The following is a 112,203-nucleotide window of genomic DNA, read 5'->3' on the forward strand; positions in this document are numbered from 1 at the left end:
TGGGATGATCTGCACCAGCGCAGCAAGGTACCGGGACAGGATTACTCGTTCCGGTACTTCCAGCAGATCACCGGCAGCGTGATGCTGCCGGCTGACTTCACCCCGCAACGCGTGCGGGTGACATTGGGGAGTGGTACGGGGGGTACCACCCAGGTATTCGACTGGAAACAGGCCGGCGCGCCGGCCAGCAAAGGGGAGTAGGCAGATGTTCGGAAGCAGCAAATCCAACCGTGAAGGCCAGCTGGTGGTGGATGCCCTGATCGGCAACCAGGTGGTGATCCGCGGTGATGTGGAATTCAGTGGGGGCCTGTATGTGGAAGGCCGCATCCACGGCAAGGTGATTGCCGCCGAAGGCGCCAGTGGCGCGACCCTGACGGTCGCCGAGCATGGCGTGATCGAGGGTGAGATCCGCGCCCAGGTGGTGGTCATCAGTGGCCGCCTGGACGGCGACGTGCACGCCACCGAGAAGGTCGAGCTGACCCCGAGCGCACGGGTCAATGGCAACGTCCACTACCAGGTGGTGGAGATGAATGCGGGTGCCCAGCTGAACGGCCGCCTGATCCATGCCAGCGCGCCGATGGCGGCCCTGCCGGCGCCGGAAGGCGACGACGCCAATGATGGCAAGGGCGACACCGCCGCACGCCGCAAGCTGGCCGAGGCGATGGCTTGAAAGCCATCGTCGGCACCCCCATGCTGACACCATGAGCACGCTAGTCTCCCTGCCCGGCGCCACCCCGGTTGCCGCGCCCGATTACCAGTCGCTGGAGCGCCCGCTGAACTTCACCGAGTCGGCGGCCGCCAAGGTCAAATCCCTGATCCAGGAAGAGGGCAACCCCGACCTGGCCCTGCGCGTGTACATCGAGGGAGGCGGCTGTTCGGGCTTCCAGTACGGGTTCGAGTTCGACGAGAACCGTGCCGAGGACGACCTGGCGGTACAGACCAGCGGGGTGACCCTGCTGGTCGACCCGCTGAGCCTGCAGTACCTGATGGGCGCCGAGGTGGACTACACCGAGAGCCTGACCGGTGCCCAGTTCGTGATCCGCAACCCGAACGCGAAGACCACCTGCGGCTGCGGCAGCAGCTTCAGCATGTAGTAGATCCACGCCATGCGTGGATGCGCGGTGCCGGCAACCTCGCCCGTGGAGCACACGGGCAAACTGCGCACAGCGCCGACCTTGCCACCCGCATCGATTGGCGGCACGCTTGCCGGATGCCCAATACTCCTTCGCCGCTTTCCGGTTTCGCCTTCGTTGGCGAACCGCTGGAGCGCGCCGATGCCCTGCGCGAAGATGCCGATGCACTGGCGCGCCTGTGGCCGGGTGCGCGCATTCTCGTGCTCGATCAGGACGGCAGCGCCTTCACCGGCGATGACGATCAGCCGCTGGCGCTGACCGGCGCCGACATCGGCGGCGGCCCGGGTGCCGCGATCTTCCTTGGCCTGCGCGGGGAGCAGGCGTGGTTCTCGGTTGAAGCTGCCAACGTCACTATCAGCGCACCACGCCGGCTTGATCTGCGCCAGGCCGCACTGCTGTGGTCGATGGCCGATGCGACCGCTTTCAGCTATGCCCGCGGCATGTCCTACTGGCACTCGCGCACCCGCTTCTGCGGCGTGTGCGGCGGCGCCGTGGCGTTTGCCCGTGGTGGCTTCGTCGGCCGCTGCGGGCAGTGCGCCACCGAGCACTACCCGCGTGTCGACCCCGCCGTGATCGTGGCCGTGGAGAACCAGGGCCGGTTGCTGCTGGGCCGGCAGTCGAACTGGGCACCGCGTCGCTACTCGGTGCTGGCCGGCTTCGTCGAACCGGGCGAGACCTTCGAGCAGACCGTGGTGCGCGAAGTCCATGAGGAGAGCAAAGTGCGGGTGACCGCCTGCCAGTACCTCGGTTCGCAGCCGTGGCCGTTCCCCGGCGCGCTGATGGTCGGCTTCCGTGCACAGGCGCAGGATGACCTGCCGACCGTGGATGGCGAGCTGGAGGATGCGCGCTGGTTCAGTGCCGAAGAGGTGGGCGCTGCGTTGGCACGTGATGTCGAGGACGATGGCCAGGGCATCCGCCTGTCGCCGCCGATCTCGATTTCGCGGGGCCTGATCGAACACTGGTACCGCCAGCACAAGGGCTGAGCCCGGCCGGCTGCGGCGCCTGTATTGCCGCCACCTGAACACGGCCCGGGTTACAGTGCGAGTCATCGCGGAGGGCGCCGCTGCGACAGGTAAGGTAGCGGCGCCGAGCGTTCTGTTTCGTAGGGAGACCTGCCATGTTCACCACTCTGGCCGCCGTGCTGGTGGCACTGGCCCTGGGCCATGTTGCCCCGGCCGCTGCCGCCTCGCTGCGCCGTTTCGACGGCTTCCGGCGGTGGCTGGGCTGGCTGGACGCGCATGGCGGCAAGGCCTGGCAGGGCGCGACAGGCGTGGCGCTGGCGCTGTTGCCACCGTTGTTGCTGATGGCGCTGCTGGCGTGGCTGCTGCGCGGGGTGCTGTTCGGCCTGCCGTCGCTGCTGCTGGGCGTGGCGGTGCTGGCCTGGTGCTGGGGGCCGCGCGACCTGGACCGTGATATCGAAGCGATCATCGACGCGGACGACGCTGCGACGCGGCAGGCCGCCGTGCGCAACCTGCAGGCGGCCGGTGGCAGCCTGCGCGAGGACGTGCCGTCGCTGGTCGAGGCGACCGTGCTCAATGCGCTGCGTCGCTGGTTCGCGGTGCTGTTCTGGTTCCTGCTGCTGGGCCCGGCCGGTGCACTGGGTTACCGGCTGCTGGCGCTGATGGCGGAGAGCCCGATGCGCGCCCGCGTGCCGGTGGAGCCGCTGGCGCTGGCGCAGCGCCTGCTGGGCTGGATCGAGTGGCCCGTGGCACAGCTGATGGCGTTTTCGATGGCGCTGGTGGGCAACTTCGATACGGCGTGGAAGGCCTGGCGCCAAGCGCATGGCGAACGCCTGGCGGGCAACATCGGTTTCCTCGGCGCGGTGGCGCGGGCCAGCGTCAACGCCGAGCTGCGCGAGGACGCGCACGATTACACCGAGGCGGGGCTGTTGCCGGTGTGGCAGCGGCTGCCGGACCTGCGTGATGCGATGAGCCTGGTGTGGCGGATGCTGCTGCTGTGGCTGGCGATCCTCGCCCTGCTGGTGATTGCAGGCTGGGTGACGTAGTTGCTTTGCAGGGCTTGCAGCCCTGCACCTGCAAAGGCCAAAGCCAAAGCCAAAGCCAAAGCGGCTCTGGGTTGCTGAGGGTTGGGCGGGGCGGTGTGGGGCTGCAGGACACGCCGTAAACCCCGCTCCGCGGTCCGGCCCAGCCGCTGGCGGCTGGGCGTTCGGGCGCTTGCGAAGCAGTGCTTCGCAAGCAAAGCGCCCTCACCCCTGGGGGCTCGATGGCGCCTTGCTCGTGTGCGCTGTCCTGCGCACACGGCAAGACCGGGGTTGGGCGTCCTGCCCAACCCGCCCGAGGCATGCCTCGGGCCCATGGCGCCAACGGTCCTGCAGCCCCACACCGCCCCACCCCCGACAGATTCCGGCGGCTGTTGGTAGGTGTCGACCTTGGTCGACACGGTAGATCCACGCCATGCGTGGATGCAGAGCGAAGCGATCCGCTTTCGCTTTTGATCTTCTCTTTCTTTTCCGTGGTGGACGTACACGGAAACTGTCCGTGGCCGGGCGGGATGGGCTTGCGGGGGTGTCCGCGGCATGGATGCCGCGGCCAAGCCTCCACGGACGGATTCACGGCGTCCCCCGCAACCCCATCCCGCCCGGCCAACCCCAAGGCTTCTGCCTTCAAACGCCGCCCACCACGAGGGGCTGCGCCGTTGGCTGGAAACCTAGATCGGTGCCAGTGCGGTGAACGGTGCCCACGGCAGGTTGCGCAGCAGCGCGTACCCGGGCAGCACCCAGAGCCAGAACGTGGGATTGGCCAGTACCCGCATCAGCGGGTCGAGCACGCGCGGACGGATGCCGGCGGCGTTCAGCAGCATCAGCAGCAGGAAGGGCAGGCTGATGACCAGCAGCGGATTCATCGCCATCGCGCCGGGCAGGTCGAAATGGACCAGCGAATACAGGCAGCGGGTGCTGCCGCAGCCCGGGCAGTACAGGCCGGTCAGCGCGTACAGCGGGCAGCTCGGCAAGGGATTGCCGGCGACATACGGATTGACGTTGCGCAGCACCACCGCGGCACCGGCGGCGAGGCCGGTGGCGGCCAGCAGCGGCGCCCAGCGGGCGAATCGGGAGCGGGCGGGAAGTGCGGACATTGCAGCAACGGATCCGGCGCGGGCGCCGGATCCGTCCACGCGGATCAGTAGCCGCTGTTGTTCATTGCACCCATGCCGCCGACAGCGACAATCAGGATGCCGTACAGCACGCCGACCACGACGGCGGCGATGGCCGACCAGATGGCCCACTTCTTGGCCTTGGCGGCGGAGTCCTGGGCACCGGCGATGTCGCCAGCGGCCAGCTTGCCGTTGACCTGGGCGGCGTAGACGATCGACACGATGCCGGCCGGCAGGCAGCAGAACAGGGTGCTCAGGATGGCCCAGACCAGATTGTTCGGGACCTGCGGAGTGGCGGTGTTCATGGGTTCAAGCTCCTTGATGGGTGGTGGTGGTGAATCATTGGTCGGAAAGAGCGCCCAGTACGGCCAAGCCGCCGAACAGCCCGAACCACAACAGCAACAGGACCGGCAGGGCCACGGCCGAAGCCACCGCCCACCAGCCCGCCTTGCGCGACGCGCTGTAGGCCCCCGGCAGGTCGCCGGCCGCGCGACGGCCATCGACCTGGGAGGCATAGACGATCGACACCACGCCCAACGGCAGGCAGCAGAACAGCGTCGTCAGGATCGCCCAGACCAGATGGTTGGGGATGTAGACCGGACGGCTGAGCGGTGGCGGTTGATTCAAAGCGAGACTCCATTCCTTGGTGGCCGGCCATGTTGAAACGGCCGAACCTCCCCCCTGTGGGTGCGTAATCTACCTTAACCCGCGTTGCATGTATGCGTTTACAGCCACGGCATGCCGTGTTCGCCACTGGACGCTGGCGTATGTGGAGAGGTCACCCGGCCCGCCGGACGGGCCGGTTCTGTCAGGCGTGATCACCACGCAGGGCCCGCACCTGGGCCTCCAGCACCGGGGCGCTGGTGGTGTGGCCATCCACGGCCGGCGCTGCCACGACCTCGACCGTCGCGCGGAACCGGCGCGGTACGCGCATGCGGCCGAGGCGGCTGTCGCGGCGGCTCCACATGCTCGACCACATGCCGCGCAGCGCCATCGGCACCACCGGCACCGGCCGCCGCTCGAGGATCTTCTCGACGCCGGACTTGAACGGCGCCATCTGCCCGTCGCGGGTCAGGGCGCCCTCGGGGAAGATGCAGACCAGTTCGCCTTCGGCCAGCGCGGCGTCGATCTCATCGAACGCCCGCTGCATCAGCGCTGGGTCTTCGCGCGCCCCGGCAATCGGGATGGCCTTGGCGGTCCGGAAGATCCAGCGCATCACCGGGATGTTGAAGATCTTGTAATACATGACGAAGCGCACCGGGCGCGGGATGGTCGCCGACAGGATCAGCGCGTCCATGTAGCTGACGTGGTTGCAGACCAGCAGTGCGGCGCCTTCGTCCGGTACGTTGGCCTCGATGCCATGCGGGCGCAGCCGGTACAGGGTGCGCACCATCAGCCAGCTGAGGAAGCGCATCAGGAATTCGGGGACGATGGTGAAGATGTAGATCGCCACCAGTGCGTTGGCGATGGCCAGCGCCAGGAACTGCTGCGGAATGGTCCAGTGCAGCAGCTTGTGTGCGGCCAGCGACAGCAGCGCGGCAGCGACGATGAAGCCCGAGTTCTGGATGTTCAGTGCGGCGAACACGCGCGACATCTGCGCCTTCGGGGTGCGGCTCTGGATCAGCGCGAACAGCGGCACCACGAAGATGCCGGTGAACAGGCCGATGCCGATCAGGTCGATGACGATGCGGATGCTGCCCGGCTGCTGCAGGAACGGCCCGATGGTCAGCCCGTGCACCGTCGCTTCGCCGCTGCGGGCAAAGTACAGGTCGAGCAGGAATGCGGTCATGCCGAACGCGCCCAGCGGTACCAGGCCGATTTCCACCGTACGGGCCGACAGCTTCTCGCACAGCAGCGAGCCGACGCCGGTGCCGACCGAGAACAGGGCCAGCGCGAAGATGTACAGGGTCGGCTCACCGCCGAGGTTGGTCACCGCGTAGGCCGGCAACTGCGAGGTCAGCACGGTGCCGACGAACCAGAACCAGGACACGCCCAGGATCGAGTTGCGTACGGCTTTCTGCTGGCGCGCCATGCGCAGTACCGCCAGCGATTCCGGCAACGGGTTCCAGTTGATCTTCAGGTTCGGGTCGCCGGCATCGACCTTGGGAATCAGGCGGGCGGCGATGTTGCCGCAGATCGCCAGGGCGATGATCGCGCACGCCGCCACCACCGTGCCGTGGCTGCCGGCCACGGTGAACACCAGGCCGCCGACGATCATGCCGGAGAGGATCGACATCGAGGTGCCCATCTCGACCAGGCCATTGCCACCGGTCAGCTCTTCGGGCCTGAGCACCGACGGCAGCACCGAATACTTCACCGGCCCGAACAGGGTTGACTGCATGCCGGTACAGAACAGTGCGACCAGCAGCACCGGCAGGCTCTGGGTGAGGAAGCCGGTGGCCGCCAGCGACATGATCACGATCTCCATGGTGGTGGTGATCACGATCAGCCGCGATTTTTCCAGTTTGTCGGCGATCTGCCCGGCCAGCGCCGAGAACAGGAAGTACGGCAGGATGAAGATGGCCGGTGCCAACGTGGCATACAGCCCCAGTTCTTCCTCCGGCACGGCCATGAACAGCAACATGCTGATGATCGCCTGCCGGTACACGTTGTCGTTGAACGCACCGAGCGCCTGGACCACGAAGAACGGCAGGAAACGGCGCTGGCGCAGCAGGGCGAACTGGTTGTGACCGGACATGGAACCTCCTTGACCGGCGCAGCCTAGCATTCCTGCCCATGTACCGGGACTGTGGTGAGAAGCATCCACGCATGGCGTGGATCTACCAAAGCCCCACCCCGGTGGGTGCGGACCGAGGTGGGTGCGGACCGTTGGTCCGCACACCTGTCGCCGGCCTCAGACGATATCGTCGACCACGCCGCCATCCACGCGCAGCGCAGCACCCGAGGTTGCCGAGGCCTGCGGCGAGGCCAGGTACACCACCATGTTGGCCACTTCTTCGACCGTGGCAGTCCGCTGGATCACCGAGGAAGGCCGGTGCGCCATCACGAACTCACGGCCGATCTGCTCCAGCGGCTTGCCGCTGCGCTGACGTTCATCCTCGAACATCGCCGCGAAACCATCGGACAGGGTCGGGCCGGGCAGCACCGCGTTGACGGTGACGCCACTGCCGGCCACGCGCTTGGCCAGGCCGCGCGACAACGACAGCTGCGCGGTCTTGCTGACCCCGTAATGGATCATGTCGGCCGGGATGTTGCGCGCCGATTCGGAGGAAATGAACAGCACGCGGCCCCAGCCGGCATCGACCATCGCCGGCAGCAGCGCACGCGACAGGCGCACGCCGGACATCACATTGGTCTGCCAGTAGCGCTCCCAGGTCGCGTCATCGGTCTCGAAGAAGTCCTGTGGGCCGAAGATGCCGGCGTTGTTGACCAGGATGTCGACCTTGGGTAGGCCGGCCAACAGTGTTTCGACACCGGCCGCATCAGAGAGGTCGGCGGCGACGCCGAGCACGTCGGCTCGCGGCACAGCGGCGAGCAGGTGCTGGCGGGCGCGCTCGACACTGTCGGTGCTGCGGCCATTGAGGACGACGCGTGCGCCTGCGGTGGCCAGGCCCTGGGCGATGGCCAGGCCGATGCCGGCGGTGGAGGCGGTCACCAGCGCGGTGCGGCCGCTGAGTTCGATTTTCATGGCGATGATCCGGAGCGGGGGATTGCCCAGTATCCGCGTGGTCGCGTGATCGAACTGCAGCGCTGGATGCAACGCGCCGTTGCACACGGCGCAGCGGATCCACGCCATGCGCGGATGGCGTGCCTGATTCAGCGGTGAGGGATCAGGTCAGGCTGGTTACCGCTTCATTGGCCGCTGCCCGCACCTTCGGCAGCAGGCGCAGCACCAGCGCCATCTGCGTGCGGATCAGCTGCAGTTTCGGCGGCATTGCCTCGTCGATCTGCTCCAGCTCGGCCGCCACCGCGCGGTCGGCGTCGTTGTCATCTTCCGCGACCGGCTGCCGCGCGGTCAGGGCCGAGGCCAGCTGCTGCAGTGCCTTGCGCACGCGCTCACCGGCTGCCAATGCCAGTGGGTCGCCAGCATAGCTGTCCACCTGGTCGCGATGCGCGCCCAGCGCCGACAGATGGCCGAGCAGCGTGTTGGACAGCGCCAGGAAGTGGAAGCCGGCATCCAGATTGCGGCGCACATGGCCGGGTTCACGCAGCATGTTCGACAGTGCGGTGGATAGCGCGGCATCGGCGTTGTGCATGTCGCGGCGGGCGATGCGGTAGGCCAGGTCGTCGCGCATGCCGCTGCGGTACTGGCCCAGCACCGAATCCAGGTAGCGAGCGGCAGTGTCCAGCACGCGTGCCAGGACGAGATGCAGCTGCCGACCCTGCCAGTCAGGCAGGATCAGGAACGCGGCCGCCGCTGCGATCGCGCAGCCCAGCACCGTATCGACCATGCGCGGCACGATCAGCACGAAGCCATCGCCGATCAGGTTGAAGCAGGTCAGTGCCATTACCGTGATCGCCGCCGACGCCACCAGGTAGCGGTCGGTGCGGGTGAAGAAGAACAGCAGCGCAGAGAGCAGGGCGATCAGCAGCTGCACGTGCAGCTGCGGGAACAGCTGCAGCAGTGCCCAGGTCAGTACCAGGCCGGCCAAGGTGCCGACAATACGCTGGGCAAGGCGCTGGCGGGTGGCGCCGAAGTTGGGCCGGCACACGAACACGATGGTCAGCAGCACCCACGAACCGTTCTGCGCATTGAACAGGCGGATCGCTGCAAAGCCGGCGATCAGCGCCAGCGCCATGCGCAGGCCATGCCGGAACAGCACCGAGCCGGGCGTGAGCTGCTGGCGGATGCGCACGCCCATCTCGCGCAGGGTGTGGGGGTTGCTGTCGCGCAGGCGGGTATCGACGTTGTCCAGGCTGGCTTCGGAGCGCTCGGCATCCAGCAGGCGCCGTTCGATGCTGCGCAGGTTGTGCACCAGCAGGTCCAACGAGCCCAGCAGGCGCTGCCATTGCGGCCGCTGCTGGTCGCGCAGGTAGGCCAGCGCATCGGCCAGGTCGCGTCCGGCCTGCTGGTTGCTTTCGCCGTATACGAACGGACGGCGCAGGCGGATCGCTTCGCCCAGGCGGGCACAGGCCTGGCCCTGCAGGTCGAGCAGGCGCTGGCAGCGGTACAGCACATCGCTGTGGAAGAACGCGTCCACCAGCGCGCCATACGGGTAGTGCGAGGAACTGGCACGCTCGTGGAAATCCTGCGCCATGTAGTACAGGCGCAGGTAAAGGCCGGAGTTCACGCCGGGGCGTCCGGAGCGGCCGAAGCGGGCCAGGATCGCGGTCTTGGCTTCGTTCAGTGCACCGACCACGCGGCGGTTCTGTTCGGCCAGGTCGAGCTGGCGACGTTGCAGGTCGGCTTCGCGCACCGGTTCGAACAGCGCGGCCTTCAGCTGCAGGTAGCGGCCCAGTTCCTGGTAGAGCCGTGCCACGCGCTCACGTACCGGCCGGTTGGCGAACAGCGCGGTCCACAGGATCGACAGCAGGCCGTACCAGACTGCGCCGGCCAGCAGGTGGCTGACCGCTTCCAGCGCGCTGTGCAGGTCGCTGGCACCGTGCTGTTCCAGGCCGATCATGGTGTAGATCGCCAGGGTCACCGTGGCCTGGGCAATGGACGCATAGCGCTCGCCGAGCGCACCGAGCAGGGTCAGGCCGAAGGTGGACAGCGCCAGCGCGCCGATGAAGATCCACGGCCACGGGAACAGCCAGATCACCGAGGCCGCAGCAATGCAGAAGCACAGCAGCGACAGCGCCACGGCCTTGGTCCGGCCCCACCAGTTGTCGTCGGTCTCAGCGATGGCGCTGGCGATGATGCCCAGGAACACACCGGGCAGGGCGGTCAGCGCATCGAACTGCCAGCACACGGCAACGGCCGTGGCCAGCGCGATGAACACGCGCAGGCCGTAGCTGGCCTTCTCGTGGGCCCAGAGGCGGCTGAGGCGGGATTGTCGGGCGGGCATGCAGGCTCGGTGGAAGGATCTGCCACCATTATTGCGGGGCGCGCGTGAAATATGGAGGGCGGACCACCACGGTAGTGCCGGCCGCTGGCCGGCAGATTCGTTGTACGGAGGAAGCCGGCCAGCGGCCGGCTCTACCGAGCTAGGCCCGCTGCGCGCGCTTGAGCAGCTTCGCCTCGCGCCTGCGTGCGCGGCGTGCCCGCCAGCGTTCGGCCAGGCACGAGAAGATCACGTACAGCGCCGGCGTGCTGAGCAGGGTCAGGCTCTGCGAGAACAGCAGGCCGCCGATCATCGCGATGCCCAGCGGTCGGCGCAGTTCGGACCCTTCACCCAGGCCGATCGCCAGCGGCACCGCCGCCAGGATGGCCACCATCGTGGTCATCATGATCGGGCGGAAGCGCACGATGCTGGCCTCGCGCGCAGCGTCGCGCGGTGCCAGCCCATGCTCGCGCTGCGCCACCAGCGCGAAGTCGATCATCATGATCGCGTTCTTCTTGACGATGCCGATCAGCAGTACCAGCGCGATCATCGAGATCACCGACAGCTCGGTGTTGGTGCCGAACAATGCCAGCAGCGCACCGACGCCCGCCGCCGGCAGCGTGGACAGGATGGTGACCGGGTGGATCAGGCTCTCGTAGAGCATGCCCAGCACCAGGTACACGGTCAGGATCGCGGCCAGCACCAGGATCAGCATGTCGCTGGGGTCGGAATTGAAGCCGAAGCCCGCATCGTCGGCCAGGCGGATGTCGCCGGGCATGCGCATGCCGGCAACGGTGGCATCGATGATCGCCTTGGCCTCACCCATGCTCACGTTCGGAGCCAGGTTGTAGCTGAGGTCCATCGTCGTGTACTGGTTTTCGTGGGTGATCTGCGACGGCGCCAGGCCGGGCATCTGCGTGGCCACCGCGGTGATCGGTACCATGTCGCCGTTGCGCGCACGCACGTACACCTCATCCAGCGCCGCCGGGGTGGCGGTCTGCGAGGGCAGTGCATTGACCACCACGCTGTACTGGTTGATGTCCGAATAGATGGTGGAGATCTGGCGCTGGCCGAACGCACCGTACAGCGCGCCATCGATGGCACCCACGGTGATGCCCAGGCGCGCGGCCTTGGCGCGGTCGATCTGGATGTTCTGGCGCAGCCCGGCATTGTCCACGTCGGTGCCGACATCGCGCAGCTTCGGGTTCTTCTTCAGTTCCGCCTGCAGCTTGGGCAGCCATTCCTGCAGTGCGGCCAGGTCGTTGCCCTGCAGGGAAATGCGGTACTGCGCGCCCTGGCTGGAACCGCCGCCATCGTTGCTGGGCAGGTCCTGGATCGCGCGCAGGCGCAGCTGCAGGTCCGGGTAGCGATCAGCCTTGGCACTGAGTCGCGCCAACGCATGTGCGGTGGTTTCGCGGCGGCCGTCGCTGCGCGACTTCAGCTCGATGTTGAACTGTGCGCTGGAGCCCTGGCGGCCGCTGCCCAGGCGCACACCCACGGTCTTCACGGCCGGGTCGGCCATCAGCATGTCGGTGATGCGGCGCTGGCGGGCGACCATGTCCTCGAAGGACACCGTGGCGCTGGAGTTGGCGCGGCCCCAGATCAGGCCGGTGTCCTGCGGCGGGAACGCACCCTTCTTCACCGCCCCGAACAGGAACACGGTGACGCCGATCAGGATCAACGGGGTCAGCGACATCAACAGCGCGTGGCGCAGCGAGAAGTCGAGGAACACGGTGTAGATGCGCAGCATGCGCTCGTGGCCTGCATCCAGCCAGCGACCGAAGCGCGACGGTGGCGCGCTGTGGTCGTGCGCACTGAGGAAGCGGCTGCACAGCGCCGGGGTCAGGGTCAGCGAGACGATCATCGAGACCACGATGGCCGCGACCAGGGTGACGGTGAACTCGCGGAAGAACGCGCCCATCATGCCGCTGGCGAACAGCAGCGGGATGAACACCGCCACCAGCGAGGCAGTGATCGAGACGATGGTGAAGCCGATCTCGCGGGCACCGGTCAGCGCCGCCTGCATGCGCGGCATGCCCTCGTCGAGGTGGCGCATGATGTTCTCGATCACCACGATCGCATCGTCGACCACGAAGCCGATCGCGATCACCAGCGCCAGCAGGCTCAGGTTGTTCAGGGTGAAGCCCATCACGTACATCACCAGCGCGGCGCCGGCCAGCGACAGCGGCACGGTCACCGCGGCGATCAGCGTCGGTGCCAGCCGGCGCAGGAACAGCGCCATGGTCAGCACCACCATCGCCAGGCTGATCAGCAGGGTGATCTGCACTTCATGCAGCGACGAACGGATGGTCGGCGTACGGTCGAAGTACGGCGTCATCGTGGTGCCCGGCTGCAGGTAGTCGCGCAGGGTCGGGATCTGTGCCTTGACCCGGTCCACGGTCTCCACGATGTTGGCGCCGGCACGGGTGAACACGTACATCACCACCGCTGGTTTGTGGTCGAACCACGCGGCCTGGTAGGCATCCTGCTGGCCGTCGTAGACGTTGGCGATGTCCTTCAGGCGGATCACCCGGCCGTCGCCCTGGGTCTTGACCACCAGGTCGGCGAAGTCGGCGGCACGCGCGACCGAGTCGTTGGCGATGATCGCAGTGGTGGTGTTGCCATCGCTGAGGAAGCCGGTGGGCGAGGTCACGTTGGCCGCGCGCACGGCGTTGCGCAGGTCATCGGCGGTCAGGCCCAGCGCGTTCATCAGGCGCAGGTTGACGTCCACGCGCACCGCCGGCGTCGAAGCGCCAGCGATGTCGACCGAAGCAACGCCGCTGATCTGGCGGATGCGCTGCGCCAGCAGCGAATCGGCGACGTTGTACAGCTCGTCGGCCGACTGCGTCTGCGAGGTCAACGCGATGGCGATCACCGGGTCGTCGTTCGGGTTCGCCTTCTGGTACATCGGCGAGCCCATGCCCGAGGGCAGGTCGGCCTGTGCCGAGTTGATCGCGGTCTGTACGTCCAGTGCCGCCGAATCGATGTTGTGGCCGCTCTGGAAGATCATGAACACCAGCGAGCTGCCTTCCGAGCTCGACGAGCGCATGCGGTCGATGCCCGGCAGCTGGCCGAGATGGCGTTCCAGCGGCGCGGTGACCGTGGAGGCCATGGTCGCCGCGTCGGCGCCGGACTGGCTGGCATGCACGAAGATCACCGGGATCTCGATGTTCGGCAATGCCGACACGCCCAGCCGCAGGTAGCAGATCAGGCCGACCATGAACAGGCCGATGGCCAGCAGCGCGGTGCCGATCGGGCGGCGGATGAAGGGGCCGGACAGGTTCATCGTGCGGCCCCCCGCAGCAGCGGGGCGTGGATCATGCCTGCGGCTCCTGCAGCGAACCGTTGCGCAGCGCACGCTGTTCGCGGCGGCGGGCAAGCCACTCGGAGAAGCGCTCCATGTACAGGTAGATCACCGGCGTGGTGTACAGGGTCACCAGCTGCGACAGCAGCAGGCCACCGACGATGGCGATGCCCAGCGGGCGACGCAGTTCCGAGCCGATGCCGGTGCCCAGCGCCAGCGGCAGCGCGCCCAGCATGGCCGCGGCGGTGGTCATCATGATCGGGCGGAAGCGCAGCAGGCAGGCACGGCGGATCGCTTCATGCGCGTTGGCACCGGCGCGGCGCGCCTCGATCGCGAAGTCGACCATCATGATGCCGTTCTTCTTGACGATGCCGATCAGCAGCACGATGCCGACGATGCCGTCCACCGACAGGCTCAGGCCGCACAGCATCAGCGCCAGCAGCGCGCCGACACCGGCCGGCGGCAGCGTGGAGATGATCGTGATCGGGTGGATGTAGCTCTCGTACAGCACGCCCAGCACGATGTAGATCACCACCAGCGAGGCCAGCAGCAGCCACACCACATCGGTCTGGCTGCCGGTGAATTCGGCGGCCTTGCCGATGAACTCGGCATGCAGGTGGGTCGGCATGTCCAGGCTGTCCTTGGTTTCCTGGATCGCACGCACGGCTTCGGACAGCGAATAGCCCGGTGCCACGTTGAACGACACCGTCACCGCCGGCAGCTGCTGCTGGTGGCTGACCACCAGCGGCGCGCTGCTGACCTTGCCTTCGGCCAGCGCCGACAGCGGGATGATGTTGCCGGCGCCGACAGTGATGCCGGTGTTCTGCGCGCCGATGCCGGTGGCGGTCGACGAGTTCGACGAGGTGACCTGGCCGAAGCTGGTGGCGTTGGTGCCGGTCAGTGCGCCGGCACCGTTGGAGGCCACGGCCAGCTGCTCCATCAGGGCGGTGCTGGTGCGGAACTCCGGCGCCACTTCCAGCACGACCCTGTACTGGTTGAGCTCGGTGAAGATGGTCGAGATCTGGCGCTGGCCGAACGCATCGTAGAGCGTGTCATCGATGGTCTGCATCGGCACGCCCAGCACGCTGGCCTTGTCGCGGTCGATGTTCAGCTCCAGGGCGCGGCCCTGGTTGGACAGGTTGTTGTCGACGTCTGCCAGTTCCGGGCGCTTGCGCAGTGCTTCGGTCAGGCGCGTGGCCTGGGTCGCCACCGTCGCCGAATCCACGTCGGACAGCGAGTACTGGTACTCGGTGGCGGCCACGCGGGTATCCAGGGTCACGTCCTGCACTGGCTTCAGGTACAGCGCCACGCCCGGAATGCCGGCCACCGCCTTCTGCAGGCGCGGCAGGATCTCGTCCAGGCCATCGCGCTGGCTGCGCTCCTTCAGCACGATCGACAGCTGGCCCTGGTTGAGCGTGGGGTTCATGCTGCCGGCACCGATGAACGCCGACACGCCGGTCACATCCGGATCGTGCCGCAGTGCCTCGGCGACCTGCTTGGTGCGCTGCTCCATCTGCGGGAAGGCGATGTTCTGGTCGGCCTGCACCACGCCGGTGATCAGGCCGGTGTCCTGCTCGGGCAGCAGGCCCTTGGGAATCAGCACGTACAGCAGCACGGTCAGCACCAGCGCGCCGCCGGCCACGGCCAGGGTCAGGCGCTGGTGGCCCAGCACCCAGTCCAGGCTGTGTTCGTACAGGCCGACGGTGCGCGTCCACAGGTTCTGCTTGCCGGCCGCCGCCGCACGCTCATGTGCGTCCTCGCCCTCGGGCAGGGCGTCGGGCTTGAGCAGGTAGGCGCACATCATCGGGGTGAGCGTCAGCGAGATCAGCATGGACAGCACCACGGCGATGCTCAGCACCCAGGCGAACTCGTGGAACAGGCGGCCGGTGACGCCGGGCATCAGCAGCAGCGGCAGGAACACCGCCACCAGCGAGACGGTCAGCGACAGCACGGTGAAGCCGATCTGGCGCGCGCCGATCTCGGCTGCTTCCTTGCCACTCTTGCCCTGCTCGATGTAGCGCACGATGTTCTCGATCATCACGATCGCATCATCGACCACGAAGCCGGTGGCCACCACCAGCGCCATCAGCGAGAGGTTGTCCAGCGACATGCCGGCGAAGGCCATCACCGCGAAGGTGCCGGCCAGCGACAACGGCACCGCCACCGACGGAATGATCGTGGCCCACAACCGGCGCAGGAACACGAAGATCACCGCCACCACCAGGCCGATGGTCAGGATCAGGGTGAACTGCACTTCATGCACCGAGGCGCGGATGGTCTCGGTGCGGTCGTTGAAGATCTCCAGGTGCACGTCGGCCGGCAGCACGCCCTGCAGCTGCGGCAGGATCGCGCGGATGCGCTCGACGGTCTGCACGATGTTGGCACCGGGCTGGCGGCGCACTTCCAGCAGCACCGCCGGCTTGCCGTCGGCCCAGGCGGCAAGCTGGTCGTTCTCCACGCCATCGATCACCTCGGCCACGTCCGACAGCCGCACCGGGCGGCCGTTCTTGTAGCTGATGATGGTGTCGCGGTACTCGGCGGCGCTGGCCAGCTGGTCGTTGGTGCCGATGCTGTAGGACTGGGTCTTGCCGTTCAACGAGCCCTTCGGCGCATTGACGTTGGCCTGGGTCAGCGCGCTGCGCAGCTGCTCCAGGGTCAGGCCCATGTTCGACAGCTGCGCCGGATTGACCTGGACGCGCACGGCCGGGCGCACATTGCCGGCGATCGAAACCAGACCGACGCCCTGCACCTGCGACAGGCGCTGGGCCAGGATGGAATCGGCGTAATTGTTGACGTCGCGCAGCGGGCGCGTGTCAGAGGTCAGTTTCAGGGTGACGATGGCCGCGTCGGCCGGGTTCACCCGGTTGTAGACCGGCTGGTAGGGCAGCGACGAGGGCAGGGTGGCCTGGCGGATCGCCGCCTGCACGTCCTGCGCGGCGATGTCGATGTCGCGGTCCATCGAAAACTGCAGGATGATCGTCGACAACCCGGCCGACGAGTCGGAGGTCATCAGCTCCAGCCCGGAAATCTGCCCGAACTGGCGCTCCAGCGGGGTGGTGACCAGCGACGCCATGGTGGTGGCGTTGGCGCCGGGGTACTGGGTGGTGACCACCAGGCTGGGCGCATCGATTTCCGGCAGCGCCGACACCGGCAGCTTGCGGTAACCGAGGATGCCGAGCAGCAACAGGCCCGCCATCAACAGCGAGGTGGCGATCGGGCGGCGGATGAAGATCGTCGAAAAGCCCACGGACTGATCCTTGCTGGCACTTCAATGTCGGCGCCGGCAGGGTCGCCGGCGCGAGGGAGATCAGTGGCCTGCGCTCAGCGCGGGCCACCACCGCGACGGCCACCGCCGCCCGCGTTCTTCTGCTCGGCCGCCTTCAGTTCGGCCTCGGTCGGTGCGGCCGGGGTCTCGCCCGGCTTCAGCGCGGTGACCTTGCTGCCCGGCTTCAGGCGGAACTGGCCTTCACTGACCACCCGCTCGCCGCCCTTCAGGCCTTCGGCGATCTGCACCTGGCTGTCGCCCACTTCCACGCCGCTGCGCACGGTCTGCATCTTTACCGTGTTGTCGCCCTGCACGATGTAGACGTACTCGCCGTCCGGGCCACGCAGCACCGCCTGGGTGGGGATGACCACGCCGCCGGCGATGGTACGCAGCTGCATGCGCACGTTGACGAACTGGCCCGGCCACAGGCCGTTGTCGGTGTTGTCGAACAGGGCGCGCGCCTTGAACGTGCCGCTGTCGGCACTGATCAGGTTGTCGACCACGTCGAGCTTGCCGTCGCCGGACAACACGTGCGAATCGGCACGGTCCAGCGCGGCCACCGGCACCGAACCGGCGGCCTGCGCCTGGCGCACGTCGCCGAGCTGGCGCTCGGGCAGGTTGAACACCACGTGGATCGGGTGGATCTGGGTCAGCGTGACCAGCGCGGTGCCAGCGTTCACCACGTTGCCCGCGTCGACCGCGCGGATGCCGGCGATGCCGGTGATCGGTGCGGTGACCTTGGTGTACTGCAGCTGCACCTGCGCCGAGCGCATGCTGGCCTCGTTCGCTGCGACCGCGCTTTCGTACTGTGCCACTTGGTTTCGCTGTGTATCCAGATCGGTCTTGGCAACGTACTGGCGATACTCCGGCGCGTTCGAGCGCTGGAAGTTGGAGCGCGCGGTGGCCAGCAGGGCTTCGTTCTGGCGCTTGGCCGCAGCGGCCTGGTCATAGCTGGCCTGGGCCGTGCGCGGATCGATCACCGCCAGCACATCACCCTGCTTCACTTCCTGGCCCTCGCGGAAGTTCAGGCTCATCAGCTGGCCGCCGACCTGCGGGCTGACGGTAACGGTGTTCATCGCGGTCACCGTGCCCAGCGCGCTGGCATACACCGGCACGTCCTGGCGCGTGGCATCCACCACGGTCACCGGTACTGGACCGGCATTCGGATCCTCGCCGCCCTGGCGCGCCCCCACAGCTGCGCCACCGGCCTTGTCCTTGCCCCCGCCCATGACGCGCAGGCCGACCACGGCCAGCACCAGCACTGCCACGACCAGCAGCACGATCTTCCAAACACGTGACATTACGAGGACTCCGAGAGGGCTGGACCAGGCGGGACGCCGGGGCAATGCGCAAAGCATACCTGTGCCACATCACGTTTCCTGCATGACGGATGGGACGGGCGCTAAGACCGGATCCAGCGCCGGAGGTTCCCGTGGCGGCAGTGTTGCCCTACATTCAGCTGGAACCCTTCTGCTGTGGAGATTGCGATGCGCCGTTCGCTGCTGCTGTCCGCCCTGCTGCTGGCCCTGCCGGCCCTTGCCCACGCCCAGGACGGGCAGCGCCCGGAGGTGACCGCCGCCGCGCAGCGGCTGCAGGCCAAGGTGGTCGAATGGCGGCGCGACTTCCACCAGCATCCGGAGTTGTCCAACCGCGAGGCACGCACCTCGGCCGAGGTCGCCAAGCGCCTGCGTGCGATGGGCCTGAAGCCGAAGACCGGCATCGCCCATCACGGCGTGGTGGCGATCATCGAAGGCGGCAGGCCAGGGCCGAAGATCGCGCTGCGCGCGGACATGGACGCGTTGCCGGTGACCGAGCAGACCGGCCTGCCATTCGCCTCCAAGGCCACTGACCAGTACCGCGGGCAGACGGTGGGCGTGATGCATGCCTGCGGCCATGACGCGCACACCGCCACTCTGCTCGGCGTGGCCGAAGCACTGGTGGCGATGAAGAAGGACCTGCCGGGCCAGGTGATGCTGATCTTCCAGCCGGCCGAGGAGGGCGCACCGCCGCCGGAAGAGGGTGGCGCCGCGCTGATGCTGAAGGAAGGTCTGTTCGCCGATTTCAAGCCGGAAGCGGTATTCGGCCTGCACGTGTTCTCCAGCGTGCAGGTGGGACAGATCGCCGTGCGCGGCGGCCCGTTGATGGCCGCCTCGGACCGGTTCGGGATCAAGGTGATCGGACGCCAGACGCACGGTTCGGCGCCGTGGAACGGTGTCGATCCGATCGTCGCCACCGCTGATCTGGTCGGCACCGCGCAGACCATCGTCAGCCGCCGCGCCAACCTGTCCAAGCAGCCGGCGGTGCTGACCTTCGGCGCGATCAACGGTGGCATCCGCTACAACATCATTCCCGATGAAGTGGAGATGGTCGGTACCATCCGCACCTTCGACGAAGGCATGCGCCAGCAGATCTTCGCCGATCTGCGCAACGTGGCCGAGCACACCGCTGCCGCGCACGGCGCGAAGGCGGTAACCGAGATCTACGAGGCCGATGGCAACCCGGCCACGGTGAACAATCCGGCACTGACCGCGAAGATGCTGCCGAGCCTGCAGGCGGTGGTGGGCAAGGACAATGTGTACGAGCCGCCGTTGCAGATGGGTGCGGAGGATTTCTCGCTGTACGCGAAGGAAGTGCCGGGCATGTTCTTCTTCGTGGGTTCGACCAGCGTGGGCATCGACCCGGCAACGGCGCCGGCCAACCATTCGCCGAAGTTCCTGCTGGATGAGAAGGCGCTGGACGTGGGACTGCGCGCGCTGCTGCAGGTGAGCCTGGATTACTTGAACGGTGCCGGCACTCCCGCTGGCTGAGGGTTTCCGGCAGGGCTGCGCCCTGCACCCGCTTGAATCAACGGCAACGGCAACGGCAACGTCAAATGCGGGCATTCCGTGGGATGGCGGGGTGGGTCCGGTTGAGGGGGACGCCGTAAATCCATCCCTGGGGGCTTGGCCGCGGCATCCATGCCGCGGACACCCCCTCAACCGGACCCACCCCGCCTTCGACAGTTTCCCGCGGCTGTTGGTGCCCGCTGCTGTTGGTGGGTGCCGACCGTTGGTCGGCACGGCGGACGTCATGAACGTCTGAAGGATCGGATTCTGATTTTGATTTTCTGATCTTTCCCGTGGTGGTGGCCGCGTGCAGGGAACTGTCAGGGGCCGGGTGGGTAGGCGGGGCGGGGGTGTCCGCGGCATGGATGCCGCGGCCAAGCCCCCAGGGACGGGTTTACGGCGTCCCCCGGCCCGCCTACCCACCCGGCCAAGCCGATAGACCGCCTTCCGCGACCAACCAACACACCCACCACGGAGGGGCTCCGCCGTTGGCCGGCCCGGCCGAAGGCCCGCCCTCCGCGCGATACAATGACCCCCATGAACACCCCACAGGATTCCAGCCTCGGTCGCGAGGTCAGTTACCCGTCGCAGTACGATCCCGGCCTGCTGTTTCCCATCCCCCGCATCGGCGCCCGCGCCCAGATCGGCCTCGATGACGCCGCGCTGCCGTTCGTCGGCCACGACCGCTGGCATGCCTTCGAGCTGAGCTGGCTCGACCCGCGTGGCAAGCCGCAGGTGGCCGTGGCCACCGTGCAGGTGCCGTGCACCTCGCCGCGGCTGATCGAGTCGAAGTCGTTCAAGCTGTATCTCAACTCCCTCAACAGCACGCGTATCGACAGCGCTCAGGCACTGCGCGAGCGCCTGGTGACTGACCTGTCAGCCTGCGCCGGTGCGCCGGTCCAGGTCGAGTTCGGCCTGCCGGGCCTGCGCGAGACGCCACTCGGTGAATCCGTCGACGGGCTGGACGTGGAGATCGACTGCTACGGTCCGCCGCAGGCGGATTTCCTCGCGGCCGACGCTGGCGAGGTGGTGGAGGAGACCCTGGTCTCGGCGCTGCTCAAATCCAACTGCCCGGTCACCGGCCAGCCGGACTGGGCGACCGTCAGCCTGCGTTACCGCGGGCCGAAGATCGACCGCGCCGGTCTGCTGCGCTACCTGGTCAGCTACCGCGAGCACGCCGAGTTCCACGAGCAGTGCGTTGAGCGGATCTTCAGCGAAGTGTCCGCGCGCTGCCAGCCGCAGTGGCTGGAAGTGGAGGCCCGCTATACCCGCCGTGGTGGCCTGGATATCAATCCCTGGCGGGCCAGCCCCGGCATCGCTGCCCCGGCCGCGACCTACCGCGAACTGCGGCAATAACCGCCGCAGGCGGTTACGGGTAGTGCCGGCCGCTGGCCGGCAACCGCAAGGAACCCGCGTCCAGGCCAGGGCAGGCCGGCCAGCGGCCGGCACTACCGGGCACCGGCTCTCCCGATTGTTCAGCCGCCCCCGGGGGCGGCTTCACATCTGCACCATCCCCATTTAACAACCGCCATGGCAACGTGCGAACCACGTAGTCATGCAGACGGGAGTTGTGGATGAGTACCGAGAAGAAAGCCGATTTCTCCGGCGTCAGTGGCAGCGTCGACAGTACCGCCGAGCAGGTGCCAAAGGCGGACTTCTCAGGCGTCAGCGCTTCGGTGGACAGCACCGCCGACGTTGTGAGCGGCGGCACCTACACCGTGCAGAAGGGTGACTCGCTGTCGAAGATCGCCAAGCAGCATCTGGGCGACGCCAATGCCTGGAAGAAGATCTTCGAAGCCAACCGCGATGTGCTTGATGACCCGGACAAGATCTTCCCGGGCCAGACCCTGAAACTGCCGCCGAAGTAAGCCGGCGATCGAACGCCGTCCGACAATCCCTGGGAGGAACCCCGAATGATCAAGACCACCCCGCTCCAGACCGCTCTGATCGCCGCCCTGCTGGGCAGTGTTGCCCTGGTCGGTTGCAAGAAGAAGGAAGAGTCGACCGACAGCACTGCCGCACCGGCGGCCACCGCCCCGGCCGAGCCGGCGGCGCCCGCGCCGATGACCGGCGCACCGCCGCCGATGGCCGAAGCCGCTGCGGTCAGCGTGTCTGCTGTCACCGTGGGCAAGACCGCCGCCGCCGACAAGTCGGTTGCGCCGGCGGCACTGTTCGCACCGAAGGATGACGTCATCGTCTCGGTCAAGACCGACGGCGCCGCCAACAATGTCAACGTCGGTGCCAAGCTGACCTTCCAGGACGGCCAGGTGGCCGGCGAACAGAACGCGACCCTGAACACCAGCGGCGCGGAAACCACCAACGTCACGTTCAAGAATGCAAAGGGCTGGCCGGCCGGCAAGTACCGCGCCGAGGTCATGGTCGATGGCAAGGCGGCTGGAACGCCGCAGGAGTTCGAGGTCAAGTAAGTCCTGCCGACTCTCTCCCGGCAGGGCTCACGATGGACGCAGCCGCGAGGCTGCGTCCTTTTTTATTGGGCGGTGGTTGGCCCCATCCACGCATGGCGTGGATCTACTCACGACCGGGCCGCGCTTCATTCACACCGGGCGTGGATGGATCACAGCGTTGCCGGCACGCAGTACCGCCGCGTATGGCGCGGCTTTGCCCCGCGCGGCTGAAAACGCGACAATGCAGGGGTTTCCCCGCCGCGCGCCCACCCTGACGGCGACGGGGGAAAGCGCGGGGCCCGGCCTCGCGCGCGACACGGTTGCACGTGGCCCGGCGCTGGCGCCGGCCTTCCCCTGAGCATTGCTACAGAGTCCAAGTCCCCCATGTCCAAGATCCTCTACACGCTGACCGACGAAGCACCGTTCCTGGCCACCCAGTCGCTGCTGCCGATCGTTGGTGCCTACACCGCCACTGCCGGCATCGTGGTGGAAACCCGTGACATCTCGCTGTCCGGCCGCATCCTGTCACTGTTCCCGGAACTGCTCAGCGACGCGCAGAAGGTCAGCGACGACCTGGCCGAGCTGGGCCAGCTGGCGACCACCCCGGACGCCAACATCATCAAGCTGCCGAACATCTCCGCCTCGGTGCCGCAGCTGAAGGCGGCCATCAAGGAACTGCAGGACCAGGGCTATCCGCTGCCGGATTACCCGGAAACCCCGGCCGACGACCAGCAGCGCGACTACAAGGCGCGCTATGACAAGGTCAAGGGCAGCGCGGTGAACCCGGTGCTGCGCGAAGGCAACTCCGACCGCCGCGCACCGCTGTCGGTGAAGAACTATGCGCGCAAGCACCCGCACCGCATGGGCGCCTGGGCGTCGGATTCGAAGTCGCACGTCGCGCACATGGCCGCCGGTGATTTCTACGGCAGCGAAAAGTCGGCCACCCTGGCCAAGGCCGGTTCGCTGAAGATCACCTTCCACGGCAAGGACGGCAGCACCGTCGTGCTGAAGGAAAAGACCGCGGTCAAGGCTGGCGAAATCGTCGACGCCGCCGTCATGAGCCGCAAGGCACTGGCCGCGTTCATCGCTGAGCAGATCGCCGACGCCAAGGCCCAGGGCGTGCTGTTCTCGCTGCACCTGAAGGCGACCATGATGAAGGTCTCCGATCCGATCATGTTCGGCGTGGCGGTCAACGAGTTCTACAAGGACGTGCTGGCCAAGCACGCCGACGTGCTGAAGCAGGCCGGTTTCGATGCCAACAACGGCATCGGTGACCTGGCTGCGCGCCTGCCGTCGCTGCCTGAAGCCACCCGCGCTGCGATCGAAGCCGACCTGGCGGCCGAGTACGCGCAGCGCCCGGGCGTGGCCATGGTCAACTCGGACAAGGGCATCACCAACCTGCACGTGCCGAGCGACGTGATCGTCGACGCCTCGATGCCGGCGATGATCCGTGACTCCGGCAAGATGTGGAACGCCGAAGGCAAGCTGCAGGACACCAAGGCCGTCATTCCGGACCGCTGCTACGCCGGCGTGTACCAGGCCGTCATCGACGACTGCAAGGCGCACGGTGCCTTCGACCCGGCCACCATGGGTTCGGTGCCGAATGTCGGCCTGATGGCGCAGAAGGCCGAAGAGTACGGCTCGCACGACAAGACCTTCCAGATCGCCGCCGATGGCGTGGTCAAGGTCACCGACGATGCCGGCACCGTGGTGTTCGAGCACGCCGTGGAAGCGGGTGATATCTGGCGCATGTGCCAGACCAAGGACGCGCCGATCCAGGACTGGGTGAAGCTGGCCGTCGAACGCGCCCGCCTGAGCAGCACCCCGGCCGTGTTCTGGCTGGACGCCGCCCGCGCCCACGACGCGCAGGTCATCGCCAAGGTCGAAACCTACCTGAAGAACCACGACACCAACGGCCTGGATATCCGCATCCTGCCGCCGGTGGAAGCCACCGCATTCTCGCTGGACCGCATCCGCAAGGGCGAGGACACCATATCGGTGACCGGCAATGTGCTGCGCGATTACCTCACCGACCTGTTCCCGATCATGGAGCTGGGCACCAGCGCCAAGATGCTGTCGATCGTGCCGCTGATGGCCGGTGGTGGCCTGTTCGAGACCGGCGCCGGTGGTTCGGCCCCGAAGCACGTGCAGCAGTTCGTCGAAGAGGACTACCTGCGCTGGGATTCGCTGGGCGAATTCCTGGCCCTGGCCGCGTCGCTGGAACACCTGGGCAACCGCTACGACAACGCCGCAGCCCGCGTGCTGGCCAAGGCACTGGACGAAGCCAACGGCCAGTTCCTGGACAACGACAAGTCGCCGTCGCGCAAGCTGGGTGGCATCGACAACCGCGGCAGCCACTTCTACATCGCGCTGTACTGGGCCCAGGCCCTGGCCGCGCAGAATGAAGATGCCGCGCTGAAGGCACGCTTCGCCCCGCTGGCCAAGGCGCTGACCGACAACGAGCAGAAGATCGTTGAAGAACTGATCGCGGTGCAGGGCAAGGCCGTGGACATCGGCGGCTACTACCGCCCAGACGTGGCCAAGGCCAGCAAGGCGATGCGCCCGAGCGCGACCTTCAACGCCGCGCTGGAGCAGCTGCGCGGCTGATCCAGCGCAGCTCGGCCGTGACACCGGAACCCGCGCTTCGGCGCGGGTTTCTTTTTTGCGGCCTCGGGGGTCAGATCCCTTTTGCCATGCAAAAGGGATCTGACCCCCAAGCGATGAAACCGTGACATCCGTCGGCTGTCGGAATGCCGTCAAAGGGGCATGAAACTTGCCCGCGATGGCCGTCGCAGAACGGATAGGAGACAGTCTGCAGCCGCCCTCAATCTGAGCAGTCGATCACGACGGCCTCCGTCGGCAATGCCCTAGCCTTGGCGACGCGAGACCACCGGGGAGGTGGTCGCTCGGGGAACACGGATGGCACGCGTGCTGGTAGTGGGAACCGATATCCAGGGCGAGCAGGCCCTGCTGCAACGGCTGCGCCTGGCCTCGGCACTGCCGGATGGCCAGGTCCAGCGCAGCCAGGATCTGGACGATTGCGATCTGCTGGTCATCCGCGATACCCCAGCGCTGCGCAACGCCGCCCAGCGCATGCGACAGCAACGACCGCGCCTGCAGTGCTGGATCGAGGACATCGGCGGCCAGCTGCGTGATGGCGACGGGCATCAGGACGTGCTTGATGACGGTGCCATCGGTCGCGCGCTGCGCCGCATGCAGTTGGCACCGGAGCCCCTGGCTATGCAGACACCTGCACCGATCCGCCTGGCAGATGGCGCGCACGCCATCACCCGCCTGCTGCGCGAGCGGCTGCCGCTGCGACAGGGCCAGGCACTGCTGGGTGACGTGGGCGAGCCTTTGCTGCTGATGGATCTGGAGCACGATCAGGCCGTGCTGTTGCAGGAACCGGCTGCGGCGCTGGTGGAGCGCCTGGCCGATGCCTTTGAGCGCCTGCAGCTGGACGCGCTGACACCCGCGCGCCTGCAGGCCCTGGCCGGCGAGCGGCCACGCCAGCCGCTGCGGCCGCTGCTCTGGCAATGGGCGCAACGCAGCCGCCATTGGCAGGCGTTGGACGAGCGCCTGCGCGGCGCCTCGGTGAAGCTGCTGCGCTGGCCGGATTTCCGCGTGCTGGGCCATGACCACGATGGCTTCCGCCTGTGCTCGTTGCTGCTCAAGCGTGCGTGCACGGTTGAAGAATGCGCGATGCTGCTCGAACTGCCGGCGGCGGCCGTTCGCGATTTCATCCATGCCGCCTACCTGTGTGGCTACGCGCAGCTGCAGGCCGCCCCGGCGACGCCGATGATGGCGACAGGCGGCACCCGCACCGACAACGGATTGCTTGCCCGCCTGTGGCGGCACCTGCGCGGGAGCGAGCGCAATGCGTGAGCACAAGGTGGTCGTGCTGGGCGGCATGGGCAGCGGCAAGTCGACCCTGGTACGCAGCATCGCGGCTGGCGCGGTGGTCGACACGGATGTGGCCAACAGTGATCGCCTCGGCGCCGACAAGGCCTCCACCACCGTAGCGCTGGACTACGCAGACATCGACCTGCCCAACGGCGAACGCCTGCGTCTCTACGGCACACCCGGCCAGCAGCGATTCGATTTCCTGTGGCCGATCCTGCTGCAGGGCGCGCGTGGCGCGGTGCTGTTGCTGGATGCGCGCCGCGCCGGCCTGGCCAGCGAGCTGGAAGGCTACCTGCAGGTGCTGCAGCCGTTCGCATCATCCCTGGCACTGGTCGTGGCGGTCACCCACCTGGACCAGGCACCGCAGGCCGCACTGGACGACTGGGCCGCCCGTGCCTGCCTTGACGACCAGCCGCTACCGCTGCTGGCCGTGGATGCCCGTGACCGCGAACAGGGACTGCTGCTGATGGATGTACTGATGAGCGAAATGGAAGCGCACGCACTGGTAGCTGCACATGGCTGACGGGCAGATGGCGGTACTGCCCGATGCCGGTCAGCGTGAGCGCCTGCAGCCCCTGCTGCAGGACCTGCAGCAGCGGGTCGAAGGCGTGCGCACGGTAGTGCTGGCCAGCGTCGATGGCTTTGCCCTGGTCAGCGCCGGCGCCGAAGGGCGCGGCGAACGGCTGGCGGCGATGACCAGCGCGATGCTGGCGTTGGCTGCGGCGGTCGGGCGCGAACTGGTACTGGGCGATCTGCAGACACTGATGCTGGAAGCGGCGGGCGGCAAGGTGCTGATGCTGGCGATCCAGGCCGAAGGGCGCGCACCGCTGCTGCTGATGGCGGCCTGCGACCAGCGCAGCGTGATCGGCCAGGTGCTGTGGCAGAGCAGGGAATGTGGCCAGGCGATCCTGGCCGAACTCGGCGGATCGTGAGCCCGGCCGCAGGGGAACGAGGGGCTCGAACCAACATCGACAAGAGGTGCGACGTGGCTGGATTGAATGAATCGTTGAACGCACTGATGGGCATCGACGGCGCGCAGGCAGTGGCGCTGGTCGACTATGAAAGCGGCATGCTGCTGGGCGAAGCCGGTGCCGGCATGGACATGGAAGTGGCCGCCGCCGGCAACACCGAAGTGATCCGCGCCAAGATGAAAACCGCCGCGTCGTTGAACCTCAATGACAGCATCGAGGACATCCTGATCTCGCTGGGCAAGGCCTACCACATCATGCGCCCGGTGGCGAAGAAGAAGGGCCTGTTCTTCTACATCGTGCTGGACCGTACCAAGTCCAACCTGGCATTGGCCCGGCGCAAGGTGCAGGACGTGGAGGCCGAATTGGCGATCTGAGCCACAGGCTCCTGTAGAGCCGAGCCATGCTCGGCTGCTTTCAGCCGAAGCAGCCGAGCACGTTCGGCGCCGCTTTCACCGCGGTGGAAGCAGCAGCGTGGTCACGAACGAAAGCGCTTTGCTGTCGCGCTTGGCGAAGTAGGTGTGCGCCTTCTGGGGCAGCCAGACTTCGTTGAAATGACGGCGGAAGTCCTCGTAGAACTCGTTGGGATACAGCTTGGCCTGCACCGTGCGGCCGTCCGGGTAGGTGTGGTCATACGTGGGCAGTGCATCGGTGTCGACGCCGCGATGATCCCTCAGCCATTTGCAGAACAGGCGGCCTTCGGAGATGTCCGGAACCAGCGCCTGCGGAAGCGTGTATCCGGCCTGCTCAAGCGGTGCGATCAGGTTCAGGGTCAGCTCGTTGAGCATCGAGAAATGGGTGTACGGCACCTTGGCACGGTTCTGCATGTAGCGATCGATGTGCACGGGCAGCAACGCATTGGCGCGACCCTGCTGCCATTCCACCACCCACTGCGAGACCTTCACTGCGAACTTGCGCGACAGCCACTGGCCGAGGTGGATGGCGAGGTACGGGTGGATCCAGGTGCCCTGCATCGCCGGGTTTCCACCGGATACCACGTGGATCAGCTCATTCTCGGACAGCTTCGTCTGCGCCATGAGCTCCTGCAGGAACTCCTCCGTCGATTTCAGCGCCCGGTAATCGGACCAGCGCTTGCCGACGGACTGGCAGAGGGCGGTGGCGCTGATGTAACCGTCGCGGGCGCGCTGCGGGATTACGTTGCCTTCCTCCACGCGTGGGATAAAGGTCATTTGCTGCATGCGTCACCTCGTGCCGTTGTTGGGCCTGAAAGGGTAGGCAGCGGGGAGGCATCGGGTCTGTAGGAATCGTTGCGTTTGTCACGGCGCGCGGTGGCGCTACACAAGCCACCCCATGCCAGCGTATGGTGAGGCCGGTCCTCCCGGGTGAGCCCTGCATGTCCGAGCCTGACATCGCTGCCGAGCTGGCGTCGCGCATCGCCGGCGCCATTCACGCCGGCTTCGAGCAGTATCACGCCCGCTTTGCGGCGATCACCGCCCGTGCGCGGCAGCGTTTCGAGCAGCGCGACTGGGCGGGCGCGCGCCAGGATGCAGTCGAACGCATCGCGTTGTACGACCTGTGCATCGCCGAACAGATGGATGCGCTGCGGCGTCTCGCCGGCGAAGCGATCGGGGAGCGCGCGCTGTGGCTGCAGGTGCATGCGTGTTACAGCGCACTGCTGCGGGGGCTGATCGACGCCGAGCTGTACAAGACCTTCTACAACACGCTGTCGCGGCGCTTGTTCTCCACCCGTGGCGTGGACCCGGAACTGGAGTTCATCGCCTTCGATGTCGAGCCCTCCGATGCGATCACCCACCCGGTCGCACGGCATACCTATGCGGTCTCGCCGACGCGGCCGGTGGAGGCCCTGCAGCGTGCGCTGGCCGATTACCGCTTCGACATTCCCTATGCGCACCAGTTGCGCTGCGCGGCGGCCATCGCCGTGCGCCTGCAGGATGATCTTGCCCACTGGGGCGATACGCCGGTACGCAGCATCGAGCTGCTCGACACCGTGTTCTATCGCGAGCGCCGCGCCTATCTGGTGGGTCGCGTGTTCGGCGAGCACCGCTTCTCACCGTGCGTGATCGCACTGGTCAACGATGGGCAGGGCCTGCGTGCCGATGCGGTGCTGACCCGGCGCCGCGACGTCGCCCACCTGTTCGGCGTGTCGCGCAGCTATTTCCAGGCCGACCTCGCCACGGTGGGCGATGCGGTGGTGTTCCTGCGCAGCCTGTTGCCAGGCAAGCCCATCGATGAGATCTACACCGTTCTGGGCCGGGCCAAGCAAGGCAAGACCGAGCGCTACCGCACCTTCTTCCGCCACTTCAACGAACATCCGCAGGAGCGGCTGGTGCCCGCCGAAGGTACGCCGGGCATGGTCATGGCGGTGTTCACCCTGCCCAGCTATCCGCTGGTATTCAAGCTGATCCGCGACCGCTTCGCGTGGCCGAAGTCGATGTCGCGCCAGCAGGTGGAAGAGAAGTACGCGCTGGTGTTCAACCTCGACCGTGTCGGTCGCCTGCTTGATGCGCAGCCGTACCGCCATCTGCGTTTCCCGCGCGACCGCTTCGCACCGGCCTTGCTGGAAGAGCTGCTCGAGCAGTGCGCGCAGAGCGTGCGCGTCGATGGCGACCAGGTGGAAGTTGCACTGTGCTACGTGCAGCGCCGCTTCCGTCCATTGAACCTGTACCTGCGCGAGCAGGGCGGCGACGCGGTGCGTGCGGCGGTCCTTGACTACGCGCAGGCGATCACCGACATGGCGCGCAACAACATCTTCCCAGGCGACATGCTGCCGAAGAACTTCGGCGTATCGCGGCATGGCCGGGCCGTGTTCTACGACTATGACGAGCTGTGCCTGGTCAGCGACTGCGTGTTCCGCGCCTGGCCGCAGCCGCGGACGCCGGAGGAAGCCATGGCCGACGAACCCTGGTTCCATGTCGGGCCACGCGACGTGTTTCCCGAGCGCTTCGGCCCGTTCATGGGCCTGCCGGCGGGCGAGCTGGCTGCGGTGCGCGAACATTACCGGCACCTGTTCGACCCGGCGTGGTGGCAGGGCCTGCAGGCGCGCTTCGCCGGCGGTGACTATCCGGATACGCCGCCCTACGCGGTGGCCCATCGCCTGGCCTGAACGGATTGGCGTGAACCGCCTGCCGGTCCCGTCCAGACTGGGGTACGCTCGGGGTTCACCTCATCACCATGGATCCGGCAATGATGCGCTCCCCCCTGTTCCTTGCCCTGGCCCTGGCGTTCACCGCCGGTGCTCCCCTGCTGCCGGCCGATGCCGTTGCCCAGAACGCGCGCGCCGTGCGCGCCACTGCCGAGATGAGCATGGCGCTGTCGGGCAGTATCGATGTGGCGGCCGACGGATCGGTCAGCAAGCTGACCCTGGACCAGCAGGCGATGCTCGCACCGGGCATCGCATCGTTCGTGGAAGGCACCATCCGTGGCTGGCAGTTCGAGCCGACGCTGCGCGACGGCAAGCCGGTGGCCACCCACGCGCCGCTGCGGGTACGGCTGCGTGGCAAGGAGCAGGACGACGGCAGCTACCAGATCAGCATGACCAGTGTCGATTTCAGTGAATATGATCCGAAGGCTACCGATTCGGTCACACAGAAGCGCATGCCGCCACCGCGCTACCCCGAGGATGCTTTCCGCAATGGTGGGCAGGGTGACGTGCTGCTGCTGGTCCGGGTTGCGCGCGATGGCACCGTCGCCGATGTCGTTGCCGAACAGGTGAACATGACGGTGGTCGCACCGGAACGGACCATGTCCAAGATGCGCGACATCCTCGCCAAGGCCAGTATCAGTGCGGCCCGCAAGTGGACCTTCGTGCCGCCGACCACCGGCGAGGACAGTACGCGTGACTCCTGGACCGTGCGCGTGCCGGTCACCTTCGCCCTGAATAACAGCGACAACGGCCAGCCGGAACGCTATGGCCGCTGGCGTGCCTTCATCCCCGGCCCGCGCCAGGCCGCACCGTGGCGCAAGCCGGATGCTGCCGAGCAGGCAGGCAGTGATCTGCTGCCCGCCGGCGGTGTGTACATGGTCGACGGTACCCAGCGTGGCCTGCGCCTGCTGACGCCGCTGGCCCAGCGCTGAGCCTGGCGCGGTGAAGCGGTCGGCCAGGCCGGCCGCTTCTCAGTCCGCGTACGGGTAGACCACCACCCGGTTGCGGCCCTGTTCCTTTGCCATGTACAGGGCCTTGTCGGCCAGCCGCAGGGCCTGCTCGGCATCGACATGGAAGCTGGGGAAGTGGGCCACGCCCAGCGACACGGTGATGGTGCCCACCGGCTCGAATGGATGATCGGCGATGTGCTGGCGCAGGCGCTCGCCGGCCTGGCGTGCCGAGTCGGTGCTGATGCCCGGCAACAGCAGCAGGAATTCCTCGCCACCGGCGCGGCAGAGGATGTCGCTGTCGCGCGAGTAGCGGCGCATCTGGTCGGCGATATGGACGATGGCGGCATCGCCGACGTCATGGCCGTGGCTGTCGTTGATCGATTTGAAGCGATCGATGTCCAGCGCCAGGATCGCGAACGGAATGCCCTGCACCTGCAGCGCGTCCAGCGCCTGCTGCAGGCCGCGGCGATTGAGCAGGCCGGTCAGCGGATCGGTGCGGTTGGCGCGGTTGAGCGTACCGATGCGGTCCTGCAGGGCATTGAAGCTGTGCAGTACCGCCTGCTTGAGCTGGGCAACCTCGAAGTACCACGCGCGGATGCCGCTGACGTGGTTGATCGCGTTGCCGGTGTCCTCGCCACCCTGCACGTTGCGCGCCAGCTGCCACAGCGGCATCGAGATGCGCCGGGCGAACCACCAGGTGATCAGCAGTGACAGCAGGCCGAGCGGGATCGCGTTCCAGATCACCGCGGTCATCAACCGCGACAACGGCTGCAACGTGGCCTCGGTCGGCCGCTGGGCGATGATGCCCCAGCCGGTGGCCGGTACCGGCGCATAACCGGCCAGCATCGACACGCCCAGGTTGTTGCGGACCTGCTGCGCGCCGCGTTCGCCGCGCACCACCGCCTTCACCGCCGGGTTGCCGACCACGTAGTCGCCGACCCGCTTGCCGTCGGCGTGGTACAGCAGGCGGCCATGGCGGTCGACCACGTACAGGTAGGAGCCGTCGCGATAGTAGTGCTTGCCCAGCAGCGTATGCAGCGCGCTGCGCTGGCGCAGGTACAGGGTGCCGCTGACGTAGCCGCGATAGCGGCCCTGGCGGTCGAAGATCGGGTGCGACAGCGAGACCAGCAGTTTGCCCGTGGCTGACTGGTAGGGATCGCTGATCATCGGCTGGCGCGCGGCCAGTGCGGCGTTGTTGCCGACGCTGTGCAGGATCTCGCCCTGCAGTTGCAGGGTCTGCGGCGAGGTGGCGATCACCAGGCCGTCGGCGTCGACCACCAGCGAGGAGTTGAAGCTGTTGGTCTGCAGCTGCAGGCGGCTGGCTTCATCCTGGGCCTGCTTCGGATCCAGGTCGCTCTGGCCGAGCCGGGTGGCGGCGTAGGCCAGCTCCTGCTGTGCGGCCAGCAGGAAGTTCTGGGTGGTCTCGGCCAGCTTGGTGGCATAGACGCGATTGGCTTCCAGGGTATTGCCGACCAGCTGGTCGCGCTGCACGCGGTAGCTGGCCAGCAGGGTATTGGCCAGGGCGATGATGGCGCTGAGCAGGGCCAGGGCGAGGATCAGCTTGCCCAGGTTGAGGCGGGGGGACAGCGTTCGCATGCGTCGACGGATCCGGCAGGAGGCTGGACCCGACCGGTTCTCCGGAAGGGGCGACAGCGGGAATCGGTGGCCACGCCCGCAGGGCCGGGCAGGGTATCGGGCGAATTATCGCCAAAAGTCGGCGGCGGCAAAGTGAAGTGGGTCGCCCTGCAGGCAAAAAAAAACCTGCCGCAGCGAGCGGCAGGTTCTTTTCGATGCAATGCCGTGGATCAGCGCTTCATCGAACCGAAGAACTCGTCGTTGGACTTGGTGTTCTTCATCTTGTCCAGCAGGAACTCCATCGCGGCCATTTCATCCATCGGATGCAGCAGCTTGCGCAGGATCCAGATCTTCTGCAGCAGCTCCGGCTCGATCAGCAGGTCTTCGCGGCGGGTGCCGGAACGGTTGATGTCGATGGCCGGGAACACGCGCTTTTCAGCGATACGACGGCTCAGGTGCACTTCGCTGTTGCCGGTGCCCTTGAACTCTTCGTAGATCACCTCGTCCATCTTCGAGCCGGTGTCGACCAGCGCGGTGGCGATGATGGTCAGGCTGCCGCCTTCTTCCACGTTGCGCGCGGCACCGAAGAAGCGCTTCGGGCGGTGCAGGGCGTTGGCGTCCACACCACCGGTCAGCACCTTGCCCGAGCTCGGCACCACGTTGTTGTAGGCGCGGGCCAGGCGGGTGATCGAGTCCAGCAGGATCACCACGTCCTTCTTGTGCTCGACCAGGCGCTTGGCGCGCTCGATGACCATTTCGGCCACCTGCACGTGGCGCGCGGCGGGCTCGTCGAAGGTCGAGCTGATGACCTCGCCGCGCACGGTGCGCTGCATTTCGGTCACTTCTTCCGGGCGCTCATCGATCAGCAGCACGATCAGGTGCACGTCCGGGTGGTTGGTGGTGATGGCCGTGGCGACCTGCTGCATCATCATCGTCTTGCCGGCCTTCGGCTGGGACACGATGAGCGAACGCTGGCCCTTGCCCTGCGGCGCCATCAGGTCGAGGATGCGGCCGGTGATGTCTTCCGACGAACCGTTGCCGCGCTCCAGGGTGAAGCGGCGGCGCGGGAACAGGGCGGTCAGGTTCTCGAACAGCACCTTGTTCTTCGACGCTTCGATCGGCTCGCCGTTGATGGTGTCGACGATGTTCAGCGCGAAGTAGCGCTCGCCGTCCTTCGGGAAGCGGATGCGGCCGGAGATATGGTCGCCGGTGCGCAGGTTGAAGCGGCGGATCTGGCTGGGCGAGATGTAGGTGTCGTCCGGGCCGGCCAGGTAGCTGGCTTCGGCCGCGCGCAGGAAGCCGAAGCCGTCCGGCAGGATTTCCAGCACGCCATCGGCGGCAACGCCGTCGCCGTGACGGGTCAGCACCTTGAGCAGGGCGAAGATCACGTCCTGCTTGCGGGCACGGGCCACGCCTTCGGAGATCTGCAGCTGCTCGGCGATTTCCAGCAGCTTCTGTGCCGGCATGCGCTTGAGGTCGCTCAGCGAGTAGACCGGGAAGCCTTCCGGCACGTTGGCGTGCGGGCGCGGCACGAAGGGCTGCTGCTCGCCGCCGTCCTGCGGCATGCCGTCATCACGGCCACCGCGGTTGCGGTCACGGTCGCGACGGTTGCGGAAACGGTCGCGGCGATTGCCCTGGCCCTGCTGGCCGTTCTGGTTGTAGGGGTTGTTGTTCTGACCCTGGCTCTGGTTCTGGCCACCGCCCTGGTGGTTCTGCTGGCGCTGTCCGGATTCGCGGCCTTCGCCACCCTCACCGCCGCCGGAGGCGGGGGCTTCAGTGGCAGGCGCGCTCGGCGCGGGGGCGGCTGCAGCCGGTGCCGGCGCTTCGGGCGCGGCTGCCAGCGGCAGGGTCGGTTGCGCCGGAGCGGCGCTGGTTTCGGCGGCTGCCGGAGCGGCGGCCTTGCTCACGCGGGGCTTGCGCACGCGCTTTTCGGCGGGCGCATCGGCGCTGCCGGTTTCGGAAGTGTTATCGGACAAGAGCGTTATTCCTCGCTTGAAGGTGCGAGCGCCCGGCTGGGGCGGCGAACGTTGGGAATGGGTCTGGAAGAAACTGCGTCCAGAGGGTGCGGCACGCGAACGCGGCCGGATATGCCGACACTATCATCGGCCTGCGGCGGCTTGCAAGGGTCGCCGGGAACAGCATTCATGATGGACGCAGGGCGCCCGCCGGCAGCCGCGGGCGGCGGCTGCCGGGAACAACGGGATCAGGCCAGGGCCTTGTCCAGCAGGCCGGCCAGCTGGGCCTTGCCCACCGCACCGATCTGCTCGCCGACCTTCTCGCCGTCCTTGAACACGACCAGGTACGGAATCGAACGCACGTGGTACTTGGCGGCCAGCGCGCGGTTGTGGTCGACGTTGACCTTGGCGATCTTGGCGCGGCCCTGGTAGGCATCGGCCAGTTCGTCCAGCGCCGGGGCGATCATCTTGCAGGGGCCACACCACTCGGCCCAGAAATCGACCAGCACCGGTTCCTTGGAATTCAGCACTGCGCTATCAAAGTCGGCGTCGCCGACATGTACAACCTTGTCGCTCATCTTGGTTTCTCGTCTTGGATTGCACCCGGCCATGCCGGAGGTGGGTGAACTGGGCCATGCCCGGTGGCGCGACCCTCGTCGTTGCCTCGCGGCGCACTGCCGCGGTGCGTTCGGCGGGATGCCTGGACGCTCACGGCCGGCAGTGTACCCCTATCGCAGGGCAGGGACAGGCGCCGGCTGGAACCCAGCGTATCGTGATCGCTTCGATGGCCGGTATGTGTCGGATTTCACTGTCTTCCTGTACATGGGGCTGGCAGTGGGCGACACCAGCGACCCCGGGCGGGCCGTTCAAGTCCGGTGTGGCTGGGTGAAGGCGATGTCTCCCGGGGCTGTGAGACGACGCATTCCGGTTTGCCTGCCCGAGTGCGTTAAACTGGGGCATTGTGCGGCGCGCGGACCAGGTGGTCCCAGCCTGCCAACCCGCCGCAGGGGCCGCAGTTTGCGACGGTGCCCCTAGACGATGAAGTGCCAGCCGCCCCACGGGCCGGCGGCCATACCAAGACGGACTCATGAGCGACAAACCGCTGACCGATTTGACCTTCTCCTCCTTCGAGCTGCATCCGGCCCTGCAGGCCGGCCTTGAAGGAGCCGGATTCACCCGCTGCACCCCGATCCAGGCGCTGACCCTGCCGGTCGCGCTGCCCGGTGGTGATGTTGCCGGCCAGGCCCAGACCGGCACCGGCAAGACCCTGGCCTTCCTGGTCGCTGTCGTGAACCGCCTGCTGACCCGCCCGGCCCTGGCCGACCGCAAGCCGGAAGATCCGCGCGCGCTGATCCTTGCCCCGACCCGCGAACTGGCCATCCAGATCCACAAGGATGCGGTGAAGTTCGGTTCCGACCTGGGCCTGCGTTTCGCGCTGGTCTACGGCGGCGTGGATTACGACAAGCAGCGCGAGCTGCTGCAGCAGGGCGTGGACGTGATCATCGCCACCCCGGGCCGCCTGATCGACTACGTCAAGCAGCACAAGGTGGTTTCGCTGCACGCCTGCGAGATCTGCGTGCTGGACGAAGCCGACCGCATGTTCGATCTGGGCTTCATCAAGGACATCCGCTTCCTGCTGCGCCGCATGCCGGAACGCACCATCCGCCAGACCCTGCTGTTCAGCGCCACCCTCAGCCATCGCGTGCTGGAGCTGGCCTACGAGCACATGAACGAGCCGCAGAAGCTGGTGGTCGAAGCCGAGACCATCACCGCTGCCCGCGTGCGCCAGCGCATCTACTTCCCGGCCGACGACGAGAAGATCCCGCTGCTGCTGGGCCTGCTGTCGCGCAGCGAAGGCGCGCGCACCATGGTGTTCGTCAATACCAAGGTGTTCGTCGAGCGCGTCGCCCGTTCGCTGGAAAAGGCCGGCTACCGCGTCGGCGTGCTGTCCGGCGACGTGCCGCAGAAGAAGCGCGAGAGCCTGCTCAACCGCTTCCAGAAGGGCCAGCTGGAGATCCTGGTGGCCACCGACGTCGCCGCGCGCGGCCTGCATATCGACGGCATCAAGTACGTCTACAACTACGACCTGCCGTTCGACGCCGAAGACTACGTGCACCGCATCGGTCGTACCGCGCGCCTGGGCGAAGAGGGTGATGCGATCAGCTTCGCCTGCGAACGCTACGCCATGGGCCTGCCGGACATCGAGGCCTACATCGAGCAGAAGATCCCGTCCGAGCCGGTCACCAAGGAACTGCTGACCCCGCTGCCGCGTCCGGAACGCCCGGCCCCGGCCGCTGGCGAGGAAGGTGAGGAGAACGAGAGCGTCGGCCAGATCTTCCGTGAAGCGCGCGAAGCCCGCGCCGCCGAAGAAGAGCGTCGTGGTGGTGGTCGCAGTGGCGGCCGCTCCGGCGGTGGCCGTGGCGAGCGTCGCGACGGTGAGCGCAGCGGCGAGCGCCGTTCGCGTGGCCCGCGCAAGCCGCGCGTGGAAGGCGAGAAGGCCGCAGCTGCGCCGGCCGAAGGTGCCGAAGCCGCTGTCGCCCAGGCCCCGCGTCCGCCGCGCCCGCCGCGTGCCGAGGGTGCACCGGAAGGTGCCGTGGATGGCGAGCGCAAGCCGCGCAAGCGCCGTCGTCGTCGCCACGGCCGTCCGGTCGAGGGTGGCGAGGGCGTGCAGGCCAACGCCGGCAACGGCGCCAGCCCGGTGACCCCGGTGCAGGTGGTGGCCAAGCCGGTGCGCACGGCGGCCGATACCGGCGATTCGTTCCTGACCCGCATCGGCCGCAAGATCCGCCGGATGCTGTCCGGCAGCTGATCCGGTAGCACCCGACCGTTGGTCGGGTGGCATTGAAAGGTGTGCCGACCAACGGTCGGCACCCACCCTGGCCGGATCGGTAGCACCCGACCGTTGGTCGGGTGGCTTTAAGGGCGTGCCGACCAACGGTCGGCACCCACCGTCTCCACGATGTCGCGCCGCTCCTGCATAATCGGGGCATGAGTGTCCTGCGCTTCGACAATGTCAGCAAACAGTACGCCGGTGGCCACGAGGCGCTGATCGATGTCAGCTTCGAGGTCGCGCCGGGCGAGATGCTGTTCGTCACCGGCCATTCCGGTGCGGGCAAGAGCACCCTGCTCAAGTTGATCCACCTGGACGAGCGGCCCAGCCGCGGCGCGGTGGTGTTCGACGAGCGCAACCTGCTGAAGGTGCGCGGCGGCGACGTGCCCCGCCACCGACGCGCGGTGGGGGCGGTCTACCAGGACCACCGCCTGCTGATGGACCGCTCGATCGCCGAGAACGTGGCGCTGCCGCTGATCCTGCGCGGCACCCGCCGTGGCGACATCAACAAGCGCGTGCGCTCAGTGCTCGAGCGCATGGGCCTGGGCCATCGTGAAAAGGCGCTGCCCTCGCAGCTGTCGGCCGGTGAGCAGCAGCGCGTCGGCATCGCCCGCGCGATCGTTGGCGAGCCCAAGCTGCTGGTGGCCGATGAGCCGACCGGCAACCTCGACCCGACCCTGGCGGCGGAGATCATGGCCCTGTTCGCCGAGCTGCCCTCGCGCGGCACCAGCGTGCTGGTGGTCAGCCATGACCTGCCGCTGCTGCGCCGCATGCGCAAGCGCGTGCTGATCCTCGACCACGGCCGGCTGGTGGATGACATCTCGCCGCAGGACCTGGCGGAGTAACCGATGGCGAAGAACGAAAACAGCGAAGCCGCCGCCCCCTCGCGTGTGGGTGTCTGGTTCCAGCACCACGTGCACAGCGTGGTGTTCAGCCTGGGCCGCGCCTGCCGCAAGCCGTGGGCGACCCTGCTGACGGTGATGGTCATGGCGCTGGCACTGGCCCTGCCGCTGGGGCTGTCGATCGCGCTGGACAACCTCAAGCAGTTCGCCGGCAGCGTGCAGCAGTCGCGCGACATCAACGTGTTCCTGAAGGGCAACGTCGATGGCCCCGGCGCGCTGCGCCTGGCGGGCCAGCTGCGCGACCGCGACGACGTGGCCGAAGTGAACGTGCGTACGCCCGAGCAGGGCCTGCAGGAACTGCGCGATGCCGGCCTCGGTGAAGCGATCGACGCACTCAACGACAATCCGCTGCCCTCGCTGCTGGTGATCACCCCCGGCCAGGGCAAGGATGACGCACGCCTGGCGCGCGCGCTGGAAAGCCTGCCCGAGGCCGACCTGGTGCAGCACGATGCGCTGTGGCGCCAGCGCCTGGATGCCTGGCTGGCCTTCGGCGCGCGGCTGGTGCAGGTGCTGTCGGTACTGCTCGGCGTGGGTGCCGCGCTGGTGGTCGGCAACACGGTACGCCTGGACATCCAGGCCCGCCGCGAAGAGATCGGCGTGCTGCAGCTGCTCGGCGCCAGCGATGGCTTCATCCGCCGCCCGTTCCTGTACCTGGGCGCGTGGTACGGCCTGGGCGCTGGCGCGGTGGCGCTGGCCCTGATCGGCGCCGCCGGTGCCGCCCTGCGCATGCCGCTGGCCGAACTCTCGCGCAGCTACGGCAGCCCGTTCGTACTGCACGGCCTGGACCTGCTGCATGGCGGCCTGGTCCTGCTCGGCACGCTGCTGCTGGGTTGGCTGGGCGCCTGGCTGGTCACCGGCCACTTCCTCCGCCAGACCCGCCCGACCGACACCTGAGACCGGCATGCAACCGCAAGCGCTGAAGCACCTTGAAGGGCCCGCGACGCGGGTGATGGTGGTCGATGGTTCGAAGCTGGTGCGCAAGCTGATCGCCGACGTCCTGCAGCGTGACCTGCCCGGCGTGGAGGTGATCGGCTGCGACAGCATCGAGGATGCGCAGCAGGCGCTGGCGCAGGGCCCGGTGGACCTGGTGACGACCTCGCTGACCCTGCGCGATGGCGACGGCCTGGCGCTGGCGCGGATGGTGCGCGAAGCGGCCGGCCAGGCCTATGTGCCGGTGATCGTGGTCTCCGGCGATGCCCAGCAGCACCTGGAGCAGCGCCGCTTCACCGAATACGTCACCGACTATTTCGACAAGGCGCTGGGCCACGAGGCACTGGCGACCTTCATCCGCGGCTACGTGCAGCCGCAGACCATTCCCGGCGCCACCATCCTCTACATCGAGGACAGCCGCGTGGTGGCCGAGGCCACCAAGCGCATGCTGGAACGCCAGCAGTTGAACGTGCTGCACGTGGTCAGCGCCGAAGAAGCGTTCACCCTGCTCACCGCCGAGTCGCTGGGCCGCAGTCGCCACCGCATCGACCTGGTGCTGACCGACGTCACCCTGAAGGGCGAACTGAGCGGTCGCGACGTGGTGCAGCGCGTGCGCGTGGACTTCGGCTACGGCAAGCGCCGCCTGCCGGTGCTGGTGATGACCGGCGACGGCAATCCGCACAACCAGACCGGGCTGCTGCAGTCCGGTGCCAACGACCTGGTGCTCAAGCCGATCGAAGAACGGCTGCTGGTCACCAAGGTGCTTTTCCAGCTGCGGCTGGCCCGATTGAACGATGGACCCTTGTTGCGATGATGGATGAAGTAGCCGACACCCCGACGATCCAGCTGGAACCGAGCTGGAAGCAGCATGTCGGCGATTACCTGTTGCAGCCGCAGATGCGCGAGCTGTCCAGCTTCCTGCGTCAGCGCAAGGCCAGTGGCGCGGCGGTGTTCCCGCCCGGCCCGCAGATCTTCGCCGCGTTCGACGCCACGCCGTTCGAGCAGGTGAAGGTGGTCATCCTCGGCCAGGACCCGTACCACGGCCGTGGCCAGGCGCATGGCCTGAGTTTCTCGGTGCCGCCGGGCGTGCCGGTGCCGCCGTCGCTGCTGAACATCTACAAGGAGATCGAGAGCGATCTCGGTATCCCGCGTCCGGACCACGGCTGCCTGATCCCGTGGGCGCAGCGTGGCGTGCTGCTGCTCAATGCGGTGCTGACGGTGGAGGAGGGCAAGGCCGGTGCGCACCAGGGGGGTGGCTGGGAAGGCTTCACCGACCACGTGGTGGACGTGCTCAACCGCGAGCGCGAAGGGCTGGTGTTCATGCTCTGGGGCGCCTATGCGCAGCAGAAGGGCAAGGTCATCGATACCCGCCGCCATCGCGTGCTGAAGTCGCCGCATCCGTCGCCGCTGTCGGCCCACCGTGGCTTCCTCGGCTGCCGGCATTTCTCGATGGCCAACGAGTACCTGCAGCGCCGCAGCCAGGCCCCGATCGACTGGTCGCTGCCACCACGCTCGGCGCTCTGACCGCCGGCGGGTGACCGGGGCTGAACGCCGGGCAACGTTTCCGGGCCTGAATGGGTCCTGCGGACGGCCCGTTCAGCTCCGCTTGACCGGAATCGGCCGGTTTCCAGTAGGTAATTGCTTGAATTCCAAGGGATTGTGAATCCCGAAAAGCATGCTCGCCACTGTCATCAAATCGCGCTACGGTAGGGCTCTGTTTGGGACCAGTGTTGCATCAATGGGACGCTGGAACTTTTTCCTCCTTTAGCAGTCCAAATGCCGGACTGCTAAGATGGGTGCCTATGAGCCAGAACACCTCTACTGCCCTTGTGGCAAACAATCTCCCGATTCCCAGTGCGCTCGGTTCGCTGGACGCCTACATCGGTGCCGTGCACCAGATCCCGGTGCTGTCGGTCGATGACGAACAGGACCTGGCCCGTCGCTTCCGCGACGGCAACGATCTGGACGCCGCCCGCGAGCTGGTGCATTCGCACCTGCGCTTCGTGGTGCACGTGGCCCGCGGCTACAACGGCTACGGCCTTGCGCTGGGCGATCTGATCCAGGAAGGCAACATCGGCCTGATGAAGGCAGTCAAGCGCTTCGACCCGGACATGGGCGTGCGCCTGGTCTCCTTCGCCGTGCACTGGATCCGTGCCGAGATGCACGAGTTCATCCTGAAGAACTGGCGCATCGTGAAGGTCGCCACCACCAAGGCGCAGCGCAAGCTGTTCTTCAACCTGCGCAAGTCGAAGACGCGCCTGGGCTGGATGAACGCGGCTGAGGTGAGCGCGGTGGCCAAGGACCTGAACGTGTCCGAGCGCGAGGTCATGGAAATGGAGTCGCGCCTGTCCGGTCGCGATATCGGTTTCGATGCGCCGACCGACGAGGACAACGAGCACGCGCCGCCGTCGCCGGCCGCGTTCCTTGTCGCCAACGACGAAGACCCGTCGATGGCGTATGAGCGTGCTGACAGCGAAGACAACCAGATGCAGCTGCTGCGCGAAGGCCTGGCCGAGCTGGACGCCCGCTCGCGCGACATCATCCGCCGTCGCTGGCTGGATGCCGACAGCAAGGTGACGCTGCAGGAACTGGCTGACGAATACGGCGTGTCGGCCGAGCGCATCCGTCAGGTTGAAGCGAACGCGCTGAAGAAGATGAAGGCGCTGTTCACCGCGTAAGCGGGGTGGCGTTGAAACAATGAAAAGGCCCGGCACTGCCGGGCTTTTTCTTTTTGGTGGCGTTCTCATCCACGCATGGCGTGGCTCTACTCTGACGCCAGGGCGGTGATTGCGCCGACCGGATCATGTGTTGGATGCTGATGTTCACGCCGTACCACGCAGTGGCACGGTATGATCATGCCACGCGTCTTCCGCACACGAAGTTTCAATCGCAGCATACGCAGGACCACCCTGTCCGATGCTGCGCTGTACCGGTCGGTACGTGAAATGGAAGCGGGTCTGGTGGATGCTGATCTTGGCGGCGGAATCTTAAAGAAGCGCGTTGCCTTGCCGGGGCGAGGAAAGCGTGGGAGCGTCCGAACCATCGTCGCCACACAGCGAGGCGGGCATTGGTTCTTCCTTTTCGGCTACGAGAAGAATGAACGTGCTGCAATCACGAATGCGGAACGCGATGCGCTGCAGCTGTACGCATCGGAGTTCTTGAAAATGAGTACGGCACAGCTGAATCGTGCCGTGCAGTACGGGGATCTACAGGAGATCAGCCATGACGAAGACCCCTGAGCGACGGCGCGCGAAAAGTGCGCTTCTTGAGGCGGTGCATGATGCGGCTGTGAGTCTGCACGCACATGGCTTCATCGATAAACGTCGGTTGAGCAGCTACGAAGCGCTTTGCCTTGAGCCGGTCCCTGAATACAGCAGTGCCCAGATCCGTGCCCTGCGTGCGTCATTGCAGCTCAGTCAGCCGGTTTTTGCTGGAGTTCTCAATACCAGCGTTTCCACCGTACGCAGCTGGGAACAGGGCGAGAAGAAGCCCAGCGGACCATCACTGAAGTTGCTGAACCTGATTGATCGGAAGGGACTCGAAGCAGTCCTGTAAAGCAAAGGCCCGGTTCTGCCGGGCCTTTGCTTTTCCGAGGTGTTCAATCCACGCATGGCGTGGATCTACCCCAGCTGTGCAGTATCAGTAGAGCCACGCCATGCGTGGCTGCGGCGCCGGACCTCAGCCCTCGCGTGCGATCGCGCGCCAGCCGATGTCGTTGCGGTGGAACTCGTTGGCCCAGCTGACCTTGGCCACGCCGGCATAGGCATTGGCCTGCGCGTCGCGCACGCTGTTGCCCAGCGCCGCCACGCACAGCACGCGGCCGCCCGCACTGAGCACCTGGCCCTGCGCGTCCAGCGCGGTGCCGGCATGGAACACCTTGGCACTGGCCGGCACGTCGTCCAGGCCGGAAATCACGTCACCGGTGATCGGCGATTCCGGGTATGGCCTGGCGGCCAGCACCACGCCCAGCGACGGGCGCGCGTCCCAGTGTGCTTCCACCTGGTCCAGGCGGCCGTCGATGGCGGCTTCCACCAGCTCCACCAGGTCCGACTGCAGGCGCAGCATCACCGGCTGGGTTTCCGGATCGCCGAAGCGCACGTTGAACTCGATCACCTTCGGCGCGCCGCTGGCATCGATCATCAGGCCGGCGTAGAGGAAGCCGGTGAAGGGGATGCCATCGGCGATCATGCCCTGCACGGTGGGGTTCACCACCTCGCGCATCACTCGAGCATGCACCTCCGGGGTCACCACCGGGGCCGGCGAATAGGCGCCCATGCCGCCGGTGTTCGGGCCGGTGTCGCCGTCGCCGACGCGCTTGTGGTCCTGCGAGGTGGCCATCGGCAGCGCATGCACGCCGTCCACCATCGAAATGAAGCTGGCTTCCTCGCCGTCGAGGAATTCCTCGATCACCACGCGTGCGCCGGCATCGCCGAACGCGTTGCCCGAGAGCATGTCGCGCACCGCGTCTTCGGCCTCGGCCAGGGTCATCGCCACGATCACGCCCTTGCCGGCGGCGAGGCCATCCGCCTTGACCACGATCGGTGCGCCCTTCTCGCGCACGTAGGCCAGGGCAGCGTCCACGTCGCTGTGCACGGCGTAGAACGCGGTGGGGATGTTGTGGCGGGCCAGGAAGTCCTTGGCGTAGGCCTTGCTGCCTTCCAGCTGCGCGGCAGCGGCGGTCGGCCCGAAGATGCGCAGGCCGGCGGCGCGGAAGCGGTCGACCACGCCGGCCACCAGCGGTACTTCCGGGCCGACCACGGTCAGTGCCACGCCTTCTGCCTGGGCCAGCGCCAGCAGACCGTCGATATCGGTGACCTTGACCGCCACGTTGCGGCACTTGTCTTCGCTGGCGGTGCCGGCGTTGCCGGGCGCCACGATCACTTCAGTGACACGGGAGGACTGGGCCAGCTTCCATGCCAGGGCGTGTTCGCGGCCGCCAGAGCCGATGACAAGTACGTTCATCACGAGATTCCAGATTGCGTGGGAAGGGAAGATCGATATCCCCGGCGGCGCGCGCGGTTCACTCGCAGCCTTCGCGTCGCAGCGATTCGGGGAAGGAGTAGGCCCAGGTCTTCGGGTCCAGGGTGAAGCGGTGTTCCTGCCGGACCTGCTTGCCACCACAGGTGGTGCCGGTTTCCTCGATCAGCAATGGCCAGACGCGCGCGCTGCGGTCGCTGTCGTCGAAATGCAGGGCGAAATCGATGCTGAAGCGGCGGGTGCGGCAGTCGTTGGCGGTGTCGGGGTCGGTGCTGGCGTCGACCGTGTCGCACTCGTACTGGGCGTCATTGTCGATATGGCTGCGCACGCTGCCAGTGGCCACCAGGCCATTCGGGCCCGGCAGGATCAGCGACTGCGAGAGCAGCGAGAAGCCCTGCCCGAACCAGCCGTCCTCGACGCGGAAACCATAGAAGTCGCTGCCGGCGCGGATGATGCTGGCGGTGCCGGGCTGGCCGCCGCTGCCGAAGCGCTCGCCGGTCAGTGCGCTGGTCACTTCGAAGCCCTCGCCCTTCGGGCGCAGCACGAAGAACTCGATGGTTCCCGGGTCGATATGCGCGCCATCAACCAGCGCACCACACACGGCCAGCAGCTGTTGCCAGCTGTCACCGCTCACCACCGGTTGCTCCGCGCAGACCTGCCAGTCCATCGCATGGGTGTCGCCATCGTCGGTCCAGCTGCCGCGCCATTCACCGGAGAGCCTGGCGTTGCTGCCGTAACGCTGGACCAGGAAAGCCTGCAGCCGCGCGGTGCGGCTGACATGCTGTTCTGGTGCGGCAGGGACCACCGCCGGCGCCTCTGCCTTCGGGCCCGCGCTGGGCTCGGCAGCAGGCTTGCAGCCTGCCAGCATGGCCGCACCCGCCAGGGCGAGGGCGGCCAGCGATTTCATTGAAACTGTGGACATCCGTGTCGCTCCAGGATCAGTGGCGGAAGTGGCGCACGCCGGTGAACACCATGGCCAGGCCATGTTCGTCGGCGGCGGCGATCACTTCGGCATCGCGCATCGAACCGCCCGGCTGGATGACCGCCTTGATGCCGGCGGCAGCGGCGGCGTCGATGCCGTCGCGGAACGGGAAGAACGCGTCGGAGGCCATCACCGAGCCCTCGACCACCAGGTTCGCATCGGCGGCCTTGATGCCAGCGATGCGGGCCGAGTACACGCGGCTCATCTGGCCCGCACCGACACCGATGGTGCGGTTGTCCTTGGCGTAGACGATCGCGTTGGACTTCACGAACTTGGCCACCTTCCAGGCGAACAGCAGGTCGGTGAACTGCTTGTCGGTCGGTGCCAGCTTGCTGACCACCTTCAGTTCATCACGGGTCATGCCGCGGTTGTCCGACGACTGCAGCAGCAGGCCCGAGCCGACGCGCTTGCTGTCGAAGTTGTTCAGGCCATCGCCGTGCGGGATGCGCAGCACGCGCACGTTGGCCTTCTTCTGCGCGTATTCCAGCGCGGCCGGCTCGTAGTCCGGGGCAATCAGCACTTCGACGAACTGGCGGTCCAGGATCACCTTGGCGGTGGCCGCGTCCAGCGGTTTGTTGAAGGCGATGATGCCGCCGAAGGCGCTGGTCGGGTCGGTGGCGTAGGCCAGTTCGTAGGCATCGCCGTTGCCGGCACCGACCGCAACGCCGCACGGGTTGGCGTGCTTGACGATGACGCAGGCTGGCGCGTCGAACTGGCGCACGCACTCCCACGCCGCATCGGCATCGGCCAGGTTGTTGTAGCTCAGCTCCTTGCCCTGCAGCTGCTGGAAGGTGGCCAGCGTGCCCGGCACCGGGTACAGGTCGCGGTAGAACGCGCCGCTCTGGTGCGGGTTCTCGCCGTACCGCAGGTCCATCACCTTCACGAAGGTGGAATTCATCTGTGCCGGGTACTCGGCACGGGCCGGCACGGCGGCGTCGGTGGCGGTGACCGCCGACAGGTAGTTGCTGATCGCCGCATCGTACTGGGCGACGCGGTTGAACGCGGCCACCGAGAACGCGAAGCGGGTGGCAGCCGACAGCTGGCCGTCGTTGGCGTCCAGCGAAGCCAGCAGCTCGGCGTACTGCGACGGATCGGTAGCCACCGCCACGCGGGCGAAGTTCTTGGCCGCCGAGCGCAGCATGGCCGGGCCGCCGATGTCGATGTTCTCGACCGCGTCGGCCAGGGTGCAGTCGGCCTTGGCGGTGACCGATTCGAACGGGTACAGGTTCAGTACCAGCAGGTCGATGGCACCGATGCCGTGCTCGGCCATCACTACATCATCCAGGCCCGAACGGCCCAGCAGGCCGCCGTGCACCATCGGGTGCAGGGTCTTGACCCGGCCGTCCATCATTTCCGGGAAGCCGGTGACGTCGGCCACGTCCTTCACGGCCAGGCCCGCATCGCGGATCGCCTTGGCGGTGCCGCCGGTGGACAGCAGTTCCACGCCGCGTGCCGCCAGCGCAGTGGCCAGCTCGACCAGGCCGGTCTTGTCGGAAACGGAGAGGAGGGCCCGGCGGACGGGCAACAGATCAGCAGTCATGGGACAGAATCGGCAGCGGAGCGGGGCCGATATTGTAGGCGGTGGGGGCCGGTGGCGGGCGCCGACGGGAAAAATCGACCCGCATCGATGGCCCTGCGGCCGCCCTCAGCACAGCCTGGCCGGGGGCGGTCCGCAAGCAATTCGATGGGGCGCGCTGCCCCAATCGGGTAGGCTGTGCCGGAACTGCCAAGGATCAGCGGGTTCGGATCGTGTCGATCTATGCATTGAAAGGACGTTTTCAGGACCTGTTGCGTCCGGCCGTACGCGGTCTGTACCGCATGGGGATCACCGCCAACGCGGTGACCGTGGCCGCCGCCGTGGTCTCGCTGCTGGTGGCCGCCGCCGTCTGGTGCTGCGCGCCGGCCCAGCCCCTGCTGTACCTGCTGCTGCCGCTGTGGATGCTGCTGCGCATGGCGCTCAACGCCGTGGACGGCATGCTGGCCCGCGAGTTCGGCCAGCAGTCGCGGCTGGGCGCCTACCTGAACGAGCTGTGCGATGTGATCGCCGACGCGGCGCTGTACCTGAGCCTGCTCAGCGTGCCGGGCGTGCGTCCGGAAGTGCTGTGGCTGCTGGCCTGGACGGCGGCGCTGAGCGAGTACGCCGGGGTGCTGGGGCTGATGGTCGGTGCCAGCCGCCGCTACGACGGCCCGATGGGCAAGAGCGACCGCGCGTTCGTGATCGGTGCGCTGGGCCTGCTGCTGGCGCTTGAGTGGGGTGGCGCAATGACGGTCACTGGCGTGGCCGCGGCCATGGCGGTGCTGTGCGTGCTGACCATGATCAACCGCGTCCGTCGCGGACTGCGGGAAGCGGCGGTTTCGCCGAATTAATCAAGCAGATACAAAAAGACAATCAGGAGATTGCATGCGTCAGGCGCAGGAACGGGAATTCCACAGCTTCGACCAGGTACCGCTGTTCTACCGGTACTGGGCGGGCACCACCGCAACGCCGGCCACCAAGGCCATCGTGCTGCTGCACCGCGGCCACGAGCACTCCGGGCGTGTCACCCACCTGGTCGATGAGCTGGACCTGCCCGACACCGCCTTCTTCGCCTGGGATGCGCGCGGCAATGGCCGTTCGCCGGGTGCGCGTGGCGATGCACCAGGCTTCCCGGCGCTGGTGCGCGATCTGGACAGCTTCATCGCCCATATCGGCGCCGAGCACGGCATCGCGGTGCAGGACATCGTGGTGATCGCACAGAGCGTGGGGGCGGTGGTCGCCGCGACCTGGGTGCACGACTACGCACCACGCCTGCGCGCGCTGGTGATGGCTTCGCCGGCGTTCAAGGTGAAGCTGTACGTGCCGTTCGCGCGGCCGGGCCTGGCCTTGATGCAGAAGCTGCGTGGCAATTTCTTCGTCAACAGCTACGTCAAGCCGCAGTGGCTGACCCATGACCCGGCGCGGGTGGAGAGCTACCGCACCGATCCGTTGATCACCCGGCCGATCTCGGTGCGCGTGCTGCTGGGCCTGTACGAAGCGGCCGACCGCATCGTGGCCGATGCGCAGGCGATCAGCGTGCCGGTGCAGCTGCTGGTGTCCGGCTCCGACTTCGTCGTGCATCGTGGCCCGCAGGACCGCTTCTACGAGCGCCTGTCCAGCCCGATCAAGGAGCGCGTGCACCTGCCGGGCTTCTTCCACGACACGCTGGGCGAGCGCGATCGGGCGCCTGCGCTGGCACGCATCCGCAGTTTCATCCAGGCGCGTTTCGCCGAGCCGCTGCGCGAGCTATCACGGCGCGACGCGCACCGCCATGGGCCGACCTTCGAGGAATCGGAGATCCTGGCGTGGCCACCGGAGCGTAACAGCCTGGCCGACCTGCGCTGGCGCGTGGTACGTGGCGGCCTGCGTTTCGGCGGAGCGTTGTCCGAAGGCATCGCGCTGGGACTGCAGACCGGTTTCGATTCGGGCAGCACGCTGGACTACATCTACCGCGACGAAGCGCGTGGCAAGGGCCCGCTGGGTCGGATGGTCGACCGCAACTATCTGGATGCGATCGGTTGGCGCGGCATCCGCGTGCGTGGCCAGCACCTGCAGGAACTGCTGCGCGACGCTGCCCAGCGCCTGCGCGGGCAGGGCACGCCGGTGCGCGTGCTGGACGTGGCCGCCGGCCATGGTCGCTACGTGCTGGAAGCGCTGGGCCAGGGCGAACAGCGCGCCGAGCGCATCGTGCTGCGCGACTTCAGCGATCTGAACGTCACCCAGGGTCAGGCACTGATAGAGCGCCTGGGGGCGGCTGACATCGCCCGCTTCGAACAGGGCGATGCGTTCGATCCCGCGCAGCTGGCAGCGGTGGACCCTGCACCGACGCTGGCGGTGGTATCGGGCCTGTACGAACTGTTCCCCGACAACGATGCGGTGCTGCGTTCGCTGCAGGGCATTGCCGCGACGGTGCCGGTAGGCGGCTACCTGGCCTATACCGGCCAGCCCTGGCACCCGCAGCTGGAGTTCATCGCACGCGCATTGACCAGCCACCGGGGGGGCGCAGCGTGGGTGATGCGCCGCCGTACCCAGCAGGAAATGGACGAGCTGGTGCGCCTGGCCGGGTTCGAGAAGGTGGCGCAGCGTATCGACGACTTCGGCATCTTCACCGTGTCCCTGGCTCGCCGGACCGCGTGATGGCGACGCTTGCCGCATCCCCGGTGGCCGCAGAGGGGCGCCCCTGGCGGCGCGCCCTGTTGTGGCTGGCCCTGCTGGGCCCGTTCTTCTTCGCCAGCTATGGCTTCGCCAACTGGATAGCCGGCCGCCATGCCGAACTGCCGGTGATGGCGTTCGGATGGGAAACGCAGATTCCGTTCGTGCCGTGGACGATCGTGCCGTACTGGTCGATCGACCTGTTCTACGCGGTCTCGTTCTTCCTGTGCCGTCATCGCCTCGAACTGGACCGGCACGCGCTGCGGCTGTTCAGTGCACAGCTGATCGCCGTGAGCTGCTTCCTGCTGTGGCCGTTGCGCTTCAGCTTCGAGCGGCCGGAGATCGGCGGCGTGTTCGGTTGGCTGTTCGACGTGTTGCTGGGCTTCGACAAGCCGTTCAACCAGGCGCCATCGCTGCACATCGTGCTGCTGATCGTGCTGTGGGTGAAGTTCGCGCAGTACCTGCACGGGGTGTGGCGCTGGGTGCTGCATGTGTGGGCGCTGCTGATCGGCGTTTCGGTGCTGACCACGTTCCAGCATCACTTCATCGATATCCCGACCGGCCTGCTGGCCGGCTGGCTGTGCGTCTGGCTGTGGCCGGAGCAGGGCACGCCACCGCTGCGTGCATGGCGCGCGGCGCGTGATGCCAGGCGCTGGCGCCTGGCGGGGTTGTACCTGCTGGGGGCCGCCGTGCTGCTGGTGCCGGTGATCCTGCTGCGGGGGGCGGCGTTGTGGCTGCTGTGGCCGGTGGTGTCGCTGCTGCTGGTGGCGCTGGCCTATGCCGGGCTGGGCACGGCGGTGTTCCAGAAGCGCGCCGATGGGCGGCTGACCATGGCGGCGCGCTGGTTGCTGGCGCCGTACCTGGGCGCGGCCTGGATCAATTCGCGGCTGTGGACGCGGCGTGCGCCGCAGCCGGTGCCGGTGATGGATGGGGTGTGGCTGGGGCGCATTCCCTGTGCTGCGTTGCCAACACCCCTGGTCGGCGTGGTCGATACCTGTGCTGAGCTGTCCGGTCGTGCGCCGGGCGCGGCGTATGCCAGCGTGCCGATGCTGGACCTGGTGGTGCCCACGCCGGAACAGCTGCGCGCGGCGGCCGAGGCCATCGAGCACCTGAGCGTGCAGGGGCCGCTGCTGGTGTGTTGCGCGCTGGGCTATTCGCGCAGTGCCGCCAGCGTGGCGGCCTGGCTGTTGCGCAGTGGTCGCGCCGCCGATACCGATGCCGCGGTGGCGACTGTGCGCGCGGCACGTCCCGGCATCGTGCTGGGCGCGGCGCATCTGCATGCCATCACCGCTGCAGCGGGAGCACGCACGTGAGTACGGTTCCCGATCTGGCGACCATGCAACTGCTGCTGCGGCAGGGCCGTTGGCCGGCGCTGCTGTCGTTGGGCCTGCTGCTGGTGGCGTTGCTGCTGCTCGGCACCGAGCCGGGCCTGGCGATGGTTGCTGCCGGCCTGCTGCTGGTCAGCGTCGTCGTCGGGCTCGCACAGGCCTACCACGCATGCCGGGTCGGGCTGGATGCCAGCCTGCTGCAGCTGCTGCGCGATGAAGGCCTGGAGGGTGACGCCGCTGCGCACCGTACCGACCAGCTGCTGCACGACAGCGGCCTGCGCCGCGCAGCGCCCGACGCGCCGCTGCGCGGTTGGGATCTGCGCTGGGCCGGCATGCGCCGCCTGCTGCTGCGCCAGTACCTGCTGACAGCTGTGCAGGTGGTGCTGCTGGTGCTGGCCGTGGTGTGGCCGCAGACGTGAACGGGAGGAGCCGATGTTCGCCGAACTGATTGCCCGCGCCTGCAGTGGCGCGATCCATGTGGTGACCGGCGCGCGCGCGCTGTGGATCGGCTGCGCGCCGTCCAGCGAGCGCCGCGTGTACTACGGCAACCACGCCAGCCATGGTGACTTCGTGCTGATCTGGTCGTCGATGCCACCGGCATTGCGGCGCCAGGTGCGCCCGGTTGCCGCAGCCGAGTACTGGCAGCGCGACGGCCTGCGCCGCTACCTGATCGATGCGGTGTTCAACGGTGTGCTGGTCGAGCGCGAGGCCGGCCATCGCCAGCAGGACCCGTTGCAGGTACTGCGCGATGCCGTGGATGAAGACTGCTCGCTGATCCTGTTCCCGGAAGGCACGCGCAATGTCAGCGATGAACCGCTGTTGCCCTTCAAGAGCGGCATCTACCACCTCGCGCGGCAACGGCCGGAGCTGGAGTTCGTACCGGTGTGGATCGACAACCTGAAGCGGGTGATGCCGAAGGGCCGGTTCCTGCCATTGCCGCTGCTGTGCACGGCCACCTTCGGCACGCCGCTGCGTTTGCAGGCTGACGAGGACAAGGCGGCGTTCCTGGCGCGCAGCCGGCAGGCGCTGCTGGACCTGGCGCCGAATGGAGGGCGCGCATGAGTTACCTGATGGATGTGTCCGGCGACCTGGCCGCGCGCAGCGTGGGCCAGCAGACAGGCCTGCTGTTCGCTGGCGTGGGCGCGGTGCTGGTGCTGGCCACGCTGGTGGCCGAGACCCTGCGCTGGCGCCAGCGCGGTCGGCCCAGCGCGGTGATCGCCAACCTGGTGTCGCGCATCCGCGCGTGGTGGGTGATGGCGATCGTGGTCGGGCTGGCGCTGTTCTTCGGCCGTGCCGGGGTGATCGTGCTGTTCGCGATCATCTCGCTGTTCGCGCTGCGCGAGTTCATCACCCTGGCGCCGACCCGTTCCGGCGACTACTACGCGCTGCTGGCCGCGTTCTACATCGTGCTGCCCTGGCAGTACTACCTGGTGTGGATCGACTGGTACGGCATGTACACGCTGCTGATCCCGGTCTATGCGTTCCTGTTCCTGCCGATCCTGTCGACCATCGGTGGCGATACCACGCACTACCTGGAGCGCACGGCGAAGGTGCAGTGGGGGTTGATGATCTGCGTGTTCTGCATCTCGCACGTGCCGCTGCTGCTGAACCTGCACGTGCCCGGTCATGATCCGTCGCGCAACGTGCTGCTGTTCGCCTTCCTGGTGATCGTGGTGCAGTCCTCGGACGTGCTGCAGTACATCTGGGGCAAGCTGCTGGGAAGGCACCTGATCGCGCCGAAGCTGTCGCCGTCGAAGACGGTGGAGGGCTTCGTGGGTGGCGTGCTGAGCGCCAGCGCGCTGGGGGCGGCGCTGTGGTGGATCACCCCGTTCACGCCGCTGCAGGCATTCGGCCTGTCGCTGCTGATCAACCTGATGGGATTCTGGGGCGGCCTGGTGATGTCGGCGATCAAGCGCGACCGCGGCATCAAGGACTGGGGCCACATGATCGAGGGGCATGGTGGCATGCTCGACCGGCTCGATTCGGTGTGCTTCGCCGCGCCGGTGTTCTTCCATGTGGTGCGGTACTACTGGAAGGCGGGCGGCGGCGGCTGATTCCGCGGGGGCTTCATCCACGCATGGCGCGGATCTACTGGACGGGGCGGGGCGGTTGATCGCCGGGGCGGCATCCACGCATGGCGTGGATCTACCGGTAGTGCCGGCCGCTGGCCGGCAACGGCAACGGCAACGGCAACGGCAACATCCTGCCATCGTTCATGGGGTTGCCGGCCAGCGACCGGCACTACCCACGCGCGCGCTTATGCGCTGATGCCGTATTCCTTCAGCTTCTTGCGCAGGGTGGCGCGGTGGATGCCCAGCATCGCGGCGGCACGGCTCTGGTTGCCTTCGCAATGATTGAGCACTTCCACGAACAACGGGATTTCCATCTCGCGCAGCACGATCTCGTAGACATCGTCCGCGTCGCAGCCATCGAGGTCACGCAGGTAGCGGCGCACGGACTGGGCGACGTGTTCACGCAGCGGTGGCCGGGGAGCGCCACGACTGTTGTCAGGACGAGAGAGGACAGCGTTCAAGGGGGTTCCCGATCTGGTTGGCCCGTGCGCGCGGAGCGCGCGGCCGGACGAGGTGGTGGCGGCCAGTCTAGCGCGAGCGTGCCCGACCTGCCACGGCTGGTCGCCTCTACCCTGGTCAGAGGAAGTCGAAGGTGAATGCGACGGTGGACGCGGCAGGCTCCTGCACGCGGAACGCGATGCGCGCACTCTGGCCCGGTTCCAGCAGGGCGGCGCCGGGGGCTTCGCCGAGATACTGCGCCGGTGCGAACACGCCGCTGCCGATCACCCGGCCATCGGCATCGGACAGCGACAGGCGCAGGTCCGGCCAGGCCTGTGCCCAGCGCGCATCGTTGCGGATGCTGGCCTGCACCTGCAGTACGCCGGCCTGGCCCGGCAGCGGACGGATCTCACGGCTGGTCATGGTGAACGCGGTGGGCTCGTGCCAGGCCGGCAGGCTGCAGCGCAGCGCGCCGCACAACGCGCCCAGCCAGGCGCGGTTGCCGGCGTCGGCGGCCAGCCGCGCACGATCGGCCAGCACGCTCTGCAGTATCAGCAACAGTGCCAGGCCGGCGACCAGCACCCAGTGCCAGCGCGGCGTCGGCAGCGTGCGCGGCCGCGAAGTGCCCAGGAAGCTCGGCGCATCGCCGGCCACGGCCTGCGCGGCCGGGACGGCAAGGGCGGGTTCGATCACGGCCGCTTCGTCGAGGATGACGGTGTCATCGCTCTGTCGCGCCTCCGCCATCGGCGGCAACGCCGCGTCGATCGGGTCGCCGCTCTCCGCGGCAGGGATGTCATGCACCGCCGGGTCGGGCGTGCGCGCATCGGTCGCAGGTGCGGCCTCGCCTTCCGACGCGGGGCGCAGGAAGGTGGCCAAAGGGCGGCGCGGCGGGTTCGGCTCGGACATGCTCAGGGCGCGGGCTCGGATCCAGCGGTCATTCAATCACGATCAGGCGCGGCGTACGCCGGTGATGCGCATCCAGTCGCCATCCTGGGTGGCCTGCAGATCGTCGAACCATGCGGCATAGCGCTGCAGCAGTTCGCCTTCCTGGCCATGCAGGATGCCCGACAGGGCGATGCGACCGCCGGCGGCGACGCGTGCGGCCAGCAGCTCGGCCAGCGCATCCAGCGCCGAGGCAAGGATGTTGGCGACCACGATCGGATAGGTGGCGACCGGTTCGTCCTGCGGCAGGTACACATGCATGCGGGCCTGCTCGCCATTGCGCTCGGCATTGTCGGCGGTGGCGACCAGCGCCTGCGGATCGTTGTCCACGCCGATCGCTTCGGCGGCGCCCAGCTTCAGCGCGGCCAGCGCGAGGATGCCCGAGCCGCAGCCGAAGTCGAGCACGCGCTGGCCCTGCAGCTGGCCGTCCACGGCCAGCTGGTCCAGCCAGCGCAGGCACAGGGCGGTGGTCGGGTGGGTGCCCGAGCCGAACGCCAGGCCCGGGTCCAGCCGCACCACGGCGGCATCGGCGGCCTGTGCAGCGTCCGGCAGTTCATGGTTCCACGGCACGATCCAGGTACGGCTGCCGAAATCCATCGGCTGGAACTGGTCCAGCCAGGCGCGTTCCCAGTCTTCGTCTTCGACCGCGCGGAAGCTGCCATTGCTCCAGTCCAGTTCCGGGTCGAAGGATTCCAGCGCGGCCAGCAGCAGCAGCGCATTGCTGTCGGCGGGGAACAGCGCGCTCAGCACCAGGGTGTCCCACAGCGGCGTTTCACCCACGCCGGGTTCGAGGATGGCCTGTTCGTTGCTGGTGTCGGCTTCGGCATCGAGCAGGGTCACGGCCAGTGCGCCGACGTCCTCCAGCGCATTTTCATAGCGGGGCTGGGTGGCTTCGGTGCAGCGCAGGGTCAGTTCCAGGAACGGCATGGCGGTGGGGGCAATCGCGGGAAAGGGGGCCATGCTAGACCATCGGGGCGTCTCCGTATTGCCTGAGATGCCGCCTTGAGATGAACGGGGGCAGTTCAGACAGGCCTGTCAGGCCTTGCTAAACTCGGCGCTTTCCTGTGTGCCGTGAACGCTCACACCCGCCGATGGCCTTCGCTCCGACCCTGAAAACCTGGTTGCTCGTGCTGCCGGCGGTGGCCGTGCTGGGCGTGGCCGGGTATCGGGCCAGCGGCCATGCTGCGGGCGTGGCATCGCCGTCGGCGTCGCCGGACCTGCAGCTGGCCGTGGCCAGCCGTGACAGCGGAACGCCGCTGCCGGTGGTGCCGGAAGCACTGGCGCGGCGGCTGGCGGCCTTCGAGCGCGGCAACACGCTGCCGTCGGGCCTGCCGCTGGACCTGCGCGCCGACATCGAAGACGCCAGCGATCTGTATGCCTACGCCCAGCGCCTGCGCGCACAGGCCGACAACGGCAATCACGAGGCGCGCTGGATGCTCAGCCGCGTCTATGACTATTGCGCGCAGTACGCACTCGATCCGGGCGGCTACCGCCTGGACAACAACGTACTGAGCGGGTTGGGCCTGACGGCGGCGCCGGCGATGATCGAGGCACGCGAGCGCGTGGCGCAGCGCTGCGGCGGATTCGTGCCGGGCGACAAGCTGGGCGCGGCGCTGGTGCTGTCCGAGCGCCGCAAAGCGGCCGCACAGGGCAACCTGGCCGCGGAAGCAGCACTGTTCGCCGAAGGTGAGCCGCTGCACGACAGTGCCGAGTACCGCCGCGACCTGGTCGAGCGCGTGCGCACCTCGCGCGATCCGGAAGCCTACATGGCCATCGCGCCGGGCATGGGCGTGCGTGCTGCCGGTGACCGCGCGCTTGACGGGCTGGTGGCGGGCGAGCAGCTCAGTGAACTTGCATGGCGGCTTGCGGCCTGTGAACTCGGTCTAGCCTGTGGAGCGGACAGCGTGCTGGTCAACAATTTTTGTGCGAACGGAGGGATCTGTTCGCAGGATGGAGCGCAGGATTTCCGGGATTTCGTGTATGACGCTGCGGTATCGCGGCAAGGTGCTGGGAAAATGAAGGAATGGATCAAGCGATTGGTTGGAAAGAGGGACGGGCGATGAATTACCGTCGATTCCTGCATGGGGCCAAGTTCTGGTTCTGGGTGGCGTTGTTCGTGGCCTACTCGGCTGGCGCGGTCGGCCTGTTGATGATCGATACCTACGAGGACCGCTACCGGCATCTGTCGAAGGTGGAGCTGACCACGGTGAAGGCGCAGGAAGACGTGCGCCGCGCCGGTGCCAGCCAGGTCGCTGCGGTCTATCGCGCGCAGAGTGGCATGCCATTCGCTTCACTGCCGGCCGGCAGCACCTTCCAGGTGGTGTGGCCCGATGGTTCCACCGAAACCATGGTGATCGTCGACCCGACCTCGCCCAATGGCGTGCGGCCGCTGGCCAACTCGCAGATCCCGGCGACGGCGGCGGACGCGCGCTGAGACCGCCTCAGTAGAGCCGAGCCATGCTCGGCTGCTTTTCCAGCAAGCCGAGCGTAGGCTCGGCTCTACAACAACAGAAAAGGGCGGGGAGATCCCCGCCCTTTTCATGTCCAGCACCTGGCGCCGATCAGGTCAGTGCGATCGGCTTGTTCTTGCGCTCGGCAAGGCGCTTTTCCAGGTAGTGGATGTTCTGGCCACCGGCCTGGAAGCCCTTGTCACGCATGATCCGCTGCTGCAGGGCGATGTTGGTCTTGATGCCATCGACCACCATTTCGCTCAGCGCCACCCGCATGCGGGCGATGGCGGTTTCGCGGTCCGGTCCGTGCACGATCAGCTTGCCGATCATCGAGTCGTAGTTCGACGGCACGCGGTAGCCACTGTAGATGTGGGTATCCACGCGCACGCCGGGGCCCCCCGGCGGATGGAAGCCGGTGATGGTGCCCGGGCTCGGCACGAAGGTCTCGGCGTCTTCGGCGTTGATGCGGCATTCGATGGCATGGCCGGTCAGCACCACGTCGCTCTGCTTGATCGACAGCTTCTGGCCGGCGGCGATCTTCAGCTGCTCGGCCACCAGGTCGATGCCGGTGACCATTTCGGTGACCGGATGCTCCACCTGGATGCGGGTGTTCATTTCGATGAAGTAGAAGCGGCCGTCCTCGTACAGGAACTCGAACGTACCGGCACCGCGGTAGCCGATGCGCACGCAGGCTTCGGTGCACACCTTGCCGATCTGCTCGCGCTGCTCGGCGCTGATGCCCGGTGCCGGTGCTTCTTCCACCACCTTCTGGTGGCGGCGCTGCATCGAGCAGTCGCGCTCACCCAGGTGGATGGCGTTGCCCTGGCCGTCGGCCAGCACCTGGATCTCCACGTGGCGCGGATTCTCCAGGAACTTCTCCATGTAGACCTCGCCATTGCCGAACGCGGCCTTGGCCTCGCTCTTGGTGGTTTCGATCGAGGTCTTCAGCGAGGCTTCGGCGTGCACGACGCGCATGCCGCGGCCACCGCCGCCACCGGCCGCCTTGATGATGACCGGGTAGCCGATCTCACGGGCGATCTTGGTGTTGGCGACGATGTCCTCGCCCAGCGGGCCGCCCGAGCCGGGCACGCACGGCACGCCGGCGGACTTCATCGCGCGGATGGCTTCGACCTTGTCACCCATCATGCGGATGGTGTCGGCCTTGGGGCCGATGAAGATGAAGCCGGACTCTTCCACGCGTTCGGCGAAGTCGGCGTTCTCCGACAGGAAGCCGTAACCCGGGTGGATGGCCTGGGCGTCGGTGACTTCCGCCGCGGCGATCAGTGCCGGGATGTTGAGGTAGCTCTGCGGCGACGGCGCCGGACCGATGCAGACCGACTCGTCGGCCATGGCCACGTGCTTGAGGTTGCGGTCGACCGTGGAGTGCACGGCCACCGTGCGGATGCCGAGGGTATGGCACGCGCGCAGGATGCGCAGCGCGATCTCCCCTCGGTTGGCGATGACGACTTTGTCGAGCATGGCGTGCCCCTCAGCCGATCACGAACAGCGGCTGGTCGAATTCCACCGGCTGGCCGTTCTCGCCGAGGATGGCGACGATGGTGCCGGACTTGTCGGCTTCGATCGGGTTGAACATCTTCATCGCTTCGATGATGGCCAGGGTTTCGCCTTCCTTGACCTGCTGGCCAACGGTGACGAAGGCCGGCTTGTCCGGGGCGGACGAGGCGTAGAAGGTGCCGACCATCGGCGAGCGCAGCACGTGGCCTTCCGGCAGCGCCGGGCCCGGCTTGGCGGTGCCGCCGGTGGAGGCTTCGGTCGGCGACTGCATCGGCATCGCCTGCGGCGCCGGAGCGGCCGGAGCGGCGTACACCGGGGCTGCAATCGGGGCGGCATAGCTGGCCACCGGGGCGCGCGACAGGCGCACCGACTCTTCGCCTTCCTTGATTTCGATTTCAGCCAGGTTCGACTCTTCCAGCAGGTCGATCAGCTTCTTGATTTTGCGGAGATCCATGGTGGCCTCTTTGCTCGTGATGTCAGTGTGGTGGGGAGTGCGGTTGCACTCGGGTCAAAGCAGTTCGTAGAACTCGCGCAGCTGCCGCGTACGGTCGCGCGCGAGGGTGGTCAGGCAGCGCATCTGTGCGCCGTTGCGTGCCGTGCCATCGGAATTGAGGGCATAGACCGCGTTGCAGTCGTGGTCGCGCAGCTGGATCCAGGCACGCTGGGCCAGCACCAGCTCCTGCTCGGCATCGCCGCAATAGCTGCAGGTGCCACCGCGGGCTGGGGTACGCAGCTGGCGACGCGCCTGTGCATAGACGGTATTGAGTTCGGCATCAGCGGCGGCGGCCAGGTCCGAGGCGCACAGGTCGCTCTCCATCGTGGTACCCGGATGGGCGCAGTCGATGCCTTCGTCCTTGCGGTCGAACGCGGCGGCGGCACCGCAGATGCCGGCCCACGCCACAACGCCGGCGAGCACGCGCGGCAGCATCTTCACGCGCTGGCCGCCTGCACGCGCAGCAGTGCCGCGTCCATCGCGTAGCGGTAGCTGTCGGCACCGAAGCCGCATACCACGCCCACGGCCTTGTCACTGAAGTAGCTGTGCTGGCGGAACGGCTCGCGGGTATGCGGGTTGGACAGGTGGATCTCGATGAACGGCACCGCCACCGCCGCCAGCGCATCGCGCAGGGCGACCGAGGTGTGGGTGAAGGCGGCGGGGTTGATCAGGATGAAAGCGGTTCCGTCACTGCGCGCGGCCTGCACGCGGTCCACCAGCACATGCTCGGCGTTGGACTGCAGGCTTTCCACGGTGTGCCCGGCGGCCGATGCCTGGGCGGCCAGGGCCTGGTCGATGTCGGCCAGCGTGGTGTGGCCGTAGACCTCCGGCTCGCGGGTGCCGAGCAGGTTGAGGTTGGGGCCGTGCAGGACCAGCAGCTTCGCCATGGGATCCGGAAGACGGGAAAGGGCGGCAGTCTGGCGGAACCGGCGGATGCTGTCCAGTTCGGCGAAGTTTGCAGCGTTTCAATCGATTGTTTGAAATCTGCCGGAGTGCTTGTGGCCGTATGGCGGGCGTTGGATCAAGGCGTGCTGAACGTGGTGCTGGCCGGGGATGCTGGCACGTAGGCCGACGATGCCGGCAAGGCTGGGCGCTGACTGATGCCGCAATGGGCCGTGATGCGCTAGATCCACGCCATGCGTGGATGAAGGAAGTTCGGTGCGCAGCAGGCTACGCACCCACCGAGGGGCAGCCCAAGGTGCGCTGCACGCCACCCACCGCCCCCGCCACGCACCCGCTCAGGTCTCCAGCGGCACCGTCGGCACCACGTTCGGGAACACCTCCTCCAGCGGCTCCCGTTCCCCCGGCTTCGGCGCCGGCCAGTTGTAGGCATTCACCGGCTGCGCGCGGTTCACCCACAACGCGTAATGCAGATGGTCGGCGCGGCCATCGCCGGTATTGGGGTGGATCAGGATGGTCAGGCCCAGGCTGTTGAGCTGCAGCCAGGGCACCAGCACCGGCAGCAGGTCGTTGGTGAAGCCGAAATAGAACGACGGGGTGATGTGTGGTCCGCGCGGCTCAAGGTTCCAGTTGCCCAGCTCCACCGGGAAGCGCTCGGCGGCCCAGCGCCGCAGCAGCGCGGCCTTCTCGAAGCTGTCCTCATCGAAGTAGATGTGCGCGTGATAGCTCTTGATGGCGGTGTAGGCGCGTGGCCGGGTGGGCAGCGTGGCCTCGCCGGGGCGCACGCTGGCCGGGCGCGGGGTGGGTTCGCTGGCCGTGGCCTGGCCCCAGGGGCTGCTGCCCTTCACCGGCGGCGGGACGATGGTGCGGAAGCCAGGGCGCCCGGGTTCGGTGGTGTTCACCGTACTGTCGCCGCGCGGGGCTGCGGTGGCGGTCGACGCGCTGGCCAGCCCACCGGCGGCCAGTCCGGCCGACGCGATCAGGCGTCGGCGGGTGGGTGAGAGCAGGTCGGCCCAGTGGGCGTCATCGTCGCCGACGTCGACGAGGGGCTGCGGGTCCGGGTGCATGGTGGGCTCCGTGGCGGCACTGTGTGGGCAGGCAAGCACGCTCGGGCAGCGCGCACGGTGGTGTCCAATAAGCAGCCGGCATCACCTCATGCACGGCCGCCTTCATCGCCATTGAGCGCGACCGGGTGGCGGGCTAGGGTGCAGGTCTGCCGCCCCGGAGCCCGCCATGACCTCGCCCGATGCCGATACCCAACGCAAGCGCGCGGCCTTCCGCCAGCTGCATGCGGCAGGGTGCTTCGTACTGCCCAATCCGTGGGACGTGGGCAGTGCCCGCTACCTGCAGCGGCAGGGCTTCCAGGCACTGGCCACGACCAGTGCCGGCTGCGCCTGGAGTGAAGGGCGGCCGGACGGAGCGGTTTCGCTGCAGGCCACGCTGGAACATCTGCGGCTGATGGCGGCAGCGACACCGCTGCCGTTGAACGCCGATTTCGGTGATGGCTTCGGTGATACGCCGCAGGCGGTGCAGGAGGCGGTGGCGGCGGCGATCGATACCGGCATCGCGGCGTTGTCGATCGAGGATGCCAGTGGCGTAGCCGATGCGCCGCTGCGGCCGATCGGGCAGGCGGTCGAGCGACTGCGCGCGGCACGTGCGGCCATCGACCACGCGGGGGGCGATGTGCTGCTGGTCGGGCGGGCCGAGAATTTCTTCGTTGGCGTCCCGGATCTGCAGGACACCCTGCAGCGCCTGCGCGCCTATGCCGAGGCCGGCGCCGATGTGCTGTATGCACCGGGCATCAGCACGCGCGAGCAGATCAGTGCGGTGGTTGCCGCTGCGGGGTCGAAGCCGGTGAACCTGCTGGTCGGTGGACCGACACCGCTGAGCCTGCAGGACATCGCCGCACTCGGCGTGCGCCGGGTTAGCCTGGGCGGTGCGCTGGCGCGCGCGGCGTGGGGTGGGCTGATGCAGGCGACCCAGCCGATCCTGCAGGACGGCCGCTTCGATGGCCTGCAGCAGGCGGCTTCCGGGGCGGTGTTGAACGCGCTGTTCCGTTGAGGGAAACCCCGGTGCGGACTCTGGCCAGCAGGGACAGTGGATCCACGCCATGCGTGGATGGATGCGCCTGCGGCTACAGCGCCTCCGTCTCACTCTCGGGCAGGACCACGTCCGGTTCCAGGTCGGGCAGCAGCAACTGCAACAGTCCGGGGTTGTCCGGCAGCGCGGCGCCATCCAGATAGCGCCATTGCGTGGTACCAACGCGGCGCACAGCAACCATGAATGACGTGCTGCGCATCGGCGCTTCGCGCACGCGCAGCAGTGACTGGCGCGGTACGAAGCAGACTTCCTCGTCACCGGCCGCATAGGTGCGGCCCGGCACGCCCGCCTCGTCGCTGATGATGGTGACGCCGGCCTTGCGCAGCGCCTTCACCGTGTCGCGGGTCGCCCGCGCATAGGCCTCGTCGCCGCCGGCCAGCTGCTTCAGGCTGGGATGGGTGCGCGCGATGATCAGCTCGGTATCGCCCCGGGCGAAGGCGTCCATCATCGCCTGCACCTCCTTGCGCAATGCGGCCGAGTCTTCCGGACTGAGCTCACCGGCCAGCGCGGGCGCAACGGCCATTGCCATCGGCAGGGCCAGCAGAAGGGCAAGCAGATATCGGTGCATCGTCGGGTATCTCAGCGGGAACCGCCGCACTATACGGTGGATGCGGAAACAGCGTCCCACGCATGGCGCTGGTATCCCGGGCGACACTACTTACTATTGGTAGATAGTGAATTCCGGACATCCCCCATGCACACCCTCATCGTTACCGCTCATCCTGAATCCGCCGCGTTGACCCATGCCATCGCCAGGCGCATCGGCGAAGCCATCACCGCGTCGGACGCCGCCAACCGCGTGACCCACGCCGATCTGATGGCCGAAGGCTTCGATCCGCGCTTCAACATGCAGGACCAGGCGCTGTTCCGTGGCACCGGCGCAACGCCGGCCGACGTCGCCGCCGAGCAGGCGCGGCTGGAGGCTGCCGACACACTGGTACTGGTCTACCCGCTGTACTGGTGGTCGTTCCCCGCGTTGCTGAAGGGCTGGATCGATCGTGTGTTCACCCAGGGCTGGGCCTACCAGGACGGTGCCGATGGCAAGGTGCAGAAAAAGCTGCAGCGGTTGCGCGTGCACCTGGTCGGCATCGGCGGGGCCGGCGCGGACATGATCGAACGGCGCGGCTACGGTGCGGCGATGAAGACCCAGATCGACATGGGCATCTTCGACTACTGCGGCGCGCGCGTGCTGTCGTCCGACCTGCTGCTGGACGCCGATTCCGGTACAGCCGAAGCGCATCTGCAGACCGCGCTGGCGATCGGCCGTAAAATCGGTACTCCGATGCGCTGACCGCCGTGCTCCGCCGATGCCTGCCAACGCCGCACCCACGCGCCGCCGATTGACCCGTGAGCAACGCGCCCGCCAGTTGCTGGACGTGGCCTGGGCGCTGGTCGGCGACGAAGGTACCGATGCGCTGACGCTGGGGCGGCTGGCCGAGGCTGCAGGTGTGACCAAGCCGGTGGCCTACGATCACTTCGTGACCCGCAATGGGCTGCTGGCCGCGCTCTACGATGATTACGACGGCCGCCAGACGCTGGTCTTCAACGAGCGCATCGGTCGCGCCCGGGCGCAGCTGGTCGATCGTGCTGCGGCCATCGCCTCCGGATACATCGACTGCATCCTCAGCCAGGGCAGTGAAGTGCAGGGCATCCTTGCCGCGTTGGTCGGTGCACCCGAACTGCGCGAGGTGCGGCGGCGCTACCAGCAGGATTTCATCGACAACTGCGACACCTGGCTGGGCCCATTTGCGGCCGATGGCACGGTGCCACTGGCCGGGCGCTGGGCGATTCTGGGTGCGGCCGAAGCCCTGTCCGAAGCCGTGGCGGCAGGCGCGCTGGACAAGACCGGCGCCGAGGCAGAACTGCAGCGCTTGATCGTGGCGACGGTCAAGCGGCGCTGAGCCGCTCAGGCGTCGGCAGTGTTGCCGGCCAGCGCCGCGAACCCGGCGGCCAGACGCTCGCGCACAAGGGCATCGCGTGCGTCGCGGCTTTCAGAACCCAGCACCACGGTGATCAGGCGAACCGGCTGATCCCGCCCGGGCACCGACCGGCATGCGGTGGCGGCCAGGCAGAAGCCTGCTGCCTGGGTGTAGCCGGTCTTCAATCCATCCACGCCGTTTTCGCCAAGCAGGGCGTTCTGGTTGCTGCGGCTGAAGCTGCCATGCGCGAACGCGCGCTGCGCGGTGATTGCCAGTATCTGCGGGTGGTCATTCAGCAGGCAGGCGGCGAGCACGGCCATGTCGCGCGCGCTGGACGCATGGTGCGCGGTGGTGATGCCGGACACGCTGGCGAACCACGTGCTGCGCAGGCCAAGCTGGCGCGCGTGCCGGTTCATGCGGTCCAGGAACGCAGGCTGTGATCCGTCCAGATGGCGCGCGATGGCCAGCGCCGCATCATTGCCGGAGACGATCATCAGCCCTTCCAGCAGGCGTGCCAGGCTGACCGTTTCGCCGGGCACCAGGCCCATGCGCGTTTCATCATCGGCCACCGCATGCACATCTTCGGCGGCGATGGTGACCACTTCGTCCCACGCACGACCGTTCTCTTCGACGCATTCGTAAGCGGCGTAGGCGGTCATCAGCTTGGTCAGCGAGGCCGGTTGCCGCGCGATGTCCGCGTTGTGCTGGTGGATCACCGCGAAGGTTGCCGCATCGAGAGTGATCGAGGACAGCGACGCGCGCGCAGGAGCAGGAGACGGCATGGATGCGGCGATGGAGGAGGGCCTGCAGGATAGCCCGCGGTGGCTGCATGAAGCTGCAATATTGAAACGATATAACGTACCGTCATTGTGGGCCGCCGCTGGCCCGACGGGATCTCTGATGACTGCACGCCTGCCACGCCGCTGGCTCCATTCCTCGCTGCTGCTTGCGCTGGCCGCGCTGGGTGGCTGCCAGCCCAACCTACGCGCCGAGGCTGCTGCTTCCGCCGAAGCGCGCCCGCACAACGTGATAGTGATGATCAATGACGGTGCCGGTTGGGGTACCTGGGATGCCGCCGCCTACTGGCAATACGGCAGCCGCGAAGGCGCGCCATATGCGGATTTCCCGCAGCGCCTGGCGGTCACCACCTTCCCGTTGAACGCCAGCAGCCAGCCGACCCGCGACAACGCGCAGACTCTGGGCTACGACGCGGGCAAGGCCTGGGACAGCGAACCGGTGCCGGCGCAGGACCTGCCGTTCGTCGGCTACCAGTACCTGGCGGCAGTCGCGACCGACAGTGCTGCGGCCGGTACGGCGTTGTCCTCGGGCATCAAGACCTACAACAACGCCATCAATTACAACAACGATGGCAATCCGGTCGAGTTCAATACGCTGCGCGCCAAGCGGCTGGGCATGGCGACCGGTGTGGTGACCTCGGTGCCGTTCGCGCACGCTACGCCGGCAGCGTTCGCGGCGCAGAACGAATCGCGCAACAACTATCACGCGATTGCGCACCAGATGCTGGCGCAGGGCCACATGGACCTGGTGATGGGCACCGGAGGTCCCGGCTACAGCGTTGATGGTCGCGCCTGTGACGAAGGTGTCGGCGCGGCGAAGGCCGAAGGCTGCGCGAACCCGTGGGAATGGGTCTCCCCGCAGGACTGGCAGCAGCTGGAAGCGGGCAGCACCATTGCCGGCAATCCATCGGGGCCGTGGCGCCTGATCCGCAGCAAGGAGGCGTTCGCCGCGCTGGCGCAGGGACGGCTGCCGGCCGACCGGCCGCTGATCGGCGTGCCGCGCGTGGCCAATACGCTCCAGCAGGCGCGCCAGCTGCAGGTGCTGGGCAAGGATGCGGCCACGCCTTCCGGGGTAAGGAAGATCGACAGCGTGCCCGATCTTGCGACCATGACGCGTGGCGCGCTGCGGTTCCTGCAGCAGCGTTCGGCCAAGGGCCTGTTCCTGATGGTGGAAGGCGGCGCCACCGACTGGGCCGCGCATACCAGCGCCTGCGGCACCGAATGGCACTACGGCCAATGCAGCGACCAGCCGCAGTACGGCCGCCTGATCGAGGAAACCGTGGAGTTCAACGACGCAGTGGCGGCAGTGGTTGAATGGATCGAGCGCAACGGTGGTTGGGAGCGCAACCTGCTGATCGTCACCACCGACCACGACAACAGCATGCCGATGGGCCCGGATGCACAGAGCGTTGCCTTCGCGCCGGTAGGCAACAACGGCCGCGGACGCATGCCGGGGATGAGCTTCCGGCCTACCGGCAACCACTCCAATGCGCTGGTGCCGCTGTGGGCCAAGGGTGCAGGTGCGGAGCTGCTTGGAAAGCGCGTGCGGGGTGTCGATGCCGGTTACCGCCAGCACGTGCGCTGGAATGACGGCAGCTACATCGACAACACCGACGTGGCTGCGGCGGTGCAGGAGGCGCTGCAGCGCTAGGGGCGTGCCGGCCAGCGGCCGGCCGCTGCAGGCTGCCCGGTTGGCGAGGTTGCTGGCCAACGGCCGGCGCTACCGGGAGTGCTGCTGGGCGGCGGGACCGGGCTGGCCAGCTGCCGTGCCAGCTCGGCGTTGGCCACGTGGCCGTGCAGGAACAACAGGCTGCCGTAGATGTTCATGAGCGTGCCTCCACTTGAGTGGATTGCACGATACGGGCAGCATGGACGGGCAAAAAGCGACATTTCCGCAAGCATGCCTTGAGAGGAATTCAAGCCTCATGTCCCGTCCGCCCCTCCATGCCCTGCAGGGTTTCGTGGCTGCCGCCCGGCTCGGCAACCTGTCACGCGCAGCGGCGTCGATGAGCCTGACCGTCAGTGCGCTCAGCCATCAGATGCGCCAGTTGGAAGAGCGGCTGGGGCAGCCGCTGCTGGTCCGCCAGCCGCGTGGCGTCACCCTCACCCTGGAAGGGCAGCGCCTGCTCGACCAGGTCGGCCCGCATCTGGATGCGATCAACGAAGCCTTCCAACCCTATGCGGCACGCGCCGAGCACGTGCTGACGATCAGCGCGGTACCGTCGATGGCGTCGGCGTGGCTGGTGCCGCGGCTGGGGCATTTCGTGGCTGAGCACCCGCAGATCGAGATCAACCTGCAGTCGAGTGAGCGCCTGGTTGATTTCGAGCGGCAGCGCCAGTTCGATGCCGCGCTGCGGCTGGGCAGCGGGCAGTGGCCGGGCCTGGTGGTGGAGCCGCTGTTCGACGAGTGGCTGCTGCCGATGGCCAGCCCGGCGTTGATCGAACGCATGGGAGGGATCGACCGCGTGCCGCTGAACCAGTGGCCGCTGCTGGGGGATCCCGATGGTGCGTGGGGCGCCTGGTTCGCGCTGAGTGGGCAGAACCCGCCGCCGCGCTTCGTGGCGGTGCTGGATGATTCGGAGGCGCATCACCGCGCGGCGCTGGACGGGGTAGGCGTGGCGCTGGGACGGGTGACGCGGGCGCGCCTGCTGCTGGATTCCGGCCAACTGGTGGCGCTGTCCAGCCTGCGACTGAAAACCGCCTGGCCGCATTGGCTGGTCTACCCGCAGCGCTCGGCCCGCCATCGCGGCTTCCTGGCCTTCCGCGACTGGCTGCACGCTCAGGCCGCCGAGCACGTTCGGCACATGGCGGCACAGGCGCCGCCCGGCTAGACAGGTGCACTGGCCTGTCCGGCCGCTGTCATCAGGGCGTGGCCGGACGCGGCGAAGCTGGGCACCTCCGCCCACTGCTGCCTGCCGCCATGCGCTACCGCCTCGCCGTCCTTGATATCGCCGGAACCACCGTTGCCGACCCGGGGCTCGTCGCCCGTGCCTTCGCCGAAGCGATGGCCGCTGCCGGCCAGGCCATCGAGGTAGAGGATGTGCGCCCGTTGATGGGCTACCCCAAACCGCAGGCGATCGCGCGGTTGCTGGGGACCACGGTGGACGACCCGCGCGTGGCACCGATCCACACCGACTTCGTGGCGCGCATGCTCGACTGCTATCGCCATGCGCCAGGCATTGCACCGCTGCCGGGCGCCGAGGCGGTGTTCGACACGCTGCGCGCGCACGGGATCCGTATTGGCCTGGACACCGGCTTTTCGCGCGACATCGCCGAAGTGATCATCGAGCGGCTGGGCTGGCACGACCGTATCGACGCGCTGGTGGCCAGCGACGAGGTGCCGGCGGGCCGCCCGGCGCCGTACATGATCCAGGCGCTGATGCAGCGCACCGGCGTCGACGATGCTGCAACGGTGGTGAAGGTGGGCGACACCGAGGTCGACATCAATGAAGGGCGCAATGCCGGCGTCGGCCTGAACGTGGCGATCACCACCGGCGCGTTCACCCGCGCCGAACTGCTGCCGCATGGACCGGACCACATCATCGACCACCTCGACCGCCTGCCGTCGCTGCTTGGCCTGGCACGTTCCGGCACGGTCGCCGCTGCATGAGCCGGACATCGCTGTGGGCGCGCCTGCAGGGGCATCCGCTGGCACTGACCGTATTCGCCGGCAGTGCCGCGCTGTCCACCTACGCGTGCATGTATGCCTTCCGCAAACCATTTGCCGCCGCCTCGTTCGACAACCAGCATCTGTTCGGCGCCGACTACAAGGTGTGGTTGGTGGTGGCGCAGGTACTGGGCTACATGTGCAGCAAGTTCATCGGCGTGCGGGTGATCGGCGAGCTGCGGGCCGAGCGCCGTGCCAGCCTGCTGCTGGGCCTGATCGGCATGTCCTGGCTGGCCCTGCTTGGCTTCGCACTGGTGCCGGCGCCCTGGAACATCCCGTTCCTGTTCCTCAACGGCCTGCCGCTGGGCATGGTCTGGGGCCTGGTGTTCAGCTATCTGGAAGGGCGACGGACCACCGAAGCGATGGGTGCGATCCTCGCCTCCAGTTTCATCATGGCCTCCGGCGTGGTGAAGTCGGTCGGCAAGTGGCTGCTGCTGCAGGGCGTGAGCGAGTTCTGGATGCCGTTCCTGTGCGGCCTGCTGTTCCTGCCACTGCTGCTGGTGTCGGTGCGCATGCTCGAACGCATTCCCGCCCCGGATGCCGCCGACCTGCGCGAGCGCTCGCCACGCCTGCCGATGGACCGTGCGCAGCGTCGTGCGTTCGTACGCCGCTTCCTGCCGGGGCTGGCGCTGATGATCCTGTGCTACGTGTGCCTGACCGTGGTCCGCGACTTCCGCGACAGCTTCGAAGCCGAGCTGTTCCGCGAGTTGGGCTACGGTGGCAGCGCCGGCGTGTTCGCCGCCATCGAGACGCCGGTGGCGTTCGCGGTGCTGGCGTTGACCGCTGGCCTGACCTGGTTCCGCAACAACCTCAACGGCCTGATGGCGCTGCATGCGCTGATGTTCATCGGCCTGGCCACCGCAGGACTGAGCACGCTGGCGTTCCGCGAGGGCGTGCTGCATCCGCTGGCGTGGCTGGGCCTGGTGGGCTTCGGCCTGTACCTGGCCTATGTACCGTTCAACTGCGTGTTCTTCGAGCGCCTGATCGCCACCTTCAAGGTCGCCGGCAACGTCGGCTTCGTGATGTACCTGGCCGATGCCTTTGGCTACCTGGGCAGCGTGCTGGTCCTGCTCGGCCACGAGTTCTCCGGCCTGCAGCTGTCGTGGGTGCGCTTCTTCTCCAGTGCGGTCATCCACCTGTCGCTGCTGGGCGGTGCCTGCCTGCTGTTGTCCCTGCTGTACTTCCACCACAAGGCGCTGCGCCTGGCCCGCATGCCGGCACTCGCCTCCGTCTGAGTCCCTCCTCCATGAAGAACACAACCGCCCTCGTGGTCGGTGCCGGCATCGTCGGCCTGGCCGTGGCCCGCGCGCTGGCCGTGCGTGGCTGCAAGGTCACCGTGCTGGAGCGCCATGAACGCGCTGTCGGCGCCTCCATCCGCAACTTCGGCATGGTCTGGCCGATCGGCGTGCCCAATGGACCGCTGTATGAGCGCGCGCTGCGCTCGCGGCAGATCTGGCAGGAGCTGATCGACGTGGCCGGCCTCTGGCACGATCCCAGTGGCTCGTTGCATGTCGCCCATGCTGACGACGAATGGGCCGTGCTGCAGCAGTACGCGGCGGCCAATGCGCAGCTGCGCCCGTGCCGCCTGCTGGACCGGGATGCGGCATTGGCGACGTCGCCGGCGCTGGTCGCGCGCGGACTGCGTGGCGCACTGTTCAATGCCGACGAGCTGGTGGTCGATCCGCGCCAGGCGATCCGCGCGTTGCCGGATGTGCTGCGCGAGCGCCACGGCGTGCAGTTCCAGTGGCAGACGCCGGTGACGGCGGTGGAAAGCGGTCGGGTGTGGTCTGGCAGCCGCCGGTTCGAGGCCGACCAGGTCTTCGTCTGCAGTGGTCCGGAGTTCGAACAGCTGTATCCGGAACTGTACGCGGCAGCACCATTGACCCGCTGCAAGCTGCAGATGCTGCGACTGGCCGCACAGCCCTCCGGGTTCCACCTGGGCGCTGCCCTCTGTGGCGGCCTGTCGCTGGTGCATTACGCTGGCTTCCGCGAGGCCGCCGATGTCGCGCCGTTGCAAGCGCGCTACCAGGCCGAGCATGCCGACCTGATCGAGCTCGGCATCCACGTGATGGCCGCACAGAACGGCCTCGGCGAGATCACCATTGGTGATTCGCACGCCTACGCGCATACGCATGACCCGTTCGATGAGCACGCCATCAACGAGAAGGTGCTCGATTACCTGTCCCGTTTCATGCAGGTACCGGACGCGCGCATCGCGCAGACCTGGCACGGCATCTATCCCAAGCTGCTGGATGGCAGCAGCGAATTCGTCGCCGAGCCGACGCCGGGCGTGACCATCGTCAACGCCATCGGCGGCGGTGGCCTGGGCATGACGCTCAGCTTCGGCCTGGCCGAAGAGCTGGTGGACGGCCGCTATACCGCGTTGCGCCGCGCGGCCTGAAGCGTTGCACGCGGCGGGTGCAATGCCCGCCGCGCTTTCCCTAGAGGTCGCTGCTGACCATCAGCTGCACCCAGTCACCGGCGAAGCAGGTGATGCCGAACTGCACCGGCTGCCCCTGTGGATCGACATTCAGCGAATGCACGCACAGCACCGGCCGTCGCGTCGATTGCCCGAGCACGCGCGCGACCTCGGCATCAGGCAGGCGCGCCATCACCGTGGTATGCCGGCGCAGGTAGTCGGTCACCCCGAATGCGGCCAGCGTACGGGTCACCGACGGCGTGCGTGCGAACACCTCGCCCAGCCCCGGGAAGCGGGTGGCCGGGAAGTAGGCCTCGCTGTGATCCACCGTGCGCCCCTCCACCTGGCTGGAATACACCACCCGATGCACGCGCTCGCCGGCCGGCAGGCCAAGCGCACGCGCCACCTGCCGGCTCGGCACCTGCACGCGGCTGTCGAGCAGGGTGTAGTGGCTTTCCACGTTCAGGTCATGCATGGCCCGGCCAAAACGCGTGCGGCGGCTGATCGGATAATGGTACGGATGCTCCTGCACGAAGCTGCCGCGGCCGGTTTCGGTGCGCACGTAGCCGCGTTCTTCCAACGCTTCGATCGCACGCCGCACAGTGTGGCGGTTGACCGCAAAACGCTGGGCCAGCACCTGTGCCGAGGGCAACTGGTCGCCCTCCACCAGCTGGCGCTCGCGGATCTGCCGCAGCAGCGCCTGTTCGATCTGCTGCCACAGCGGCAACGCCGAATCGCGCGGCGCGGCGGTTGGCTCGGTCGTGGTCATCAAACCTCCATCTGCGGCTGCTGGACTAGACAGGTGCACTGCACGTGCAGGCATATCAACGCGTTGCGGTTGCAACGGCATGACACAGGCGGCGGAATCCATGGGCGAACACATCCTCGACAACCTGAAGCTGGTGCTGGCCGACGAGGTCGTGCACGGCCATGTGGTGCTGGACGGGCCCTGCATCCGCGCGGTAGGGCAGGGGCGGGTGGGCCTGCCAGGTGCCGAAGACTGCGGTGGCGACTGGCTGCTGCCCGGGTTTGTCGAGCTGCACACCGACAATCTGGAGAAGCATCTGGTGCCGCGCCCGGGTGTGGCGTTTCCTGCAGCAGCGGCCGTGCAGGCGCACGATGCGCAGCTGCTGGCGGCAGGCATCACCACCGCCTGCGATGCCTTGGCGGTTGGCGACGTGGAGGCTGACAGCGTGCGCGTGCGTACCTTGCAGGCCGCGCATGCAGCGTTGGCCGAGGCGCGCCGTGCGGGTGGCCTGCGCACTGACCATTACCTGCACCTGCGTGCCGAGTTGCCCTATCCCGGGTTGCTGCCGCTGCTGGAGCCCCTGCTGGATGACCCGGCGGTGCGCCTGCTGTCGTTGACCGATCACACACCGGGGCAACGCCAGTTCCGCAACCTGCAACGCTACGCGGCCTATTACGGTCTGCCGGCCGACGCAGCGGCCAGTTATCTGGAGGACCTGCTGCAGGCACGCCGGGTCCAGCAGGCGCGCTATCGCCCCACGCATCTGCAGCACGTACTGCGCTGGGTGCGCGAGCGCCGCCTGTGCCTCGCCAGCCACGATGACACCCTGGTGTCCGATGTGGACGAAGCGCTGGCCTGCGGTGCATCCATCTGCGAGTTCCCGACCACGCTCGAAGCGGCTGAGGCTGCGCGTGCGGCGGGCATGGTGATCGTCGCCGGCGCTCCCAACCTGGTGCTGGGCGGCTCGCATTCCGGCAATGTGGCGGCACTGGAACTGGCCCGCGCCGACTGCCTCGACGTGCTGTCGTCCGACTACGTGCCGGCCAGCCTGCTGCCGGCGCTGGGCGTGCTGTGCGCGCAGCTGGGCTGGAGCCTGCCGCGCGCGGTGGGCACGGTCAGCCAAGCACCGGCACAGGCGCTGGGCCTGCATGACCGGGGCCGCATCGGCGAAGGCCTGCGCGCCGATCTTGTGCGGGTGCGTGGAACCCTGCCGGACTACGTGGCCGAGGTCTGGGTAGGTGGCCGCCGCCGGCTGGCCCAGTAGCCAACCTCGCGATCACCTAGACAGCTGCCCCGACCTGCCTAGTGGATGCCGCCTGCGCTTCACCGCACTGATTGAAAGTGGCCGCCATCGCCGCTCCCTCTGGAGCGGTCCACTTTCCCTTGCTGCCGCCTCCGCCATGTCCACTCTGCCTACGCGCCATCCGCTCACCCTGGGCCTGCTCGCCCTGCTGCATGCCCCGCTGGCCGTCCAGGCCGCATCCCCGGTTGCGGCCAATACCGCGCCCACTCCCTCTGCCGTCGATCTGGATACCGTCACCGTGGTCGGCAGCATCGTCAGCGGCGAGAAGCAGGCACTGGATGCCCAGCGCGAAGCCAGCAACCTGATGAACGTGGTCAGCGCCGATGGCATCGGCAAGCTGCCCGACCACAACGCCGCTGAAGCCGTACAGCGGGTTCCCGGTGTGTCGATCGAACGCGATCAGGGTGAAGGCCGCTTCGTTGCCGTCCGTGGCCTGCCGGCACAGTGGAACTCGACCACCCTCAACGGTGACCGTCTGCCGACCGCCGAAGAGGAAACCACCAGTCGTGCCACGGCATTCGATTTCTTCCCGACCGAGTTGATCGAGCGCATTGAAGTGAGCAAGACGCTGACGCCGGACCGTGAAGGCGATGCCATCGGAGGCCAGGTCAACTTCGTCACGCGTACCGCACCGACACGGCGCACGTTTGCCGCCAGCGTGGCCGGCAACTACAACGACAAGGCCGTCGATACCGGCACCAGTGCCAATGTGCTGTATGGCGACCGCAGCGCCGACGGCCGCTTCGGCTTCCTGATCAACGGCACCTACTGGAAGCGCCCGTGGGCGACCGACAACTTCGAGCCTCGTCGCAGCGCCGACGGCCTGGGCGTCTACCGGCTGGAGCTGCGCGACTACACCGGCGAGCGAACTACCCGCGGCGTCAATGGCGGCATGGAATTCCTGCCGGCCGACGGCCACCGCCTGTACGTGCGTGGCCAGTATGGCGAACTGAGCGACGATGAGACCCACTACAAGCACCGCTACCGTTTCGACAAGGATCGCGTCGAGCTGCAGAACATCCACAACGAGCTGATCACCGAGTTCAAGACCTTTGAGTTCGGTGGCCAGCACACCTTCGGCCGCGGCCAGGTGGACTGGAAGCTGGCCAGCGCCGAGAACGACTTCCGCTACGGCTGCATTCCCACCTGTGCCGACAACGCCTACTTCGTGGTCCAGTTCAACCAGGGCAAGGTCGGCTACCAGGGCCTGCAGGACCGCGGTGTGGGCCGCAATTCGTACAACACCCTCGATGGTGGCAATGTCGCCGCCGATACCCCGGACACCCACCTGCCGCCGGGGTTCGCGATGGACCCGCGGAAGATGCCGTTGAGCGCGGTCGAGCTGTACCGTGTGGCGATCAACGAGAAGGACAAGGCCGTCGCGCAGCTGGACTTCACCTTCGACGCCAGCGACACGCTGACCTGGAAGATGGGGGCCAAGTACCGTGACAAGCAGCGCCGCGCGCGCTTCTCCGACGAGTTCTATGCCTGGAATACCGCCACCGGCGGCCCGGTGCCGACCCTGGCCGACTTCCCGTTGATGGATCAGCCCGGCCGCAGTGGCTATGACATCGGCAATGGCCGCGACTATTCCCGTGATTTCTCGCAGGTGGTGCCGATGCAGGCACTGGCCGGGTGGTACCGGCAGAACAAGCAGCATCTGGTGCTGGTACCGGGTGATTCGGCACTGGTGGCCAACGGTGCCGCGCTGGGCCGCAACTTCGACGTGGCCGAGAAGCAGTACGCCACCTATGCGATGGCCACCTGGAAGCCGGACGAGCGCTGGGATGTGGTCGGCGGTGTGCGCCTGGAGCGGACTGCCACCGACGTGCGCGGGCAGGTGCTGGAGCGCGATGCCGACGGCAGCAGCACACTGGTGCCCAACCTCGGTCGCAAGCGCTACACCTCGGTGCTGCCACAGCTCAACGTGCGTTTCTCACCACGCAGCGATCTCAACCTGCGATTGGGCCTGACCCGCAGCTTTGCCCGCCCGAACTTCGGTGATATCAATCCCGGTGGCTCGTTCATGGAGGCCGACGGTACGTTCACTTCCGGCAACGCCAACCTGGATCCGACCTATTCGGACAACCTGGATCTGATGGCGGAGTGGTATGCCGGCCCGCTCGGCCTGCTGTCCGGTGGCGTGTTCTACAAGAACATCAGCAATCCGGTGTTCCAGAGCAGCAGCACCGGCAACTTCAACGGCAATCCCAACGTCACCTTCTACCGGCCCGAGAACGGCGACGACGCCAAGCTGTGGGGCGCCGAGTTCGCCTTCGTGCGCCGCTTCGATTTCCTGCCAGGGCTGTGGAGCAACTTCGGTGTCAACGCCAATCTGACCTTGCTGGACTCGCGCATGCGTATCCCCGGGCGCAGCGGCAACGTGCCGATCACCGGCCAGGCCGATCGCCTGTACAACGTTACCGTGTACTACGACGACGGCGCGTTCGCAGCGCGCCTGGCGACCAACCACAAGGGGGCCTACATCGAAGCGCACGGCGACAGCAGCGTTACCGATGCCTGGTACGGCGCCAACACCTCGGTCGACTTCAGCGCGTCCTACACCTTCGATCGCTGGACGGTGTTCGCCGAGCTGAGCAATCTCACCAACGAGCCGTTGAAGTACTACCAGGGCAGCCCGCAGCGCCCGCTGCAGGTGGAGTACTACGGTCGCCGCGCGCAGATCGGCCTGAAGTACCTGTTCCAGTAGGCGTTATGCGCGTTCTGTAGCGTCGAGCCATGCTCGACTGCGTGTGCGCTGCATTCACCGTACCAACGTAACCGCCTGCCCGGCACGGGCGAAGGCTTCGCCCAGCAACGAGCCTGCCTTGATCGCCTCCACGTCCTCGAACAGCGCCTGCAATGCATCGGCCGGGCGCGAGGCCGGCGCCGCGACCGCCTGCTGGATCGCGGTGAAGCGGTCGGCCAGTACGCGGTGGCCGGGATGGACCTGTGCCCATGCCGCCAACGGTTGGCGCACGCCGGCGGCGGCATCCAGGCGTTGCTGCTCGAACAGGGTGATCGCCGCCGCCGACGTCTCGGCCCGCTCGATCTTGGCGTGGCGCAGTTCGCGGCTGAGGAACAGGTCGTAGGCCGCGCCACGACCAACCGCGATGCGCAGGCCATCGCGGTCCAGGTCGGCCACCTGCTGCGCAGGGCTGTCCTCGCGCACCAGGTAGGTGCCTTCGATCTCCACATAGGGGGCGCTGAAGGCGATGCGGTCGGTGCGCGCCGGATCGATGGCCAGGAAGGCCAGGTCCCAGGCATCCTCGCTGGCCGCAGCGACTACCGAGGCCACGGCGTCGTGGCAGGTGAAGCGTGCCTGCACGCCCATGCGCTGCGCCAATGCCGTGGCCAGTTCCAGCGACGGCCCGCGCGGTGAGCGCGCGTCCCCCTGCGCCAGTACCGGATTGCCCAGGTTGATGGCCACGCGCAGGAAGCCCAGCGGTGCCAGCGCACTACGATGATCGGCCAGGGACATGCAGGACTCCGCGGGGAAAGGGCGGTCCAGCATGCCAGTGCCGCCCTGCAAGGCCGTGTCAGTATCCGGTTATCCTGCGGCCATGAACCCCATCCTGCACGTTGAGATACCGGTCACTGACCTGGCCCGGGCCATCACGTTCTACCAGCAATGGCTGCAGGTGGCGGTGGACGAACCGATCCTGCTGCATGACTGCAGGATGGCGTACCTGCCGTTTGCCGATGAGGCCGCCGGCGCCAGCATGTCGCTGGTGCAGGGTCCGGACTACCGGCCCTCCGAACAGGGCGCGCGCATCTATATCGGCGTCGATGACCTGGATGCCAGCCTCGAGCGCGCGCTGCAGGCCGGGGCCGAGTTGCGCTTCGGCCCGGCCGATGCCGGTGACTGGCGCGTGGCCGAGATCTGCGACAGCGAAGGCAACCGGATCGCATTGCAGGCGCGCGGGGTTCTGTAGCGTCGAGCCATGCTCGGCTGCTGTTGATTTCGCTGTCAATGCACCAGTCGAGCATGGCTCGACTCTACAAAGGCGTCAGTCGAGCATGGCTCGACGCTACACGTGGGTCGCGGCACGCGAGCGCTGCAGCCAGTCGTTGATCGCCGGATCCAGCCGTGGATCGTCCGGCAACTGCATGCCGAAGCGCTGCTGCAACACCTCGCGTACGTCGCCAACATCATGCAGCGGGCGCTTGTCCGGTGCCTGGCCGGGGCGGTACTCGGTGTAGTTGCCGCTGCCGATGGTGCGTCGCCAGTCCGGCCCGGTCAGTGACGCGCGCAGCTGGCCGGGGAAACTGGAATCGGGATGGGTGCACACGTACCAGTTGCCCACCACGTTGTCGATCGGTGCCGGCGCGTGCAGGTCGAAGCGATACATCGCCCGCCAGCCATCGCTGGACTCGGCGGACAGCACGAAATCCCCCTCGCCGGGCAGGCGCTGCAGCAGGAAGCGCTCGTGAGGCGTGGCCTGCGGCTGTGGATCATGCAGGCGCAGCGGCACGGTCGGGGTCAGGCTGCCGAAACCGGCATCCACCAGCCAGTCATCGCCGTCCACCTGCACGCGCAGCAGCAGGTGGGTCCGCGCGGTCAGTTCGCCGTCCTGGGCGGCCAGCAGCACGCGCGCGCTCAACGGCTGCGCATCGAAGCCCAGCGCCTGCAGCAGCGCCAGCAGGCCGCCATTGAGTTCGAAGCAGTAGCCGCCACGGCGGTCGTCGAGCAGCTTGCGCTGCACGCTGTCCAGGTCGATCGGCACTGCATCGCGCAGCAGGCAGCTGAGGGTTTCGAACGGCAGCAGTGCGTTGTGGCGTTGCTGCAGCAGGGTCAGGCCCGCCAGCGTCAGCGGTGGCGGCGCATCCAGCTGCAGGCGTTGCAGGTAGCGGGGGACATCGAGCGTCGTCATGGGGGCACCGGGCGGGGGAGGGAGGTCCACTGTGCTCCCCCAACCGGGGTTGAGGTCAAGCACTGCGCGGGTGTCATCCCCCCGTCGCCTGTGCCGGGTACAAAGGCCGCGTCCGCCAGCAATCGGTGGGACTGAACCAAGAACGCCCTAAAGTTGCTCCATTTCCAGCCGATACAGGTGCGTCCTTCCGCCTGGAGCCTGTCATGTCGGCCGTTGTCCCCCACCTCCGGTCCCTGCGCATGCGGTTTGCCGCGCTGCGCTCGGCGTCCCCCGGCCTGCTGCTGTGGCTGCAGCCGCACCGGCTCAGCGTAGCCAACAAGCTCAAGGCGACCCTGTGGGTCTGTGGCCTGGGCCTGATCGCGATCGCTGCCGTCTACGCCTGGACCGGCCATGCCAGCACGCAGGCGGCGCGCAGCCAGGCCAGCTACCAGCACGGCCGCGATCTGGCCGCGAGCCTGGCCACGCGGGTGGCCGAGGCGCGTCGCCTGCAGACCCAGTATGCACGCAGTTTCGACGATGCCGACCGCGCGCAGCTGCTGGCGACGCAGAAGGCGCTGCAGGCCGATCTTCAGGCGCTGCGCGCGATACCGATGGATGCCGGCCGGCGCAAGGCGCTGCAGGCGCTGACCGAAGCCGCCGGTGCATTCTCGCAGGGGGTGGCCGCCCTGTTCGAACGCGTCGATGAGATGGGTCGTGGCGATGCCGGCCTCGCCGCGCAGCTGCAGCAGGCAGCCGATACCCTGCAGGTGCAGGTGGATGCGCTGCAGCGGCCCTCGTTGGCGCTGTCCCTGCAGAAGATGCGTCGACAGGAGGCGCTGCTGCTGCTCGATGGCGATTCCACCCATGCCGACCGTGCGAGCGAAGAGAAACTGCCGTTCGATCTCGCGCTGGTGGGCCTGCCGACCGATGCGCAGGATGCCCTTCGCAACGGCATGGAGGCCTATCAGGTCGCCCTGCTGGGTTACACCGCCGCCCGCGTCGGCCTGGACGTGGAAGCGCAGTCGCTGCTGGATACCGCCGCGGGCGTAGCGCCGGCGCTGGCTGCCTTCCAGCAGGCCCAGGTAGCGGCGCTGGCCAAGGCACAGGCCCGCCAGCAGGCCGGCGCACGCACCATGAGCGTGCTGTTCGCAGTGACCCTGCTGCTGGTCGCCGGCGTGTTGATCACCAGCCTGGTGCTGGTGCGGCGTGCGGTGCGCCAGCCGATCCAGGACACCCTGCGTTTCGCCAGCGACATCGCCGACGATCGCCTCGACACTACCCTGCGCGTGTACAACGCCAACGACGAGATCGGCCAGCTGGCACAGCGCCTGGTCGACATGCAGCAGCGCCTGCGTGCGCGCATCGAGACCGAGCGTGCCGTTGCGCGCGGCAATACCCGCGTGCGCCAGGCGCTGGACAGCGCGCAGACCGGGCTGATGGTGATCGATGCCGAGGGCCAGGTGGCCTACGTCAATCCGGCACTGCTGCAGCAACTCGAACGCCAGCTCGAAGACCTGGTGGGCAGCGATGCAGTGCGCCTGCATCCGGCGCTGGCCAGCCTGGCCGGCGTGCGACAACGCGAAGAACGCGAGATCGGTCATGCCGGTGTGCGCTACCAGCTGATTGCCAACCCCATCATCGACGAAGGGCAGTTCCTCGGCGTAGCGGTGGAATGGCGCAGTCGTGCGCTGGAGACGCTGCTGGAAACCGAAGTGGCTGCCCTGGTTGATGCGGCGGCACATGGTGACCTGCATGGCCGTATCGCGCTGGAGGGCAAGCAGGGCTTCGTGCGCACGTTGTCGACCAGCATCAATCGCCTGCTGGCCACCTTTGAAACCAACCTCGGTGACCTGCAGGCACTGCTGGCCGCGCTGGCCCGCGGCGACCTCAGCGTGCGCATGGAGGGGGACCTGCAGGGCGTGTTCGCGCGCATGCGTGATGATGCCAATGCGACCGTCGCGCAGCTGGGCCGCATCGTCACCCGCATCCAGCAGGCCACGTCCAGCCTCGATACCGGTGTCGGTGAGATCGTTGCCGGCCATCACGATCTGTCGCAGCGCACCGAGCAACAGGCCGCCAACCTGGAAGAGACCGCAGCGTCGATGCATGAGCTGACCGACACCGTTGGCCGCAACGCCGATGCCGCCGGTCGCGCCGATGCCCTGGTGCAGGGCGCGGCAGCAGTGGCCCAGCGCGGCGGCGAGGCAGTCGGCCAGGTGGTGGCAACCATGCATGGCATCAGTGAAGCGTCACGGCGGATCGGTGACATCACCCAGCTGATCGATGGCATCGCCTTCCAGACCAACATCCTTGCGCTCAACGCGGCGGTGGAAGCGGCGCGCGCCGGCGAGCAGGGCCGCAGCTTTGCCGTGGTGGCTGCCGAAGTGCGCCTGCTGGCGCAGCGCAGTGCCGAGGCGGCCAAGCAGATCAAGGGCCTGATCGAGGATTCGGTGGCGCGCGTCGGGCAGGGCAACCGGCAGGCCGAGCAGGCCGGCACCACGATGGGCGAGATCGTCGGCAGCGTGCAGCAGCTGGCCGACCTGCTGGCTGGCATCCGCAGTGCGTCGCAGGACCAGCATGCCGGCATCGCCCAGGTGAACCAGACCATCGTGCAGATGGAAGCCAGCACCCAGCGCAATGCGAGCCTGGTGGAAGAGGCCGGTGCCTCGACTGCGCAGATGCAGGCGCAGGTGCACGCCCTGGCCGAAGCGGTGGGTGCGTTCCGTCTGCAGTCGATGCCGCAGGCGCGCGCGGCGGCCTGAAGCTGCCCCGGTAGTGCCGGCCGCGGGCCGGCACCACCCTTGTGGCTCAATACACGTCGCGCCTGTAGCGCCCGTTCTCCAGCAGCGTTTCCACCACTTCATCGCCCAGCGCGGTGCGCAGCACCTGGTCCACGCCCTCGGCCATGCCCTGCAGCGAGCCGCAGACATGAATCACCGCACCGCGCTGCATCCACTCGCGCAGCACATCGGTGGCCACCCGCAGGCAATCCTGCACGTAACCACCCTCGCCATCGCGCGAGAACGCCAGGTCCACCCGTGCAAGATGGCCGGCGGCCTGCCAGGCCTCGATCTCGTCGGCGAACAGGAAGTCGTGTGCGCGCTGGCGCTCACCGAACAGCAGCCAGTGGCCGTGCTCGCCTGCGTGGGCGGCTTCGCGCAACAGGCTGCGCAGCCCGGCGATGCCGGTGCCGTTGCCGATCAGCACCATCGGGGCGCCACTGACACGATGGAATCCAGGATTGCGGTGCACACGGGCAACGATGCTGGCACCGATCGGTGCATGCAGCGACAGCCAGCCCGAGCCCAGCCCGGCTCGACCGGAGGCGTCATGCACCAGGCGCACCACCAGCTCCACCACGCCATCATCCGTGCAGGAGGCGATCGAATACTCGCGGCTGGGCAGCAGCGGCAGCCCGGCCAGCCACAGGCAGGCATCCTGCACCGCCAGCGCAGCATCGGCCTCGGGCAGCTCGCGTTCGCTGGCCAGCGCCAGCAGCGTGCGCGGATGGCCGTCGACCAGTAGTGGCTGCAGCGGGTCCAGCCCATGTGCCTTCAACACGGCACCGGCATGCCGCGCGTTGTGGCGGGGCGCGATGTGCAGGATGTCACCCGCCTGCCACTGCACGTCGGCCGGTGCGGCAAGACGGATACGCCAGATGGCTCCGCCGATGCTGCCCGGGTTGAGGCGGTCGCGGCCGAGCAGCCGCCACTCATGCATCTGCGTCGCCGCAGGCAGCACGCTGTCATCGGTGGTGATGCCGGTCAGCGCACCCAGCTGCTGCTGCCACTGGCGCAACGCTGGCACCGAAGCGGCATCGACATCGATGCGCTCGAACAGCGGACGCGCGCCGTTGTCGATCAGCCAGCCATCGAACTGGCGGCCGAAGCCGCAGTAATGAGGGTATTGGCGGTCACCCAGCGCGAGCAGGCCGAACTGCAGATGCGACAGGTCCAGGCGTTGCGCGAGCAGCAGCCGCGCCGCGCGGCGCGCCGCATCCGGTGGCTCGCCGTCGCCGAAGGTGCTCAGCACGAGCAGGGCCTGGGAGGTGGCCTGCAGCTTCGCGGCATCGACGCGGGCCAGCGGCAGCACCTGCACCGCATGACCGGACGCCTGCAGCTGCGCGGCCGCACGCCACGCCAGTTGTTCGCCCAGTCCGCTCTGGCTGGCATGCACCACCAGCCACGGCGAACCACCGCCATCGGTGGTCGTTGTCGGCAGCGAACGGCGCAGCCCTCGCGCTGCACGCTGGCTGCGGCGGCGGTCCAGGTACAGCATCCAGCCGGTGATGAAGAACAGGCTCATGCCCAGGCTGCTGAGCATCACCACCACCCGCCCGGGCACACCGAAGTAGCTGCCCGAATGCAGCGCGAACACGCTGGTGGCCAGCTGTCCGCCCGCGCCCTGGCGTGCGTATGGGCGGGCATCGAGAACCGCACCGCTGGCCGGATCGAGCTGCAGCAGGTCATGCGCACGATCGTGGTGGCCGCCGCGCTGCGCCGGATCACCGGCCATCACCCGCACGTTCAGCGCCTGCCCCGGCTTCTCCGGCAGACGCAGGTCGATGAAGCCGGTGCGCACGCCGGGCAGCGCGTACAGCGTGGCCTCGATGCGATCGAGGTCCAGTGCCGCGTCGGCGGCCACCTTGTGCTTTGCCGCCGGCGCCACGCCCAGCAGCGTGTTGGCCGCGCTGCGGTACCAGTCGAATGACCACCACAGGCCGGTCAGTGCACTCATCAGGTAGATCAGCAGCACCCAGGTGCCGATCACCGAGTGCAGGCTCCACAGGAAGCCACGGCCGTTGCGCGTCCACTCCACCGCCAGCCAGCTGCGCCAGTGCCACCAGCGTCGTGGCCAGCGCAGGTAAAGACCGGACAGGGTGAAGAACAGCAGCGCGATCGCACAGCTGCCGGTGATCCACTTGCCGCGCTCACCGGCGGCGAGGTGGCGATGCAGGTCCTCGACGAAGTCGAAGAACGCCTGCCCGCGCAGGGCGCTGAAGCGCTCGCCGCTGTACGGATCGAAGTACACCCAGTGGTCCTTGCCGCCGGCAAAGCGCGCGACCGACGGCCGCTGTCCGGTGGCGTCCACGCGCAGGCGTTGCAGGGGGCGCTCGCTGCCGGCCTGCAGCAACGGCACCAGTTCACTGATTGCAAGGGGATGCTGGCCGTCCGCATGGTGCTCGGCGATTTCGGCGAAGCCAGGATTGGCCGCGCGCAGCAGTTCGTCCTCGAAGGACAGCACGGCGCCGCTGAGGCCCATCACGGCCAGGACGGCACCGGCGGTAATGCCCAGCAGCCAATGCAGTTGGAACAGGACGTTCTTGAACATCGAAGGAGAGGGGCCCGGGAGGCTGCCGCCCGCATCCTGCGCAACAGCAAATGAGAATTAGTCGCGGAATTCTCCGTGGCGCCCTGCCTGCGGTCAAGCGGAGGGATCGGCCGGGCGCCGCCCGGCACCCGCGGTAGTGCCGGCCGCTGGCCGGCAACCTCAGAAGCAACAGCGTGCATTCCGTGGGATGGCGGGCTGGGTCCGGTTGCGGGGGACGGCGCAAGTACGTCCCTGTAGCCTTGGCCGCGGCATCCATGCCGCGGACACCCCCTCAACCGGACCCACCCCGCCTTCGACAGTTTTCCGCGATCTGTCGGAACGGTGTTCTGCTTTGGTGGGTGCTGACCGTTGGTCGGCACGGGGTCTGATTCCGTTCTGAATATCGATATCTGACAGATGTGCCGACCAACGGTCGGCACCCACCAACAGCCGCCGCGAAGATCTGTCAGAGGTGGGGCGGTGTCGGAGTGCGGGGTGTCAGCCGCATGGATGCGGCTGCCAAGCTTACAGGGAAGTACTTGCAGCGTCCCCGCACTCCGACACCGCCCCGCCATCCCACGGAATGCCCGCTTTGGCTTTGGCTGTTGCCGTTGCATTGAGCAGGGTGCAGGGCTGCAAGCCCTGCAAAAAACACCCTCACTTCACCCAGCCGTCGATCTCGCCGTGCGCGAACGGCCCCAGCTTTGCCTTCATCAGCCGGCCCTGCGCATCGAACAGCACGCTGTAGGGCAGCAGGCCCTGCGTATTGCCCAACTGCACGCTGGCATCGCGTGGCCCCGGCGTCTCGACCACGATCGGGTAGTCCACCGGCACCCGCAGCAGGAAAGCGCGCACGTCGTCCGGGGTATCCAGCGCAATGCCCAGCACCTGCACGCCGTTGTCGCCCTGGGCATCGGCGAAGCGCGCCAGTTCGGGCATCTCTTCCACGCAGGGCGCACACCAGCTGGCCCAGACGTTGATCAGCAGCGGCCGACCGGCGAAGCGAGCGCGCAGGTCCAGCGGCTGTCCCGCCAGGTCCGGCAGCGTCAGCGCCGGCAAGGGATCACCCACCTGCAGCGTGGGCGTCACGGCCGTCGCTGTGGAAGCCGTCGCTGGCGCGGCCGGTGCAGACGGGCCAGGTGACAATCGATGCCCGGCCCACAGGCCGAGGCCGGCGGCCAGCACCGCTGTCCACAGCAGCGCTGGCCGTTGCCACTTCATCGTGCGGTGCGCAGCAGCGCTTCCTCGACCACCGCCTGGGTCAGCAGGGTCGGCAGCACGGTCGGTGGCGCGCCGGGTCCGTACACCACGTACAGCGGCACGCCCACGGCCTTGTGTTCTTCCAGGAACGTGGTGATCTGCGGGTCGACATTGGTGTAGTCACCACGCATGTACACCGCGTTGGTGCGCTTGAGCAGTTCCTTGAACTCCGGCCGCGACAGCACGGCGCGTTCATTGGCCTTGCAGCTCACGCACCAGTCGGCGGTCATGTTGACGAACACCACGCGGTTGTCGGCGCGCAGGCGGTCCAGCAGCTGCGGCGAATACTCGACCACGTTCTCGCTGGCCGCCTGTGCGGCCCGTGCCGGCGGTGCCAGCTGGGTCACGCCCCAGGCAGGAACCAACGCACCAATCGCCAGCAGCACGCCGAGCAGGGTCACCGCACGCGAGCCGGTCCAGCGGTTGCGTTCAAACAGCCACAGGCCGAAGGCGAACAGCAGCAGGCCGCCCAGCACCAGCGCCATGCCGTCCACGCCGCGCTGCTTGCCCAGCACCCACAGCAGCCACAGCGCGGTGGCATACATCGGGAAGGCCAGCACGTGCTTGAGCGTTTCCATCCACGGGCCGGGCTTGGGCAGGCGGCGTGCCAGCGCCGGCACGAAGCCGATCAGCAGGAACGGCAGCGCCAGGCCCAGGCCGAGGAACAGGAACACGGTCATCGCCTTCAGCGGCGGGGCAATGAAGGCATAGGCGATCGCCCCGCCCATGAACGGGCCGACACACGCGCTGCCGACCAGGCAGGCCAGCGCACCGGTGAAGAAATCACCGGCCGGGCCGCTGCGGCTGGCCAGCGACTGGCCGAGGTTGCCGATGCCACCGCCGAGGGTGAACACGCCCGACAGGCTCAGGCCCACCGCGAACATGATGTACGCCAGCGCGGCCACCACGCCCGGGTGCTGCAGCTGGAAGCCGATGCCGACCGCGTTGCCGATCGCGCGCAGGCCCACCATCAGCGCGCCGATCACCGCGAAGGCGACCAGCACGCCCAGCGTGTACCAGAGGGCATGGCTGCGCGCACGCTCGGGGCTTTCGCCACTCTGCGCCAGGCTCAGCACCTTCAGCGAGAGGATCGGCAGCACGCAGGGCATCAGGTTCAGCACCAGGCCACCGGCCAGCGCCAGCAGCAGCACCCAGACGAACGAGCGGTCCGGATTCGGCGTGGTCACCGGTGGCCGCGTGCGCAGGGCGTTGCCATCGCGCGCGTCGGCGGCGAACTCATTGCGCGCGCCCTCACTGCCGCTGGCGGCGGGAGTGGCGTTGCCGTCGTTGGGCACGGTCGGCAGCAGGCGCAGCGGTGCGCCATTGGCGGATTCACGTGGCGCGCCGGCGGCGCGCAGCGGGCTGATCACCTCGTTGCGCGCTGGCGCCTGGTCAGTGCTGGCGGAGAGCTTGCCCGCCGGAATCGACAGCTTCACCCGGCGGGTCATCGGCGGGTAGCAGATGCCATCGGTCTGGCAGCCCTGGAAGGTCACCACCAGGGTGCTGTCGACCGCATCAGTGACAGTGCGGCGCAGCGGCAGCGGCACTTCCACCTGGTTGAAATAGACCGAGACATCGCCGAAGTGCTCGTCGCGATGCGACTGCGCGGCCGGCCAGCGCGGCTTGTCGGCCAGCACGCCTGCGCTGCCTTCCAGCTTCAGCGAGGTGCGGTCGCGATACAGGTAATAGCCGGGCGCTGGGCTGAAGCGCAGCAGCAGGGTGTTGCCGTCACTGGCGATGGCATCGAAGCCGAACGCCTGTTCCGACGGCAGCGGCAGGGCCTGGCTGTTGTTGGCCGCGCCCGGCAGGCGCAGGCCACCGCTGTTGCCGGCACCGGCCAGCGGGTTGTTGAACGGGCTGGCCGCACCGGCACGCGCGGCAGGCACTGCGGCCGCCACACCGGCGCCCGGCAGGGTGACCTGCACCACGCGCTTCTGCGGCGGGTAGCAGACACCGGCATCGGCGCAGCCCTGGTAACGCACTTCCAGGCTGATGGTGCCGGCGGCCTCGGTCGGCGTGCCGGGCAGGGTGGCCTGCAGGCGCTCGCGATAGGTCTCGACCTCGCCGAAGAAATCGTCGTGGTGCCTGTCGCCCTTGGGCATCTGCAGCGCGCCGGCATTGAAGGCCGGGTCGGCCTTGACGCTGGTGCGGTGGCGATACAGGTAATAGCCCGGTGCGATCTTGAACTGCAGTTGCACCTGGCCCCGTTCGGGGGCACTGGCGGTCAGCGCGAACGCCTGGTCCACCGGCAGCAGGTCCTTCTCATCCAGCGCGAAGGCCGGCAGCGAGAGCCACAACAGGGCGCACAAGGCGGCGCCGCGCGCAAACAGAGTCTTCAATCAGTGTCCTCCCGGGTCTGTGCCCGGATCCAGTCCAGATACGCCGGCAGGCCGGCCCGGGTTTCGACCGCGATGCACTCCGGGAGTTCATACGGATGCAGTTCGACGATCCGGGCAATCGCGTCATCGACGCGGCTCGCGGTGGTTTTCACCAGCAGCTGCAGTTCGGCGTCGGTGGTCACCTCGCCCTGCCAGCGGTAGGTCGACTGCGCGCCATCGAGGCGGGTCACGCACGCGGCCAGGCGCTCGCCGACCAGCGCGTGCGCGATGCGCTCGGCACTGGCCCGGTCCGGGCAGGTGGTCAACAGCAGCAGGACAGGATCGACGGTCGACATGACCGTCGAGTATAGGGCCGCCGCCGGGTCAGGGCCCGGCGGCGGCGGTGGACCGCTGCGTTGCGCGGTCAGTTGGCCAGCTGGCAGGTGGCCGGCTTGGCCGAGGTGAACAGGGCCGGGGTTGCCCACTCGGGGTGGTCGATGAACGGGTTGCGGTTGCCCTGGAAGCTGTAGACCACGTCATTGCGCGCACGCTCGGCATCATCCGGCGGATCGGACAGGTGCCAGTCGATCAGCGTCGACAGCAGGCCCATGTAGGCCGGCGAACTGCTGGTCTTGACGATCTTGCTGCGGTCGTCGGTCAGCTCCAGGTCCGGCTCGGACTGTCCGGTGGCCGCATCCTTGCCGCCCTCGTAGCGGATCGCCATGTACATCACCGCACGCGCCATGTCGCCCTTGCGCTTGCCCCACACCTCGAAGGTGCCGGTGTTGCCGTCCGGCGTGCGCACCCAGTTGGAGTTGCCCGGATAGCCACCGCTGCCGCCGCCCTGGCCGTTGTTGGCCTCGGTGGCGCGCTCGCCGCAGTTGGCGTCGCACTTGCCGAACGGCTTGTTGCCACGGTCGGCGTTCCACTGCGCGTCGGTCAGGTACAGCATGTGCGTGTCGGTATACGGCGCGTACGGCAGGCCCTTGTCACCGGTGGTGCTGGCAAAGCCCAGCGAGTTCGGCCAGGTGTGCTCGCGGTTGTACTTCAGGCCACTGCCGCTGCCGGCGCGATCGGTCACCTTGGCGTAGCTGTGGTTGCGATACGCATCGAGGATCCTGCCGGAATTGTTCGGATCCTCGTCGGCGATTTCCAGGATGGTCCAGGTACTGGTGCCCGAGCCACTGTACGGATAGGCGGTGTGGCCCTTGATGGTGGCGTGCAGCGAGCAGCGCAGCTGGCTGGGGCTGCTGGTGTTCACCTTGGAGTAGTAGCCGGCCGGCACGCCCGGGTTGCCCGGGTCCGGATTGCCGCCGGTGCTGGCCACGGTGAAGGCGATGCGGCTGTCGGCGGCCGGGTGCGCGCCCTGCAGGTCGGTGATGCGCGCGGCACGGATATCGAAGCGGCAGGCTTCACCGGCCACCAGCGCGGTGTTGGTGGACAGCTTCACGCTGCGGCCGCTGGCCGGGAAAGTCAGCGGCACGCTGCCGGAGGTGCCGCAGCTCAGGGCGAAGGCGCCACTGGCCAGGTTCACCGTCTCGCTGAACACCACTTCCAGGTCGGCGGCGGCCGGGAAGGTGCTGCTGCCCTGCGCCGGGGTGGTGGTGGAGACCGACGGCGGCGTGTTCGGGCCCGGAGTGCCACCGCCGCTGAAGGTCTGGCCGTTGTTGCAGCTGCCAAACGTCTGCTTGGCCGACTCGGCCCAGGTGAAGTGGGCGTACTGGCTGCCGCTGCCGGTCAGCTGCAGCGAGGTGCCCGGCGCCGTGCTGTTGGTCTCGGCCACCGGGATGTTCTGGCTGGTCATGCCGGCGGCAGGGCCGCCGGAGGCGGTGATGGCGCCCTCGTAGCTGAGGAACTGGACCACCTTGCCGCTGGCATCGACCAGGGCGATGCCGTCGTTGGGACCGTTCTGGATGCCGTTGGTCGGGTAGTTGACCACGGCGATGGTCGCGCTGCCGCAGCCGGCGGCGCTGCCGGCCGGCACCGGCTTGTTGTCGTAGACCACGGCGGCCGAGGCGTTGGCGCCGTTGTACAGGTACAGGCGGTAGCCGGACAGGTCCTCACCAGCGGTGGCCACGACCTCGATCGCTTCGCCGACGTCACCGGCGGCGGTGCTGTCGTCGTAGTGCAGTTCGTTGATGAAGACCTCGGCCTGGGCCGGCGCGGCGGCCAGGGCCAGCAGGCAGGCGGCGGCAAGCGGGGACAGCAATCGCATCGACTACTCCTTGTGATTGGGAATGCGCGGCCGAGCCTAAGGCCGATCCAGTGACACTTTGTCGTAAATGAACGTCAGATATCTGACAGTGCGACGCGGGTCACCAAATGTCGAGGGTTTGGGACACGAGGTTGTCGCGCTGCACCGGCCTGAATGCCTTCACGCAGGGCGGGAATCCGCGCATCCCGGGGCGGCGAAAATTTTTCCTCGACCGGCCTTGAAAGGTCCGGGCGCAGCTCCATCTCTGTCCTGCTCCCGATTCATCGGGCTTTTTCGCGAGCAATGCTGGCAGTCACCTGGGGTGAGTGCTAACATCGCCAGACTTTTTCAGACCAATCAATAACTTAAGAGGTCTCTCATGAGCATCAAGCCGCTGCACGACCGCGTTGTGGTCAAGCCGATCGAAGCCGACGAAATCTCCGCCGGTGGCATCGTCATTCCGGATTCGGCCAAGGAAAAGTCCACCAAGGGTGAAGTCGTGGCCGTCGGCCCGGGCAAGCCGCTGGACAACGGCAGCGTGCGCGCTCCGTCGCTGAAGGTCGGCGACAAGGTCATCTACGGCCAGTACGCCGGCAGCTCGTACAAGAGCGAAGGCGTCGAGTACAAGGTCCTGCGCGAAGACGACGTGCTCGCCGTCATCGGCTGAGCCCCGGCGCGACCTGTTTCAACCTGATCCCCAAATCCCAGCCGCCGGGCCTCGTCCGGCGCTACCAATGAGGTAAATGCAATGGCTGCCAAGGATATTCGTTTCGGTGAAGACGCCCGTTCGCGCATGGTGCGCGGCGTCAACGTTCTCGCCAATGCCGTCAAGGCCACCCTGGGCCCGAAGGGCCGCAACGTCGTGCTGGAAAAGAGCTTCGGCGCGCCGACCATCACCAAGGACGGCGTCTCCGTCGCCAAGGAAATCGAACTGGCTGACAAGTTCGAGAACATGGGCGCGCAGATGGTGAAGGAAGTCGCTTCGCGCACCAACGACGACGCTGGCGACGGCACCACCACCGCCACCGTGCTGGCCCAGGCCCTGATCCGCGAAGGCGCCAAGGCGGTTGCCGCCGGCATGAACCCGATGGATCTGAAGCGCGGTATCGACAAGGCCGTCGTGGCCGCCGTTGCCGAACTGAAGAGCATCTCGAAGCCGACCGCCGACGACAAGGCGATCGCCCAGGTCGGTACCATCTCGGCCAACTCGGACGAGTCGATCGGCCAGATCATCGCTGACGCGATGAAGGAAGTGGGCAAGGAAGGCGTGATCACCGTTGAAGAAGGCTCGGGCCTGGACAACGAGCTGGACGTGGTCAAGGGCATGCAGTTCGACCGCGGCTACCTGTCCCCGTACTTCATCAACAACCAGCAGTCGCAGACCGCTGACCTGGATGACCCGTTCATCCTGCTGCACGACAAGAAGATCTCCAACGTCCGCGACCTGCTGCCGGTGCTGGAAGGCGTCGCCAAGGCCGGCAAGCCGCTGCTGATCGTGGCCGAGGAAGTCGAAGGCGAAGCGCTGGCCACCCTGGTGGTCAACACCATCCGTGGCATCGTCAAGGTCGTGGCCGTCAAGGCTCCGGGCTTCGGCGACCGTCGCAAGGCGATGCTGGAAGACATGGCCGTGCTGACCGGCGGCACCGTGATCTCCGAAGAAGTCGGCCTGTCGCTGGAAAAGGCCACCATCAAGGACCTGGGCCGCGCCAAGAAGGTGCAGGTTTCCAAGGAAAACACCACCATCATCGATGGCGTGGGTGACAAGGCTGCCGTCGATGCACGCGTCGGCCAGATCAAGACCCAGATCCAGGACACCTCCTCGGATTACGACCGCGAGAAGCTGCAGGAACGCGTGGCCAAGCTGGCCGGCGGCGTTGCCGTGATCAAGGTCGGCGCGTCGACCGAAATCGAAATGAAGGAAAAGAAGGATCGCGTCGACGACGCCCTGCACGCGACCCGTGCAGCCGTTGAAGAAGGCGTGGTCCCGGGCGGCGGCGTCGCCCTGGTCCGTGCGGTCACCGCACTGGCCGGCCTGAAGGGTGCCAACGAAGACCAGAACCACGGCATCCAGATCGCCCTGCGCGCGATGGAAGCCCCGCTGCGCGAAATCGTGGCCAACGCCGGTGAAGAGCCGTCGGTCATCATCAACAAGGTCAAGGAAGGCACCGGCAGCTTCGGCTACAACGCCGCCACCGGCGAGTTCGGCGACATGCTGCAGTTCGGCATCCTGGACCCGACCAAGGTGACCCGTTCGGCGCTGCAGAACGCCGCTTCGATTGCTGGCCTGATGATCACCACCGAAGCCATGGTTGCCGAAGCTCCGAAGAAGGACGAGCCGGCCATGGGTGGCGCCGGTGGCATGGGCGGCATGGGTGGCATGGGCGGCATGGACTTCTAAGTCCACGTCCCCGGCGGTCGTTGCCGACCTTGGTCGGCACGCCTTCCCGATGCAAGGAAGAACCCCGCCGCAAGGCGGGGTTTTTCGTTGCCCGGTTGCCGCCGCCGCAGCGCATCGCTACGCTCGGTGGCCATGCCTACCTCGTTCATCATCGTCGACGACTTCCTTTCTCCTGCCGATGCGCAGGGGTTGCGCCAGGCGGCGCTGGGCCTGACCTATCCCGTGCAGGAAGGCGCGTTCCCAGGGCGCAATTCGCAGCAGCGGCTGGATCTGGATGGACTGTCGGGCGCGGTCTCGCGGCTGGTCAACGAACCGCTGCGGCCGGTCAACCCGCTGCAGTCGCACGGCAAGTTCCGGATCACCCTGGCCGGTGATACCGGCCGCGCCAAGGTGCATGCCGATCACTCGCACTGGTCGGGCATCCTCTACCTGAGTGCACCGGAGCACTGCGAGGGCGGCACCGAGTTCTTCCGCCACCGCCGCACCGGCACCGAGCGCATGGCCCTGGATGCAGCGGAGCTGGCCGCATTGGGCTATGCCAACGGCGGCGACATGCATCGCGACATCATCGAGCGCGACAGCAACGACGACAGCCAGTGGGAAATGACCATGCGCATCCCGATGCGCTTCAACCGGCTGGTGCTGCTGCGGCCCTGGTTCTGGCACACCGCCGGGCCCGCGTTCGGCGACCGCCTGGAGAATGGCCGGCTGGTGTACCTGATGTTCTTCGAACAGGCGCGATAAGCGGGGCAGGCATCCATGCATGGCGTGGATCTAAAGGTGCACGGTTTCGCTGGTAGATCCACGCCATGCGTGGATGCGCCCGTCCAGCCGCACGCGATACGCAGGCGTCAACGCGCCCTCATTCGACGAATGCCCTCGCCGCGCCGTATTCCCACTGCCATGGCACGCCGGTATCGCCCAGCACGAACGCCACCAGTGCCGGGAACGTAGCCTCCGCCCGCACGTCGTTGCCCAGGATCACCACGCAGCGTTTGTACCGCTCGATGCACACCAGCGTGTTGCCGACCGCATCATCGTGGCCGCCCTTGTAGAAGCCTGCGCCCTGCGAGCCGCGGAAGGTCACCACGCCCAGGCCTGCCGCCAGATCCCTGCGTTGCTGCGCCGCGGGCAGCTCCGGTTGCAGCGTGGGGAACTGGCTGGCGGTGGTGATCGGCAGCTGCGGACGCACCAGCTCTTTGCGCATTGAAGCCGACAGTCCTTCGCCGCGCACATAGCCGGCCGCGAAGCGGGCCATGTCGGCGATGGTGGTATCCATCGATCCTGCTGCACGTACCCGGCTGCGCTCGTCGTGCGGCTCGGCCGTGCCGTCCGCAGTCCAGCCATCGGCCAGGTTGCCGGAAAAATCGCTACGCCACGTCATGCTGGTCCGCGCCATGCCGAAGCGATCGAACACGCGCTGCTGCATCAAGGTGCCCACGTTCTGGCCCGGCCGCCCGCGTTCAATCACGAACTGCAGCAGGATCAGCCCATCACCGGAGTATGCGTAGCGGCTGCCGGGGTCGAAGTGGAACTTCAAGCGGCCATCCGGTTCGAGAAAGCCGAAGTTGGCGAAGCCGCTGGCGTGGTTCAGCAGCCGTCGCGGCGTGAGCTGGCGCCAGCGCACATCACTGGCCAGCACGCTGTAGTCGGCGTACTTCTTCGGTTCGGGCGGGTAGTCCGGCAGCGGCATGTCCAGTGCGCTGGCGATGCTGGCATCCAGATCGATCACCCCGTCCTGGGCGAGCTGTGCGACCAGGTGGCCGAAGGCCATCTTGGTCAGTGACGCAGCGTACATCACGGTGTCGGTGCGCAGCGGCTCGCCTGCGGCGTTGCGTTCACCGTAGGCGGCCACATGCACCACCTTGCCGTCATCGATCACCGCCAGCGCCATCCCGCGCGCATGGGCCGCCTGCATCAGCCGCTGTGCTTCGGCATCGATGCGGGTGGGCGTGGGCACGGGTGGCGGCGCGGCCAGTACCGCCAGCGGGAGCAGCGTCAGCAACATCAGGGTGGCACGGCACATGCGTGGAACTCCTGGTGGGGCGCACGGCGATGCTACGCCAGGCTGCCGCTGGCGTCATTGCCAGATGTCAGCTGACCTGCGGCCGGCGCAGGCAGATCCGGGCCGCGCCGGCACCGATGTCCACCTGGCCGCCGCGCATTGCATCGGCACCGAGGATCAGCGCCGGCCGGGCCTCCAGGCCGATCGCCTTGAACACCGGCAGTTCGCTGATGCGGACCTCCATCGACGGGTGCTGCCAGCCGCTGCCGGTCATGCCGGGCAGGGTGTACAGCCAGGTCGCCTGCTTTCCGCCGCCCAGGCCTTCGGTGCCCTTTTCACGCACCCGTACCCGTGCATCGCTGCCATCGGTGCGCAGCCCCAGTGCGCGTGCTGCTTCGGCGTTGAGGACGGTCTGCGCGGCACCGGTGTCGACCACGGCGATGGCGTCCACAGCGGGCGCTCCCAGTGCAAGCGTGATGAAGCCGAACTGGCGCAGGCCGTCAGTACGGCCGGGCAGCGCATTGGGCTGGCAACCCGGTCCTTCCAGGTTCAATCCGCCGGGTGTCCACAGCGCCAGTTGATTGCGGCCGAAGTCCCAACGGGTGTCCCAGCGCCCGGTCAGATCGTTGCCGATCAAGCCGTCAATGGCCGGATCATCGTCCTTCGGCAACGACGACAGATCGACCTTCATGGCTTGGGCCTGCAGCTGCCAACTGCCCAGCTGCCAGGACGTGCTGCGCATGCGCTGCAGTCGCGCGGAAGCTGCACTCGCCCCCTGGGCCTGTGATACCTCTGCATCCGCATCCTCCAGGCCATAGCGCCGAACGACGCGGTCATCGACCAGGGTGGCGCCTGCCGCGCTGTCGACCACGAAGCGCAGCGGTTCGGCACGCCCGTCCAGCGACACGGCCACGGCCGGATGACCGCCCTGCATCCACATCGGCAGGATGTGTTCGGGGGCATCGGACGCCAGCGCAGGCAGCGGGGCAGCAAGCAGGAGGAATGGGATGAGGTGCAAGGCAAGTCTCCGCAGTGATCATGGGTGACCATTGGCGCGCAGCGGCGTATCGCGGGAATATCGCTGTTGATACCGTCCTGATACAGACCGGCCCGATACTGCCCGCATGACGACTCCCGCCCGTGTCATCGTTGTCGATGACGACGCCAGCATCCGCGATGCCATCGCTGATTGCCTGCTGCTGCATGGCTTCATGGTGCGGGTCGCGGCGGACGCGACGGCGCTCGACGTGGTGCTGCAGAGCGAACGGCCCGACCTGATCATCCTCGATTGGATGATGCCCGGCGAGGACGGGCTTTCGGTCTGCCGCCGGCTGCAGGCACGGGCCATCCCGATCCTGATGCTGTCGGCGATGGGCAGCGCGCCGGATCGGGTGATCGGACTGGAGATGGGTGCGGACGACTACCTGGCCAAGCCGTTCGATCCGCGGGAGCTGCTGGCACGGGTACGCGCGCTGCTGCGCCGCCAGCACAAGCTGCGCGCGCAGGTGGCCAGCGAACTGCGCTTTGCCGGTTGGCGGCTGCTGCCTGATCAACGTCGGCTGTTCGCGCCGGAAGGAAACGAACTGATGCTCAGCCGCGGTGAGTTCAGCCTGCTGCTGGCGCTGGCCGAACGTCCCGGGCGGGTGCTGGGGCGCGAGCAGCTGCTGCAGCTGAGCCGCGGTGAACCCACCGACAGCGTCGATCGTGCGGTCGACCTGGCGATCAGTCGGCTGCGACGCAAGCTGGGGCAGGCCTCACCCGGTGCTGAAGCCCTGGTGCAGACCTTGCGCGGTGAAGGCTACCGCTTCGACGCCGAGGTAGAGGTGTTGTGAGCAGCCGGTGGCCGACCGCGCGCTGGATCGCGATGCTGGCCCTGGCCAGCCTGCTGCTGGCGACACTGGTCAGCGTGGCCGTGGTTGGCTGGATGCCCCGGCCTGCGCCTCCGCCGATGCGGTTGGACCAGGCCGTGCAGGTGCTGCGCGGGGAGCAGGCCGCAGCGCCATTGGGCCTGCATCTGGCGACACAGGACGCACCACCACAGGGCAGCGCCAGCGACTGGCTCACGCAGTTGGCGGCGCTGCAGATGGGTTTGCCGGCGAAGGAGGTACGCCTGGTCTGGAGCGGGCAGGGCAAGGCGCCGGACGTGCAGGTCATCGAGGGGGGGGCCGTGCTCGATGCCACGGCGCGGGCCGGTGTACTGAAGGCGCAGGCGGCAGTACTGACCGCCATGCAATGGCCGCCGTTTGAACTGGGCGTACGCCAGGCCGATGGCCGTTGGCAGGTGGTCGGCAGCGATCACAGCGATCTGGCGGCCTGGCGCCGCCAGGTGGTGCTTGCCCTGCTGGGTGGTGCGGTCCTGCTGGCGCCGCTGGCGGCGTGGGCATCGATCCGGCTGGGACGCCCGCTGCACCGCCTCGCCGAAGCCAGCGCACGGGTGGACCTGCAGGCCACAGCGCCCTTGCCGGATGACGGCCCACGCGAGGTACAGATGCTGGCCGCTGCGATCAGCACCGGTCGCGATCGCCTGCATGCGCAGGCACAGGACATGACCCACATGCTGGCCGCCGTAGCGCATGACCTGCGCACGCCATTGACCGGGCTGCGCCTGCGCGCCGAGTTCGCCCCCGCGCCCCAGTCGGCGCGGATGGTGGCGGACATCGAGCGCATGGACACGATGATCGAGCAGGTACTGGACTACGCACGCGGTGAACTGCAGCCGTTGCAGATGCACGGTCTGGATCTGGCCGCACTGCTGGAGGACTGCGTGCAGGCGGCGCTGCTGCGCGGAGTCGGCATCTCCATCCAGGGGCCGGACACGCTGCGCTGGAACGGCGATGCGCTGCTGATCCGGCGCGCGGTCGACAATCTCATCGACAACGCCGAGCGCTACGCCGGGGCCGTGGAGCTGCAGCTTGCCATGGTCGGCCACAGGGTGCAGCTGGATGTGATGGATCGCGGCCCGGGCATCGCCGAGGCCGACCGTGCACGCCTGCTGCAACCGTTCCAGCGCAGCGAGAGCTCGCGCAGCCGCGCCACCGGTGGCGCCGGGTTGGGGTTGGCTGTGGCCGCCAATGTGGCCAGGCGGCACGCAGGCGAACTGCAGCTGCTGCACCGTGAGGGCGGCGGGCTGATCGCGCGCCTGTTGCTGGGGACGTTCTCCTGAAAATCGGCGTGGTTCATGGATGATGTGTTTTTATAATATGATTAGGCGACTAATCACATTGCAGGGGCGCCATGATCGAAACCAAGCACCAGGCGTTGCTGGAGGAAACGCAACGACGCGGTCACAGCAACATCGCGCAGCTGCGCCTGTGTTTCCAGCTGCTCTCGCTGGCCTCGTCGATCGATCGCGACTGCGCTGCCCGGCTTGCACCGCACGGGCTCAGCGAGGGTCGCTTCATCGTACTGTTCCTGCTGCATGGCGCCGATGGCTCGCTGCCGCCCCATGAACTGGCAGAGCGTGCCGGCGTGACCCGCGCCACCATCAGCGGCCTGCTCGACGGCCTGCAGCGCGAAGGCCTGCTACAGCGTCGCAGCGATGCCGAGGATGGCCGCCGCCTGCAGATCGTGTTGACCGCAAAGGGGGCGCGCCTGGCCGATGCGCTGTTCGAGCAGCACACACAGTGGATCGGCGGCCTGTTCAACGGCCTGGATGCGGATGAACAGCAGCAGCTGTCACGGCTGCTGCTCAAGGTCTGGCAGCACACGGACGCCGGGCGGAAATCCGCAGCATGAGCACGCCCATTCCAGCGGAGCGGCGGCGTGCACTCAACAGCGGCAACGCCGCCGCCACTCATCTGGCCGAATGCCTGGCAGTGGATTTCGCCGAGCTGTTGCAAGGGGTCGCGCCTGCGCTTGAACCGGAAGCGCTGCAACGCATGCACGAAGCCTCAGGCAAGGGCATCACCCAGCGCATGGCCCTGGCCGCGCAGTTGCTGCGTGAGGCGGGGCAGGACGCGCCTGCGCTCTGGCAGCATCACAGCTCCGATACCGTGCGTGGCTGGGCCTGTTATCTGATCGGCAGCGATGCCCGCGCAACGTTGGCAGAGAAGCTGCAGCAGATGCGCACGCTGGCCGATGACCCACACTTCGGAGTGCGCGAATGGGCGTGGCTGGCGCTACGCACGGACATTGTTTCCGCGCCGGAGCAGGCGCTCGGGTACCTGCAACCGTGGACACAGGAAGCATCGCCGTACCTGCGCCGCTTCGCCTGCGAAGCACTGCGCCCACGTGGTGTCTGGGCCACGCACATCGCCCTGTTCAAGCAACATCCGGAACATGCAGTGGCGCTGCTGGAAGCACTGGCCGATGACCCGGAGCGCTATGTGCAGGATTCCGTCGGCAACTGGCTCAATGATGCCGGCAAGACACAGCCGCAGTGGCTGCGCGAACTCTGCGTGCGCTGGCAGCGCGAGCACGACAGCACCGCCAACGCCTACATCCGCAAACGCGCGATGCGCTCGCTTCGGTAGCGCCGGCCGCTGGCCGGCAACCCCAGGTCATTCAAGCGAGCATGGCACATGCGCCTGTCACCCGGACGCGGTAAACAGTGCATTGCCCATGTCCATCCGCAGGGAAGTTGATCATGCAGAGCACGCTCCAGGTCACGCTGTTCGGCCCGCTTGGCGACAGCCCGGCATTGCAGTTGCCGGGGCGGGAAGGGCCCTCGGTGGCCATCCCGGAAGCGGCCCTGCGGCGGTTGGTCTCCGACCTCTACACCGCCCGCTCCCTGCTCAACCCCGAGCAGTTGGACGAGGCCAGGCAGGAGCTGGATCGCGTGCTGGAGCGCTGGGCCGACATCCATGAAGGCCTGCTGCTGGACGTGGAAGTGCATGGCAAATGAGCGACTCTGCGTGGCTGCTGCCACATAGGCAGCGCTGGCGCGCACCTCGCTGAACCGGGTCCCCAGTTGCGGATGAAACATTTTGCACTGCGCAAAAGCTGTGCTATCAATACACCCCATGAACGCAGCCGCCACCCGCTTTTACTGGTATTACTTTCCGAAGCCACTGGCGGAGGAAGGACTGCGCTCACCCTGAAGAAAGCTTCAGACGCATTCCCGAAAGCCGCCAGCGAACCTGGCGGCTTTTTTCATGCCGCCACGCTGGGGACCCCCAACGTTCCGGAGATCTCCTGCAATGCCCCCGCACACCGACGACCTGCGTATCCGCACCATCGAACCGCTGACACCGCCCGCCCAGCTGCTGGCGATGCTGCCCTGTGACGATGAAGCCTCCGACACCGTCAGCGCCTCGCGCGCGGCCCTGCACCAGATCCTGCATGGCCGTGACGATCGCCTTGCGGTGGTGGTGGGCCCGTGCTCGATCCACGACCCGAAGGCCGCCATCGAGTACGCCCAGCGCCTGAAGCCGCTGCGCGATGCGCTGGCCGGCGAACTGGAAATCGTCATGCGCGTGTACTTCGAGAAGCCGCGCACCACGGTGGGCTGGAAGGGCCTGATCAATGATCCGGACCTGGATGGCAGCTTCAGGATCGACAAGGGCCTGCGCATCGCCCGCGGCCTGCTGCGCGACATCAACAAGCTCGGACTGCCGGCCGGTGTCGAGTTCCTCGACGTGATCTCGCCGCAGTACATTGCCGACCTGGTGGCCTGGGGCGCGATCGGTGCACGCACCACCGAAAGCCAGGTGCATCGCGAGCTGGCGTCGGGGCTGTCGTGCCCGGTCGGCTTCAAGAACGGCACCGATGGCAACGTGAAGATCGCCGCCGACGCGGTGGGTGCAGCGTCCAATCCGCACCACTTCCTGTCGGTCACCAAGCAGGGCGGTACCGCCATCGTATCGACCACCGGCAATCCGGATTGCCATGTGATCCTGCGCGGCGGCAAGCAGCCGAACTACGACGCAGGCAGCGTCGCCGACGCCTGCCAGGTGCTGGCCAAGGCCAAGCTGCCGACGCGCCTGATGATCGACGCCAGCCATGCCAACAGCTTGAAGAACCCGGAAAACCAGCCGAAGGTGATCGAGGACATCGCCGTTCAGTTGGAAGACGGCGAACAGCGCATCGTTGGTGTGATGATCGAGAGCCATCTGGTTGGTGGCCGCCAGGAACTGGTGGAAGGCCAGCCGCTGGTCTACGGGCAGAGCATCACCGATGGCTGCATCGACTGGGACACCACCGTGACGGTGTTGGAGCGACTGGCTGCGGCCGTGCGGGCCCGTCGCGACGTGAAGGTGTCCGAAGCCGCCTGAGTGCGGCACGTGTGTGGATGGCGGCCAGCGCCTGCGGGGGTGCGGCCGCGATCAGGGCCGGCCGGAGTTGGAGACCGGCCCATCTGCACCGGCGATGCGCCTGGCGCTGCGCATGAGCGACAGCGCCAGGTACATCGCCGGGGTGGTGATGCCGGTATTTGTAGCGTCGAGCCATGCTCGACGTGCGCGCGACGCGCGTTGGTTTGCTGCAAAGCGCAGTCGAGCATGGCTCGACGCTACGAAGAGGCTCAATGCACTTCGTCGTGGTAGACGAACTTCGGCATTTCCCAGCGGTAGTGGATCGCCAGCAGGCGCAACGCGAAGCCGCCGCCGAGGCAGCACAGAATCGCAGTGGCATCGGCCACGCCCCAATGCAGCAGCAACAGATAGGCCGCGCCGGTCAGCAGCGCGATGATCGCGTACAGCTCCTTCTGGAAGATCAGCGGCACCTCGTTGCAGAGGATGTCGCGCAGCACGCCGCCGAACGCACCAGTCAGCATGCCGGCGATCAGCACGATCGGCATCGCATGGCCGGCCTCGCGCGCGATCGAGCAGCCGATCAGGGTGAAGGCGATCAGGCCCAGGCCATCGAGCACCAGGAAGGTGCGGCGGAAGTGGTGCATCCAGCGCGCCACCCAGGTGGCGATCAGCGCCGCGCACACGGTGAAACCCAGGTACTCGGGATGCTTCACCCAGCCCAGCGGGTAATGGCCGAGCAGGATGTCGCGCAGCGAGCCGCCGCCGAGGGCGGTGACGCAGGCGATCATGACCACGCCGAACAGGTCCATGCGGCGGCGGCCGGCGGACAGCGCGCCGGTCATGGCCTCGGCGGAAATGGCAATCAGGTAGATGATGGACAGCAGCATGGGACAGGCTCCGGGCGCGGTGGGGCCGGCCATGCGCGTATACCGCCACTGCCTGCGCAATGACGGGATGACGATGACCGGTGCCGCTCCCGCTGTCCTTTTGCCTGAGAGTTCAGCGGCGTAGGCCGCGTGCCCCTTCGGCGGATCGTCCGGGGCGTGCCCGGTGACCTCTCTCCAGCTCGGCGAGTCGAATGCATGGTTGGTGGGATTCCAGCCCACCGGCCTGAGCGATCATGGGAGCCTGCGCCTTCGGCGGGCGCCAGCGCGGCGCCTCTCTCCTGCATTCGGGCGCCAGTATATCCGCTGCAGTGCAGCACGGCATAATCCGGGCATGGCCCCGTCTCTCCGCCCGTGGTTCCTGTACCTGCTCGAATGCCGCGATGGCAGCTATTACGCCGGCATCAGCACCGATGTGGATGCGCGTTTCGCCGCCCACCAGGCCGGCAAGGGCGCGCGCTACACCCGGGCCCGGCCACCGCTGCGGGTGCTGGCCGTGCGTGAGTACCCGGACCGGGCCGCCGCGTCACGCGCCGAGTGGCAGCTCAAGCAGCAGCCGCGCGAACGCAAGCTGGCCTGGCTGCAGGCACCAGCCGAGACGCTTCTGTAGATCCACGCCATGCGTGGATGGGCTGCCCGGCCCATGCGATGATCGCCCCGCGCCCAGAGCTGGAGACCCGGATGTCCACGATCGCCCTGCTGTTCGCTCTTTCCGCATCAACAAGTCCCGCCGCCGACCCGGCCACCATCGCGGCCATCGAAGCCACCTGCCACGACTACGTCGACGGCCAGCTGGAGGCCGACCCGCAGCGCGTCGCCCGCTCCCTGCACCCGGACCTGGCCAAGCGCGCGGTGCTCGGCGATACACCCGACGAGCGCCTGGGCCTGCGCCGCATGTCGAAGGAAGAGCTGGTCTCGTTGACGAAGCAGGGCGCGCTGAAGACCCCGAAGGATCAATGGGACCGCCGCTGCACGGTGCTGGACGTGACCGGCAACGCCGCCTCGGTGCGACTGGAAACCCCGTGGTTCGTCGATTACTTCCACATGGGGCGCTTCGACCAGCGCTGGGTCATCGTCAACGCACTGTGGTACCCGAAACCAAAGGCGAAGTGAGCGATGGGGGCCGCAGGGAAAGCGTGGCTGTCAGTCATCGTGTTGGTCGCCGCCATCGCACTGCTGCCGGGCCTGCTGTACCTGCTCGGACTGGCGCTGGTGGAAGGCCGGCCGAAGCCGGCGGACCGCGCGCCGAGTGGTGTGGCTGCGTGCAGCAGTGAACCACGGGCGGGATACCAGCCGATGAACCCTTGGCGCTTCGCCGCGCAGTTCTTCGACAAGGACGTGATGCAGAAGAAGGTGCCGGAAGTGGAACGGGAGGCCTACTGGATTGCCCGACGGCACCTGTGGCGGCAGCCTCGGCATGGCATGCTGCGCTGGCATCTGAGCAGCACCGCGTTGACGATCTGGATCACCCGGCATTGGAGTAGCACGCAGATTGCCGACACCGCGAGGAAGGAGGATTTCTGCCGCACCTGGGCGAAACGGCGGGTGCCAGGTGGTCCGATGAACCGGTAGATCCACGCCATGCGTGGAGGGTGTTGACGGGGTCAGAGCCCTTTCCTGCGGAAAGGGATCCGACCGCGCAGCAGCCGGCCAGCGGCCGGCACTACCGTCGGGGCCGCCGGTCATCCTGATCATCACCGAAGATGATGCGCGCGCTGCGCTGGTAGCTCCAGTACGCGACCGCCCAGTTCAGCAGCACCACGATGCGGTTGCGGAAGCCGATCAGGAAGAACACGTGCGCGGCCAGCCAGAACCACCAGGCCAGGATGCCCGACAACTGCAGCCGGCCCAGGTGCACGATCGCGGCCATGCGGCCGATGGTGGCGAGGTTGCCGTAGTCGGCGTACTTGAACGGCCCCGGTGCCGCCTTGCCATGCAGGCGCGCGCGGATCACCCCGGCCACGTACTTGCCCATCTGCTTGGCGGCAGGCGCCACGCCGGGCACCGGCTTGCCGTTGGCCTGGTTCAGTGCGGCCAGATCGCCGGCCACGAACAGCTCCGGGTGGTCGGGCAGGGTCAGGTCCGGCTGCACCTGCACGCGGCCGGCGCGGTCCAGCGGCACGTCCAGCGTGCGCGCCAGTGGTGAGGCGGCCACGCCGGCGGCCCAGACTACGGTGCGGGCCGGCACGAACTGCTCACCGAGCTTGAAGCCCTGGCTGTCGATGTCGCTCACCGGAGTACCCGTCAGCACTTCCACGCCCAGCTTTTCCAGCTGCCGGCGTGCCTTCAGCGAAAGCACTTCCGGGAACGAGGACAGCACGCGCGGGCCGGCCTCGACCAGCCGCACCTTGGCGCTGGCCGGGTCGATGTGGCGGAATTCGTTGCGCAGCGTATGCCGCGCGATCTCGGCCAGGGTGCCGGCCAGTTCAACACCGGTGGGGCCGCCGCCGACCACCGCGAAGCTCAGCCATGCCGCCTTCTTCGCCGGGTCCGGTTCGGCCTCGGCGCGCTCGAAGGCCAGCAGCAGCTTGCGGCGCAGCGCGATGGCATCGTCCAGCGTCTTCAGGCCGGGCGCATCATCGGCCCACTGGTCGTTGCCGAAGTAGGCGTGGGTGGCGCCGGTGGCCAGCAGCAGGCTGTCGTAGTCCAGCGTGCTGCCATCGGCCATGCGGATCTGCCGGGCCTGTTTGTCGATGGCGACCACTTCGCCCAGGCGGACTTCCACGTTGCGCTGGTGGCCGAGAATGTGGCGCAGCGGCGCGGCGATATCCGGCGCGGACAGGCCGGCGGTGGCCACCTGGTACAGCAGCGGCTGGAACAGGTGATGGTTGCGGCGGTCGACCAGGGTGATGCGTATGCGCTCGCGGGCCAGGGCACGGGTGGCCCAGAGGCCGGCAAAACCGCCGCCGACAACAACCAGGTGGGGAACGCGCTCGCGACTCATCGACTCACTCCAGTGGGGGCATTGGGGGAAGCGCCTGGCATCTTCGCACGGCGGCTGCCTGTCACGTCAGCGCCCGCGTGGATCGGCGATACTCGGGTTCAGGCAACGGCCCCTGAGGAGCCCATGAGCGAACCGGAAAAGCGCATCGCCCTGTTGATCGACGCCGACAACGCGCCGGCCTCGAAGATCGACGAGGTCCTGGCCGAAGTCGCCCGCTACGGCGTGGCCAACGTGCGCCGTGCCTATGGCAACTGGAAGAGCCCGCGGTTGAAGGGCTGGGAAGCGGTGCTGCACGAATATGCGATCCGCCCGATCCAGCAGTTCGCCTACAGCAAGGGCAAGAATGCCTCCGACATGGCGATGGTGATCGATGCCATGGACCTGCTGTACGCGCGCAATCTTGATGGGTTCGCCATCGTGTCCAGCGATGCCGATTTCACCCCGATGGTGATGCGCCTGCTGACCGATGGCGTGAAGGTGTATGGCTTCGGCGAAAAGAAGACGCCCGAACCGTTCGTCAACGCGTGCTCGAAGTTCACCTACCTGGAAGCGCTGGGCCAGACCCATGCCAGCGTGCCGGATGCCGAGCAGGCATCGAGCGAGCAGGCGTCGAGCGAGCCCGTCGCCAATGATGATGCACGCCCGCGCAAGAGCGGGGCGGAGATGCGCAGCGATACGCGGCTGGTGAAGATGCTGCGCCGCGCGGTGTCCTCGGCCGAGGGCGAGGATGGCTGGTCGCACCTGGGGCCGGTCGGCAGCCAGATCGGCAACCAGGCCTCGTTCGATCCGCGCAACTACGGCTACGGCAAGCTCAGTGATCTGCTGGCAGCAATCGGGCTGTTCGAGCTGAAGAAGGACGGCAAGTCGTCCTACGTGCGCGCGCTGCCAAAAAAGAACAGGTAGTGCCGGCCGCTGGCCGGCAAGCCCCAGATGCCTGATCCCGCATCCGGCACGCACATCTCCACTCCGATCAGGCGTATCGTTGCCGCTCGCATTGCCCGCAAGGAAAACCCGCATGTTGAAGATCTGGGGCCGCCGCAATTCCAGCAACGTCCGCAAGGTACTGTGGTGCGCCGAAGAGATCGGCCTGCCGTATGAGTCCATCGAAGTCGGTGGCAGCCACGGCGGCACGCAGACGCCGGAGTACCAGGCGATGAATCCCAACAGCCTGGTGCCGGTGATCGAAGACCACGGTCTGCCGCTGTGGGAATCGAATGCCATCGTGCGCTACCTCAGTGCGCGCTACGCGCTGGGTACCCTGTACGCCGAAGATCCGATGGAACGCGCCCAGGCCGAGAAGTGGATGGACTGGAGCACGTCGCGGATGGCGCCGCTGTACAGCGACCTGGTCTGGGGCATCATGCGCACCGCGCCGGCCGACCGCGACGAAGCGCGCATCAGCGCCGCCATCGTCCGCGCCGGTGACTACCTGGCAATGGCCGATGCCACCCTGGCGAAACAGCCATGGCTGTCGGGCGAGAAATTCGCGATGGGTGACATTCCACTGGGCTCGCTGATCTACGCCTGGTTCGAACTGCCGATCCAGCGCCCGGAGCTGCCGCATCTGGCTGACTGGTATGCGCGGCTGCGGGAGCGGCCGGCCTACCAGCGCGGCGTGATGTCGCCGCTGACGTAAGCGGTGGCGTTCGGGGTCAGAGCCCTTTTCTGCGAAAAGGGATCCGACCCCCTGGCCATCGGGGTCGGATCCCACCCAGCGGGTGGGCTCCGACCCCTCAATACAGATCCGTCGGATCCACATCCAGCGACCAGCGCACCTTGCGTGCTTCCGGCAGTGCATACAGCTGCGGCACCAACTGCGAAAGCACACCATGCAGCGGCGGCCGCTGCATGGCCGACAGCAGCAGCTGCGTGCGCTGGTAGCCAGCACGCCGTGGCATCGGCGCCGGCATCGGGCCGTAGGCTTCGACCACGTTCTGCTCGCCCAGCAACTGCCGAGCGGCCAGCAGGAACGCGTTGGCATGCTCCACCTGCTGCGCTTCGGCGCGCATCAGCGCCAGATGCGCGAACGGCGGGAATCCGGCCGCCTGGCGCTGGTTCAACTCGGCCTGCGCGAACGGGTGGTAGCCACCGCTCACCAGGGTTTCCAGCAGCGGGTGCCCGGGGTGATGGGTCTGCAGCCAGACCTCGCCGGGGTCACGTGCACGTCCGGCGCGACCGGCCACCTGGATCAGCTGCTGGGCCAGTTTCTCGCTGGCGCGGAAGTCGGCGGAGAACAGACCTTCGTCGATGCCGACCACCACCACCAGCGTCAGCTTGGGCAGGTCGTGGCCCTTGGCCAGGATCTGCGTGCCGACCAGGATGCCGGGCTGGTCGCCCAGTTTCGCCAGCTGCTGTTCCAGCGCGTCGCGCCGTGAGGTGGTGCCGCGGTCGATGCGTACCACGGGGAAGTCGGCGAAGGCGGCGGTGAGGTGTTCTTCCAGGCGTTCGGTGCCGATGCCCTGCGGCTGCAGCGCCAGGCTGCCGCAGGCCGGGCACGCCAGCGGCGCCGGTTGCCGCGCACCGCAGTGGTGGCACTGCAGGCGACGACCGCCACCATGCACCGTCATCGGCGCATCGCAGCGCTGGCATGGCGCGGTCCAGCCGCAGTCGTGGCAAAGCAGCACCGGCGCATAGCCGCGGCGGTTCTTGAAGACCAGTACCTGCTGGCCGCGCTGCAGGTGCTCGCCGATGCCGGCCAGCACATCGGCGGAGAGACCGTCATGCAGCGGGCGCTTGCGTACGTCCAGGATGCGCACGCGCGGTGGCCGCGCATCGCCGGCGCGCTGTTTCAGGCGCAGGTGGGTGTAACGCCCGGCGTAGGCGTTGTGCAGGGTTTCCAGCGAGGGCGTGGCACTGCCCAGCAGAACTGGAATGCCCAGCGACTTGGCCCGGACCAGGGCGAAATCGCGCGCGTGGTAACGGATGCCGTCCTGCTGCTTGTAGCTGCCGTCGTGTTCCTCGTCGACGATCAGCAGGCCGGCCTGGGGCAGCGGCGTGAACACTGCCGAGCGGGTGCCGACGATGACGCGTGCTTCGCCGCGTGAGGCCGCTGCCCAGACGCGCGCGCGCTCGTTGTCGTTCAACCCCGAATGCAGCGCATGCACGGCGATGCCGAGGCGGCCGCGGAAGCGTGCCAGGGTCTGCGGGGTCAGGCCGATTTCCGGCACCAGCACCAGCGCCTGCTTGCCCTGCGCCAGGCAGTGGATGATCGCCTGCAGGTAGACCTCGGTCTTGCCGCTGCCGGTCACGCCATCCAGCAGGAACGGCTGGAAGCCGCCGGCGGCGTTGATCGCGGCCACCGCCTCGGCCTGGTCCGGGTTGAGCGTGGGCCCTGGCAGTGGCTGCGCGTGTTGGGGGGCCACGCTCAGCGCAACGCGCTCGGCCAGCCCGCGCTTGGCCAGGCTGCGGGCGGCGGTGCGCCAGTCCTCCATGCGTTCGCCCAGCACGTCCTCATCCACGATGGCCTCGGCCAGCAGTTCGGCCAGTTGCCGCGGGCGGCTGCCGGCGCGCAGCCTGTCGCGCTGATCGCGGCCTTCCGGGGTCAGCTGCCAGCCCCAGTGGTGGGTGTCCGGCAGGGCCTCGCCATGGCGCAGCGGGCCGGGAAGGGCGGTGCTCAGCACCTCGCCCAGGGGGGCGTGGGTGTAGCGCGCCAGCCATTGCAGGCTCTGCCACAGCTCACCCTGCAGCAGCGGCTGCGGGTCGCACCAGGCCAGGGCCTGGCGCAGTCCCTGGCCGTCGTCGGTCTGGCCGTGCCCCACCACCACACCGACCAGCTCCCGGTTGCCGAACGGCACCTTCAGGCGGCAGCCGACCGCGACCGCCGGGCCGTCGCCTTCCGGCGACAGGTAGTCGAACAGGCGGGGCAGGGGGACGGGCAGGGCGACCTGCAGGGTCGGAATCGGTGAAAGCATCGGGCCAGTGTAACGGGCCATGCGCGCGCGAATGGCAGCAGAGGGAGCGGCCGGGCGGCGTCCGTTGAATCATAAATGTCACCTAAATATCGGTGTCCATTGGAGATTCAGTCTTATCCACATGTTCTGTGGATAACGTTGTGCGTTAACGGTCAGCGGAAACGCAGAAGGCCGATGGCGACGGCCTCACGCTTGGGTTGGTCAAAAAATCGCCACATAGTAAAAGCGTTCAAAATCAACAGCTTAAGTGTGAAACAATGCTGAAACAGAGTGAATTCAGCTGGATGCCCCAGTTTTCCGCTGCGGGGGCGTGGTGCTGTGCACAACCTGCAGCACGAAGTGCCTGTGGGCGCAAGTCCTACGGGCGTCGATGGCCTGCCGCTATCATGCCGGCAGACCTTTGGAGTGACCGATGACGGCTGTGCCCGCCCCTGTTTCCTCGACCGCGGCCGGCGCGCTGTCGGCGTTCCTGCGTGGCGTCGAGCGCCGTGCCCTGGTGGTCGCTGAACTGCAATGCGGCGATGCCGCGCGCGCTGAGCAGACCCTGGTGGCGGTGATGCGCGCCTTTGCCGCCGTTGCCAGCGATCTGCCGATGGCGCAGTGGCCGACCCGCTTCTGGACCCTGCTGGGCCAGCGCCAGGCGTTGCGCGAGCCGGCGGGCGGGCAGTGGGGGCCGCCGTTGGCCGCGCTGGGCGCGATGCCGCCGCTGCCGCGCCTGGCATTGCTGCTGCGGGTGGGCGGCAGCCTGGACGAGGGTATCGCCATGCGCGTGCTCGACCAGGACGAGGCCGGCTACCAGCACCTGCTGGCCGACGCCTGCCCGCGTGATGCCCACGGCCAGCCGGATGCCTCGGCCTGGCGCCAGTTGGCCGAACAGGTGCAGGCGCGCATCCGTGAGCTGCCGGCCACGCGCCTGCAACAGCTGCAGCAACCCGCCGCACCGGCCGCCCACAACGAAGCCCCGACCTCAAGCTGGCGCGCACCGCAGCGCGATGAGCGTGCGGCCGCCCATGGCAAGCGCCGTCGCGCGAACGCCAAGCCGCGCTGGCGCGGTCCGCTGATCCTGCTGGTCACCGTGGCGGTGCTGCTGGCCGCCGCGCTGGGCTGGCGCTACTGGCAGGGGCATTCCTTCGGTAGTGATGCACCGCTGCCGGAGGGTGTGGTGGGCGAAGCCGGTCCGGTGACGGTGGAAGCCCTGCCACCAAGCAAGGTCAACGCCACGCCGGATGCGACCACGGCCCAGGCCACGGACGACGCCACGATGCTGGCCGACCGCGACTACCCGCTGGTGGCCGATGCCGACCTGTACGCGTGGACTGCCGCGGGCGGTCCGCTGCCGGTAGACGAATCGCAATCCAAGCCGAGCCGGCCGGAGCCGGCCAACGCCACGCTGGAAACCGCCGCTGCCGATGAATAAGTCCTGGTTCGCCAGCCTGTTGCTGGCCCTGCCGTTGTCGCTGTCCGCGGCACCGCAATCATTGAACATGCCGTTGCCGCCACCGTCGTCGCCGGCCACGCCGATGGCTTCGCCGGCATCATCGACCGCAGCACCCGCTGCCTTCGCCCAGCTCGATGCGCAGCAGCAGCGCCAGCGCCGCGCCGACTACGCCGCCTGGCGTGCGTTGCCGGAAGGAGAGCGCGAGCGCATCCGCCAGGCGGCTGCGCGATTCAATGCGCTGCCTGCGGACCAGCAGCAGCGCCTGCGCCAACAGTTCCGCGACCAGGACCAGGCGTTCCGCGACGGGTGGCGGCTGGGCCCGCAACTGGGCCTGGAATTTCCCAAGCTGCATGGCCTGTTCGGCTTCGTGCCCCCGGAACAGCGCGAGACCGCGCTGGCCGTACTGCGCCAGCTCAGCCCGGCGCAGCTGGCCCAGCTGACCCTGGTCGCGCAGCGCACGCCACCGCAGGAACGCGACACCGTGCGCAGCGCCTTCCTCGCCGTGCCCGCCGCCGAGCGCGACAGCTGGCTCAAGCGCCAGGCCGGCCAGTAAAAAAAGGGGACGGAGGGGATTAAGTCGTTTCAGGTCCGCTAGTGCCGGATGCGACTTAATCCCCTCCGTCCCCTTTTTGTGTGGGGCGGCTGAAACCCAGCATTCACGCCATGTCATGGGAATGCACGCGCCGCCCGCGTAAGATGGGCGCCCGCAACCCGGTGCCTGTGCCCTTCGCGCGCAACCGCAGTTCGCGTCAAGCACCTTATGTCTACTGCAACCTCCACGCCGCGCTTCAGCAAGGAAGTCGGCGCCACCGGTCTGCTCGCCCTGCCGCTCGTGCTGGGTCATGTGTCCACCGGTCTGATCTCCTTCGTCGACAACGTGATTGCCGGCCACCACGCCACGGCCACACTGGCCGCCGTCACCATCGGTACGGCGCTGCTTTGGCTGCCGATGCTGATTCCGATCGGCACCCTGATCTCGCTCACCGCCTCGGTGTCGCAGCTGCATGGCGCCGGCCGCGAGCGCGAGATCGGCCCGTTGTTCCGCCAGGCACTGTGGCTGGCGCTGGGGCTGGGGCTGATCATGTTCACCTTCCTCACCGTGGTGCCACCGCTGCTGCCGGCATTCGGCATCGCGCCGGACATCGTGCCGGGGGCCACCGCGTTCCTGCATGCGGTGCGCTGGGGCGGACCTGCGCTGACCCTGTATTTCTGCATGCGCTACCTCAGCGAGGGCATGCACTGGACGCTGCCGACCATGCTGCTCGGCTTCGGTGGCCTGCTGGTGCTGGCACCGATGGGCTATGTGCTGGCCAACGGCAAGCTCGGTTTCCCGGAAATGGGCGCCGAAGGCCTGGGCATCGCCTCGGCGGTGATGATGTGGCTGCAGGCGATCGCCTTCGCCACCTACCTGTGGTTCACCAAGCGCTTCGCCCACCTGCAGCTGTTCTCGCACTTCGAAGGACCGCGCTGGAAGGCGATCTGGGAGCTGCTGCGCACTGGCCTGCCGATCGGCATCACCGTGCTGATGGAAGGCGGCCTGTTCATCGTCACCGCGCTGCTGATCGGCCGTCTCGGTGCCAATGAAGCGGCCGCGCACCAGATCGCGATCAATGTCGCCCAGCTGTGCTTCATGATCCCGATGGGCGTGGCCGAGGCCACCACCGTCCGCGTCGGCCATGCGGTCGGTCGTGGTGACGGCTTCGGCGTGCGGCGCGCGGCCTGGGCCGGCTACGCGATCATCATGGGCACGCAGACGTTGTCGGCGGCAGTGCTGCTGTTCGGCCACGATGCCATCGTCGGTGTGTACACCAACGACCTGGCGGTGGCCGGCCTTGCCTCGACCCTGCTGCTGTACGCGGCCACCTTCCAGTTCCCGGACGGCATCCAGGTGCTGTCGGCCGGCGCGCTGCGCGGGCTGAAGGACACCCGCGTGCCGATGTTCATCGCCATGTTCGCGTACTGGGGCCTGGGCATGCCGCTCGGCGCCGGGCTCGGCCTGGGGCTGGGCATGGGTCCGCAGGGCATGTGGATCGGCCTGATCGTCGGCCTGACCGCCGCTGCCATCCTGATGGGCTGGCGCCTGCGCCGCAGCAGCCTGCGCATCGGCCAGTCGATGTTGTCCTGATCGTCCCGCCCGCCCTGCCGACCCATGGCGGGCGATCCCCTGACTTGTGTCCGATGCCGCATCACGCGGCACCGGCTATGCTGGTACCACGGCAAGAAGCCATCCGGAGCGTTCCATGAATCAACCCGTGCCCCCGCTGCCCCCGGCGCGTCGCAATCCCGTCGCCAGCTTCTTCATCGGGCTGTGGGACGTCATGAACTTCACCCGCCGGTTGATCCTCAACCTGGTGTTCTTCGGCCTGCTGTTCCTGCTGCTGGTGATGTTCGTCATCGCCGCCGGCATGGGCGCCGGTGCCAGCAAGTCGCTGCAGGACCGCACGACGCTCGTGATCGCGCCGGAAGGCCGCCTGGTCGAGCAGTTCAGTGCCGATCCGGTCAGCCGCGCGCTGGCCAAGGCGGTGGGTGACAACGGTGCCGAAGAGATCCAGCTGCGCGACCTGCTGCGGGTGATCGAGTCGGCCAAGGAAGACAAGAAGATCGAACGCGTGGTGCTGGAACTGGACAAGCTGCAGCCGTCCGGCTTCGCCTCGCTGCGTGAAGTGGCCGCCGCGCTGCAGGATCTGCGCGCGTCCGGCAAGCAGCTGGTGGCCTACAGCGAGAGCATGGGCCAGTCGCAGTACCTGCTGGCCGCGCAGGCCGACGAGGTCTACCTGGACCCGATGGGGTCGGTCGTGCTCGAAGGCCTCGGCCGCTACCGCCAGTACTTCCGCACCGGCCTGCAGGACAAGCTGGGCGTGGACGTGCACCTGTTCAAGGTGGGTGAGTACAAGTCCGCGGCCGAGCCGTACGTGCTTGATGCTGCGTCGCCGGCCTCCAAGGAAGCCGACCTGTTCTGGATGAATGACGTGTGGCAGCGCTACCTGGGCGACATCGCCAAGGCCCGCCGCCTGGATCCGGCACAGCTGGCCGCCGGCATTGACACGCTGCCGGAAGGCATCGCTGCCGCCGGTGGCGACCTGGCCAAGTTCGCCCTGCAGCAGAAGCTGGTGACCGCGCTGAAGACCCGCGAGGAATTCGAGGATCTGATGATCGAGCGTGGCGTGGCCGACGAGGATGCCGATGGCGGTTTCCGCAACGTCGACTTCGGCCGCTACCTGGCCCTGCTCGACGCGCGCCGCAACCCGGTGGACTCGCGTCCGCAGGTGGCCGTCGTGGTGGCCGCCGGCGAAATCAGTGGCGGTGACCTGCCGGCCGGTCGCATCGGTGGTGAGTCGACCTCGGCGCTGCTGCGTGCCGCGCGCGACGACGACAACGTGAAGGCGGTGGTGCTGCGCGTCGATTCGCCGGGCGGTGAAGTGTTCGCCTCCGAGCAGATCCGCCGCGAAGTGGTGGCGCTGCAGGCCGCTGGCAAGCCGGTGGTGGTGTCGATGGGTGACCTGGCCGCCTCCGGTGGCTACTGGATCAGCATGAACGCCGATCGCATCTATGCCGATCCCTCGACCATCACCGGTTCGATCGGCATCTTCGGCATGGTGCCGAACTTCAGCCGCGCGCTGGACAAGATCGGCGTGCACACCGACGGTGTCGGCACCACCCGTTTCGCCGGTGCCTTCGATGTCACCCGCCCGATGGATCCGGCCGTGGGCCAGGTCATCCAGACGGTGATCAACAAGGGCTACGCCGACTTCACCGGTCGCGTCGCCGACGCCCGAAAGAAGCCGGTCGAGGCCGTGGACGAGGTTGCCCGCGGCCGCGTGTGGAGCGGTGCACAGGCCAAGGAACGCGGCCTGGTGGATGCCTTCGGTGGCCTGAAGGATGCGGTGGCCGATGCGGCCAGCCGCGCCAAGCTGGGCAAGGCCGATGCCTATCGCGTGCGCTACATCGAGAAGGCAGCCACGCCGTTCGCACAGTTCGTCAGCGGTTTCGCTGGCAGCCGCGCCGGTGCCTGGATGCTGTCCGATTCGGGCATGGCGCGGATGATGCTGGCGCGCACGATGCCGGAAGTGGATACGCAGCTGCGCTTCGTCGAGAACGCGGCCCGCGAGAAGGGCAATGGCGCACCGGTGAAGGCGCTGGCGTACTGCTTCTGC

102 protein-coding genes and 2 riboswitches (2 of these 104 cut by a window edge) are annotated in these 112,203 nt (G+C 67.7%); of the genes, 62 read left to right on the plus strand and 40 right to left on the minus strand.

What is annotated here, in order from left to right; genetic code table 11:
- The 5 genes from BKE09_RS13190 to ampE form a co-directional block, all read left to right on the plus strand.
- Positions 1-201 carry the end of a DUF6776 family protein gene (locus BKE09_RS13190; protein WP_075676005.1) on the plus strand. It extends 543 nt beyond the left edge of the window, so 201 of the gene's 744 nt are visible here — the last part of the coding sequence; the start codon falls outside the window, past its left edge; its stop codon occupies positions 199-201.
- Between the two features lie 4 nt (positions 202-205).
- On the plus strand, positions 206-670 hold the full coding sequence (locus BKE09_RS13195; RefSeq protein ID WP_014038728.1) for a polymer-forming cytoskeletal protein: 465 nt from the start codon (positions 206-208) through the stop codon (positions 668-670).
- A 31-nt stretch (positions 671-701) separates the two neighbouring features.
- On the plus strand, positions 702-1,094 hold the full coding sequence (erpA, locus tag BKE09_RS13200) for an iron-sulfur cluster insertion protein ErpA (protein WP_005419789.1): 393 nt from the start codon (positions 702-704) through the stop codon (positions 1,092-1,094).
- 116 nt (positions 1,095-1,210) lie between these two features.
- The gene (gene nudC, locus BKE09_RS13205; RefSeq protein ID WP_075676006.1) at positions 1,211-2,116 is read left to right on the plus strand and encodes an NAD(+) diphosphatase; all 906 of its coding nucleotides are present in this window, start codon (positions 1,211-1,213) and stop codon (positions 2,114-2,116) included.
- A gap of 134 nt (positions 2,117-2,250) precedes the next feature.
- Positions 2,251-3,138, plus strand: coding sequence for a regulatory signaling modulator protein AmpE (gene ampE / locus BKE09_RS13210; RefSeq protein WP_075676007.1), 888 nt, complete (start codon positions 2,251-2,253; stop codon positions 3,136-3,138).
- A gap of 662 nt (positions 3,139-3,800) precedes the next feature.
- Here the strand turns inward: ampE and BKE09_RS13215 are convergent.
- The 9 genes from BKE09_RS13215 to BKE09_RS13255 form a co-directional block, all read right to left on the minus strand.
- Positions 3,801-4,226, minus strand: coding sequence for a DUF2752 domain-containing protein (locus BKE09_RS13215; protein WP_075676008.1), 426 nt, complete (start codon positions 4,224-4,226; stop codon positions 3,801-3,803).
- A 44-nt stretch (positions 4,227-4,270) separates the two neighbouring features.
- The gene (locus BKE09_RS13220; protein ID WP_014648653.1) at positions 4,271-4,549 is read right to left on the minus strand and encodes a CD225/dispanin family protein; all 279 of its coding nucleotides are present in this window, start codon (positions 4,547-4,549) and stop codon (positions 4,271-4,273) included.
- A 34-nt stretch (positions 4,550-4,583) separates the two neighbouring features.
- Positions 4,584-4,871, minus strand: coding sequence for a CD225/dispanin family protein (locus BKE09_RS13225; RefSeq protein ID WP_005419784.1), 288 nt, complete (start codon positions 4,869-4,871; stop codon positions 4,584-4,586).
- 181 nt (positions 4,872-5,052) lie between these two features.
- Complete coding sequence (locus BKE09_RS13230) at positions 5,053-6,942, minus strand: MFS transporter (protein ID WP_075676009.1); 1,890 nt, start codon at positions 6,940-6,942, stop codon at positions 5,053-5,055.
- Between the two features lie 156 nt (positions 6,943-7,098).
- Positions 7,099-7,893, minus strand: coding sequence for an SDR family oxidoreductase (locus tag BKE09_RS13235; protein ID WP_075676727.1), 795 nt, complete (start codon positions 7,891-7,893; stop codon positions 7,099-7,101).
- A 142-nt stretch (positions 7,894-8,035) separates the two neighbouring features.
- A complete protein-coding gene (yccS, locus tag BKE09_RS13240; RefSeq protein WP_075676010.1) occupies positions 8,036-10,213 on the minus strand; it encodes a YccS family putative transporter in 2,178 nt (725 codons plus the stop codon).
- Between the two features lie 139 nt (positions 10,214-10,352).
- The gene (locus tag BKE09_RS13245; protein ID WP_014038720.1) at positions 10,353-13,475 is read right to left on the minus strand and encodes an efflux RND transporter permease subunit; all 3,123 of its coding nucleotides are present in this window, start codon (positions 13,473-13,475) and stop codon (positions 10,353-10,355) included.
- A gap of 31 nt (positions 13,476-13,506) precedes the next feature.
- Positions 13,507-16,740, minus strand: coding sequence for an efflux RND transporter permease subunit (locus BKE09_RS13250; RefSeq protein ID WP_075676011.1), 3,234 nt, complete (start codon positions 16,738-16,740; stop codon positions 13,507-13,509).
- Between the two features lie 74 nt (positions 16,741-16,814).
- The gene (locus BKE09_RS13255) at positions 16,815-18,059 is read right to left on the minus strand and encodes an efflux RND transporter periplasmic adaptor subunit (RefSeq protein ID WP_075676012.1); all 1,245 of its coding nucleotides are present in this window, start codon (positions 18,057-18,059) and stop codon (positions 16,815-16,817) included.
- A 186-nt stretch (positions 18,060-18,245) separates the two neighbouring features.
- Between BKE09_RS13255 and BKE09_RS13260 the strand changes: the two genes are divergently transcribed.
- From BKE09_RS13260 to BKE09_RS13300, 9 genes are all read left to right on the plus strand, one after another.
- Positions 18,246-19,565 carry a M20 family metallopeptidase gene (locus BKE09_RS13260; RefSeq protein ID WP_075676013.1) on the plus strand — a complete coding sequence of 440 codons (1,320 nt, stop codon included), beginning with the start codon at positions 18,246-18,248 and terminating at the stop codon, positions 19,563-19,565.
- Positions 19,566-20,120: 555 nt separating this feature from the next.
- On the plus strand, positions 20,121-20,939 hold the full coding sequence (gene queF, locus BKE09_RS13265) for an NADPH-dependent 7-cyano-7-deazaguanine reductase QueF (RefSeq protein ID WP_075676014.1): 819 nt from the start codon (positions 20,121-20,123) through the stop codon (positions 20,937-20,939).
- 218 nt (positions 20,940-21,157) lie between these two features.
- Positions 21,158-21,451, plus strand: a complete 294-nt coding sequence (locus tag BKE09_RS13270) for a LysM peptidoglycan-binding domain-containing protein (protein WP_005419771.1) — start codon at positions 21,158-21,160, stop codon at positions 21,449-21,451.
- A gap of 45 nt (positions 21,452-21,496) precedes the next feature.
- Positions 21,497-22,009 (plus strand): hypothetical protein, encoded by a 513-nt coding sequence (locus BKE09_RS13275; protein ID WP_075676015.1) that lies wholly within the window; start codon positions 21,497-21,499, stop codon positions 22,007-22,009.
- Positions 22,010-22,372: 363 nt separating this feature from the next.
- A complete protein-coding gene (locus BKE09_RS13280; RefSeq protein WP_075676016.1) occupies positions 22,373-24,595 on the plus strand; it encodes an NADP-dependent isocitrate dehydrogenase in 2,223 nt (740 codons plus the stop codon).
- Positions 24,596-24,907: 312 nt separating this feature from the next.
- Positions 24,908-25,873, plus strand: a complete 966-nt coding sequence (locus BKE09_RS13285) for a hypothetical protein (protein WP_075676017.1) — start codon at positions 24,908-24,910, stop codon at positions 25,871-25,873.
- Complete coding sequence (locus BKE09_RS13290; RefSeq protein ID WP_075676018.1) at positions 25,866-26,414, plus strand: ATP/GTP-binding protein; 549 nt, start codon at positions 25,866-25,868, stop codon at positions 26,412-26,414. Before BKE09_RS13285 ends, BKE09_RS13290 begins: the two co-directional genes overlap by 8 nt.
- Positions 26,407-26,823 carry a roadblock/LC7 domain-containing protein gene (locus BKE09_RS13295; protein WP_019336717.1) on the plus strand — a complete coding sequence of 139 codons (417 nt, stop codon included), beginning with the start codon at positions 26,407-26,409 and terminating at the stop codon, positions 26,821-26,823. Before BKE09_RS13290 ends, BKE09_RS13295 begins: the two co-directional genes overlap by 8 nt.
- A gap of 53 nt (positions 26,824-26,876) precedes the next feature.
- Positions 26,877-27,236, plus strand: coding sequence for a hypothetical protein (locus BKE09_RS13300; RefSeq protein ID WP_005419760.1), 360 nt, complete (start codon positions 26,877-26,879; stop codon positions 27,234-27,236).
- 75 nt (positions 27,237-27,311) lie between these two features.
- On the opposite strand, the gene BKE09_RS13305 is transcribed toward BKE09_RS13300, so the two are convergent.
- Positions 27,312-28,049: a KilA-N domain-containing protein gene (locus tag BKE09_RS13305; protein WP_240502909.1), complete on the minus strand. Its 738-nt coding sequence runs from the start codon at positions 28,047-28,049 to the stop codon at positions 27,312-27,314.
- Between the two features lie 164 nt (positions 28,050-28,213).
- Here BKE09_RS13305 and aceK point away from each other — a divergent pair, with 164 nt between their 5' ends.
- On the plus strand, positions 28,214-29,944 hold the full coding sequence (gene aceK, locus BKE09_RS13310; RefSeq protein ID WP_075676020.1) for a bifunctional isocitrate dehydrogenase kinase/phosphatase: 1,731 nt from the start codon (positions 28,214-28,216) through the stop codon (positions 29,942-29,944).
- 80 nt (positions 29,945-30,024) lie between these two features.
- Positions 30,025-30,915, plus strand: coding sequence for an energy transducer TonB (locus tag BKE09_RS13315; protein ID WP_075676021.1), 891 nt, complete (start codon positions 30,025-30,027; stop codon positions 30,913-30,915).
- Positions 30,916-30,954: 39 nt separating this feature from the next.
- On the opposite strand, the gene BKE09_RS13320 is transcribed toward BKE09_RS13315, so the two are convergent.
- The 3 genes from BKE09_RS13320 to trxA all read right to left on the minus strand — a co-directional run bounded on the left by BKE09_RS13320 (position 30,955) and on the right by trxA (position 35,041).
- Positions 30,955-32,529: a sensor domain-containing diguanylate cyclase gene (locus tag BKE09_RS13320; RefSeq protein ID WP_075676022.1), complete on the minus strand. Its 1,575-nt coding sequence runs from the start codon at positions 32,527-32,529 to the stop codon at positions 30,955-30,957.
- Between the two features lie 209 nt (positions 32,530-32,738).
- Entirely contained in the window at positions 32,739-34,484 is a 1,746-nt protein-coding gene (gene rho, locus BKE09_RS13325) for a transcription termination factor Rho (protein WP_075676023.1), read from the minus strand.
- Positions 34,485-34,711: 227 nt separating this feature from the next.
- Positions 34,712-35,041, minus strand: coding sequence for a thioredoxin (gene trxA / locus BKE09_RS13330; RefSeq protein ID WP_005411275.1), 330 nt, complete (start codon positions 35,039-35,041; stop codon positions 34,712-34,714).
- A gap of 509 nt (positions 35,042-35,550) precedes the next feature.
- On the opposite strand from trxA, the gene rhlB reads away from it, so the two are divergent.
- The 8 genes from rhlB (at position 35,551) to BKE09_RS13375 (ending at position 42,680) form a co-directional block, all read left to right on the plus strand.
- A complete protein-coding gene (gene rhlB, locus BKE09_RS13340; protein WP_075676024.1) occupies positions 35,551-37,272 on the plus strand; it encodes an ATP-dependent RNA helicase RhlB in 1,722 nt (573 codons plus the stop codon).
- A gap of 179 nt (positions 37,273-37,451) precedes the next feature.
- Positions 37,452-38,138 (plus strand): cell division ATP-binding protein FtsE, encoded by a 687-nt coding sequence (gene ftsE, locus BKE09_RS13345; RefSeq protein WP_075676025.1) that lies wholly within the window; start codon positions 37,452-37,454, stop codon positions 38,136-38,138.
- Between the two features lie 3 nt (positions 38,139-38,141).
- Positions 38,142-39,089: a permease-like cell division protein FtsX gene (gene ftsX / locus BKE09_RS13350; protein WP_014038703.1), complete on the plus strand. Its 948-nt coding sequence runs from the start codon at positions 38,142-38,144 to the stop codon at positions 39,087-39,089.
- Between the two features lie 7 nt (positions 39,090-39,096).
- Positions 39,097-39,939 carry a response regulator gene (locus BKE09_RS13355; RefSeq protein WP_049424094.1) on the plus strand — a complete coding sequence of 281 codons (843 nt, stop codon included), beginning with the start codon at positions 39,097-39,099 and terminating at the stop codon, positions 39,937-39,939.
- Positions 39,936-40,649, plus strand: coding sequence for a uracil-DNA glycosylase (ung, locus tag BKE09_RS13360; protein ID WP_075676026.1), 714 nt, complete (start codon positions 39,936-39,938; stop codon positions 40,647-40,649). Before BKE09_RS13355 ends, ung begins: the two co-directional genes overlap by 4 nt.
- Positions 40,650-40,927: 278 nt before the next feature.
- Complete coding sequence (rpoH, locus tag BKE09_RS13365; RefSeq protein ID WP_006473441.1) at positions 40,928-41,803, plus strand: RNA polymerase sigma factor RpoH; 876 nt, start codon at positions 40,928-40,930, stop codon at positions 41,801-41,803.
- A gap of 171 nt (positions 41,804-41,974) precedes the next feature.
- Entirely contained in the window at positions 41,975-42,364 is a 390-nt protein-coding gene (locus BKE09_RS13370) for a type II toxin-antitoxin system RelE/ParE family toxin (RefSeq protein ID WP_083663091.1), read from the plus strand.
- On the plus strand, positions 42,348-42,680 hold the full coding sequence (locus BKE09_RS13375; protein WP_014038700.1) for a DNA-binding transcriptional regulator: 333 nt from the start codon (positions 42,348-42,350) through the stop codon (positions 42,678-42,680). The genes BKE09_RS13370 and BKE09_RS13375 overlap by 17 nt, the downstream gene beginning before the upstream one ends.
- A 123-nt stretch (positions 42,681-42,803) precedes the next feature.
- Here BKE09_RS13375 and purD read toward each other — a convergent pair whose 3' ends face one another.
- Genes purD through purH form a run of 3 tightly spaced genes read right to left on the minus strand, consistent with a single transcriptional unit; the run spans position 42,804 to position 46,624 of the window.
- The gene (gene purD, locus BKE09_RS13380; protein WP_075676027.1) at positions 42,804-44,087 is read right to left on the minus strand and encodes a phosphoribosylamine--glycine ligase; all 1,284 of its coding nucleotides are present in this window, start codon (positions 44,085-44,087) and stop codon (positions 42,804-42,806) included.
- A gap of 58 nt (positions 44,088-44,145) precedes the next feature.
- Positions 44,146-45,024 (minus strand): hypothetical protein, encoded by an 879-nt coding sequence (locus BKE09_RS13385; protein WP_075676028.1) that lies wholly within the window; start codon positions 45,022-45,024, stop codon positions 44,146-44,148.
- A gap of 16 nt (positions 45,025-45,040) precedes the next feature.
- Positions 45,041-46,624 (minus strand): bifunctional phosphoribosylaminoimidazolecarboxamide formyltransferase/IMP cyclohydrolase, encoded by a 1,584-nt coding sequence (gene purH, locus BKE09_RS13390; RefSeq protein WP_075676029.1) that lies wholly within the window; start codon positions 46,622-46,624, stop codon positions 45,041-45,043.
- Between the two features lie 209 nt (positions 46,625-46,833).
- On the opposite strand from purH, the gene BKE09_RS13395 reads away from it, so the two are divergent.
- The 6 genes from BKE09_RS13395 to BKE09_RS13420 are packed head-to-tail and all read left to right on the plus strand — an operon-like array spanning position 46,834 to position 52,634.
- Positions 46,834-47,451: a CDP-alcohol phosphatidyltransferase family protein gene (locus BKE09_RS13395; protein WP_075676030.1), complete on the plus strand. Its 618-nt coding sequence runs from the start codon at positions 46,834-46,836 to the stop codon at positions 47,449-47,451.
- A gap of 34 nt (positions 47,452-47,485) precedes the next feature.
- Positions 47,486-49,237 carry a bifunctional alpha/beta hydrolase/class I SAM-dependent methyltransferase gene (locus BKE09_RS13400; RefSeq protein WP_075676031.1) on the plus strand — a complete coding sequence of 584 codons (1,752 nt, stop codon included), beginning with the start codon at positions 47,486-47,488 and terminating at the stop codon, positions 49,235-49,237.
- A gap of 23 nt (positions 49,238-49,260) precedes the next feature.
- Entirely contained in the window at positions 49,261-50,565 is a 1,305-nt protein-coding gene (locus BKE09_RS13405) for a phosphatase PAP2/dual specificity phosphatase family protein (protein WP_170871769.1), read from the plus strand.
- Complete coding sequence (locus BKE09_RS13410; protein WP_075676033.1) at positions 50,562-50,999, plus strand: hypothetical protein; 438 nt, start codon at positions 50,562-50,564, stop codon at positions 50,997-50,999. Before BKE09_RS13405 ends, BKE09_RS13410 begins: the two co-directional genes overlap by 4 nt.
- A gap of 13 nt (positions 51,000-51,012) precedes the next feature.
- Complete coding sequence (locus tag BKE09_RS13415; protein WP_075676034.1) at positions 51,013-51,642, plus strand: lysophospholipid acyltransferase family protein; 630 nt, start codon at positions 51,013-51,015, stop codon at positions 51,640-51,642.
- The gene (locus BKE09_RS13420; RefSeq protein ID WP_014038691.1) at positions 51,639-52,634 is read left to right on the plus strand and encodes a phosphatidate cytidylyltransferase; all 996 of its coding nucleotides are present in this window, start codon (positions 51,639-51,641) and stop codon (positions 52,632-52,634) included. The genes BKE09_RS13415 and BKE09_RS13420 overlap by 4 nt, the downstream gene beginning before the upstream one ends.
- A gap of 203 nt (positions 52,635-52,837) precedes the next feature.
- Here the strand turns inward: BKE09_RS13420 and fis are convergent, their stop codons facing one another.
- The 3 genes from fis to prmA all read right to left on the minus strand — a co-directional run bounded on the left by fis (position 52,838) and on the right by prmA (position 54,959).
- Positions 52,838-53,113: a DNA-binding transcriptional regulator Fis gene (fis, locus tag BKE09_RS13425; protein ID WP_005419706.1), complete on the minus strand. Its 276-nt coding sequence runs from the start codon at positions 53,111-53,113 to the stop codon at positions 52,838-52,840.
- 115 nt (positions 53,114-53,228) lie between these two features.
- Positions 53,229-53,996 carry a DUF3426 domain-containing protein gene (locus BKE09_RS13430; protein WP_075676035.1) on the minus strand — a complete coding sequence of 256 codons (768 nt, stop codon included), beginning with the start codon at positions 53,994-53,996 and terminating at the stop codon, positions 53,229-53,231.
- 42 nt (positions 53,997-54,038) lie between these two features.
- Positions 54,039-54,959, minus strand: coding sequence for a 50S ribosomal protein L11 methyltransferase (prmA, locus tag BKE09_RS13435; protein WP_075676036.1), 921 nt, complete (start codon positions 54,957-54,959; stop codon positions 54,039-54,041).
- 164 nt (positions 54,960-55,123) lie between these two features.
- On the opposite strand from prmA, the gene BKE09_RS13440 reads away from it, so the two are divergent.
- Complete coding sequence (locus BKE09_RS13440; RefSeq protein WP_075676037.1) at positions 55,124-56,095, plus strand: hypothetical protein; 972 nt, start codon at positions 55,124-55,126, stop codon at positions 56,093-56,095.
- Positions 56,092-56,466, plus strand: a complete 375-nt coding sequence (locus BKE09_RS13445) for a hypothetical protein (protein WP_014038687.1) — start codon at positions 56,092-56,094, stop codon at positions 56,464-56,466. The genes BKE09_RS13440 and BKE09_RS13445 overlap by 4 nt, the downstream gene beginning before the upstream one ends.
- 127 nt (positions 56,467-56,593) lie before the next feature.
- Here the strand turns inward: BKE09_RS13445 and accC are convergent, their stop codons facing one another.
- From accC to BKE09_RS13470, 5 genes are all read right to left on the minus strand, one after another.
- Positions 56,594-57,961 (minus strand): acetyl-CoA carboxylase biotin carboxylase subunit, encoded by a 1,368-nt coding sequence (gene accC / locus BKE09_RS13450; RefSeq protein ID WP_006473295.1) that lies wholly within the window; start codon positions 57,959-57,961, stop codon positions 56,594-56,596.
- Between the two features lie 10 nt (positions 57,962-57,971).
- Positions 57,972-58,451: an acetyl-CoA carboxylase biotin carboxyl carrier protein gene (gene accB, locus BKE09_RS13455; RefSeq protein WP_075676038.1), complete on the minus strand. Its 480-nt coding sequence runs from the start codon at positions 58,449-58,451 to the stop codon at positions 57,972-57,974.
- 54 nt (positions 58,452-58,505) lie between these two features.
- Entirely contained in the window at positions 58,506-58,925 is a 420-nt protein-coding gene (locus BKE09_RS13460) for a lysozyme inhibitor LprI family protein (RefSeq protein WP_075676733.1), read from the minus strand.
- Positions 58,926-58,927: 2 nt separating this feature from the next.
- Positions 58,928-59,377, minus strand: coding sequence for a type II 3-dehydroquinate dehydratase (gene aroQ / locus BKE09_RS13465; protein ID WP_075676039.1), 450 nt, complete (start codon positions 59,375-59,377; stop codon positions 58,928-58,930).
- 351 nt (positions 59,378-59,728) lie between these two features.
- Positions 59,729-60,457, minus strand: a complete 729-nt coding sequence (locus tag BKE09_RS13470; RefSeq protein WP_075676040.1) for a DOPA 4,5-dioxygenase family protein — start codon at positions 60,455-60,457, stop codon at positions 59,729-59,731.
- Between the two features lie 166 nt (positions 60,458-60,623).
- Between BKE09_RS13470 and BKE09_RS13475 the strand changes: the two genes are divergently transcribed.
- A complete protein-coding gene (locus BKE09_RS13475) occupies positions 60,624-61,451 on the plus strand; it encodes an isocitrate lyase/phosphoenolpyruvate mutase family protein (RefSeq protein ID WP_075676041.1) in 828 nt (275 codons plus the stop codon).
- Between the two features lie 73 nt (positions 61,452-61,524).
- Here BKE09_RS13475 and BKE09_RS13480 read toward each other — a convergent pair whose 3' ends face one another.
- Positions 61,525-62,058: a hypothetical protein gene (locus BKE09_RS13480; RefSeq protein ID WP_014038681.1), complete on the minus strand. Its 534-nt coding sequence runs from the start codon at positions 62,056-62,058 to the stop codon at positions 61,525-61,527.
- Between the two features lie 126 nt (positions 62,059-62,184).
- Here BKE09_RS13480 and BKE09_RS13485 point away from each other — a divergent pair, with 126 nt between their 5' ends.
- Both BKE09_RS13485 and BKE09_RS13490 read left to right on the plus strand, forming a co-directional pair.
- Positions 62,185-62,781 carry an NAD(P)H-dependent oxidoreductase gene (locus tag BKE09_RS13485; RefSeq protein ID WP_075676042.1) on the plus strand — a complete coding sequence of 199 codons (597 nt, stop codon included), beginning with the start codon at positions 62,185-62,187 and terminating at the stop codon, positions 62,779-62,781.
- A 16-nt stretch (positions 62,782-62,797) separates the two neighbouring features.
- Complete coding sequence (locus tag BKE09_RS13490) at positions 62,798-63,391, plus strand: TetR/AcrR family transcriptional regulator (protein ID WP_075676043.1); 594 nt, start codon at positions 62,798-62,800, stop codon at positions 63,389-63,391.
- Positions 63,392-63,396: 5 nt separating this feature from the next.
- Here the strand turns inward: BKE09_RS13490 and BKE09_RS13495 are convergent, their stop codons facing one another.
- Positions 63,397-64,191 (minus strand): D-alanyl-D-alanine carboxypeptidase family protein, encoded by a 795-nt coding sequence (locus BKE09_RS13495; protein ID WP_075676044.1) that lies wholly within the window; start codon positions 64,189-64,191, stop codon positions 63,397-63,399.
- Positions 64,192-64,309: 118 nt separating this feature from the next.
- Here BKE09_RS13495 and BKE09_RS13500 point away from each other — a divergent pair, with 118 nt between their 5' ends.
- The gene (locus BKE09_RS13500) at positions 64,310-65,857 is read left to right on the plus strand and encodes an alkaline phosphatase (protein WP_075676045.1); all 1,548 of its coding nucleotides are present in this window, start codon (positions 64,310-64,312) and stop codon (positions 65,855-65,857) included.
- Here BKE09_RS13500 and BKE09_RS13505 read toward each other — a convergent pair.
- Positions 65,854-66,033 carry a hypothetical protein gene (locus BKE09_RS13505; protein ID WP_075676046.1) on the minus strand — a complete coding sequence of 60 codons (180 nt, stop codon included), beginning with the start codon at positions 66,031-66,033 and terminating at the stop codon, positions 65,854-65,856. The genes BKE09_RS13500 and BKE09_RS13505 overlap by 4 nt on opposite strands.
- Before the next feature lie 98 nt (positions 66,034-66,131).
- Here BKE09_RS13505 and BKE09_RS13510 point away from each other — a divergent pair, with 98 nt between their 5' ends.
- From BKE09_RS13510 to BKE09_RS13525, 4 genes are all read left to right on the plus strand, one after another.
- Positions 66,132-67,037 (plus strand): LysR substrate-binding domain-containing protein, encoded by a 906-nt coding sequence (locus BKE09_RS13510; protein ID WP_075676047.1) that lies wholly within the window; start codon positions 66,132-66,134, stop codon positions 67,035-67,037.
- 89 nt (positions 67,038-67,126) lie between these two features.
- Positions 67,127-67,816: an HAD-IA family hydrolase gene (locus BKE09_RS13515; protein ID WP_075676048.1), complete on the plus strand. Its 690-nt coding sequence runs from the start codon at positions 67,127-67,129 to the stop codon at positions 67,814-67,816.
- Positions 67,813-69,108: a DUF5690 family protein gene (locus tag BKE09_RS13520; RefSeq protein WP_075676049.1), complete on the plus strand. Its 1,296-nt coding sequence runs from the start codon at positions 67,813-67,815 to the stop codon at positions 69,106-69,108. Before BKE09_RS13515 ends, BKE09_RS13520 begins: the two co-directional genes overlap by 4 nt.
- A gap of 11 nt (positions 69,109-69,119) precedes the next feature.
- Positions 69,120-70,274, plus strand: a complete 1,155-nt coding sequence (locus BKE09_RS13525) for a TIGR03364 family FAD-dependent oxidoreductase (protein WP_075676050.1) — start codon at positions 69,120-69,122, stop codon at positions 70,272-70,274.
- A 40-nt stretch (positions 70,275-70,314) separates the two neighbouring features.
- Here BKE09_RS13525 and phnF read toward each other — a convergent pair whose 3' ends face one another.
- On the minus strand, positions 70,315-71,061 hold the full coding sequence (gene phnF / locus BKE09_RS13530) for a phosphonate metabolism transcriptional regulator PhnF (RefSeq protein ID WP_075676051.1): 747 nt from the start codon (positions 71,059-71,061) through the stop codon (positions 70,315-70,317).
- Between the two features lie 100 nt (positions 71,062-71,161).
- On the opposite strand from phnF, the gene BKE09_RS13535 reads away from it, so the two are divergent.
- Both BKE09_RS13535 and BKE09_RS13540 read left to right on the plus strand, forming a co-directional pair.
- Positions 71,162-72,304, plus strand: a complete 1,143-nt coding sequence (locus BKE09_RS13535) for an alpha-D-ribose 1-methylphosphonate 5-triphosphate diphosphatase (protein WP_075676735.1) — start codon at positions 71,162-71,164, stop codon at positions 72,302-72,304.
- Positions 72,305-72,440: 136 nt separating this feature from the next.
- Positions 72,441-75,053 carry a TonB-dependent receptor gene (locus tag BKE09_RS13540; RefSeq protein WP_075676052.1) on the plus strand — a complete coding sequence of 871 codons (2,613 nt, stop codon included), beginning with the start codon at positions 72,441-72,443 and terminating at the stop codon, positions 75,051-75,053.
- 54 nt (positions 75,054-75,107) lie between these two features.
- Here BKE09_RS13540 and BKE09_RS13545 read toward each other — a convergent pair whose 3' ends face one another.
- Positions 75,108-75,824: a transporter substrate-binding domain-containing protein gene (locus tag BKE09_RS13545; protein ID WP_075676053.1), complete on the minus strand. Its 717-nt coding sequence runs from the start codon at positions 75,822-75,824 to the stop codon at positions 75,108-75,110.
- Positions 75,825-75,906: 82 nt separating this feature from the next.
- Here BKE09_RS13545 and BKE09_RS13550 point away from each other — a divergent pair, with 82 nt between their 5' ends.
- Positions 75,907-76,278, plus strand: coding sequence for a VOC family protein (locus BKE09_RS13550; RefSeq protein WP_075676054.1), 372 nt, complete (start codon positions 75,907-75,909; stop codon positions 76,276-76,278).
- Between the two features lie 96 nt (positions 76,279-76,374).
- On the opposite strand, the gene BKE09_RS13555 is transcribed toward BKE09_RS13550, so the two are convergent.
- On the minus strand, positions 76,375-77,217 hold the full coding sequence (locus BKE09_RS13555) for an arylamine N-acetyltransferase (RefSeq protein WP_075676055.1): 843 nt from the start codon (positions 77,215-77,217) through the stop codon (positions 76,375-76,377).
- A gap of 203 nt (positions 77,218-77,420) precedes the next feature.
- On the opposite strand from BKE09_RS13555, the gene BKE09_RS13560 reads away from it, so the two are divergent.
- Positions 77,421-79,958, plus strand: a complete 2,538-nt coding sequence (locus BKE09_RS13560; RefSeq protein WP_075676056.1) for a methyl-accepting chemotaxis protein — start codon at positions 77,421-77,423, stop codon at positions 79,956-79,958.
- Between the two features lie 46 nt (positions 79,959-80,004).
- Here the strand turns inward: BKE09_RS13560 and BKE09_RS13565 are convergent, their stop codons facing one another.
- From BKE09_RS13565 to BKE09_RS13590, 5 genes are all read right to left on the minus strand, one after another.
- Positions 80,005-82,527, minus strand: a complete 2,523-nt coding sequence (locus BKE09_RS13565; RefSeq protein ID WP_075676057.1) for a sulfite reductase flavoprotein subunit alpha — start codon at positions 82,525-82,527, stop codon at positions 80,005-80,007.
- 636 nt (positions 82,528-83,163) lie between these two features.
- Entirely contained in the window at positions 83,164-83,727 is a 564-nt protein-coding gene (locus BKE09_RS13575) for a TlpA disulfide reductase family protein (protein ID WP_075676059.1), read from the minus strand.
- A complete protein-coding gene (locus BKE09_RS13580; protein WP_075676060.1) occupies positions 83,724-86,105 on the minus strand; it encodes a protein-disulfide reductase DsbD in 2,382 nt (793 codons plus the stop codon). Before BKE09_RS13580 ends, BKE09_RS13575 begins: the two co-directional genes overlap by 4 nt.
- The gene (cutA, locus tag BKE09_RS13585; RefSeq protein ID WP_010481118.1) at positions 86,102-86,440 is read right to left on the minus strand and encodes a divalent-cation tolerance protein CutA; all 339 of its coding nucleotides are present in this window, start codon (positions 86,438-86,440) and stop codon (positions 86,102-86,104) included. Before cutA ends, BKE09_RS13580 begins: the two co-directional genes overlap by 4 nt.
- Before the next feature lie 68 nt (positions 86,441-86,508).
- A complete protein-coding gene (locus BKE09_RS13590; protein ID WP_049443265.1) occupies positions 86,509-88,299 on the minus strand; it encodes an endonuclease in 1,791 nt (596 codons plus the stop codon).
- 358 nt (positions 88,300-88,657) lie between these two features.
- On the opposite strand from BKE09_RS13590, the gene BKE09_RS13595 reads away from it, so the two are divergent.
- The 3 genes from BKE09_RS13595 to BKE09_RS13605 all read left to right on the plus strand — a co-directional run bounded on the left by BKE09_RS13595 (position 88,658) and on the right by BKE09_RS13605 (position 91,420).
- Positions 88,658-88,945, plus strand: a complete 288-nt coding sequence (locus BKE09_RS13595) for a co-chaperone GroES (protein WP_006396661.1) — start codon at positions 88,658-88,660, stop codon at positions 88,943-88,945.
- 81 nt (positions 88,946-89,026) lie between these two features.
- Complete coding sequence (gene groL / locus BKE09_RS13600; RefSeq protein ID WP_075676061.1) at positions 89,027-90,676, plus strand: chaperonin GroEL; 1,650 nt, start codon at positions 89,027-89,029, stop codon at positions 90,674-90,676.
- A 132-nt stretch (positions 90,677-90,808) separates the two neighbouring features.
- Entirely contained in the window at positions 90,809-91,420 is a 612-nt protein-coding gene (locus BKE09_RS13605) for a DUF6445 family protein (RefSeq protein WP_075676736.1), read from the plus strand.
- Positions 91,421-91,538: 118 nt separating this feature from the next.
- Here BKE09_RS13605 and BKE09_RS13610 read toward each other — a convergent pair whose 3' ends face one another.
- Both BKE09_RS13610 and BKE09_RS13615 read right to left on the minus strand, forming a co-directional pair.
- Positions 91,539-92,702, minus strand: coding sequence for a serine hydrolase domain-containing protein (locus tag BKE09_RS13610; RefSeq protein ID WP_075676062.1), 1,164 nt, complete (start codon positions 92,700-92,702; stop codon positions 91,539-91,541).
- 67 nt (positions 92,703-92,769) lie between these two features.
- Positions 92,770-93,699 carry a retropepsin-like aspartic protease gene (locus BKE09_RS13615; protein WP_075676063.1) on the minus strand — a complete coding sequence of 310 codons (930 nt, stop codon included), beginning with the start codon at positions 93,697-93,699 and terminating at the stop codon, positions 92,770-92,772.
- 106 nt (positions 93,700-93,805) lie between these two features.
- Here BKE09_RS13615 and BKE09_RS13620 point away from each other — a divergent pair, with 106 nt between their 5' ends.
- The 6 genes from BKE09_RS13620 (at position 93,806) to BKE09_RS13645 (ending at position 98,893) form a co-directional block, all read left to right on the plus strand.
- Positions 93,806-94,513: a response regulator transcription factor gene (locus BKE09_RS13620; protein WP_075676064.1), complete on the plus strand. Its 708-nt coding sequence runs from the start codon at positions 93,806-93,808 to the stop codon at positions 94,511-94,513.
- Positions 94,514-94,545: 32 nt separating this feature from the next.
- Positions 94,546-95,844, plus strand: coding sequence for an ATP-binding protein (locus tag BKE09_RS13625; protein ID WP_075676738.1), 1,299 nt, complete (start codon positions 94,546-94,548; stop codon positions 95,842-95,844).
- A gap of 71 nt (positions 95,845-95,915) precedes the next feature.
- Positions 95,916-96,416, plus strand: coding sequence for a MarR family transcriptional regulator (locus BKE09_RS13630; protein WP_075676065.1), 501 nt, complete (start codon positions 95,916-95,918; stop codon positions 96,414-96,416).
- A complete protein-coding gene (locus tag BKE09_RS13635; RefSeq protein ID WP_075676066.1) occupies positions 96,413-97,153 on the plus strand; it encodes a DNA alkylation repair protein in 741 nt (246 codons plus the stop codon). Before BKE09_RS13630 ends, BKE09_RS13635 begins: the two co-directional genes overlap by 4 nt.
- A 113-nt stretch (positions 97,154-97,266) precedes the next feature.
- Positions 97,267-97,524, plus strand: a complete 258-nt coding sequence (locus BKE09_RS13640; RefSeq protein WP_014038658.1) for a hypothetical protein — start codon at positions 97,267-97,269, stop codon at positions 97,522-97,524.
- Positions 97,525-97,819: 295 nt separating this feature from the next.
- The gene (locus tag BKE09_RS13645) at positions 97,820-98,893 is read left to right on the plus strand and encodes a 3-deoxy-7-phosphoheptulonate synthase (protein WP_014038657.1); all 1,074 of its coding nucleotides are present in this window, start codon (positions 97,820-97,822) and stop codon (positions 98,891-98,893) included.
- Positions 98,894-99,141: 248 nt separating this feature from the next.
- Here the strand turns inward: BKE09_RS13645 and BKE09_RS13650 are convergent, their stop codons facing one another.
- Positions 99,142-99,759, minus strand: a complete 618-nt coding sequence (locus BKE09_RS13650) for a trimeric intracellular cation channel family protein (RefSeq protein ID WP_005411215.1) — start codon at positions 99,757-99,759, stop codon at positions 99,142-99,144.
- An 84-nt stretch (positions 99,760-99,843) separates the two neighbouring features.
- Positions 99,844-99,947: riboswitch (glycine riboswitch) on the minus strand.
- Positions 99,948-99,960: 13 nt separating this feature from the next.
- Positions 99,961-100,050, minus strand: a riboswitch (glycine riboswitch).
- A gap of 40 nt (positions 100,051-100,090) precedes the next feature.
- Between BKE09_RS13650 and BKE09_RS13655 the strand changes: the two genes are divergently transcribed.
- The 3 genes from BKE09_RS13655 (at position 100,091) to BKE09_RS13665 (ending at position 101,328) form a co-directional block, all read left to right on the plus strand.
- Positions 100,091-100,366 carry a GIY-YIG nuclease family protein gene (locus BKE09_RS13655; protein ID WP_014038656.1) on the plus strand — a complete coding sequence of 92 codons (276 nt, stop codon included), beginning with the start codon at positions 100,091-100,093 and terminating at the stop codon, positions 100,364-100,366.
- A 71-nt stretch (positions 100,367-100,437) separates the two neighbouring features.
- A complete protein-coding gene (locus BKE09_RS13660; RefSeq protein ID WP_075676067.1) occupies positions 100,438-100,869 on the plus strand; it encodes a nuclear transport factor 2 family protein in 432 nt (143 codons plus the stop codon).
- 3 nt (positions 100,870-100,872) lie between these two features.
- Complete coding sequence (locus BKE09_RS13665; protein ID WP_075676068.1) at positions 100,873-101,328, plus strand: hypothetical protein; 456 nt, start codon at positions 100,873-100,875, stop codon at positions 101,326-101,328.
- Between the two features lie 91 nt (positions 101,329-101,419).
- Here the strand turns inward: BKE09_RS13665 and BKE09_RS13670 are convergent, their stop codons facing one another.
- Entirely contained in the window at positions 101,420-102,700 is a 1,281-nt protein-coding gene (locus BKE09_RS13670) for an NAD(P)/FAD-dependent oxidoreductase (protein ID WP_075676069.1), read from the minus strand.
- Positions 102,701-102,823: 123 nt separating this feature from the next.
- On the opposite strand from BKE09_RS13670, the gene BKE09_RS13675 reads away from it, so the two are divergent.
- Both BKE09_RS13675 and BKE09_RS13680 read left to right on the plus strand, forming a co-directional pair.
- Complete coding sequence (locus BKE09_RS13675) at positions 102,824-103,603, plus strand: NYN domain-containing protein (RefSeq protein WP_075676070.1); 780 nt, start codon at positions 102,824-102,826, stop codon at positions 103,601-103,603.
- A gap of 112 nt (positions 103,604-103,715) precedes the next feature.
- Complete coding sequence (locus BKE09_RS13680; RefSeq protein ID WP_014038651.1) at positions 103,716-104,336, plus strand: glutathione S-transferase; 621 nt, start codon at positions 103,716-103,718, stop codon at positions 104,334-104,336.
- 97 nt (positions 104,337-104,433) lie between these two features.
- Here BKE09_RS13680 and BKE09_RS13685 read toward each other — a convergent pair whose 3' ends face one another.
- Positions 104,434-106,611: a primosomal protein N' gene (locus tag BKE09_RS13685; protein WP_075676740.1), complete on the minus strand. Its 2,178-nt coding sequence runs from the start codon at positions 106,609-106,611 to the stop codon at positions 104,434-104,436.
- Positions 106,612-107,023: 412 nt separating this feature from the next.
- Here BKE09_RS13685 and BKE09_RS13690 point away from each other — a divergent pair, with 412 nt between their 5' ends.
- The 4 genes from BKE09_RS13690 to sppA all read left to right on the plus strand — a co-directional run.
- Positions 107,024-108,028 carry a hypothetical protein gene (locus BKE09_RS13690; protein ID WP_075676071.1) on the plus strand — a complete coding sequence of 335 codons (1,005 nt, stop codon included), beginning with the start codon at positions 107,024-107,026 and terminating at the stop codon, positions 108,026-108,028.
- Complete coding sequence (locus tag BKE09_RS13695; RefSeq protein ID WP_075676072.1) at positions 108,021-108,602, plus strand: DUF3106 domain-containing protein; 582 nt, start codon at positions 108,021-108,023, stop codon at positions 108,600-108,602. The genes BKE09_RS13690 and BKE09_RS13695 overlap by 8 nt, the downstream gene beginning before the upstream one ends.
- Positions 108,603-108,809: 207 nt before the next feature.
- Positions 108,810-110,174, plus strand: coding sequence for an MATE family efflux transporter (locus BKE09_RS13700; RefSeq protein WP_014038646.1), 1,365 nt, complete (start codon positions 108,810-108,812; stop codon positions 110,172-110,174).
- Positions 110,175-110,289: 115 nt separating this feature from the next.
- A protein-coding gene (gene sppA / locus BKE09_RS13705; protein ID WP_075676073.1) for a signal peptide peptidase SppA crosses the window boundary here: on the plus strand, positions 110,290-112,203 show its 5' portion. It continues 9 nt past the right edge of the window; only the first 1,914 of its 1,923 coding nucleotides appear in the window; its start codon is at positions 110,290-110,292; its stop codon lies off the right edge, out of view.

This window comes from Stenotrophomonas sp. TD3 (assembly GCF_001939825.1).
Classification (GTDB): domain Bacteria; phylum Pseudomonadota; class Gammaproteobacteria; order Xanthomonadales; family Xanthomonadaceae; genus Stenotrophomonas.

What these genes read in the sequence shown, in the direction of transcription:
- BKE09_RS13195 (WP_014038728.1), top strand. Translation starts at nt 206, where the DNA reads ATGTTCGGAAGCAGCAAATCCAACCGTGAAGGCCAGCTGGTGGTGGAT.
- erpA (WP_005419789.1), top strand. Translation starts at nt 702, where the DNA reads ATGAGCACGCTAGTCTCCCTGCCCGGCGCCACCCCGGTTGCCGCGCCC.
- nudC (WP_075676006.1), top strand. Translation starts at nt 1,211, where the DNA reads ATGCCCAATACTCCTTCGCCGCTTTCCGGTTTCGCCTTCGTTGGCGAA.
- ampE (WP_075676007.1), top strand. Translation starts at nt 2,251, where the DNA reads ATGTTCACCACTCTGGCCGCCGTGCTGGTGGCACTGGCCCTGGGCCAT.
- BKE09_RS13215 (WP_075676008.1), bottom strand. Translation starts at nt 4,226, where the DNA reads ATGTCCGCACTTCCCGCCCGCTCCCGATTCGCCCGCTGGGCGCCGCTG.
- BKE09_RS13220 (WP_014648653.1), bottom strand. Translation starts at nt 4,549, where the DNA reads ATGAACACCGCCACTCCGCAGGTCCCGAACAATCTGGTCTGGGCCATC.
- BKE09_RS13230 (WP_075676009.1), bottom strand. Translation starts at nt 6,942, where the DNA reads ATGTCCGGTCACAACCAGTTCGCCCTGCTGCGCCAGCGCCGTTTCCTG.
- BKE09_RS13235 (WP_075676727.1), bottom strand. Translation starts at nt 7,893, where the DNA reads ATGAAAATCGAACTCAGCGGCCGCACCGCGCTGGTGACCGCCTCCACC.
- yccS (WP_075676010.1), bottom strand. Translation starts at nt 10,213, where the DNA reads ATGCCCGCCCGACAATCCCGCCTCAGCCGCCTCTGGGCCCACGAGAAG.
- BKE09_RS13245 (WP_014038720.1), bottom strand. Translation starts at nt 13,475, where the DNA reads ATGAACCTGTCCGGCCCCTTCATCCGCCGCCCGATCGGCACCGCGCTG.
- BKE09_RS13255 (WP_075676012.1), bottom strand. Translation starts at nt 18,059, where the DNA reads ATGTCACGTGTTTGGAAGATCGTGCTGCTGGTCGTGGCAGTGCTGGTG.
- BKE09_RS13260 (WP_075676013.1), top strand. Translation starts at nt 18,246, where the DNA reads ATGCGCCGTTCGCTGCTGCTGTCCGCCCTGCTGCTGGCCCTGCCGGCC.
- queF (WP_075676014.1), top strand. Translation starts at nt 20,121, where the DNA reads ATGAACACCCCACAGGATTCCAGCCTCGGTCGCGAGGTCAGTTACCCG.
- BKE09_RS13270 (WP_005419771.1), top strand. Translation starts at nt 21,158, where the DNA reads ATGAGTACCGAGAAGAAAGCCGATTTCTCCGGCGTCAGTGGCAGCGTC.
- BKE09_RS13275 (WP_075676015.1), top strand. Translation starts at nt 21,497, where the DNA reads ATGATCAAGACCACCCCGCTCCAGACCGCTCTGATCGCCGCCCTGCTG.
- BKE09_RS13280 (WP_075676016.1), top strand. Translation starts at nt 22,373, where the DNA reads ATGTCCAAGATCCTCTACACGCTGACCGACGAAGCACCGTTCCTGGCC.
- BKE09_RS13285 (WP_075676017.1), top strand. Translation starts at nt 24,908, where the DNA reads ATGGCACGCGTGCTGGTAGTGGGAACCGATATCCAGGGCGAGCAGGCC.
- BKE09_RS13290 (WP_075676018.1), top strand. Translation starts at nt 25,866, where the DNA reads ATGCGTGAGCACAAGGTGGTCGTGCTGGGCGGCATGGGCAGCGGCAAG.
- BKE09_RS13295 (WP_019336717.1), top strand. Translation starts at nt 26,407, where the DNA reads ATGGCTGACGGGCAGATGGCGGTACTGCCCGATGCCGGTCAGCGTGAG.
- BKE09_RS13305 (WP_240502909.1), bottom strand. Translation starts at nt 28,049, where the DNA reads ATGACCTTTATCCCACGCGTGGAGGAAGGCAACGTAATCCCGCAGCGC.
- aceK (WP_075676020.1), top strand. Translation starts at nt 28,214, where the DNA reads ATGTCCGAGCCTGACATCGCTGCCGAGCTGGCGTCGCGCATCGCCGGC.
- BKE09_RS13315 (WP_075676021.1), top strand. Translation starts at nt 30,025, where the DNA reads ATGATGCGCTCCCCCCTGTTCCTTGCCCTGGCCCTGGCGTTCACCGCC.
- BKE09_RS13320 (WP_075676022.1), bottom strand. Translation starts at nt 32,529, where the DNA reads ATGCGAACGCTGTCCCCCCGCCTCAACCTGGGCAAGCTGATCCTCGCC.
- trxA (WP_005411275.1), bottom strand. Translation starts at nt 35,041, where the DNA reads ATGAGCGACAAGGTTGTACATGTCGGCGACGCCGACTTTGATAGCGCA.
- rhlB (WP_075676024.1), top strand. Translation starts at nt 35,551, where the DNA reads ATGAGCGACAAACCGCTGACCGATTTGACCTTCTCCTCCTTCGAGCTG.
- ftsE (WP_075676025.1), top strand. Translation starts at nt 37,452, where the DNA reads ATGAGTGTCCTGCGCTTCGACAATGTCAGCAAACAGTACGCCGGTGGC.
- ftsX (WP_014038703.1), top strand. Translation starts at nt 38,142, where the DNA reads ATGGCGAAGAACGAAAACAGCGAAGCCGCCGCCCCCTCGCGTGTGGGT.
- BKE09_RS13355 (WP_049424094.1), top strand. Translation starts at nt 39,097, where the DNA reads ATGCAACCGCAAGCGCTGAAGCACCTTGAAGGGCCCGCGACGCGGGTG.
- ung (WP_075676026.1), top strand. Translation starts at nt 39,936, where the DNA reads ATGATGGATGAAGTAGCCGACACCCCGACGATCCAGCTGGAACCGAGC.
- rpoH (WP_006473441.1), top strand. Translation starts at nt 40,928, where the DNA reads ATGAGCCAGAACACCTCTACTGCCCTTGTGGCAAACAATCTCCCGATT.
- BKE09_RS13370 (WP_083663091.1), top strand. Translation starts at nt 41,975, where the DNA reads ATGATCATGCCACGCGTCTTCCGCACACGAAGTTTCAATCGCAGCATA.
- BKE09_RS13375 (WP_014038700.1), top strand. Translation starts at nt 42,348, where the DNA reads ATGACGAAGACCCCTGAGCGACGGCGCGCGAAAAGTGCGCTTCTTGAG.
- purD (WP_075676027.1), bottom strand. Translation starts at nt 44,087, where the DNA reads ATGAACGTACTTGTCATCGGCTCTGGCGGCCGCGAACACGCCCTGGCA.
- BKE09_RS13385 (WP_075676028.1), bottom strand. Translation starts at nt 45,024, where the DNA reads ATGTCCACAGTTTCAATGAAATCGCTGGCCGCCCTCGCCCTGGCGGGT.
- purH (WP_075676029.1), bottom strand. Translation starts at nt 46,624, where the DNA reads ATGACTGCTGATCTGTTGCCCGTCCGCCGGGCCCTCCTCTCCGTTTCC.
- BKE09_RS13400 (WP_075676031.1), top strand. Translation starts at nt 47,486, where the DNA reads ATGCGTCAGGCGCAGGAACGGGAATTCCACAGCTTCGACCAGGTACCG.
- BKE09_RS13415 (WP_075676034.1), top strand. Translation starts at nt 51,013, where the DNA reads ATGTTCGCCGAACTGATTGCCCGCGCCTGCAGTGGCGCGATCCATGTG.
- BKE09_RS13420 (WP_014038691.1), top strand. Translation starts at nt 51,639, where the DNA reads ATGAGTTACCTGATGGATGTGTCCGGCGACCTGGCCGCGCGCAGCGTG.
- BKE09_RS13430 (WP_075676035.1), bottom strand. Translation starts at nt 53,996, where the DNA reads ATGTCCGAGCCGAACCCGCCGCGCCGCCCTTTGGCCACCTTCCTGCGC.
- prmA (WP_075676036.1), bottom strand. Translation starts at nt 54,959, where the DNA reads ATGCCGTTCCTGGAACTGACCCTGCGCTGCACCGAAGCCACCCAGCCC.
- BKE09_RS13440 (WP_075676037.1), top strand. Translation starts at nt 55,124, where the DNA reads ATGGCCTTCGCTCCGACCCTGAAAACCTGGTTGCTCGTGCTGCCGGCG.
- BKE09_RS13445 (WP_014038687.1), top strand. Translation starts at nt 56,092, where the DNA reads ATGAATTACCGTCGATTCCTGCATGGGGCCAAGTTCTGGTTCTGGGTG.
- accC (WP_006473295.1), bottom strand. Translation starts at nt 57,961, where the DNA reads ATGCTCGACAAAGTCGTCATCGCCAACCGAGGGGAGATCGCGCTGCGC.
- accB (WP_075676038.1), bottom strand. Translation starts at nt 58,451, where the DNA reads ATGGATCTCCGCAAAATCAAGAAGCTGATCGACCTGCTGGAAGAGTCG.
- BKE09_RS13460 (WP_075676733.1), bottom strand. Translation starts at nt 58,925, where the DNA reads ATGCTGCCGCGCGTGCTCGCCGGCGTTGTGGCGTGGGCCGGCATCTGC.
- aroQ (WP_075676039.1), bottom strand. Translation starts at nt 59,377, where the DNA reads ATGGCGAAGCTGCTGGTCCTGCACGGCCCCAACCTCAACCTGCTCGGC.
- BKE09_RS13470 (WP_075676040.1), bottom strand. Translation starts at nt 60,457, where the DNA reads ATGCACCCGGACCCGCAGCCCCTCGTCGACGTCGGCGACGATGACGCC.
- BKE09_RS13475 (WP_075676041.1), top strand. Translation starts at nt 60,624, where the DNA reads ATGACCTCGCCCGATGCCGATACCCAACGCAAGCGCGCGGCCTTCCGC.
- BKE09_RS13480 (WP_014038681.1), bottom strand. Translation starts at nt 62,058, where the DNA reads ATGCACCGATATCTGCTTGCCCTTCTGCTGGCCCTGCCGATGGCAATG.
- BKE09_RS13485 (WP_075676042.1), top strand. Translation starts at nt 62,185, where the DNA reads ATGCACACCCTCATCGTTACCGCTCATCCTGAATCCGCCGCGTTGACC.
- BKE09_RS13490 (WP_075676043.1), top strand. Translation starts at nt 62,798, where the DNA reads ATGCCTGCCAACGCCGCACCCACGCGCCGCCGATTGACCCGTGAGCAA.
- BKE09_RS13495 (WP_075676044.1), bottom strand. Translation starts at nt 64,191, where the DNA reads ATGCCGTCTCCTGCTCCTGCGCGCGCGTCGCTGTCCTCGATCACTCTC.
- BKE09_RS13500 (WP_075676045.1), top strand. Translation starts at nt 64,310, where the DNA reads ATGACTGCACGCCTGCCACGCCGCTGGCTCCATTCCTCGCTGCTGCTT.
- BKE09_RS13505 (WP_075676046.1), bottom strand. Translation starts at nt 66,033, where the DNA reads ATGAACATCTACGGCAGCCTGTTGTTCCTGCACGGCCACGTGGCCAAC.
- BKE09_RS13510 (WP_075676047.1), top strand. Translation starts at nt 66,132, where the DNA reads ATGTCCCGTCCGCCCCTCCATGCCCTGCAGGGTTTCGTGGCTGCCGCC.
- BKE09_RS13515 (WP_075676048.1), top strand. Translation starts at nt 67,127, where the DNA reads ATGCGCTACCGCCTCGCCGTCCTTGATATCGCCGGAACCACCGTTGCC.
- BKE09_RS13520 (WP_075676049.1), top strand. Translation starts at nt 67,813, where the DNA reads ATGAGCCGGACATCGCTGTGGGCGCGCCTGCAGGGGCATCCGCTGGCA.
- BKE09_RS13525 (WP_075676050.1), top strand. Translation starts at nt 69,120, where the DNA reads ATGAAGAACACAACCGCCCTCGTGGTCGGTGCCGGCATCGTCGGCCTG.
- phnF (WP_075676051.1), bottom strand. Translation starts at nt 71,061, where the DNA reads ATGACCACGACCGAGCCAACCGCCGCGCCGCGCGATTCGGCGTTGCCG.
- BKE09_RS13535 (WP_075676735.1), top strand. Translation starts at nt 71,162, where the DNA reads ATGGGCGAACACATCCTCGACAACCTGAAGCTGGTGCTGGCCGACGAG.
- BKE09_RS13540 (WP_075676052.1), top strand. Translation starts at nt 72,441, where the DNA reads ATGTCCACTCTGCCTACGCGCCATCCGCTCACCCTGGGCCTGCTCGCC.
- BKE09_RS13545 (WP_075676053.1), bottom strand. Translation starts at nt 75,824, where the DNA reads ATGTCCCTGGCCGATCATCGTAGTGCGCTGGCACCGCTGGGCTTCCTG.
- BKE09_RS13550 (WP_075676054.1), top strand. Translation starts at nt 75,907, where the DNA reads ATGAACCCCATCCTGCACGTTGAGATACCGGTCACTGACCTGGCCCGG.
- BKE09_RS13555 (WP_075676055.1), bottom strand. Translation starts at nt 77,217, where the DNA reads ATGACGACGCTCGATGTCCCCCGCTACCTGCAACGCCTGCAGCTGGAT.
- BKE09_RS13560 (WP_075676056.1), top strand. Translation starts at nt 77,421, where the DNA reads ATGTCGGCCGTTGTCCCCCACCTCCGGTCCCTGCGCATGCGGTTTGCC.
- BKE09_RS13565 (WP_075676057.1), bottom strand. Translation starts at nt 82,527, where the DNA reads ATGTTCAAGAACGTCCTGTTCCAACTGCATTGGCTGCTGGGCATTACC.
- BKE09_RS13575 (WP_075676059.1), bottom strand. Translation starts at nt 83,727, where the DNA reads ATGAAGTGGCAACGGCCAGCGCTGCTGTGGACAGCGGTGCTGGCCGCC.
- cutA (WP_010481118.1), bottom strand. Translation starts at nt 86,440, where the DNA reads ATGTCGACCGTCGATCCTGTCCTGCTGCTGTTGACCACCTGCCCGGAC.
- BKE09_RS13590 (WP_049443265.1), bottom strand. Translation starts at nt 88,299, where the DNA reads ATGCGATTGCTGTCCCCGCTTGCCGCCGCCTGCCTGCTGGCCCTGGCC.
- BKE09_RS13595 (WP_006396661.1), top strand. Translation starts at nt 88,658, where the DNA reads ATGAGCATCAAGCCGCTGCACGACCGCGTTGTGGTCAAGCCGATCGAA.
- groL (WP_075676061.1), top strand. Translation starts at nt 89,027, where the DNA reads ATGGCTGCCAAGGATATTCGTTTCGGTGAAGACGCCCGTTCGCGCATG.
- BKE09_RS13605 (WP_075676736.1), top strand. Translation starts at nt 90,809, where the DNA reads ATGCCTACCTCGTTCATCATCGTCGACGACTTCCTTTCTCCTGCCGAT.
- BKE09_RS13610 (WP_075676062.1), bottom strand. Translation starts at nt 92,702, where the DNA reads ATGTGCCGTGCCACCCTGATGTTGCTGACGCTGCTCCCGCTGGCGGTA.
- BKE09_RS13620 (WP_075676064.1), top strand. Translation starts at nt 93,806, where the DNA reads ATGACGACTCCCGCCCGTGTCATCGTTGTCGATGACGACGCCAGCATC.
- BKE09_RS13625 (WP_075676738.1), top strand. Translation starts at nt 94,546, where the DNA reads ATGCTGGCCCTGGCCAGCCTGCTGCTGGCGACACTGGTCAGCGTGGCC.
- BKE09_RS13630 (WP_075676065.1), top strand. Translation starts at nt 95,916, where the DNA reads ATGATCGAAACCAAGCACCAGGCGTTGCTGGAGGAAACGCAACGACGC.
- BKE09_RS13635 (WP_075676066.1), top strand. Translation starts at nt 96,413, where the DNA reads ATGAGCACGCCCATTCCAGCGGAGCGGCGGCGTGCACTCAACAGCGGC.
- BKE09_RS13640 (WP_014038658.1), top strand. Translation starts at nt 97,267, where the DNA reads ATGCAGAGCACGCTCCAGGTCACGCTGTTCGGCCCGCTTGGCGACAGC.
- BKE09_RS13645 (WP_014038657.1), top strand. Translation starts at nt 97,820, where the DNA reads ATGCCCCCGCACACCGACGACCTGCGTATCCGCACCATCGAACCGCTG.
- BKE09_RS13650 (WP_005411215.1), bottom strand. Translation starts at nt 99,759, where the DNA reads ATGCTGCTGTCCATCATCTACCTGATTGCCATTTCCGCCGAGGCCATG.
- BKE09_RS13655 (WP_014038656.1), top strand. Translation starts at nt 100,091, where the DNA reads ATGGCCCCGTCTCTCCGCCCGTGGTTCCTGTACCTGCTCGAATGCCGC.
- BKE09_RS13660 (WP_075676067.1), top strand. Translation starts at nt 100,438, where the DNA reads ATGTCCACGATCGCCCTGCTGTTCGCTCTTTCCGCATCAACAAGTCCC.
- BKE09_RS13665 (WP_075676068.1), top strand. Translation starts at nt 100,873, where the DNA reads ATGGGGGCCGCAGGGAAAGCGTGGCTGTCAGTCATCGTGTTGGTCGCC.
- BKE09_RS13670 (WP_075676069.1), bottom strand. Translation starts at nt 102,700, where the DNA reads ATGAGTCGCGAGCGCGTTCCCCACCTGGTTGTTGTCGGCGGCGGTTTT.
- BKE09_RS13675 (WP_075676070.1), top strand. Translation starts at nt 102,824, where the DNA reads ATGAGCGAACCGGAAAAGCGCATCGCCCTGTTGATCGACGCCGACAAC.
- BKE09_RS13680 (WP_014038651.1), top strand. Translation starts at nt 103,716, where the DNA reads ATGTTGAAGATCTGGGGCCGCCGCAATTCCAGCAACGTCCGCAAGGTA.
- BKE09_RS13685 (WP_075676740.1), bottom strand. Translation starts at nt 106,611, where the DNA reads ATGCTTTCACCGATTCCGACCCTGCAGGTCGCCCTGCCCGTCCCCCTG.
- BKE09_RS13690 (WP_075676071.1), top strand. Translation starts at nt 107,024, where the DNA reads ATGACGGCTGTGCCCGCCCCTGTTTCCTCGACCGCGGCCGGCGCGCTG.
- BKE09_RS13695 (WP_075676072.1), top strand. Translation starts at nt 108,021, where the DNA reads ATGAATAAGTCCTGGTTCGCCAGCCTGTTGCTGGCCCTGCCGTTGTCG.
- BKE09_RS13700 (WP_014038646.1), top strand. Translation starts at nt 108,810, where the DNA reads ATGTCTACTGCAACCTCCACGCCGCGCTTCAGCAAGGAAGTCGGCGCC.